Genomic DNA, 112,819 nt, shown 5'->3' with positions numbered 1-112,819 from the left:
CAGGCGTGCCTGGTTGAGCAGCACGCCCAGGCCCATGCTCCAGCCATTGCCCCATTGTTTTTCGGCCAGCAGATTGCCGGACAAGCCACGGCTGGTGGAGAGCCCGCCGCTTTGCGAGGTGTAGCGCAGGTTGCCGGAAAGGCTCAGCGTACTGCTAGGCCAGTAGCGGCCCTGTACGCCAGCGGTGGGGTAGTGTTGGGTGGTGCCGTTGCTGCGGTCGTCCGCCCAGCCCAGGGTGGTGACCAGCTCAGGACGCATGGTCTCGCGCTGGGCGCTGATCCAGTCCTGCTCCCACTGCAGCTCTCGGCCGGTTGCGGTGCCATCGTCCAGCACGATCTGCTCATTGCTGCGCAGGCTCAGGCTGAAGCGCGAGCGCGGCAGATCGCCAAAACGGGTCTGGTAGTAGCCATAGGCATAGAGGCTGCGCATCTTGCCGACCAGGCCGCCGCCCTGGCCGTCGCCTGCATAGCGGGTCTGGTAGACGTTGAGGTTGCCGCCCACTGCGGTTCGGCGGTCCATCTGGTAGTGCACATTGCCGTTGATGCCTACGCGTGTCTGGCCTTGTTGAACGGGCTGGCTGCTGGCGCGTGTGCGTTCGATATCCAGGCCGGTACCCCAGCTCAGGCGACTGCTGTTGTGGTCCACGCGCCAGTACGCGCCCTGGTTGCCCGAGGTCAACAGGTAGTCGCCAAAATACAGATTGGGCCGGGTCACATAGGCGCCCCAGGCATGGCGATAGCGGCCGACGCGGGTTTCAGCCTCCAGGTAGAGGCCTTGCGCACTGCCCGAAGGGGTTTGTGCCGAGTCGCTGTGGACCGTGCTGCCGAGCACCGTGAGTCTGCTGCGCAACCCGCTATCCTGCGGTGTGGGTGAGCCATAACCCAGCGAGGCGGCCCAGCTGCTGGCTCTTTTGTTGCCACTGCCCTGGTCGTTCCACAAGCCGTAGTCCACCGGCGCAAAGTTGTTGGCCTGGTTCAGTTGACCAGCGGCATACCAGGCACCGCCCAGGCGCTGGGTGGCGCCCACCCAGGCGACAGTGCCCTGGCTTTTCTCGAAACCCGGGTAGGGGCCGCCCAGCAGCTCGCCGCGTGCACCCATGCCAGCGCTGAAGTTAAAGTCCGCGCCATTGATGCGGGTGGACAGACCCCGCAAGGTGCTGGTACCCAGCATCAGCCGGTAGTTCTGGCTCAGCCCGGTCGTCAGCTCGCTGTAGCCGTCGCCGATGGTGGTGTCCATGCGGATGCCGGGCGTGATGGGCATGGCCAGGTTCTGCACGGTGATGCGCTGGCTGCTGGATTGGCGGGCATAGCCCAGGGCGCCGATGCCATTAAGGCTGTCTCGTGCGCCCTGAATGCTGCGCACATCGGCCTGCAGCAGCCAGTCGCCATAGTTCAGGGTTTGCTGGCGGTACTGGATGCGCTGGCCCAGCTCGGTGCCCTGTTCACTGCCCAGTCCGCCATTGTCGGAATGGGCGATGCCCAGCCGGCTCTCCAGCACCCAGTTGCGCAGACCCAGCGGCAAGGTGCTGGGGTCGACTTCCTCGGGCTCACCGGCACGCAAGGCCGTCAGTTCATCGGCGCTCATGAAGTTGTCCTCGTAGGCGGCGGGCGCCGCCTCGATGGTGGCGCGCAGCCGGGCTTGTTCGGCTTGGGCGAGGCTCAGTGACTCCACCTTGGCGCTGGCTGCTGCCTCGCTCTGCGCTTTCATCGGGAGGGCATACAAACACAGGCCCAGGGCCAAGCTCTCCCATACGGCATCCCTTGAAAGCGTCTGGAAGAGACCAGTACCGCAGTGCAAGAATGGCCGTTGGAAAACACTCATTTGTAATCAGAAGTTAACTGTCATGGCCTGGTCGTTTGACTAAAAAACAAGCAATCAATCATAAAAGTCCGATACTTTACGTTAAGTGTGTCAGAGGATATAACAAACAGATACATGTCATCATGTAAAGAAATTTGAAGAAATTCATGAAAGGATTTAGCTTGGTTTGACGATGGTTTTATGTCTAAAAACTATTCTTGTTATATGCTTTTTGGATAAGCAATTAATGGATAGCAAGAAGGCTTTAGGCGGCAAGCCTTGCATCCATATAGGCCCTTGATCTGTGTCGATGAAGACTGAGCTCACATGACCAAAAAACCTATTCCTTCCAGGCCGAAGTGGCCCAACTGCTCCACTTGGTGACGCTTTCGCTGTATTCGAACCAAGAGATCTTCTTGCGCGAGCTGATCTCCAATGCGTCTGATGCATGCGACAAACTGCGCTTTGAAGCGCTCAATGACAGCGGTTTGTACGGCGACCAGCCCGATCTGGAAGTGCGCGTGTCCTTCGATGACAAGGCCAAGACCTTGACCATCACCGACACCAACACCGGCATTGGCATTGGCATGACCACGCAAGAGGCCATCGACAACCTGGGCACGATCGCCAAGAGCGGCAACAAGGCCTTTATGGACAAGCTGAGCGGCGACCAGAAGGCCGATTCGCAGCTGATCGGCCAGTTCGGCGTGGGCTTTTACGCCGGCTTTATCGTGGCCGACAAGATCAGCGTCGAGTCGCGCCGCGCAGGTGCCGAGGCGTCGGAAGGCCTGCGCTGGACCAGCGGCGGCATGGGCGACTTAAGGCGGCGGGGATGCGCACCGAGCCGCCGGAGTCCGAGCCAATGGCGATATCGACCAGGCTCCGGCCGACGCTGACCCCGGCTACTGAGGAGGAGCCGCCGGGGATGTGCAGCACATCGGCGGCATTGCTCGGTGTGCCGAAATGTGGGGTGATGCCTACGTCCGAGAACGCGAACTCCGTCATATTCGTCTCGCCGACAATCACAGCGCCGGCGGCGCGCAGGCGTTGCACCACTGGCGCATCGTGTGTGGCCGGGGCGCTTTGGCGGTGCATTTTCGCGCCGGCGGTGGTCACCTGGCCAGCCACATCGAGCAGGTCCTTGACCGACACCAGAGCTTGCAGCGTCTATCGCAGGCGCTGCAGTAGTCTCAAGGCACGGACGCGGTAAAACTCAGCTGCCCACTGTAATTGCCGGCTGTGCGGCTGACGCTGTTGTTGTACGCAAAGGTCCAGATGGCTGTGCGAATGGTGACCAGGCTGTTGACGGTGCCGGTGCCGCCACCGGTGACATTGACGCTGGTACCGGTACCGCTGGCCGGAATGGGTGGCGCAGGTAAGTTGGCGTCGCTGCTGGTCGCGCTGATCACGTTCATCGGGAGGGTGTTGCTGCCGCTGGTCAGCGGGGTGGTGACCGTGGCATAGACGCTGACCTGGCCGCCATTGCTGCGCACCTCGACTGGCAGTACATTGCCGCTGGCGGTGACGGCAAATGTGGGCGCTGCGCCGTTCCAGTTAACGGCGGTGTTGTTGCCGTTGATGGGCGTGATGGGTACCGCAGGAATGGTGGGGCTTAGGTTAAAACCCACCTGTGAGGTGGTGCCGCCGGGTGTGGGCCAGACGCCATCGCCGATGCGGAAAAACACATACTTGTCGATCTGGATGGAAAAGTTCAGCGCCACAGCCGGGGTGTTGCGCGGCAGGTTGCCGGTGCCAGAGGTGGCGCTGCCCGCCTGCGCCGCTGGGCACAGGGCAGCCAGCACCAGTGGCAGCAGCGCATGGCGCAACAGCTTCAGCGGGCAGCGCTGCGTGCTCATTGGAAATCCGCGTTCAGCTTGAAGCTGCCCTTGTCCCAGTCCAGCAGGCCACTGGCCTTGATGGGGTAGCTGGGCTGAATGGCAGGCTGTCCATCTTCGCCCTTGGGGACCAGGGCCAGGTGCCGGGTCTGGCCGGGCATGATGGGGGTGCCTTCCACCGCCAGCATAAAGTCGCGACCCTTGGCATCCTTGGCGTCCACCGTGCCTTCGAGGCGGCCATGGGCATCACCGCTGTTGCGCACGGTGATGGCAGGGCTGCGCTTGCCGGCCATGTCGCGCATGCCGATCTGCTGCACTTCGAGCTTGGGCTCGGCGCCGCCCAGCATCACATAGACGGCCACGGCAATGCGGCCGGTGACCGGCAGACTCAGGCTGGCGCCCCCGCTCTGGATGATGGTCTGCTGGGCGGGCTCCACCCCTTCGACGGCGATCATGAAGCGGCATTCACCACGCGGCGCATCGGCCGGCGGCGTGATCTGGAAGCGAAAGGCCTGTTTGGTCTGCGCCGGCACTTTGACGGTGCGGCGCTCCAGCGCCACCCAGGGGCGGCAACTGCCGGGCAGCAGTTCGTCGTGATAGGTAATCTGGCCTTCGGCCGAGTAGCTCCAGTCCAGGGTCCGTACCGACAAGGCGGTGGCGGCCGAGCCCAGGTTGTGCAGGTCAATGGACTGGCCAATGCGCTCGCCGTTTTTGGCACTCAGCTCAAAGCGCGACGGGGCGACCGCCATCTCGAACGGGGCGGCATGGGTCAGGCAACTGACCAGGGGCAAGGCCAGGGACAGCGATTGGCGGAAAAAGCGGAAAACGGTCATGGCTGGGTCTCTATCTCAAAATAGGATTCAAAGCGCAGGCTGCCGCCCTGGCTCATCTGCAACTGGCGTTGGTCCAGGCGCAGCTGCAAGTCAAAACTCTCGGTGATCCAGGGCGCACGCACCACGCCGCTCCAGACCAGCACGCGGTCGCCGGGCCGGCCCATGCCGCCCTGGAACAGCCCGCTGCTGCGCCATTGCACCTGCATGCCCATGGGCGAGCGCAGGCCGGCTACCGCCAACGGGATGACGTAGTAAATGCGGGCCTGCTTGCCCACATAGGCGGCGGTGGCCAAACGGTATTCCACATGTCCGAAAGGCAGGCTGATGGTGTTCGGATCCAGCATCTGCGCATTGCGAAAATCCGAGTTGATCTGGGGACGTGGGGAGCTGGAGTCGTCCAGCCGGGTGGCCTGGGCATGGGCGCCTTGGCCGCAGGCGCCGGCCATGGCCAATAGAGCAGCACAACAGCGAAGGCGAAAGCTGGGCATGGACCCGTCTCCTTATTCCATCGACGCGGTGAAATACACCGTGCCTCGGTAAGTGCCTGCCGGGTAGAACGTATCGTTGGCGTATCTGAATGTCATGCGCGTGGCATTCATGTTGCGCGTCTGGTACGTCCAGGTGCCCAGACAAAGAATGATGATCGGAATCGAGCAGATGTTGGCATTGGCGTTGAAGCTGGCGATCTGTTGGTTGGTCGCGCCGTTGAACACGCCGCTCTGGATATCTCCAGTCGCCGAGCCACTGTTGTTGCTGACTGTCCAGCTGATCTTGCTGAACGGGATAACGGTGCTGCCACAAGCGCCACTTTGGCAGACCAGGCCGGCGCTGGAGTCCACTCGCAAGGTGACGGGTCGGGCGACTTCCGAAGCAATGATCGGACGCACCGGCGTGACCGAGATATCAATGGCGGGTGAGCCGGTGACGGCGGTGGGTGTAAGGCCTGCATTGTTGCCTGAGACATTGAACTGCACCGTATCGGTACCGGCAGCAGATCCCACCTGCAGCGACAGCGCATAGTTGGTGGTGGCTGCGCTGTCGCTGACCGTGATGATGACGGCGTTGGCGGGCACCATGATGCCGCAGGCGAGCAGTACCAGCCCCGCACTCAGCGGTGCGCGTGCTGCCCGCAGGGCGGCACGCGCGGCGGTGTTTGCATCGCGCTTGCGCATCAGACGCCTGTCGCCGTATAGGTGACGGAGCCGGTGTAGGTGCCGGCGCTCCAGGCGGTGGCCGTGCCGGTCAGCGCATAGGTCCATGTGCCACTCAACAAGGTGTTGGGGGTGAGCGTGGTGGATGCGCATGCGCCCAGGTTGGCGCCGGGATGGGGCACCGGCGTTGCACCTGCTGCTGTCACGGTGAAGTTGGCATTGGGTGGGCCGCCAGCGGCCGGGCTCCAGGCACCCACGGCGCAATTGATGTTGGCGGTGCCGGCATTGGTCCAGGCAGCCACCGACAGCACGTTGCCTGTAGGGGTGACGGCCACGGTGGGCGCGGTGCCATCCCAGGGCACCTGGACGTTGTTGGCGGTGGCCGTGGGCGTGGTGCCGGGGGTGGGCGGAATGGTCAGCGTTGCGTTCCAGGTGACGGTGTCCTGGACGGCATTGCTGGAACCCACCTTGAGCAGGATCAGCTTGGGGATGACCACGCTCAGGTTGACCTTGGCGGTGGCGGTCACGGTGCCCGTACCGGCCGAGGAGAAGCCGTATTGGCTTTCCGCCAAGGCATGGCCAGCGTAGGCCAGCGCCAGGGCAGATCCCAGCGCCAATGCTTTCAATTTTGGGTGTTTCATGGTTCGAGTCTTTCAAGAGAGCAAGCGCCTGGGCGCCGGGATTTGGCCCACACCGTGCACGGGGTGCGCAAGCGAGGGCCTGGGTTCTGCTGCATGGCTAGTCCTCCACCTTGGTGATGGGGATCTCGGCGTTGGCTTCGCCACGCAGCGGAACATCGACGCCCAGCACTGCGCCATCGGCGTTGCCCCAGGGCAGGGGCACGCTGTCGAGCGTGATGCTGAGCTGATGGCGGCCTACGCCGACCATCGGGAATAAAAAGCGGCCTTCGGCATCGGTAGTGGCGCGGTAGCGTCCATCGAGTACCACCTCAATGCCTTGCGCGCCGTTTTCGTCGGACTGGATGCGGCCATCCTTGTTGGCGTCATAAAACACGCGGCCGGTCACGCTTCCACTGCCATTGCCAGGCATGCCACCGGCCACGGCAAAGGGCCGGCCGGTGCCGCCTTCCCAGCGCAGATAGACATAGGCAGTCTTGTCGTTGCTGCGGTAGATCTGCGGGCTGGTCCAGCTGAGCACCTGGTTGGTGGCCAGTCGCGCCTGGTTGAGCAGCACACCCATGCCCATGCTCCAGCCATTGCCCCACTGCTTTTCGGCCAGCAGATTGCCGGACAGGCCCCGGCTGGTGAAGAGCCCGCCGCTTTGCGAGGTGTAGCGCAGGTTGCCGGAAATGCTCAGCGTACTGCTGGGCCAGTAGCGGCCTTGGACCCCGAATGTGGGGTAACGCTGGGTGCTGCCGTTGCTGCGGTCGTCCGCCCAGCCCAGGGTAGTGGTCAGCTCGGAGCGCATGGTTTCGCGCTGAGCGCTGATCCAGTCCTGCTCCCACTGCAGCTCGCGCCCGGTAGCAGTGCCATCGCCCAGCACAATCTGCTCATTGCTGCGCAGGCTCAGGCTGAAGCGCGAGCGCGGCAGCTCGCCAAAGCGGGTCTGGTAGTAGCCATAGGCGTAGAGGCTGCGCATCTTGCCCTCCAGGCCACCGCCCTGGCCGTCCCCTTCATAGCGGGTTTGGTACAGGTTGAGGTTGCCGCCCAGCGAGGTGCGGCGGTCCATCTGGTAGTGCAGATTGCCGCTCAGCCCCACGCGGGTCTGGCCTTGCTGGGCCGGCCAACTGCTGGCGCGCATGCGCTCCACATCCACCCCCGTGCCCCAGCTCATGCGGCTGGTGCTATGGTCCATGCGCCAGTAAGCGCCTTGCGTGCCCGAGGGCAGCAGGTAGTCACCAAAATGCAGATTGGGGCGGGTGACGTAGGCACCCCAGGTATGGCGGTAGCGGCCCAGCTTGGTGTCTGCCTCCAGATACAGGCCTTGTGCGCTGCCAGATGGGGTTTGTGCCGAATCGCTGCTTGTGCTGCTGCCCAGCGCGGTCAGTCGGCCGCGCAATGCGCCGTCCTGCTGCGTGGGCGATCCATAGCCCAGTGCTGCAGCCCAACTGCTGACCCGCTTGCTGCCACTGTCCTGGCCGCTCCAGAGGCCATAGTCCACCGCTGCAACGTTATTGGCCTGGTTCAGTTGGCCGGCGGCATACCAGGCGCCACCCAGGCGCTGGGTGGCGCCTACCCAGGCGACTGTGCCCTGGCTCTTCTCGAAGCCGGGATAGGGGCCGCCCAGCAAATCGCCCCGCTGGCCCATGCCGGCGCTGATGTCAAAGTCCGCGCCATAGATGCGGGTGGACAGGCCCCGCACGGTGCTGGTGCCCAGCATCAGGCGGTAGTTTTGGCTGAGACCGGTGGTCAGCTCGCTGTAGCCGTCACCGATGGTGGTATCCATGCGGATGCCGGGCGTGATGGGCATGGCCAGGTTCTGCACGGTGATGCGCTGGCTGTTGGATTGACGGGCATAGCCCAGGGCGCCAATGCCATTGAAGGCGTCTTGGCCGCCATGCATGCTGCGCACATTGGCCTGCAGCAGCCACTCGCCATAGTTCAGGGTTTGCTGGCGGTACTGGATGCGCTGGCCTAGCTCGGTGCCGCTTTGGCTGCCCAACGGGCCGTTGTCAGAACGGGCGATGCCCAGACGGCTTTCCAGCGCCCAGCTGCGCAGCCCCAGCGGCAAGGTGCTGGGGTCGACTTCTTCGGCTTCACCGGCCCGTAAGGCCGTCAGATCATCGGCGCTCATGAAGTTGTCCTCGTAGGCGGCGGGTGCCGCCTCGATGGTGGCGCGCAGCCGGGCCTGCTCTGCCTGGGCAGCGCTCAGTGACTCCACCTGGGCACTGACTGCCTGATCGTTCTGTGCTTGGGCTAGGGACACATGCCCACCAAGCACCAGCACCCACATCCCCCAAGCGGCACGCCCTGTAAACGCCTGGAAGAAACCAGTGCCGCTGTACAAGGGATGCCGCTCAACAACATTCATTTGTAATAAAAGGTTAACTAAAGTTGAATTTATTTTGCGCGGATGCCACCAATCAAATGTCAAAATTTGATACACAACGTTAAGTGTGTCAGGGGAGATATCAGTGGAGTGGGATGGCGCGTAGAAAGAAAATGAAAAATCTCCTCTACGGGTGATCATGATCATTTATCAGCGATCTATGTCATAAATCTTTGCTTGATATAGATTATTTGGATAAGCAATTCCTAAAATGACGGTATACCTTGAAGCGGCGCGGTCTGCACCCATATAGACCCTTGATCTGTGTTGATGAAGACTGAGCTCCCATGACCAAAAAAACCCATTCCTTCCAGGCCGAAGTGGCCCAACTGCTTCACCTGGTAACGCATTCGCTGTATTCGAACCAAGAGATCTTTTTGCGCGAGCTGATCTCCAATGCGTCTGATGCATGCGACAAACTGCGCTTTGAAGCGCTCAATGACAGTGGTTTGTACGGCGACCAACCCGATCTGGAAGTGCGCGTGTCCTTCGATGACAAGGCCAAGACCTTGACCATCACCGACACCGGCATTGGCATGACCACGCAAGAGGCCATCGACAACCTGGGCACGATCGCCAAGAGCGGCACCAAGGCCTTCATGGACAAGCTGAGCGGCGACCAGAAGGCCGATTCGCAGCTGATCGGCCAGTTCGGCGTGGGCTTTTACTCCGGTTTCATCGTGGCCGACAAGATCACCGTCGAATCGCGCCGCGCAGGCGCCGAGGCGTCGGAAGGCGTGCGCTGGACCAGCGGCGGCATGGGCGACTTCGAGGTCGAGCAGATCGACCGTGCCCAGCGCGGCACCAGCATCATCTTGCACCTGCGCGAGGATGCGCAGGACTTCTTGAACGGCTACAAGCTCAAGGAAGTGATTGCCAAGTACTCCGACCACATCAGCCTGCCCATCCTGATGGAAAAGGAAGAGTGGAAAGAGGGCGAGAACGAGCAGCCCGGCGAGATGGTCAAGACCGGCGAATGGGAAACCGTGAACAAGGCCAGCGCCCTGTGGACCCGCGCCAAGAAGGACATCAGCCCCGAGCAGTACCAGGACTTCTACAAGGCCATCAGCCACGACTACGAAGACCCGCTGACCTGGAGCCACAACCGCGTCGAAGGCAATACCGAGTACACGCAGCTGCTCTACATCCCTGCCAAGGCACCGTTTGACCTGTACCAGCAGGGCAAGCATGCAGGCATCAAGCTCTACGTCAAGCGCGTCTTCATCATGGACGATGCCCAGGCACTGATGCCGCAGTACCTGCGCTTTGTCAAAGGCGTGATCGACTCGGCCGACCTGCCGCTGAACGTGAGCCGCGAGCTGCTGCAGGAAAGCCGCGATGTGCGCCTGATCCGCGATGGCTCGGTCAAGCGCGTGCTGTCGATGCTGGAAGACCTGGCCCGCCACGACAAGCCTCAGGCCGCCGCCGAAGGCAGCGATGGCGTGGTGGATGTGGTCAGCGAAGACGACAAGGCCAAGGAAGGCAAGTACAGCCGCTTCTACAGCGAGTTTGGTGCCGTGCTCAAGGAAGGCCTGGGCGAGGACATGGCCAACAAGGACCGCATTGCCAAGTTGCTGCGCTTTGCCTCGACCACGCACGAGGGCCTGAACAGCTCCTTTGCCGATTACAAGGCGCGCATGAAAGAAGGCCAGGAAGCCATCTACTACATCACCGCCGACACCTTGGCCGCTGCCAAGAGCAGCCCGCAGCTGGAAGTCTTCAAGAAAAAGGGCATCGAGGTGCTGCTGATGGCCGACCGGGTCGACGAGTGGGCGCTGAACTTCCTGCAGGACTTTGATGGCACGCCGCTGCAATCGGTGGCCAAGGGTGCTGTTGACCTGGGCAAGCTGCAGAACGAGGAAGAGAAGAAGGCCGCCGAGGAAGCTGCGGAAGCATTCAAGCCCGTGCTGGCCAAGCTCAAGGATGCCTTGAAGGACCGCGCCGACGACGTGCGCGCCACCAGCCGCCTGGTGGATTCTCCCGCCTGCCTGGTGGTCTCGGACAGCGGCATGAGCCTGCAACTGGCCCGTTTGCTCAAGCAAGCCGGCCAGGCTGCGCCAGAGTCCAAACCAGTGCTGGAGGTCAATCCCGAGCACCCGTTGGTCAAGAAGCTGGACGGCTCGGTGCACTTCCACGACCTGGCCCAGATCCTGTTTGACCAGGCCGTGCTGGCCGAAGGTGGGCTGCCGGATGACCCTGCCGCCTATGTCAAACGGGTGAACGCGCTGCTGGTGTAAACCGTATCAGGCAGAACCCATAACCCCGCCAGGATGGAAATCCTGGCGGGGATTTTTTATGGCGTTTTCCATAATGCAAAAAAACAGTAGGCCTTATTTTTATTTATAGCCAGACAGTATCTATGGCTGAATGAGGCTGTGGAGGGAGTGCTCACTTTTATTATCTGGATAGCTCGGTAATACCTGAGAAAACTGCAGTTAATGATTGTTGACATATTTTATTGCAAGCTATCTCTTGCGCTGCTTGCGGCTTGGAGGTGCTTGCATATGCGATGATTGATCGTTTTTTCCTTGGCTATGGGTGTGAGGTGCGCCCATTGCAAACGTGGTCAGCAAGGACTGGAAAGTGGCGGGGCAGATCGCCTGCCAAAGCGCTCACAAAGCGATGATAGCTGCACCAGTATGGCAGGGGTAGCCATGGTAATTTGAGGTAAATCAAAGGCTTGTGCCGCATGCGAAGACGATCCGGTTGCGGTATGGCGATGCCCCTACCTGCTTGTCTCTTACGGAAAACACGCACCAGAATAGTGCGTACTAGCATTTTCTGCCACCAGACCAGAAACCCAGACGCCATTGGCCATAGTTTGAAAATACTATGAAATAAGGCCCATCGTTTTGGTAAATCATTATTTTATATCCAATAATTTTATTGAAAGTTTATTGGATATATACACCAGACATTGGTGATAGATTCGCAGGCCTTGTTGCCTTATGCAGCCGGGGCCTAGATGGCCGGTCTCCAGGTTTTGAGGTATTTCTGGCGCTGCCGGAAGAATAAAGACCTCGTAAACGCCAGGACCCTATTTCACTGACTATGCAAGCCGTTATCCCTGTTTTTGCGGGGAGGGCGGAGCTTTGCCTTTTTTAGCAGGACGTTGAAAGTGTTACACCCTTATCAGCCGCCGCCGTTGTTCGCCAAAGTGCGATGCAGTTTGGCCGTGGCCCTGGTTTCTGGTTTCTTGCCCGCAATGGCGGCTGCGCAGTCAACCAGCTACGACATCTTTGTGAACCATGACGCTTTTGTGGCCCAGACTGGTGCCATGGCGGAGAACGGTTCAGTCGATGGCCCGGCAGGTGCGGACTTTGTGTACCGTGCCAAGGTCAAGATCAATGGCAACCGGGGTGAGGTGTCCAATGTCACTTTGCAGCAGGAGCTGCCCAAGGGCGCCATCTTCCAGGCGATTGAAGCGCCCGCTGGGGTCAGCTGCGCTGCGCCACTGCCCCCGGTGGGTGAGGTTATCACCGCCGGGACGGTACTGAGCTGCACGCTTGCGCTGGTGACCGCGACCGATTTTGTGGCCGTGGATTTCCGCGTCAAGCTGCCCAGTGCCGCCACCGATTGGACGGCCAAGGCATCGGCCTTCAGCCCCAACAATCTGGACCCGGATGCGAGCGAAGCCGCGCCCAACCATAGCCGCATCGAACGCACTATCACCACCTTTGAACGCGCCGACCTGGCGGTTGAGATCGTGGGGCCTGCCGATGGCTCGACCCATACCCAGGGCAACAAGGTTGACTACCAGCTGCAGGTGCGCAACACCAACTCGCCCTATGCCTTTGTGCTCAAGGCTGGCGAAAAGGCCAATGTGCGCTTTCCGTTGCCCGAGGGGACCGAGTTCCAAGGGGACCCCAGCGGTAAGGGCTGGGCCTGCACCAAGGCCGAAGATGCCAGCTCCGGCAAACCGGTACCCGTTTGGAGCTGCAGCTACACCGTGGCCGCTGGCCAGAGCGTGGCTCGCAACACTGATTTGCCGCTGTTGACCATCCCGCTGCTGCTGAAAACCAGTGGTGGCGATGTGAGCAGCGTGGTGTCCGTCTCCGGTGAGACGGCCACAGGCCAGCTGTTCCTGGATGCTGACCCGGACAACAATGTCGACGAGCTGCGCATCCAGGTAGAAGCCAACCTGAATCTGGACATGGCCCTGACCAAGTCCGTCAGCCCCCAGGTGGTCGACAAGAAGGCCACCGGTCCGGTGCCTGTTATCTATACCCTCAGCGCCAAGCGCGTGGCGGGAGATCTGGCCGCAGAGAATGTGGTGGTGACCGATACCCTGCCAGCAGGCATCCGCTTTGTGTCTGCCACCGGCACGGGCTGGACCTGTAGCAATGAGGCGCAGCTGATCCGCTGCACGTTCAGCGGCGCCTTTGCCGCTGACCTGCCCACGATCAAGGTCGAGGCCACGGTCGATGTGAACGCGGTTGCCGCAGAAGGCGTGCTCAACAATCAGGCCGAGGTGTCGGCGAGCAATGAATCGCCTGCCAATATCGCTGCCAACAACAAGGCACAGGCCAGCGTGAAGGTCAGCAACCAGGTGAATCTGGCGGTGAGCAAGAGCACCGCTGCCTCGGTGATCGCCTCCGGCCAGCCTTACCAGTACGCCATCAGCATCAAGAACAACGGCCCCTTGGCGGTGCTGTCCGGCCAGACCATCACGGTCAGTGACCAGCTCGATGGACAGCTGCAGTTTCTGGGCGTTCCGGAAGACTCCAAGTGGGTATGCGATCCCAAAAACAGCACGGACACCGAATTGGGCAAATTGCTGACCTGCACCTATGCCGGCGGTATCCCTGTGGGCGGCAGCGAGACATTGGTGCTCAATGTCGTGGCACATATCAGCGCAGCCAATGGACAATTTGCCCGCATCACCAATGACGCTACCCTCCAAGGGGTGGACGGACGTGAAGGTACGGCTATCGGCCAAGTGGTGAACAGCAACAGCGTCAATCTGTCGGAGAAAAAGGCCGATCTGTCGATCAGCAAAGCCGGCGTGGTCAGCGGTGAAGCGAAGTCTGGCGCCGAAGTGGTCTACACCTTGACCGTCAAAAACGATGTGCCTGCCGGTTCGGAGAATGAAGACCTTCAGACGGCTCAGACCGTCACCATCACGGACACCGTGAACAACCTGCTGACCAACTACAGTGCCGGCGTGTTGGGTGTGGATGCCTATGCCAACAGCCGCTTTCTGACGGCCGAGGTGCAAATGCCCACGCTGGCCCAGCCGGATGCGCAAAGCCTGAAAGCGGGCGACGCCGCCACGTCGGAAGGCTGCACCATCTCGGGCGATAACAACCAGAAGTCGGCCACCGTCAGCTGCACGCTGAGCAACCTGCCAGCAGACCCGGGCCTGGAGTACCTGGTCGTCATCAAGGCGCGCCAGTATGTGGACCCGCTGAACGACGCGACGCAGACCAACACCATCGTCAACAAGGCGACCGTGACCTCGCCTGACACCGCAGAGTTCAACACCGCCAACAACAGTGCCGAAACCTCGGTGGTTCTGGAGGCGCTGACGGACCTGACGGTCAGCAAGCAGGCGGCACCGGAGGCAGCAGCGGCTGGCCAGGCGATCACCTACACCTTGACCGCCAAGAACAGCGGCCCTTCGCAGGCCCGTCTTGTGACTGTGACCGACACCTTGCCGCTGGGCACCTTGTGGGTGGGCAATGCGCCCAGCATCAGCGGCGGCAGCTGCAGCCTGAGCGGTGGCGCGGCCTTTGCGGCCGGCCTGGAGATCACTGAAGCCAATCGCACGATGACCTGCACCTGGACGGAGCCGGTGGGTGAGAACGCGCAAAAGACCGTCAGCTACCAGCTGCGCTCCAAGGCCACGGGCTACCCTGCCCAGCTGGAAGATGCACAGGTGGTGGTGAGTTCTGTCACGCCCGAAACGAACCTGGCCAATAACAGCGCCACCGAAACCGTTCCGCTGGACAAGCCCCAGATCGATGTGCTGGTGAACATGCGCCATACCAATGACGGCATCCCGCTGGATACCGGCGAGACACAGTACACCATCACGGTGACCAACAGCGGTGCATCCCAGTCCTTCGCCACGGGGGTCAACATGACCGATGTGTTCCCGGCAGCGGGATCGACGGCCGACTTCCGCTTTGTCTCGCTCGACAGCGTGCAACTGTCCGGCAACGACAGCCGTATCGGTGTGGCGAACTGCCAAGCGCCAGCGAAGGGTGCCTTGGAAGGACCGTTGGTCTGTGATTTCCCTTGGCTGGCACCGAACGAGTCGGTGGTGATCAAGTTCACGATGGAGCCTGCAACGCTGCTCAACAACCGCGCCGTGGGCACCATCAACCACAGCGCTACGGTGCGCGCCGATGTCGAAGCGTTGACGGGCCTGGACGTGAGCAAGAACAACCAGACGGCGGACCGCACCTCCACCTATGACCCAACATTGCTGTCGCCTGAAGAAGCGGGCAAGCTGCGCTACGTCGACCTGTCGCTGACCAAGACCTCATCGACCACGGACGCGGTGGATGTGGGTGACCTGATCGCCTACACCTTGACGGTGAAGAACGAGGAAGACCCCGCTGCCAACCCACGCAACGACCTGGTCGATGGCCATGCCGTTCTGACCGACACCTTACCCGAAGGCCTGGCGCTGGATGGTGCAGACCCCGTAGGCTGCACATATGACGCGGCAACGCGCGGCCTGCGCTGCGAGATCAGCGCGCTCAATGCCGGCGAGAGTCTGAGCTTCTCCTTCAGCGCCCAAGTGCTGTCGCGTGCAGACGGCCAGACCGAGGTAGTGAACAGCGCCAAACTGAGCAGCCCGGGCGACAGAGACGAGAGCAACAACGACAGCAGCACCGAGACGCCGCTGGCCCTGGTGGACCTGGCGCTGACCAAGGAAGTGGACAAGGCCCAGGCTGCTGCCGGCGATACGCTGGTCTACACCTTGAGCGTGGTCAACAACGGCCCGGCCGCCAGCCGCAGCGCCATGGTGACCGATGTCTTGCCCGAAGGCCTGGTGCTGGTGCAAGCCTCGCCCGCGTGCCGCTTTGAAGATGCCAGCCGCACGCTCAGCTGTGCAGTCGAGCCCCTGGCCGTGGGTGCCAGCGTCACTTTTAGCGTGGAAACCACGGTGGATGCGGCGCTGGAAGGCCCGCTGAGCCTGGTCAACACCGCCACGGTGGAGCTGCCCGGCGATACCGACCCGAGCAACAACCAAAGCTCGGCCACCACCACCATCCCTGGCAAGAACACCAGCGGTGGCGATGACAAGCCGGGTGGTCAGGCGGTGCCCGTGCCGACCTTGGCCCCGGGCGCCCTGCTGCTGATGGCCCTGGCCATGGCCGGCCTGGCGGCACTGCGACTGGGACGCCGCAGCCGCTAAGGCGGATCCATAGGATTTGCCTCCACCCCTCAAGCCGCGCATAGCCTTGCGCGGCTTTTTTACGGGGGAAACGGGATGCGCACGATCCCCAGTTGTTGACAGAGACATTTCCCCCGGCCAGAACTTTAGCGGCTATATTTGCTCCTACGTCCACTTCGACGACTGCAGGCAGGCACCATGGTTCGCTTCTTTTTTGTATTTCTGGGGCTCCAGCTCACTTTGTTCGGTCTCAATATGCTGAGCTGGGTGCAAAAGCACCTGGTCGAGCCCTGGACCGCGATGCTGGCGCAGATCTGCGCCTTTTTGGTGACCTGGTTCGACAAGTCGGCCGTGGCAGAAGGCAAGGTGCTGTGGAACCATGCGACCAACTTTGGCGTGTCCATTGAGGCCGGCTGCAATGGCATCGAGGCCTGCATTGTGTTGTTTGCGGCCATCATGGCCTTCCCATCGAGCTGGCGCCACAAGATGATCGGCCTGGTGCTGGGCTTTATCGCGGTGCAAGCGGTCAATATCGTGCGCGTGATCAGCCTGTTCTACTTGGGCCAGTGGAACATGACCGCCTTCAACTTTGCCCATGAATACCTGTGGCAGGCGCTGATCATGCTGGACGTGCTCGTGGTCTGGCTGGTCTGGGTGCGTGCCGGCCAGCGCGCCAAGCGGGCCGACGATGGCTCGGACCAACCGCCTCCCTCGGGCTCAGGGGCCGAGCCCACGCTGGCAGCCGCCTGATTTGAACCGGCCAGCAGTGCAAGCACTGCTGGCTTTTTTCCATTGGCAGGACAAGAAGTACATGGCCCCCAGGGCTGAGACTGAGGAAGAGGGATGAAGCGCTTGAACCCGATACAGCGATTTGCGCTGCTGGCCTTCGCCGGCATCATCGTGCTGACCACCCTGTGGGTGCAGCTGTCGCCGTGGATGAGCTACCCGGTGGCGATGATCTCCAAGGAAGGTCTGGAGGACCTGGCAGCAGGCTGGGTCAAGCAGGTGCATATCGCGCCCGGCAAGATCGAGGTGGACACCTCGGTCGGCGTGGCCAATGCCAACACCGGTGGCCGCTGGGCCGAGATTTCGCTCGATGGCGACCCGGGCCGCTATGCCTACGGCTTTCCGATCTTTTTGGCGCTGCTGCTGGCCGCCTGGCGCAAAGGCCGCGTCTGGCGCGCGGTGCTGGGTTATGTGATCCTGCTGCCGTTCCAGGCGTTCAGCATTTCCACCAGCTTGCTGATGCAGATGGTGCTGGCCACCAACCTGGACCTGCGTTTGCTGAAGATTTCGCAGCCCCAGCTGGAAGTACTGGCCTATGGCTACCAGCTGGGCAGCCTGGTGCTGCCAACCCTGGTGCCGTTCTTGCTGTGGCTCTGGCTGGACCGCCAGTTTGTCAACGAGGTGCTGGTCGAGGCCTGGAAGAAAAACATCCAGCCCAAGCTGGCACCGCGCCCCACTGTGCTGCGCCCCCCGCCACCACCACCGCCTGAGCAGGTGATCCGCCCGGCCGAGAGCGGTCCCGAGATCTCGCACGAGATCAGCATCACCCTGCCACTGCGCAAATAACTAGGCCTTGTGGGGCACCGCTGTGCGCCAGGTGGCCACAGCCAGCGCTGCAGCCAGCAGCGCAAACACCGCGCAGAACACCAGCAGCGCGCGGGACAGGCCCACCTGGTCCGACAGCCAGCCAATCCCCAGGATGGGCAAGATCGTGCCCACATAGCCGATGACCAGGTAGGTGGCCAGCAGGCCGGCCCGGTTGTCGGCCCGCGCCACCCGGTTGACCACCGAGATACCGCCCAGGTTGCACAGGCCATGGCCGAGCGCGGCGCTCAGCACACAGAGCAGAAACACCGCTGCCGAGCTGGCAAACACATTGACGATCAGCAGCAGATTGCACAGCGCCAGCGCTGCATAGCCGGTGATCAGCACCTTGCGGGTGACAAAGCTCTTGGCGGCATACTGCGAGGCGGCCGACAGCAGCAGGATGAGGCCGATCGACGGCCCGCTGATCGCAGGGCCATGCCAGGGCAGCATGCTTTGCATAAAGCTGGGCGCGAGCGACGCAAACAGGCTGAACATGCCAAAGGCACAGAAGGCGCCCATGGCGGCCAGGCCGTAGCGGCGCAGCGCTGAACGCTCGGGGAAAGTGAGGCGCGGCATCAGCTGGCGCAGGCCAAAACTGCTGCTGGCAGGCGCGGGCTGCAAATGGGCCGGCAACTGCACCTGGAACAGCGAATAAATGGCCAAGGCGCTCAGCAGCAGCGACGGCAGATAGGCGCTGCGCAGCGGAAAAGGTGCCCATTGCGCCACCAGGCCACCGACGATGGGCCCCAGGCCAAAGCCAAAGGCAATCGTCAGGCTGGTGGTGGCGGCGGCCCGCTGCGTGTCACCACTGGTATTGAGCTGGGTCAGCCCCAGCGAGGCCGAGGTGGTGATCATCCCCGAGGCCAGGCCGATGATGATGCGGCTCAAGCCAAACACCTGCATGTTCCAGGCCAGCGCCGACAGCAGCACGCCGCCGCTCATCAGCATCACCCCCGCCCGCAGCACCTTGAAAAAGCCATAGCGGGTCGTGATCGCGCCCAGCAGCATCAGGCTGGTCAGCGCTGCGGCCATATAGAGCACAAACACCTGGGTGATGGCGCTGGGCGGCAGCTGCCATTGGGCCTGGTACAGCGGGTAGAGCGGGCTGGCCAGCGCCGTGCCCATGACGCCGACGCACATCGAGAAGCACACCCAGAAATAGGGCGGCCATTGGTATTTCATGATCAGAACTTGGAGCGGGGCTGCGGTGGCAGCAGCAGGCCAGCGGCGGCTAGCGGCTGGCCGGGGAAAGACGGTGGGCAGGATTGTAGGGAGCGGGGCCGGCCATGTCGCAGGCCCGCTTGGGTGTCCATGGCCTGGCGTCGGACATCGGCCTGCAATGTCCTTGTAGTAAGGCTTGGGTTGACCATCGCTGTTAAAAATAGCCATGACCCGAATGCCTGCCCTGCCTTTTTTCCGCTCCCAGCATCGTCGCGCGGCGGCCGCTGTTGCCATCGCCGCTGTGTCCATCGCTGCGCTGACCGCTTGCTCGCCCTATGTGGGCGTTGGCGTGCCGGTGGGCCCGTTCTCGGTGGGTGTCGGTGTGGGCAGTGGTGGCGTCAGCGCCGGGGTGGGCACGGGCGTTGGCCCCGTTGGCGTCGGTGTGGGGGTCAACCAGCGTGGCCAGGTCACAGGCAATGCGGGTGTTGGCGTGGGGACTTCGGTCGGTGGCGCCCAGGTGGGTGTGGGGTTGGGCACTGGCACGGTGCTGTATGACCCGGCTGCGCCCGCAGCTGCATCTGCCCCCGGCCCTGCGCCGGATTACGCCCAGCCCGCACAGCCCGGCGTGGTCGTGCCTGGGGTGGTCAATCCACCCACAGGCGAGCATGACGCCAACCTGCAGTGGCGCGGCGCCGATGGCCAGCTGGTGCCGGACTGCCGCCTGAACAACCGCTGTTAACCGATTCTTAAACGTACAGCGGCGGCTCATCCATCGCGATGAGCTGGGCCTGCAGCAGCTGGGTTTGCTCCTGCCAGTAGGCCTCGCTGCCAAACCAGGGAAAGTGGATCGGGAAGATTGGGTCGTCAAAACGCCGGGCCAGCCAGGCGCTGTAGTGGATCAGGCGCAGGGTGCGCAGCGGCTCGATCAGCACCAGCTCGCGCCGGTCAAAGGGGCGGAACTGCTCATAGCCTTCCACCAGGGTCGACAGCTGCGTGCTTTGCTGCATGCGGTCGCCCGACAGCAGCATCCACAGGTCCTGCACAGCAGGGCCGCTGCGCGTGTCATCCAGATCGACAAAATGCGGGCCGCCTCCCTGGTGCTCGGGCGGCACCCACAGCACATTGCCGGGGTGGCAGTCGCCATGCAGGCGCAGGCTGCGAAAGCTGCCTGCGGCAAAGTGGCCGGTGGCGCTGCCCGGGTCGATGATCTCGCAGATCTTGTCGGTGGCGCGGCGGCAGGCATCGCTCCAGGCCGTGCGTTGGCCGGGCGGGATCGCGCCATGCGCCATCAGCCAGTCATGGGGTTCGCGGGCAAAGTCCTGGGCGTTGATGCTGGGGCGGTGCGCAAAGGGCTGGGCCTCGCCCACGGTGTGGATGCGTGCCAGAAAGCGGCCCACCCATTCCAGCACCTCCCAGTCGTCCAGATCGGGCTGGCGCCCGCCCCGCCAGGGCGATACCGAAAAGCGAAAGCCCGCATGCTGCAGCAGGCTGTGGCCGCCCAGCTGCAAAGGCGCCACTACGGGCACCTCGGCATCGGCCAGCTGCTGGGAGAACTGGTGCTCCTCGGCAATGGCCGCATCGCTCCAGCGGCCCGGGCGGTAGAACTTGCAGACGACCTTGCTGCCGTCTTCCAGCCAGACCTGGTAGACACGGTTCTCATACGAGGACAGCGGATTGAGGCGGCCGTCACCCCAGAGACCCACCGATGCCAGCGCATCGAGCACCACATCGGGCGTGAGTGCGGCATAGGCATGTTCCTGTTGCGGGCTGCTGGGCGGGTAGTCGTCGTTGTCGTGCATCCCGCCATTGTGCGCCCTTCTTGTGACGGCCATCTTGAGCCAAGGGACGCAAAAAAAGCCGGGCATGCAAGGCATGCACCGGCTGTACTGGAGGGTGTCAATCGTTCAGCAGCGTGGCTTAGAACGTCTTTACGATCTCTACGCAGCCGCGTTGGAGTGCAATCGGGATGAGTTCGAAGCGATGGTCCGCAGCTTGCACCGGGGTGCAAGCAAGGGCCAGCGCGAAGAAATCGCCCGATTTCACTCCAACCCTGTAGGGACGGTGGCTTTGCGAGCGGTCTGCATCGTTGCAAATCCTCGCAATAGCGCGGCTATTGCTGCGGTATTGCGCCTCGCATCCCATCTCGCAAAGACACTGTCGCGGCGCGAGGAGATCGTAAACACGTTCTTAGACCACCACGGTCAGTGTCTTGTCGATATTGCCGCGGGTGGCGTTGGAGTAAGGGCAGACTTGGTCGGCGTCATGCACCAGCTTTTCGGCCACAGCCTTGTCCATGCCAGGCAGGTTGACCGTCAGGCGGGCAGCGATGCCGTAGGCGTTCGGGATGGGGCCCAGGTCCACTTCCGCGTCGATCGACAGGCCATCTGGCAAGGCCAGCTTTTGCTTGCCGGCCACCGCCTTCATCGCGCCGATGAAGCAGGCAGAGTAGCCAGCGGCAAACAGCTGCTCGGGGTTGGTGCCTTGGCCGCTGGTGCCGGGCGAGGACAGTTGCACGTCCAGGCGACCATCATTGGTGCGCGATGCGCCGTCGCGGCCGCCGGTGGTGTGTGCGTGGGCGGTGTACAGAACTTTTTCGAGGGTAGCCATGGTGAACTCCTGGTCAAGGGGGGGACGAAAAAACTGCTTCTTCAAGAAGCGGCGGGCAGCGGCGCGGCCAGGCGGCTGCGCAGCTGTTGAATCTCTTGGGTCAAGGCCTGCAACTCCTGCAAGCTGCATTGGCTGTGTTCCAGCACACAGGCGGGGATGGCTGCCGCCTGCTCGCGCAGTTGCCGGCCGGCCTCCGTCAGGTGCACACGCACGCGGCGCTCATCTTCGCTGTCACGCTGGCGCTGCAGCCAACCTGCGGTCTGCATGCGCTTGAGCAGCGGCGTCAAGGTACCCGAATCCAGGTACAGACGCTCGCCCAGCTCGGAGACCATGCAGCCATCGCCCTCCCACAGTACCAAGAGCACCAGGTACTGCGGGTAGGTCAAACCCAATGGTTCGAGCAAGGGCTTGTACAGCTTGGTCATCGCCAGCGAGCTGGAGTACAGCGCAAAACACAGCTGCTGGTCGAGCAGCAGCGCGTTGTGGGCAGTGGCGGGGTTGGCGTTGGGCATGGATTGAATTATCGTGCTCAATTAAATTGTGCGCAACTTAATTGTGAAAACACCTGCAGGCAGCAGGGTGTTTGGGCAGGGCCGGTGCAGGGCCCCTGGATTCGTCTTAAAGGCAGGCAAGCCGCGCGTCGGGTTGACGCTGGGTTGCCTCTGTGCTCTTAATACGCAGTCTGCACCACCTGGCCGCTGCTGTCCTTGAACTTGGCCGCCACCGCATCGGCGGCGGTGCGCAGCAGGATCAGGTCCATCGAGACGGCGACAAACTGCGCGCCCAATGCCAGGCATTCGCGGGCACGGGCTTCGTCCACCATCAGGATGCCGGGGGCTTTGCCGGCGGCGCGGATGCGGGTGATGGCGTCATCGATCGCGGCATTGACGACCGGGTGGCGCGGCTGGCCGGGGTAGCCCATGCTGGCCGACAGATCGGCCGGGCCGATGAAGATGCCATCCACGCCATCGACGGCGGCAATGGCCTCGATCTGGTCCAGCGCCTGCGCGGTTTCCACCTGCACCAGCAGGCAGAGTTCCTTGTCGGCATCGTCAACGTATTGCATGTCGCGGCCAAAGTTGCTGGCGCGCATCGAGCCGCCCATGCCGCGAATGCCCTTGGGCGCATAGCGCATGGCCTGCACGGCGGCGCGGGCCTCGTCGGCGTTTTGCACAAAGGGGATCAGCAGCGTTTGGGCGCCAATGTCCAGGTAGCGCTTGATGAGCACCGGGTCATTCCAGGCCGGGCGCACCACGGCGCTGGTGGGGCGGGGCTGCAGGGCGGCTTCTACTGCCTGCAGCTGCTGCAGCACCTGGGGCACATCGTTGGGCGAATGCTCGGTGTCGAGCATGATCCAGTCGTAGCCGCTGCCGGCCAGCAGCTCGGTGATGTAGGGCGAGGGAAAGGCCGACCACAGGCCGATCTGCGCCTGGCCGGCGGCCATGGCTTTCTTGAAGAGGTTGGGTGTTGGCATGCTTGTCTCTGTTGTGTGTGATGGGGTGTTTGCTCAGGGCAGGAGGTGGATCTCGTCGTTGCTCATGCGCGTGCGGCAGCTGCCGGCCAGGGTGTGCCACTCGCTGGCGCCCAGGTCCAGCGCCTGCTGGTCCGCCATCGCCGTCACGCTGCGGCAGATGGGCTTGAAGTGCTTGGCGGCCACCGTGTCGCGCCCATAGCGCTGGTAGTAGCGCCTCAGGTGCAGATCGGCGGCGGGTACCCGGGCGGCCACATAGGCCAGGTAGTCGCGGTAGAGCGCATCGACCGGCGCCTCTTCCAGCTGCTGCTTCCAGATGCGAAAGCCGGCCATGCAGGCCACCAGGGCCAGCACCAGCGCGGCCACGGGCAAGGCCTTTTTCCAGATCGGGGTGCTGCGTGGCGCGGGCATGGGGCAGGAATCGCTGGGCAGCGCGGGCGCCCGCGCTCAGGCGTAGCTGTAGACGCCCTTGCCGGTCTTGCGGCCCAGCTGGCCAGCAGCGACCATTTCCTTGAGCAGTGGGCAGGGGCGGTATTTGCTGTCGCCAAAGTCTTTCAGGTAGACCTCCATCACGGCCAGGCAGACATCCAGGCCGATCATGTCGGCCAGGGCCAGCGGGCCAATCGGGTGGCTGCAGCCCAGCTTCATGCCGTCATCGATGTCCTGGGCAGACGCAATGCCTTCGGCCAGCACATAAAAGGCCTCGTTGATCATCGGCACCAGAATGCGGTTGACGACAAAGCCGGGCGAGTTCTTCACGCTGATGGGCGACTTGCCCAGGCTCTCGGCCAGCGCCTTGACGGCGTCGTGCGTGGCATCGCTGGTTTGCAGGCCACGGATCACTTCGACCAGGGCCATCAGCGGCACGGGGTTGAAGAAGTGCATGCCGATGAACTTGTCGGCGCGCTTGGTGGCTGCGGCCAGCTGGGTGATCGAGATCGACGAGGTGTTCGAGGCCAGCAGCACCGAAGGGTCGAGCAGCGCATCGACCTGCTGCAGGATCTTGAGCTTGAGCTCGTAGTTCTCGGTGGCCGCCTCGATCACCAGCTGGGCCTTTTGCAGGTCTTCATAGCGGGTGCTGCCCTGGATGCGGCCCAGTGCGGCGGCCTTGTCGGCTTCGCTGATCTTTTCTTTCTTGATCAGGCGGTCCAGGCTGCTGCCCACCGTTGCCAAGCCCTTTTGCACGGCGGCGTCCGAAATGTCCACCATCACCACATTCAGCCCGGCCACTGCGCAGGTCTGCGCAATGCCGTTGCCCATGGTGCCTGCACCAATTACGCCTACGGTCTGGATCGTCATCTGTCTTCCTTGGGTCCTGTTGCTGGGAGAGGGGCTGGCCCTGCAGTGCCTGTGGCAAGCCCGGTGCCAAGATCATAGCGGTTGGTATTGCACTGCCGCACAAACTGGGCGACAGAGCAGCGGCCTGGCGAGCGGTCTGCGTTGTTGGAGCGCTTGCCAATAGCGAACTATTGGCTGCGCACTCCGCAGCTAGGCGCCCCCCTAGCATCCCATCTCGCCTGGCCACGCCACTGCTCGGGGTTCATCAAGACGCTCTAAAATCCCGTCCATCGCTGCGCCGCAGCCCCTTTGTAGACACGACCTGATATGACCACCTTCGGCACCCCGCTCACCAAGAACGCAACCAAAGTCATGCTGCTGGGCAGCGGCGAGCTGGGCAAGGAGGTGCTGATTGCCTTGCAGCGCCTGGGCGTGGAGACGGTGGCGGTGGACCGCTATGACAACGCACCCGGCCAGCAGGTGGCGCACCATGCCCGCACCATCACGATGAGCGACCCGGCCCAGCTGACGGCGCTGATCGAGGCAGAAAAGCCCGACATGGTGGTGCCCGAGATCGAAGCCATTGCCACGCCCGCACTGCAGGCGCTGGAGGCCGCCGGCACCGTGCGCGTGGTGCCAACGGCCCGCGCCACCCGTTTGACGATGGACCGCGAAGGCATCCGCCGCCTGGCGGCCGAAACCCTGGGCCTGCCAACCAGCCCCTACCAGTTCTGCGATAGCCTGGCCGAGCTGCAAGCGGCCATCGATGGCGGCATTGGCTACCCCTGCGTGGTCAAGCCGGTGATGAGCAGCTCGGGCAAGGGCCAGAGCAAGATCGATGGCCCGGCCAATGTGGAAAAGGCCTGGAACTACGCGATGGAAGGCGGCCGGGTGCAGGGCGGCCGCATCATCGTCGAAGGCTTTATCGACTTTGACTACGAAATCACCCTGCTGACAGTGCGCGCCAAGAATGCGGCCGGTCAGATCGAAACCCATTTCTGCGAACCCATCGGCCATGTGCAGGTGCAGGGCGACTATGTGGAAAGCTGGCAGCCGGCCCGCATGGCGCCCGGCGCGCTGACCCTGGCGCAGGACATTGCCCGCGCCATCACCAGCGACCTGGGCACCGGCCTGAACGGCGAGCCCGCCGGCCTGGGCCTGTTTGGTGTGGAGCTGTTCGTCAAGGGCGACCAGGTCTGGTTCAGCGAAGTGAGCCCCCGCCCGCATGACACCGGCATGGTCACCATGATCACCCAATGGCAAAACGAGTTCGAGCTGCATGCCCGCGCCATCCTGGGCCTGCCGGTGGACACCAGCCTCAAGACCGCCGGCGCCAGCGCCGTGATCTACGGCGGTGTGGATGCCCAGGGCATCGTGTTTGACGGCGTCGATGCCGCCTTGCAGATCCCCGGCACCGAAGTGCGCCTGTTTGGCAAGCCCGAGAGCTTTAGCCGCCGCCGCATGGGTGTGGCCCTGGCCCGCGCGGCCGATACCGATGCCGCGCGCGACAACGCCAAAAAGGCGGCGGCGCTGGTCAAGCCCCGCGTGGCGGGCTGATCACAGGCGGGCCTGCTACTGGCCTGCTTGCTGCGTCAGTGCGGCACAAGCCTCAGCACGACGGATAAGCAACAACGGCCTGCGCCCCCATTTGGGGGCGCAGGCCGCTTTTCATGGCATCGCGTATCGGGTCAGCGGCCCATGATGGTCTTGCGGCGCATCCAGGCCAGGCACGCCAGCACACCGGTCAGCAGCAAGCTGGCCCAGCCACTCAGCGATGGAACGGCCTGAGGCGTTGCGACAGGTGTACCCGTGTTGCTGTCGTTATCGCTGATGACGACACTGGCCTCCGCTGGGGTGCCTGTCAGGTAGTCATCGCTGTCGCTGATCTGCAGGCTGACCGTCACCGCTGCTTCGCCAGCAACCTGGTTGTCATTGGCAATGATGGTGCAGGCGGGGGCCTGGGTGGCGCCCTCAGGAATGACGACCGGGCTGCTGCAGTTTTGGGTGCTGTACTGCGGATCTGCAGCCGAAATGCTGAAAGGCACCGAAAGGCCCCCGCTTGGTGCGGCGGTACTGGCGGTCACTGTGCAGACGGCTTGCTGGCCAGCGCTGTCCGTCAGGGCCGATGGGTCGCAGGCGATGGTGACCGTAGGTTGGAATATGTACTCAAAAGACACCAGGCCATCGATCCCATTGGTTGCGGGGTCGGTGATACCAACGGGTGCCGTAGGTGCGCCAGGGACCGAGGCCGTTGGATTGCTGATGGTATTGCTCCCAGCGCTCAAGGTGCAAGAGCCGCCCATACCGCCGGGTTCGGCACTGGGCCCACCATCCTGACCAAAATTGCCGCCCGTGCCCACTGCACCTAGGTAGCCACCGCCACCACCGCCTCCGCCGCCGCCGTCTACCGTTCCTCGAAGGCCCGGCTCACCTGACGCAGGCACGGCACATGCGACAGCCTCTGCTGTGAACAGCGCCACTGCCGATGCGTCTGCCACTTGCGGCGCACGGAAGGAATCGCCGCCACCACCACCACCACCGCCCGCCCGAACCCAGGCACCGCCGACATTCAGGAACGAGGCACCCCCACCACCGCCGGCGCCGGCACTGATAAAGCCGACATTCCTGGCAGCACCATCGCCGCCAGCACCTTGGCCGCTGCCGCCCGGCCCACCCGTCAGGTCGGCATCGCGTGCATAGGTAGCGCCACCTTGCCCACCGCCAGCCGCGATGGCCGTGATGGTTTGGCCTGGCTGCACACGGACGATGGCTTCAACCTGGGTACCTGCAGCGCCTCTGCCGCCCGGGACTCCGTCGTAGGAGCCTGCACCGCCTGCACCGCCCGTGACGATGACCCTGATGGCGCCCACCCCTGCAGGCACTACATCGGGAGCCACTTGGGGCGTCGTTGGGGTGTAGGTGATGGTTTGGCTCTGCGCAGCGGCACTGGCCAAGCAGAGTGCCAGCAGCCCAGCGGTTGGCAGCACTGACTTATGCAGCGCAAAGCGGGTTGCTGGTGATGTGCAAGGACGGTCATGCAAAGTTCGGAACATACGTAGCTTTCAGTGACAAATAAGGGGTACCAAGGAAGGAGCGCATGGTTGGAGAAAATGCATATTATTTATTTAATCAATAAATACATTCAATATAAATAATAACGAAAAAGATGCCTTTTGAATCATTTCGATTCATTTTGTTGTGGTCAATATGGTTCAGCACCATCCCAGTCGACCATCAAAAAGCCGCTTGCACCCTGTTCAAGGGCGCAAGCGGCTAACAAAGGATGAAGGGTTAAAGCAGGCTTTTCAGTTAGATGCGCAGCTGTAGCTGTCGGACGAGTTCACATCCCCACTGCCCTTGTAGCGCGGCCAGGTCGGGTACTCGCACAGCGGCCGGGTGCGGCCCGGCACGCCAGCGGTGTCGCTGACCACCTGGGCGCCAGGGGCGGTGCCGGCGGTCACCCACTGGTCCAGCGCCTTGAGCGAATCCCAGTTGGCATTGAAGGCGGTGCTGGCCGCATGGCCGTAACCGGGCACTTCGTAGTAACGGGCAAAGCTCTTGACGGCAGGGGCGCCCATGGTCTGCTCCAGGCGCTGCCAGTACTGCTCGGTGGCGCGGGAGCTGACGAGCACGTCGGCCGTGCCATGGGCCATCAGCAGCTTGCCGCCGCGCTTGTTGAAGGCGGAGAGGTCGGTGCTGTTGATGTCCTGCAGCTTGGTGAGCTGGTTGATGCGGTCGCTCCAGGCGCCGGGGTTTTGCGGGTCCAGCGACAGCGCATCAAAGTTGGCATCGCGGGTCACAAAATAGCGCACCCACTGGTCCCAGAACACCGCCCAGTACGGGGCTGTGAGCGGCGTGGGGCTGGCCGGGGCGGTGGTGTTCATCGCCAGCAGGTTGACGGTGGGCTGCAGCGGGCTGCTGCCTTCCTCACCCAGCTCCGAGCCCCAGACGTTGAAGCCGGGGTACTGCGTCTCGCCACTGCCCAGCGGGGCGCTGAAGCGGATTTCGCTGTTGTAGGTCTTGAGCGCGCTGATCATCGCATCGGACAGGCAGCCCTCCTGGCTGGCGCCAGCGGCGCAGCGCAGCGGCTGGCCGCCCACAGTGGCGGTGGCCGGGTCAAACTGGCTGTTGCAGGCGGCTACGTTGCTGACCACGCCGTCCTGCACGCCGTCGAGCGCATCGCATTTCTCCAGCGCGGCCTGGCGCAGCAGCTTGCGCTGGCCCAGGCTCGGGTAGGCGCCCGGCTGGGCAAAGGCGCGGCTGATGCGGCCAAACTGCAGATCCAGGCTGGCGGCGTTCCAGGCGGGGTACCAGGCCACCACGCCATCCCAGTCGGACGGCCATTTCTGGGCCACGGCCAGCGCCTCGCGCCCGCCGGTGGAGCCGCCCATGAAGTAGCGCTTGTCCGGCTTTCTGCCGTAAAAGCGCGTCACCAGCACATCGGCCACATCGCTGACCTTTTTCAGCGCAGCGCCGGAGAAGTTGGCGACCGCTTCGTCATTCGTGCCAAAGCTGCCATCGCGGCTGCCGGCTGCACCGGCCTGGTGGCCGGAATCGCTGCCGAACACTGCATAGCCCTGGTTGAGCAGCGGGTAGGCGCCCTGGCTGGCAGGGGCGGCCGGGTAGGTGTAGAGGCTGGGCATCACGCCGTTGTAGCCGCCACCGCCCACCATCACCACCTTGCCATTCCACTCCTTGGGCAGCAGCAGGCCCATCTTGATGGCGGGGGCGCCGGGGTCGACCGGAGCGATCGAGATATTGGCCCGCACCGAAGCGGGAGGCTGCGCGCCAGTAGAAGCTGTGGGCGTTTCGGTCGAGGTCACCGTGGCGCCGCTGGTGGGCAGGCCGATCTGGCTGGCCGCCACCTGCTGCTTGGCCAGCGCCAGGCTGGCCTCGTCAAAATTGAAGCTGTGGGAGCCGCCGCTGCCGCAAGCGGCCAGTGCAAGGACCGCGCTGGCGACGGCCGTCAGAGGGATAAAGCGCCGGAGTGGAGGGAGGATGGCTGTGGTCACTGTGTCTCCTGGTTGTTATGGTGCGGGCGCAAAGGCTTCTTTACGGCCCGCCGACCATTGTGGAAGTGAGGCGCACAGTTATCCACAGGGTTTGCAGTTAGGTAGTTCCCCATAAGTAAAAAAGCCAGCACGCTTGTGCTGGCATTGGAGTAGGGGCGCTGCCGGTGCGGCTTTTATTGGAAGGCCACCTCGGCAAAGCTGCGCAGCTTGCGGCTGTGCAAGCGATCCACACCGCCTTCGCGCAGGATATTGACCGCCCGCATGCCGATGCGCAGATGCTGGTCCACCCGCTCGCGGTAGAAGTGGTTGGCCATGCCAGGCAGCTTGATCTCGCCGTGCAGCGGCTTGTCGCTCACGCAGAGCAGGGTGCCGTAGGGCACGCGGAAGCGGAAGCCATTGGCGGCAATGGTGGCGCTTTCCATGTCCAGCGCCACGGCCCGGCTCTGGCTGAAGCGGCGCTGGGGCGTGTTGTCAGGCAGCAGCTCCCAGTTGCGGTTGTCGGTGCTGGCCACGGTGCCCGTGCGCATGAAGCGCTTGAGGTCGTCTTCGGGCACCTGGGTGACATCGGCCACGGCCTGCTGCAGGGCCACCTGGATCTCGGCCAGCGCAGGGATGGGCACCCACAGTGGCAGCTCTTCGTCCAGCACATGGTCCTCGCGCACATAGGCATGGGCCAGCACATAGTCGCCCAGCTGCTGGCTGTTGCGCAGGCCGGCGCAGTGGCCCAGCATCATCCAGGCATGGGGGCGCAGCACGGCAATGTGGTCGGTGATGGTCTTGGCATTGGCCGGGCCCACGCCAATATTGACCATGGTGGTGCCCGACTGGTCGGCGCGCACCAGGTGGTAGGCGGGCATCTGCGGCAGGCGTGGTGGCGGGTTGCCCAGTGCATCCACGGCCTCGGGCGCCAGGCCCTGGCGGCGGGTCACCACATTGCCCGGCTCGATAAAGGCGATGTATTCGCTGTCCGGGTTGGCCATCTCGGCGCGGCCCAGGCGGATGAACTCGTCGATATAGAACTGGTAGTTGGTGAACAGCACAAAGTTCTGGAACCACTCGGGCAGGGTGCCGGTGTAGTGGCGCAGGCGCTGGAGCGAGTAATCCATGCGCGGTGCGGTGAACAGGGACAGCGGCTGCGCCTCGCCCGGCTTGGGCTCCCAAGTGCCGTTGGCGATGCCGTCGTCCATCGCGTGCAGATCGGGCAGGTCAAACACATCGCGCATCAGCATGCGGCGCTCAGCGCTCAGCTGGCCTTCGATGTGGTCGTTGTCCGCAAACGAGAAATGGATCGGAATGGGCTGGTTGCTGGTGCCCACTTCCAGCTCCACGCCGTGGTTCTCGATCAGCAGCCGGAACTGCTCGGCGTAGTAGCCGGCAAACAGGTCGGGGCGGGTGAGCGTGGTTTCGTAGTGGCCGGGGCCCTCGACAAAGCCGTAGGCGAGCTTGCTGTCGGCCCGCGCCACGGTGCGGGTGTGCAGGCGCACAAAGGGGTAGCAGGCGCGGTAGGGGGCCTCCGGGGTCTCGCCGGCCACAAAGCGTTGCATGGCCTGGCGCAGAAAACCGATCTGTTCGGCATAGATGGCCTGCACCTGCGCCAGCGCGGATGGAGCCGTGCGGTGGCTGGTCGGTGCGGTAAAGGCAGGTTTGGTATAGGTCATGCACCATTGTGCATCTGCTTTGGGGCTGCGGCATGACAAATCGCGTGGCTGCAGCGCTGCGGACGAGGGCGGATTTCAGGGCTTCCCGCCGGGTGGTTGGCGGCCACTAGCCCGGGCGCGGGATAATCTCGGCATGAACGCAACCAACACCCCCGCCAACGCAGCGGACGCCACCTCTTTCAGCCAACTGCCACTGGGCCAGACCATGCAGGCCAATCTGCAGCAGCTGGGCTATACGCAGATGACGGCGATCCAGGCGGCCAGCCTGCCCTTTGCGCTGCAAGGCAAGGATGTCATCGCCCAGGCCAGCACCGGCAGCGGCAAGACGGCCGCCTTTGGCCTGGCCCTGCTCGCCCGCCTGAACCCGCGCTGGTTTGCCGTGCAATCGCTGGTGCTCTGCCCCACCCGTGAGCTGGCCGACCAGGTCGCCACCGAAATCCGCCGCCTGGCGCGCGCCGAAGAGAACATCAAGGTCGTCACCGTCTACGGCGGTGTGCCTTCGCGCAACCAGATCGCCAGCCTGGAAAACGGCGCCCATATCATCGTCGGCACCCCGGGCCGGGTGATGGACCTGATGGAACGCAACGTGATCGACCTGGCCGCCCTCAACACCCTGGTGCTGGACGAGGCCGATCGCATGCTGGACATGGGCTTTTATGGCGATATCGTCACCGTGGCCAGCCAGTGCCCGGCCGAGCGCCAGACCCTGCTGTTCTCGGCCACCTACCCCGAGGGCATTGCCCAGCTGGCCGAGCGCTTCATGCGCGATCCGCAGACCGTCAAGGTCTCCTCGCAGCACAGCGCCCACAAGATCGAGCAGCGCTGGTACGAGGTCAAGGAAAGCGAGCGCCTGCATGCCGTATCGCAGCTGCTGGCGCATTTCCGGCCTGAATCGTCCATCGCCTTTTGCAACACCAAGCAGCAATGCCGCGACCTGGTTGAAGTGCTGCAGGCCCAAGGTGTGAGCGCGCTGGCGCTGTTTGGTGAGCTGGAGCAGCGCGAGCGCGACGAGGTGCTGGTGCAGTTTGCCAACCGCAGTTGCAGCGTGCTGGTGGCCACCGATGTGGCCGCGCGCGGGCTGGACATCGCCAACCTGGCCGCCGTCATCAACGTGGACACCACGCCCGATGCCGAAGTGCATATCCACCGCATCGGCCGCACCGGCCGGGGCGATGCCGAAGGCCTGGCGCTGAGCCTGGCCAGCATGGATGAGATGGGCTCGGTCGGCAAGATCGAGGTGCTGCAAGGCCGCGAGTCGCAGTGGCACCCGCTGAGCGAGCTGACCCCCGCATCCAACCAGCCCATGGTGCCGGCGATGCGCACCATCCAGATCATTGGCGGGCGCAAGGAAAAGATCCGTGCCGGTGACGTGCTGGGCGCGATGACGCGCGACTTTGGCTATACCAAGGAGCAGATCGGCAAGATCAATGTGAACGACTTCTCGACCTATGTGGCCGTCAGCCGCGACATCGCCCACAAGGCGGTGGACCGGCTCAACAGCGGCCGGGTCAAGGGCAAGACCGTGAAGGCGCGCCTGCTCTAAGCCCCTCCACACCCGCCCGCCATGAAGCCCGCCTTATCCGCCGCAGCGCACAGCCGCTGGACCACGCCCGAGAACCTGCTGCGCATCTCGGTGGTGGTGGCCATTGCCACCATTGCCCTCAAGACCAGCGCCTGGGCCGTCAGCGGCTCGGTGGGCTTGTTGTCCGATGCGCTGGAGTCGCTGGTCAACCTGGTGGGCGCCTTGTTTGCGCTGGGCATGGTGACCATCGCCAAGCGCCCGGCCGATGAGGGCCACCCCTATGGCCACACCAAGGCGGAATACTTCTCGGCCGGCTTTGAGGGCCTGCTGATCTTTGGCGCGGCCATGGCCATCGTCTGGGCCTCCGTGGACCGCCTGCTCCACCCCCAGCCGCTGGAACAGCTGGGTTGGGGCATTGCGCTGTCCATGTTCAGCACGGCGCTCAACGGCGGGCTGGCCTGGGTGATGCTGCGCGCAGCGCGCGAGCACCATTCGATGGCGCTGGAAGGCGATGGCCGCCACCTGATGACCGATGTCTGGACCTCGGTCGGCGTGGTTGGCGGCTTGCTGCTGGCGATGCTGACCGGCTGGCATTGGCTGGATGCGGTGCTGGGCATTGCGGTGGCGCTGCATATCTTCAAAGAAGGCGGCAAGCTGGTCTGGCGCTCGTCGCAGGGGCTGATGGACGAATCCATCGATGCCGAGACCCTTGCAAAAATTGAGCGCTGCGTGCGTGCCTTTGAGGCCCAAACCGCTGGCGCCGTGCATTGCGACAAGCTCAGCACCCGCCGCGCCGGCGCGCTGCACTTTATCGACATGCACCTGCACATGCCCGGCGACTGGAGCCTGGCCCATGCCACCCAGCTGCGCATGCAGCTGGAAGCAGCGCTGCTGCAAGAGCTGCCGCAGGCGCGCATCAGCATGGAAGTGCTGCCCCTGGGCGTGCAAACCCAGACCGAGGCCGTGCAGCGCGTTGGCGATGCACCCAGCCCCTGAACCATGAACCCCGGCTGCAGCGTTTGGGCCTGCCGCCTTTCCGGAAGCAAGAATCTCCCATGATCAGCGTATTGCAACGGGTGCGCGAAGCGCGTGTTGAAGTGGATGGCCAGGTGATCGGCCAGATCGGTCATGGCCTGCTGGCCCTGGTCTGCGCCGAGCGCGGCGACAGCCAGGCAGAAGCCGATAAGTTTTTGGCCAAGATGCTTAAGCTGCGCATCTTCCAGGACGAGGCCGGCAAGATGAACAAGAGCGTGGTCGATGTGGCCGGTGGCCTGCTGATCGTGAGCCAGTTCACGTTGGCGGCAGACACCAGCGGCGGCAACCGCCCCAGCTTTACCCAGGCCGCGCCACCGGCCGATGGCGAGCGCCTGTACGACTATGTGGTGGCGCAGGCGCGTGCGTTGCACCCCCAGGTGGCGACCGGCCGCTTTGGTGCGGACATGAAGGTTTACCTGATGAACGACGGCCCGGTGACGATCCCGCTGCGTGTTGCACCGGCCGCTGCGGCGACGGGCGCTTGAAGCCCATCCACAGCCAGGTCATCGGAGGCCAGCCAAGAGGCAGCTAGACTCAGTCCTTTTGCCACCGAGAGGACGAGAGATACCGATGACCGAGATGGAAAAAGCCGCTGCCGGCCTGCTGTACGACGCCAACCATGACCCCAGCGTGCTGCAACTGCGCGATGCCGCCAAGGAAAAGCTGTTTGCCTTCCAGCAGATTGGCGCGCACCAACGTGCCGAGCGCGAAGTGATTCTGCGCGGCCTGCTGGGCAAGCTGGGCCGCAACCCCGTGTTCGATGGCCCGTTTCTCTGTGACTACGGCTTCAACATCGAGATTGGCGACAACTTCTATACCAATGTGAACCTGGTCATCCTCGATGCCACCAAGGTCCGCATCGGCAACAACGTCTTCATCGCGCCCAACGTCGGCCTCTACACCTCCGGCCATCCGCTCGATGCCGGACGGCGCAACCAGGGCCTGGAGTTTGCCCTGCCCATCACCATTGGCGACAACGTCTGGATTGGAGCTGGCGTGCAGGTGCTGCCCGGCGTCAGCATCGGCGCGGGCAGCGTGATTGCGGCCGGCGCCATCGTCACCAAGGATGTGCCCGAAGGCGTGGTGAGCGCGGGCAACCCGGCGCGTGTGCTGCGTGCGATTACGGACAAGGACGCACAGGCCTACGCCTGAGTGGGCAGGCCCCTCAAGCCGCTGCCAATGCCGCCAGATGCGCATCCACCGTGCCTGTGCCACTGGCGGCATTCACATGCGCAAAGTAGCGGTACCAGCCGCTGGCCTCAATGGCGGCGAGCAAGGCATCGCGCGCCTGTGGATCAGGAAAGCGCCAGATACCCAGAAACTGGTGCGGGCTGGCTTGCGCAATGGCGGCATCGGTAGGGGCCAGCGACAGCAGCTCAATCCCCAGGCTGGAGAGCTGGCCCAGGCCTTGGCCGATGGCGGACAGGAACTGCTGGCGCTGTGCAGCAGGCAGCGCCTGCCAGGTGGCGTTCGGGGTATAGAGTTCGACAAGATAGCAGGACATGGCGGGGGCTTCTTTCAGCGAATGCTGCGCAGCGAGCGTTGACAGATGCGTTCGGTGCTGGGCGATGGCGCATCGCCCAGCCACTGGCTGCACAACTCGCGCACCCAGTCGGGCTGGTCTTTGGCAGCATCGTTGAGCCAGTTGGCGACGGAGTCCTGCACATAGACGCAAGGGTCAGCACGCAGCGCTTGCAGCAGTGGCAGGGCCTGCGCAGGCGCCTTCTTGAGCGCGGCGATGTGCGCGCACCAGACGCCGCGCGGCCGCAGTGCCTCGCAGGCAAAGCGGCGCAGCTTGTCAGACCGTGATGCCGTCCAGGGCATCAGCTGCGCGATGGCCTGGTCCAGATCGCTGGCCAGGTGCGGGCGCAAGGCCATCCAGGCCCATTCGCGCACCCCAAAATGCCCATCATCGGCCAGGCTTTCAATGGCGGCCAGCCGTGCCGGCAGGGCCAACCCCGCTAGGGCGCCCACCATAAAACAGGCCCAGCCGCGCACGGTATCTGCCGGGTGGCTGCGGCACTGCGCGATGCCCTCGGGGCCCAGCGCATCCAGCAGCAGCTCGCCCATGCGGCCCATGCGTTTAAGGATGCCCAGCGCGCAAGCAGCATCGGCCTGCTGCAAGGTCTGGGCAGAAAGACCAGGAAAGACTGTGCGCAGCAACTGCGCCTGGTTCAGCGCCGTGCATTCAGCCAGGGTGGCGGTGGCGATCTCGCCGTTGGACAGCGCTTGCAGCATATCGGCGGGGATATCCGCAGCGCGGCTGGCACCTTTGCGCGGGCTGCTCATGGCGCTGCTTGGCCCAGGTTGCGGGCTACCTTGTCCAGCAGCTGGGCCAACTGCTGGCGCTCGTTGGCTGACAGGCCACCGTACAGCCCTGCGATCCAGTGGCTGTGCTGCGCAAATACCTGTTGTGCCACTTGCTGGCCTTTGCCGGTGAGCCGTATGCGCAGCGCGCGGCGGTCGCTGGCCTCGGCATGGCGGGCCACCAGGCCTTCGCGCTCCAGGCCATCGAGCAGGCCGGTAACCGTCGCCCGGGTCACGCCCGCGCGCTCGGCCAGGATGTTGGGCGCCAGGCCATCGGGCGCCGCGTCCAGCAGGAACAGCAGCACAAAGCGCCCTTCCGACAGGCCATGCGGCGCCAGCAGGCGGGCGCAGTCGCGGTCAACGTCTCCTGCCAGCGTGAGCGTCTGGAAGCAGAGGCGAATCCCTGCCACATCGGGCATGCCGCGCCGCTGGGCTTCGTCGAGCAGGGCGTTGTACTTTTGGGCGAGTTGCATGGTGGCGGCTTATAGTAAGGTGGCTAATTATATATGCAAAGCAAGCCGTAGGTTGCAACCCGGGGCTGATCGCGGCAGTCGGGTAGCGCTCTGTTAAACGGCGGGCGCTACCGGCAGAATCAGCCCAAACGTTGTCTCGCCGCCCTGTGACTGCGCAAACACCGAGCCGCCATGCATCTTGGCGATGGCTTTGACAATGGCCAGGCCCAGGCCATGGTTGCGCTCCGAGTTGTGGCGTGAGGCATCAGCGCGGTAGAAGCGGTCAAACAGATGGCGCAGGTGTTCGGGCGCAATGTCTGGCCCGGTGTTGGTCACAGAGATAACGGCATGGGCATGCTCGTGCTGCCAGCGCGTGCGAATGTCGATGCGGATGGCCGAGCCGGCCAGCGCATAGCGGGTGGCATTGCTCAGCAGGTTGGACAGCGCGCGGCGCAGCAGCGGCGCATCGACCTGGGCATGGGCGTCGCCGATGACATCCAGGCGCAGATCGGCATCGAGCGCGACAGCTTCATAGAACTCAACGACATCCTGGGCCACAGCGGCCAGGCTGACCACGCCCGTCTCGCGCGCGCCCACGCCCTGGTCGGCGCGTGACAGAAACAGCATGTCGCCCACCATGCCGGCGATGCGGCGCAGGTCTTCGAGGTTGGAGGCCAGCACATCGCGCAGCTCATCGACCGCGCGGGGTTTGCGCAACAGCACCTCGGTGCTGGAGATCAAAGTAGCCAGCGGCGTGTTGAGCTCATGCGCCACATCGGCATTGAAGGCTTCGAGCTGGCGGTAGGCATCGGCGAGGCGATCAAGCAAGGCATTGAACTGGGTGACGATGGGCTGCAGCTCCTGGGGCAGGCCGCCTCCGTCCAGCCTGCGCTCAAAATCCCGGGCCGACAGCATGCTGATCTGCGAGACCAGCGACGCGATGGGCCGCAGGCTGCGCTGCACCAGCAGGCCGCCAAACAGCGCCAGCAGCAGGGAGCCGGCGACCATGGCCGCAAACAAGGTCCAGCCCAGGCCGCGCAGCAGCTCCTCGTCCGGGCGCAGGTCCATCACCAAGGTGGCAGTAGCAGCACGCGCCTGGTGGTACTGGGGCGCGGTGATGCCCACGGCAAAGCTCCGGCGCATGGTGTGGTGGCTGCTCCAGTCGGCCGGGATGCTGTCGAACAGCACATGGCCCTCGTTGTCCACCACGCGGATCGCATAGTCGCCGTGGCCGGCCAGAAAATCGGTAAGCAGGTGGTCCAGCGCCTTGTCGCGGTGGGCCGTGCTGTCGTCGCGCAGCACATGCATCAGGGACTGCTGCTTTTGGTCGAGCATCTCCTTTTGGCGAGCCGACAAGGTGTTGTCAAACACCAGAAACACCACGAGGCTGACAGCGCCCAGGCCCAGCATGGACAGCAGCGCCATCCAGCGCGAGAGCCGGCGCCCCAGGTGCGGTACGGCTGGCGCTGCGCTCATGGCTGGGCCCGGCTCTCCAGCACATAGCCCATGCCGCGCACGGTGTGGATCAACGGCGTGGCAAAGGGCTGGTCGACCTTCATGCGCAGGCGCCGCACGGCCACTTCGACCACATTGGTCTCGCTGTCAAAGTTCATGTCCCAGACTTGGGAGGCGAGTTCGGTGCGCGACAGCACCTCGCCCTGGCGGCGCAGCAGCAGCGCCAGCAGGTTGAATTCCTTGGCTGTCAGATCGAGCCGCACACCGGCACGCACAGCCTTGCGGCGGATCAGATCCAGCTCCAGATCGGCCTGGCGCAGCACCGTGGGTTCGGGCGACGCCGGGTGGGCCTGCGCGCGGCGCAGCAGCACCTGGATGCGGGCCACCAGTTCGGAAAACGCAAAGGGCTTGATCAGGTAGTCATCGGCACCGCTTTGCAGACCGCGCACCCGGTCTTGCACATCGGCGCGGGCCGTCAGCATCAGCACCGGGGTGGATTTGGATTGGCGCAATGCCGCCAGCACGGCAAAACCGTCGATGCCGGGCAGCATGCCGTCGAGCACGACCAGGTCGTAGTCCAGCTCCATGGCCAGGTGCAGGCCATCGATGCCGTTGGTGGCGACATCGACTGTGTAGCTCTCCTCGGCCAGACCTTTGCGAAGGTACTCGCCGAGCTTGGCTTCGTCTTCAATCAGCAGCAGTCTCATGGCCGCCATTGTCTCTGATGGCCGATGCGGGCGTGGATTACAAATTTGTCATCTTTCCGTCGGCCTGGTGTTGGTTGCCGCTTTCTACAGTCGCTGGCATCGCATAGGGATACCGCCTGCAACTGGGGTCTGCGCTGCGGGCCGACTCTGTCTGGCCCTGCGCTGCCAAGGCCTGGTTGTGCGCGGTCCGCCACCACAGGAGAAGCCGCTATGACCACCCCGCCGCTAGCCCCCAAAAGGGCCGGCACCCCATCACCCCGCCCCGCATGGCCTGCCTGGTTGCTGAGCGCCGCGCTGGCCAGCGCCTGGCTGCCCCAGGCCCATGCAGAAACCTATGTCGAAGCGCCTGCGCAGGCCACGCCAACCATCACGCTGGCCGCCGCCTGGGACAAGGCCCTGGCCGCCAACCCGGGCTTGCAAGCAGCCCGCTATGGCGCGGCCGCTGCCGACGGCCTGGTGATGCAAAGCCAGGCACGCCCGAACCCGGAGCTCTCGGTCAATATCGAAGACACCCGGCCCGAGACCCGTACCCACACCGTGCAGATCAACCAGCTGATCGAGCTGGGTGGCAAGCGCGAGGCGCGCATGCAGCTGGCTGATACCGAAAAGGCAGCGGCCGAGGCGGGGGTGACGGCGGCACTGGCGGCCTTGCGCTACCAGCTGCTCCTCAACTTCAACGAGCTGCTGCTGGCCCAGCAGCGGGTGGATTTTGCGACCCAAATCCATGCGCTGGCGACGCAGGCGCTGAACGCAGCCAACAAACGGGTGCAGGCGGGCAAGGTGCCACCGCTGGAGGCCAGCCGCGCCCTGGTGGCGCAGGCCAATGCGGCCATGGAGCTGGAGCAGGCCCGCGCCTTGACGGGCGTGGCGCAGCAGAACCTGGCCGCGCTCTGGGGCGGGCGCGGCGCCGAGCTGGGCCTGGCCAGCGGCGACTTTTTGACCACCACGGCGGCACCGACCGCCGAGCAACTGGACCAGCGTCTGGATGAGGCGCCCGCCATGCTGCTAGCCCAGCGCGCGCTGGCGCAAAGCCAGGCCGCATCGGCGGTCGAGCGCAGCAAGCGCGTGCAGGATCCGACGGTGAGCCTGGGCGTCAAGCGCGCCCGGGATGTTGGGCGCAACCAGGTGTTTGTCGGCGTCAGCATCCCCTTGCCGCTGTTTGACCGCAATGCCGGCAACCAGCTGCAGGCCTTGCGCAAGGTGGACCAGGCCGAGCAGCAACTGCAGGACCAGCGCCTGCAACTGCAGGCCCAGGTGTTTGCAGCGCGCCAGCAGTGGCTCAGCAGCAACCAGCAGGTGGCGCTGCTGCAAAGCCAGGTGCTGCCCACGGCGCAGTCCGCCTATGACCTGGCCGTGCGTGGCTTCTCGCTGGGCAAGTTCAGCTTTCTGGACGTGCTGGATGCCCAGCGCAGCCTGTTTGACAGCCGGCGCCAACTGCTGGACCAGCTGATGGCATCGCACCGCGCCCGTGCGGAGATTGAACGCATCTTTGGTACGCCAGCGCTGGCGGCCGCTACAGGAACCTGAACCCATGTCCGAGAAAACCAGATTCGATAGCTCGCTGAGCGCGTCCAAACAGTGGATTGCAGCGGCGCTGATTGCAGCCGCTGGTGTGGCCGGTGGCGCCTATTTGTTGCGAGGCCCTGGCAGTGCAGCCGCTGCACCGGCATCAGGCCATGCCGATGCGCCATCCCACAAAGATGGCGAGCACCATGGCGAGGCCGCTGCCAAGACGGGTGCCAAAGCAGGTGCCCAGGCCGATGCGCACCAGGAGGCAGACCAGCATGGCGATGGCGAACACCACGATGACAAAGCCGAGGCCGGCAGCAAGGATGCGCACGGCGCTGCGGCCGGCGGCCATGCCGAAGGCGAAGCAGCGGGCGAGGGCCTGGTCAAGCTGAGCCCTGCGCAGGCCAAGGCGGCCGGTGTGGTGGTGGCCCAGGCGGGGCGGGCGTCCATCAAGAAGCAGGTGCTGCTGCCCGGCGAGATCCGCTTTGACGAAGACCGCACGGCCCATGTGGTGCCCAGGGTGGCGGGGGTGGTGGCGTCCGTCCATGCGCAGCTGGGCGAGCAGGTGGCCAAGGGGCAGCTGCTGGCGGTGATCCAGAGCTCGGCGGTGTCGGACCAGCGCAGCGAGCTGCAAACGGCGCAGCGGCGCCTGGCTTTTGCCAAGCGCAACCACGAGCGCGAAAAGCAGCTGTGGCAGGAGCGCATCTCTGCCGAGCAGGATTACCAGGCAGCCCAACAAGCGCTGCAGGAGGCCGAGATTGCCGTGGCCAATGCCGCCCAAAAGCTGTCCGCCATTGGTGCGGGCGCGGGCGCGGACGCGGGCACCGGCGGATCCAGCCGCTACGAGCTGCGCGCGCCGCTGGCCGGCATGGTCGTCGAGAAGCACCTGACCGTGGGCGAATCGGTGACCGACAGCACGGCCTCGTTCACCGTGTCGGACCTGCGCTCGGTCTGGGCGGAGATCAGCGTGGCCGCGCCGCAGCTGCCGGATGTGCGCATGGGGGCGCCAGTCGTCGTGCGTGCCACCGCTTTTGACTCCCAGGCCGAAGGCCGGATTGCCTATGTGGGTGCCTTGATTGGCGCGCAAACCCGCACGGCGCCGGCGCGTGTGGCGCTGGCCAACCCGCAAGGGGTATGGCGGCCGGGCCTGTTTGTCGATGTGGAACTGCTGGCTGGCGAATCGCCCGTCCCCATTGCGGTGGACGCCAAGGCCATCCAGCGCCCGGATGGCAAGGAGAGCGTGGTGTTTGTGCCAGCCGAGGGCGGCTACCAGGCCCAGGTGGTGCAGCTGGGTGCGACGGATGGCAAGACCACCGAGGTGACATCGGGCCTGAAAGCGGGGCAGCGCTATGTCAAGGAGGGCTCGTTCATGCTGCGGGCCGAGCTGGGCAAGGCATCTGCCGAGCACGCGCATTGATCGGGGGTCCGCATGTTTGAGCGCATCATCCGTTTTTCCATCGAGCAGCGCTGGCTGGTCATCCTGGCAGTTTTTGCCATGGCTGCGCTGGGCGTCTTCAGCTACCAGCGCCTGTCCATCGATGCCGTCCCTGACATCACCAATGTGCAGGTGCAGATCAACACCCAGGCGGCGGGCTACTCGCCGCTGGAGACCGAGCAACGCATCACCTACCCCATCGAGACGGTGATGGCAGGCTTGCCGCAGCTGGAGCAGACCCGTTCGCTGTCGCGCTACGGTCTGTCGCAGGTGACCGTGATCTTCAAGGACGGCACCGACATCTACTTTGCGCGCCAGCTGGTCAATGAGCGCATACAGGAAGCGCGCGAGAAGCTGCCGCCCGGTATTGCACCGAGCATCGGCCCCATCTCCACCGGCCTGGGCGAAATCTACCTCTGGACCGTGGAGGCCGAGGAGGGCGCGAAGAAGGCCGATGGCAGCCTCTACACACCCATGGACCTGCGCGAGATCCAGGACTGGGTCATCAAACCGCAGCTGCGCAATGTGCCCGGTGTGACCGAGATCAACTCGATCGGCGGCTTTGCCAAGGAGTACCTGGTGGCGCCCCGGCCGGACAAGCTCGCGTCCTATGGCATCTCGATGGACAAGCTGGTGGCGGCACTGCAGAGCAACAACACCAATGTGGGCGCCGGCTATATCGAGCGCGAAGGCGAGCAGTACCTGATCCGCGCGCCTGGCCAGGTCAAGGGCATTGCAGACATCCAGGAGGTGATTGTGGGCAGCACCCAAGGCCAGCCGGTGCGCGTGCGCGACCTGGCCGAGGTGAGCCTGGGCCGCGAGCTGCGCACCGGTGCTGCCACCGACAACGGCCGTGAGGTGGTGCTGGGCACCGTGTTCATGCTGATCGGGGAGAACAGCCGCATCGTCTCCAAGGCGGTGGATGCGCGCATGGAGTCGATCCGCAAGACCCTCCCGGAGGGGGTGAAGATCGTGACCGTCTACGACCGCACCACCTTGGTGGAAAAAGCCATTGCCACGGTGAAGAAAAACCTGGTCGAAGGCGCGGCGCTGGTGGTGGTGGTGCTGTTTCTGTTCCTGGGCAATATCCGCGCTGCGCTGATCACGGCGCTCATCATTCCGCTATCAATGCTGTTCACCTTTAGCGGCATGGTGAAGTACGGCATCAGCGCCAACCTGATGAGCCTGGGCGCGCTGGATTTCGGCATCATCATCGACGGGGCGGTCGTTATTGTGGAGAACTGCGTGCGGCGCCTGGCGCATGCGCAGGAGCGCAAGGGCAGCCCGCTGTCGCGCAGCGAGCGCTTTCATGAGGTGTTTGCCGCAGCCAAGGAATCGCGCCGGCCGCTGCTGTTCGGCCAGTTGATCATCATGGTGGTCTACCTGCCGATCTTTGCGCTGACGGGGGTGGAGGGCAAGATGTTCCACCCGATGGCGCTGACCGTGGTGCTGGCGCTGGCGGGCGCGATGCTGCTGTCCATCACCTTTATCCCGGCGGCGATTGCCTTGTTCATCGGCAACAAGGTGGGCGAGAAGGAAAACCGCCTGATGACCTGGGCGCGCAAGGCCTACGAGCCCTTGCTGGTGCGGGTGATGCGCATGCCGGTGGTGGTGTTGACGACGGCCGTCGTGGCCGTGGCGCTGAGCCTGCTGCTGGCATCGCGCCTGGGCAGCGAGTTTGCGCCGAATCTGAACGAGGGCGATTTCGCGATCCAGGCGCTGCGGGTGCCGGGCACCAGCCTCACGCAATCGCTGGAGATGCAGATGCAGATCGAGCGGGCGCTCAAGGACCAGGTGCCCGAGATCGAGCGCGTGTTTGCCCGCACCGGCACGGCCGAGATTGCCTCGGACCCGATGCCGCCCAATATCTCGGACGGCTACATCATGCTCAAGCCGCGTGCGCAGTGGCCCGATCCAAAGCGCAGCCGCGAGGATCTGCTCGCCCAGGTGCAGGAAGTGGTCGAGGCGATACCGGGCAGCAACTACGAGTTCTCGCAACCAATTCAGCTGCGCTTTAATGAGTTGATATCGGGCGTGCGCAGCGATGTGGCGGTGAAGGTGTTTGGCGATGACATGCAGGTGCTGGAGCGCACCGCCCAATCGATTGCCGCGATGCTGCAGAAGGTGCCCGGCGCCTCCGAGGTGAAGGTGGAGCAGACCACGGGCCTGCCAATGCTGACGGTGCAGGTGGACCGGGAAAAGGCATCGCGCTATGGCCTGAACATGGGCGATGTGCAGCAGACCATTGCCACGGCCGTGGGCGGCCAGGATGCCGGCACGGTGTTTGAAGGCGACCGCCGCTTTGGCATCCAGGTGCGCCTGCCCGAGGCGCTGCGCAGCGATCTGGCTGCGCTGGAGCGCCTGCCCATTGCGCTGCCGCAGCAGGAGGGCAGCCGGCTGGGTTTTGTGCCCTTGTCGGCGGTGGCCAGCTTTGCGCTGTCGCCCGGGCCCAACCAGGTCAGCCGTGAAGATGGCAAGCGCCGCATTGTGGTGAGCGCCAATGTGCGCGGCCGCGATATCGGCTCCTTTGTCGAACAGGCGCAGCAGGACCTGGGCGCGATGGCGCTGCCCAGCGGCTACTGGACGCGCTGGGGCGGCACCTTTGAGAACATGCAATCCGCCCAGCAGCGGCTGCAGATTGTGGTGCCCGTCGCGCTGCTGCTGGTCTTCACCTTGCTGTTTGCGATGTTCAACAACGTGCGCGATGGCCTGATCGTCTTTACCGGCATTCCGTTTGCGCTGACCGGCGGCATTCTGGCGCTGTGGATGCGCGGTATTCCGCTGTCCATCTCGGCAGCGATCGGTTTTATTGCGCTGTCCGGTGTGGCCGTGTTGAACGGCTTGGTGATGATCTCGTCGATCCGCGCGCTGCGCGAGGGTGGGCTGGCCGTTCCCGATGCTGTGCACACCGGTGCGCTGTCGCGCCTGCGCCCCGTGCTGATGACGGCCCTGGTGGCATCGCTGGGCTTTGTGCCGATGGCCATTGCAACCGGCACGGGTGCCGAGGTGCAGCGACCGCTGGCGACCGTGGTGATTGGCGGCATCTTGTCGTCCACTGCTTTGACCTTGTTGGTCCTCCCGCTGTTGTACCGCCTGGTGCACCGGCGCGATCCGTCGGAGGACGAACTGGATGACAAAGAGAGCGTTGAGAAGCCCGCTGCGCACCCGGCCTGAGCCTCTTCATCGCACTGACAACCAAGCCATGACCTAACCCGCCATGGCTTTGTTTTATCTGCGGTTGGTGCAGCCCGCGCATTGCAGCAATGTCATCTTGCTGTGGGGCTTTGGTCAGCGTGTTTTTTCAACAATGGAGCCATCTCGAATGCAGTCGCAGCGAGAGTACATCCACCCTCATGAAAGGCATTGCAACCATGCAAAAGACACGCACTTCCACCCTGTTGTCCCTGGCGTTCGCAGCCCTGTCGCTGGGCATGCTGAACAGCGCATCGGCCAGCGCGACCTTGCACTCGGCTCCGACGGAAAAGGGCTACGAGCTCTACCCCGAGCATGCGCAGCCGGGCAAGAGCCGCGCGCAGGTGCAGGCAGAGACGGTAGAGGCGCTGCAAAAGCGCGGCCCCAACGCCTTGCGCAGCAGCAACTACCCGCCCGCGCCTGTCGCTTCCGGTCCAGGCAAGACACGCCAGCAGGTGATGGACGAGTACAGCAGCGAGACGCCGGCGGAGAGAAAGGCCCGCTTGCAAATGTTCCGTGGCTGAACACCGTGGCTCTGGAAGGTGGCGCAGTGCGCCACCTTTTTTTGCGCCGACTGATCTAACAACGAACCAGCGCCCAAGGCCTAGCGCACATGCAGATGCTGTTTGACCGCCGGTGTCGCTGGCGTCTCGGCCAGGCCGGCGAGGATGCCGCAGTGCTCCACGTCCTGGCTGCCCCGGCAGCGGTCGCGCAGGGCGATCAGCTGGGCCTCCAGTCCGCGCAGCTCCTGGATGCGCAGGGCGACATGGCCGATATGCGCTTCGATCAGCTTGTCGACGGTTTCGGCGCAGTCCTGGGCCGGCTCGTCCTTGTAGCGCAGCAGCTCGCGCACTTCATCCAGTGACATCTGCAGCCCCCGGCAGTTGCGGATGAACTGCAGGCGCTCCAGGTGTTGCTCTTCGTAGACGCGGTAGTTGCTGGCAGTGCGCGTGGGCTGCGGCAGCAGGCCTTCGCGCTCGTAGTAGCGGATGGTTTCCACGGGTGTTGCAGAGGCCGTGGCCAGTTCACCGATTTTCATGTCATTGCCCTCATGTCCATACGGAGTCTAGCGATTTAGGCTTGACATTGTAGTTACTACAGGGTTTTTAATCGAAGCAACAGGGAGCACGCTCAATGACCCAAACGAATTCCAACCCAGTTACCGCCCACTCCGACACCGCGCAGCGCCATGCCCATGGCCATGCAGCGGCATCCTGCTGCGCCGGCAAAGACCACCAGGCCACCGCCGTGGCCGCGAAGGGGCATGGCCACAGCCATGACCATGGCCACGATCACAGCCATGGTCACGACCATGCGCATTCGCATTCCCACGCCCCAGCAGCAACGGCTGCAGCGCATGCGCATAGCGACTGCTGCACCCCCGATCTGGGCCCTGCCGCCCAGGCCAGCTCGGCCTTGAAGGCCGATGAGGGCGCCTTGCTGCTGCGCATTCCCGCGATGGACTGCCCCGTGGAAGAGGGGCAGATTCGCCAGATCCTTGAAGGCGCAGCGGGCGTCAAGCTGCTGCAGTTTGACCTGCCTGCCCGCACCTTGCGGGTGGAAGCCGACCCGCAGCAATGGGCTGCAGTGACCGAGAAGATCCAGGCCGCAGGCTTTGCCACCGAGACGCTGTCAGCGCCACCCGCTGCTGCCGATGTGCAAAAGGCGCAGCGTGTAGAGCTCTACCGCCTGATTGCGGCCTTGGTGGTGGCGGCCACCGCAGAGCTGCTGCACCTGCTGACACCTGAGACCTCGGTCTGGCGCATGGTCGGCATGGCGGTGGCCGCGCTGGCGATTGCGTTGTCGGGCCTGGGCGTGTTCAAGAAAGGCCTGTCGGCCTTGCTGCGCGGCCAGCTGGGCATCAATGCGCTGATGAGCGTGGCGGTGATCGGCGCCTTTGTGATCGGCCAGTGGCCTGAGGCGGCCATGGTGATGGCGCTGTACTCGCTGGCCGAGCTGATCGAGGCGCGCTCGGTGGACCGCGCGCGCAATGCGATTGCCCAGCTGCTGGCGCTGTCGCCGCCGCAGATTGAGGCCAGACAGACCGATGGCAGCTGGCAGATCCAGGATGCCAAGACGGTGGCCGTCGGCACCCTGGCGCGGGTCAAGCCCGGCGAGCGTTTTGCGCTGGATGGCGTGGTGACCAGCGGCCAAAGCGCGGTAGACCAGTCCTCCGTCACCGGCGAGAGCATTCCGGTGGACAAGGCGCCGGGCGACCCGGTGTTTGCCGGCACCATCAACCAAAGCGGCTCGCTGGAGTTTGAGGTCAGCAAACGCTCGACCGACACGGTGCTGGCCCGCATCATCCACGCAGTGGAGCAGGCCCAGGGCCAGCGTGCGCCCACGCAGCGTTTTGTGGACAGCTTTGCCCGCATCTACACCCCTGCCGTTTTTGTGCTGGCGGTTGCAGTCGCCGTGCTGCCCCCGTTGATGCTGGGCTGGCCTTGGCTGACCGCTATCTACAAGGCCCTGGTGCTGCTGGTCATTGCCTGCCCTTGCGCACTGGTGATCTCGACGCCGGTGACCGTTGTCAGCGGCCTGTCTGCAGCGGCCCGCCGCGGCATTCTGGTCAAGGGCGGTGCCTATCTGGAAGAGGCGCGCAAGCTGCGCGTCGTCGCCCTGGACAAGACCGGCACCATCACCGCTGGAACCCCCCAGCTGGTGCAGACCCGTATGCTGTCGACCAGAACCGATGCCCAGCAGATCGAGCGCATCGCCAAGAGCCTGGCTGCACGCTCGGACCACCCCGTCTCCAAGGCGGTCGCCGCCGGTATCGATGGCGAGGCGTTGGAGGTGGATAACTTTGCGGCCGAGCTGGGCCGTGGCGTCAAAGGCGATATCGCCGGCCAGAGCTATGTGCTGGGCAACCACCGCTGGATCCACGAACGCGGCCAGTGCTCTGCCGAGGTGGAGGCGTTGATGCTGGCGATGGAGGAGCAGGGGCAGACCGTCTCAGTGCTGGCCAGCGCACAAGGCGTGCTGGGGCTGTTTGCGGTGGCCGACACCACCAAGGAATCGAGCAAGCAGGCCATAGCCGAGCTGAAGGCCCTGGGCATCCGCACGGTGATGCTGACCGGCGACAACGAAGCCACCGCCCGCGCCATTGCTGCGCAGGTAGGCATCGACGAGGTCAAGGCCAACCTGCTGCCCGAGGACAAGCTCCAGGTCATCAACGGCCTGGTGGCCCAGCAACCGGCTGGCATGGTGGGCGATGGCGTCAATGACTCCCCCAGCTTGGCGGCCGCCTCTATCGGATTCTCGATGGGCGGCGCCGGCACCGACATCGCCAAGGAGGCCGCCGACATCCTCATCATGAACGACGACCTGCGCCGCGTGCCTGAAACCGTGCAGCTGTCCAAACGCACCTACGCCATCCTGTGGCAGAACATCATCTTCGCGCTGGGTATCAAGGTGGTGTTCTTTGCGCTGGCGGTGTTTGGCAATGCATCCATGTGGATGGCGGTGTTTGCGGATATGGGGGCGAGTTTGTTGGTGGTGTTCAATGGGCTGCGGTTGCTGCGGGGTGGGGGCAAGGCATAGGCTTGCTCATTTGAACAGGTTGTTGGGCGCCGCTTGTCTTTCCTGACGTTCAAGACAGCCATCACATCGCCGAGCGATCTAGCTCTTGCAGCCTGCATTCAGTCAGCAGCGGAAGCTAGGCCTCGGCGATGTTCTTGTGGATGCAGATAGCGCCACTGTTAGCCTGTGCATCGCACAGGCCGGTTTGTGTATCAACTGCCCAGGCGCGCCACCACGAGATCGAGCAGCGCACGCAGACGCGCCTGCCTGCGCAGATCACGGTGGTAGCCCACCCAGGTATCGCGCCCTGGTGGCATCTCCCCGAGATCGAGCAGTCGTACGCCCGCCAGCGCATCGCCCAGCGGGCGGGGGAGCACGGCGATGCCGGCCCCCAACGCGCACATCCGTGCCTGCACATCGCGGTTGTTGCTGCGGGACACGATCTGTGCGTTTGGCAGCATCTTCTTCAGCCACAGGGCATCGGGCATACCGCCGAAGGCGGTGTCCATGGTGATCAAAGAAGTGCCGGAGCCATCGCCGGCCTGCGGTGCCTCATGCGCGGCGTGCAGGTAGACGCCGTAGTCCATGTGCATGAGCTTGCGTGAGACGACCTCGGGCTCGTCAAAGGGCTGAATGCGAAACACCATGTCGGCCTCGCGCCGGGGCAGGCTGAAGTGGGTGGCGCTGGTCAGCAACTCGACAATGACGCGCGGCTGCAGCTGCGCAAATTCAGCCAGCACCGGGGCCAGAACATGCGCACCAAACCAGTCGGAGGACGAGAGCCGGAGCATGCCTTCGAGAAGGCCGTCGCGCCCGGAGAGTTTGCGCTCCAGCCCATGCACCTCTTCTTCCATGCGCTCGGCATGCGCGAGCACGGCCATGCCTTCGTCGGTCAGCACAAAGCCCTCTCGGGTGCGCTGGAACAGCGTCTGCCCCAGCGCCTGCTCCAGGGCCTGGAGCCGCCGGCCCATGGTGGGCTGGCTCTGGCCGCTGCTGCGTGCCGCAGCACCCAGCGTGCCGGTGCGGGCGATTGCGAGGAACACGCGCAGGTCGCTCCATTCCATCTGCATGTTGGGACCTTCAAAAATGAATGAATAGACGTCAGTATTGTCTATTTTCAAACGTTTGAGTAGGTTCAACAATGGCGTATCTCTTATCCCAAAGGAAGCTGGTATGACCCCCTCTCTCTCCATGACCGCCGCGATGCTCGATACCCACGGCAGCGCCTTTCGCATGGCCTCCATTGCACGTCCGCAGCCCGGCGCTGGGCAGGTGCTGGTGCGCATCCACGCCAGCGCCGTCAACCCACTCGACACCAAGATCCATGCGGGTGAGGCGCCCCATGCGCGCCACCCGCTGCCCGCCGTGCTGGGTATTGACCTGGCCGGCACCGTGGCGGCCGTGGGCGCGGGGGTGACGGACTTTGCGGTGGGCGAGCGCGTGTTTGGCATGGCGGGTGGTGTCGCCGGCTTGCAGGGCTCACTGGCGGAGTACACGGCGGTCGACGCCGCCTTGCTTGCGCCCATTCCTGAGCAGCTGTCGATGCGCGAGGCCGCTGCACTGCCGCTGATCTTCATCACCGCTTGGGAAGGCTTGGTGGACCGTGCCCGTGTGCGGGCCGGACAGAAGGTGCTGGTGCATGGCGGCGCTGGTGGCGTGGGGCATATTGCCATCCAGATTGCCCGGGCCCGGGGCGCGGACGTCTTCGCGACGGGCAACGCTGAGCAGCGTGCCTTTATTGAAAGCCTGGGCGCCACTGCCATCGACTACCGCGCGCAGACCGTGGACGCTTATGTGGCACAGCACACAGCGGGACGGGGTTTCGATATCGTCTATGACACGGTGGGCGGCGCGACGCTGGACGCGTCCTTCCAGGCCGTGTGCCGCTTTGGCCATGTGGTGAGCTGCCTGGGCTGGGGCACCCATGCGCTGGCGCCGCTGTCTTTTCGCGCTGCTACCTATTCAGGCGTGTTCACCTTGCTGCCCATGCTCACTGGCGAAGGCGGCGAACACCATGGCGAGATCCTGCGCGAGGCCGCAGGCATGGCACGCGCAGGCCAGCTCGCTGTCCAGCTGGACCCTAGGCACTTTGTTGTCGACTCGGTGTGCGAGGCCTATCGGGTGCTCAAGGCCGGTACGGCACAGGGCAAGCTGGTAGTGGATATGCTGCGGGGCGCTTGAACGGTACGGGCCAGATCCTGCGCCCTCTGCCCTGCGCTTTGAAAGCCTGGCGCCGGTATAACGGCTACCAGCGAGCGGTCAGCTCGCTGGAGTCGCGCCGCCATGGAGGCGCTGATCGCTGGTCTTAATAGGTGCCCATATAGTCGCGCTTGCCAACCTCGACACCGTTGTGGCGCAGGATGGCATAGGCAGTAGTCACATGGAAGAAGAACTGCGGCAGACCATAGTGCAGCAGATAGGCACTGGCGGTCAGCTTCTTTTCCTTGGGCGTGCCGGGGCGCAATACGATGTCGCGGCTTTCGCTCAGATCAAACTGCGCGGCTGGGAAGGATTCGAGTTGGGCCAGCGCCTAGGCGATCAAGGCTTGCAGGTCGGCGAAGCTGGTCTCCGTGTCGGGCCAGGATGGCACTTCGGCACCGGCCAGGCGGGAGGCGATGCCCTTGGAGAAGTCCGAGGCGATCTGCACCTGGCGGACGAGCGGAAACATGTCGGGAAACAGCCGTGCCTGCAGCAGCGCATTGGGATCGATATTGCGTTGCGTCGCATGGTCTTCGGCCTTCTTCAGCACCTCTGACAGGGCACGCAACATCTGCTGCATGACGGGAATGGAGGCGGTGTACAGCGGGCTGGTCATAGCGGGTTCACTTTTTAGAAATGGCACGGTGGCCGAGGTGGGGCTGGCAGAGATTCTGCCTGGCATGGAAGGCTACCAGCAAACGAATCCAACAGCGCGCATGGTGCCGTTTTGGGCTTGCTGGTTGCCAGTTGCATCCATGAAAATGCCGACGAATATCTATGATCTATGACCAGGTGGAGGACAGCTGCATGAACCAGGCCCAGACTGCCCTGTCAATGCCGCTGATCCCATTCAGTCAATGCTGCGCAACCCCTGGCCTGCGCCAGATGGAGAACCGATGAAAAAATTCTTGCCGCTCTGCACCCTGGCGTTGCCATTCGCTCTCGCCGGCCAGGCCATCGCCGGTGCCAATACCGCGCAACTGAATTGCAGCGGCAGCCATGCCGGCCAGACGATAAGCCTGGTGGGCGCTATTCCAGCCTCCATCGTGGATGTCGATCTGCAACTCTCCTACGGTGCGCACACCCTGGGCTTGGCGTCGCCGCAGGCGGAGGCCACTGAGCGCACCGATTTTCGCCGTGGCATCTTCAAGTTGGATGTGGCCCTCTCTGGTGCCGACCGGTTGCAGCTTCAGGCCCAGCCCAAGAGCATCAAGTACAAGGGCAGCATGGGCGGCGGCAAACTCAAGGCCAGCTTTGTGGCCATCCTCCAAGAGGCTCCAGAGCCTTTTAAAGCCGCGCTGAAAGGGGCTGAGTTGCGGTGCAGCTATGCCTATGAAATTTAAGAAACTGACCCAGTTGTTGGCACAAGTCCAAACGGGAAAGATTGCAGCCGCGTCGTCTACAGCGCCTCGCATATGAGTTAAGGCGGAGGAGGAAGCAGGGTTCAACCGCTGCGGTTGTAGCGCGGCGCGAAGCAGTAAACGAAGAGATTCGCTGGTGCTCGCCGTGATGCATCATGGAGCGGAGCATCAGGCGCGGCTCAGGTGCTTATTGGTCCCTTGCGTATCTAAAATTGCCAACTACGCTCGTTATAGGCGCTCCACCAATTCGTTGTATATCTTGCGGAATTGGTTGAGTCCATTCTCACTGGGGGCCAGCCATAAATCTTGTCCATTCCAGAAGAAACCGACCCAGTTGCATTCCAGGCAAACCAGAACTTCGACCTTTTGAGCGTCCTCGCCGAAGGAAAATGCAAACCCAGGAAAGAAGCATCTTCCTCCCATGCCTCTATCACCATAATTCGACAGGTTGGCAAATGCCGCAGCTACCTCCAAAGCTGTTGTGCTCTTAAGTTCGCTACTGGCCTCTACCTTGGCACCCTTGAGGTAGCCTTGTCCTTCTAGTAGATCTTTTGGGGTGGCGCCGTACTCAAGAGGCATACCCGAGAGTCGATGAACCCATGCGGGTGAGCGAGCCATATTTGGAGGTGATTTCATGTAAGCCTCAGAGCGATTTTTTATCCTGCCAGTATGCCCCGACTGGTTGTTAACGCCAGGCACCACAAGGACCCCATGACAGACCCCATCGACCTACTCACCCATAACCAAGCCGCCTGGAACCGCCAGGCCGCGCAAGGCTGCGCCTGGTCGGCCCCGGTCAGCGCTGAAGAGATTGCAACTGCCCGCGCGGGCGACTGGAGCGCCGCCCGCCTCACGCCCGGGCCCTTGCCCACCGGATGGTTGGATCAGGTGCGCGGTCGGCGCATTCTGTGCCTGGCGGCGGGAGGCGGGCAGCAGGCCCCCATCCTGGCGGCAGCGGGCGCCGATGTGACCGTGTTCGATTTCTCCGAAGGGCAGCTGGACCAGGACCGCAAGGTCGCCGCCAGAGAGGGCCTGGACCTGCGCTGTGTGCAGGGCGATATGCGTGATCTTTCCGTCTTTGCCGATGCCAGCTTTGACGTCATCCTCCACCCCATCTCCAATCTCTATATCCCCGATGTGCGCCCGGTCTGGCGCGAATGCGCGCGCGTGCTGGCGCCGCAAGGCGAGATGCTGTCGAGCTTTTGGAACCCGGTGGTCTTTGTGGCCGACCGCGACCCGGCCTTGACGGCCCAGGGGCTCGTGCGCCCCAACCGCCGGCTGCCTTATTCCGATATCGCGCACTTGTCCGCTGAAGACCTGGCCGCCAAACGCGAACGCGGCGAGGCCCTGGTGTTTGGCCACACGCTGGCAGACCAGATTGGCGGCCAGCTGGATGCGGGCTTGGTGCTCACCGGCTTCCATGAGGACTGGCAGCCCCATCCGCGCTTTGTGGTGGAGAACGTGATGCCGACGTTTATGGCGACCCGGGCGTTGAAGATTGCCTGAGAGCCTTGAATCTGGGTTGAGACATGCCATTGAGCGTGCAGGTTAGCGCATTGGCTTGCCGCCAGTGAAAGCCGCTGGCCATCAAGACCAACGGCTTTCTGTCGCCATCAAGCCTTGAACGTCAGCCAAGGCTTCAAGCGAACGCTGGCGCGGATCAAACCTGCCTGCTCCTGGGCCTGCAAAACGGGTCCCACAGGTTTGTAGGCGCTGGGTGCTTCCTCGATGAGCCGCTCCTCACGCAAGGTGATGCATTGCCAGACCGTGTCGACCAGGGGGTGCTTCATGCGGCGGGTATCCTGGCGGCGCACCTGGCGACCAGCGCCGTGGCTGCAGGAGCGCAGCCAGTCTTCGTGGCCCAGGCCCTTGACCAGGTAAGAGTGGTCGCCCATCGATCCAGGGATCAAGGCCCACTGGCCGTCATGCGCGGGCGTGGAGCCTTTGCGGTGCACATTGAATTCGCCTTCTTGCAGAACCACGTTGTGTGGCACATCCACAATCACCGCCGATGCATCTGGCGCTGCGATACCGGCCAATTGCTGGCGCACGATCTCGCCCAGGGCCATGCGGTTGAACCAGGCGTAGCGGGCGGCCACGCCCATGGCCTTCATGTACTCGGCAGCCAGATGGCCGCTCAAGCCATAGAGCCCATGGCTGGGGTGTTTGAGGCCTTGGGGCCATGCTTGCTTGGCCAGATCCATCCAGCGGCGGCCCACATAGAAGCCGACATCGCGCGAGCCGGTGTGGATCATCACGGTGATATCGCCCTTTTTAAGGCCTGCTTCGTAAGCCGCATGCCGGTCGAAGATCTCGTCGACGACATTGAACTCCAGAAAATGGTTGCCTCCGCCCAGCTCCGCAGCAGAGGGCGGACGCACGATTTCGCGGCTTTGCATCAAGGCCTCGGGCCCATAGCGTGCATCGCCCTGGAAGCTATCGAGCCCCACGCAGGCTGCCAGCTCGCGCTGAAGTTGATCGCGATCGGCCGCGCGCCACAGGCCCAGCTCGGGCAACTGCTCCAGAAAGCTGGCCGGGCTATCGTCAAACAGCGCCTTGAAGCCGGCACTGCGCACCGGCACATCGCGGCAATTCTCCAGGATGGCCCGCTTGAGCTTGGCAATGATGCTGCTCTTGTGCGCCTCGGCCTGGGCCAGGTTGAGTCCCGTGCGCATGATCCGGATGCCGCAGTTGATGTCAGTGCCTATCGCGGCGGGTATGACAAAGTCCCGTGATGTAGCGACCACCGCGCCTACCGGCGCAATGCTGCCCGGGTGGAAGTCGGGCGTTGCACAGGCCTTGCAGACAGCGCCGTGGCCCTGCGGATCGGCCACGGAGGCAAACTCAAGCAGCTGGTTCACTGCCTTTTGCTCCAGAGGCAAAGTGGCGGGCAGCAGGATTGATGCCGCTGCATGCGCGTTGTGGATTTTGTAGATACCGTCTCGGAACGAGACATGGATGCCCTGGCGAGACAGGGCTTTTTGGAGTCGGGGAAAGTTCGACATGATGCTGAAAACAGGTACGCAAACAAACACCCTCCGTGTGACGGAGGGTCTACGCACCTTCAGGCAGCAGCACCAAGAAGGATGAGGTGGCCGAGTATAGGCCACCTGGGTTTCCCTGCGAAGGCCCATTTGTTGGGCGAGGCATTTGCGCAACGCGGTGGGTAGGGTTGCGCGTCATGCGCAGTTACGAAATCGTTCACCTCAGCCATGCATCCCATGCTGCTGTGTAAGCGGTCCAGTCCATCCAACGGGCATCACGAGCAGCTCGGTAGCTCGATCGCTTCAACACCTGTTGAATATGGCAAAGGCGGTACAGCACAATGGGCGAATTCGGATTGGCCCCGGCTGTTGAAACTATGGCTCTAGAGGAATTGGTATGCATGGCGTTGATGGGAAGCTCCGAGTGGAGACCAAGAACGCAGTGGTTAACACTGCCCGAGACCTTGTCGATCGCAGGATTCCATTTATCGAGGGGATGCGTCTGTTGGCTGCGCTGAGATTCAGTGATTCACGCCTTGAAAACGATCCTGACTTTATGCTTTTCGTTGCGATAGCGAGCGAAACGGATCATCATCCTTCACCAGAAGTTCGTAGGCATTGCTCCCCAGCTTGGCTAGAGAAGTGCGACAGCGAGGCATTGGCGTTGCAAGAGGAGCATCTGAGACTGACGCGCTTGGCATGTGACCGGCTCATTGAACGGTTTTCATAAGTGCTGCACCGTATTGGCAGAAAGGATCGCGCTACCGATGGCAGTTTGGCAATTCGACCTCCTATTCATCCCTCGCGATGGCCCCTTGCCTGTCAGGGCGCAAGAGCGCTTTGACGCGTCAACATTCCCAAGTCACGAAGCGTCTGTTGCACAGGTTTGGTTATTGGATCGTCTCGGTGAGCCGGATGAAATGATGGACGGCTGGTTTGTTTACGGAAGCACAGAGGGAAATAGAGTCGACGTGGTTCTAGATGAGGCGTTAGAAGGGGAGATCAGTGCTCGTATTGATGCGAGGTCCCGAGACACCGAGTTCGTCCATCGGATTTGCGATCTCTGCAAGTTTCTGGAGGCAAAACTTTTCTCCGTTGAACTTTGGAGGTTGGTGGAAGCCAGTCCTTCGGCCATTGAATCGGCATTCAGGTGTTCCCGCGCTGCAGCATATATACAAGATCCCGAGCGCTTTCTTTGTGATGCGGTGCGTCCAGGATTGACGCCACCTTGAGCGCATAGGGGCATCCAATATGCCTGGCAGCGCTCTCAAGAGTGAGCAAATTTGCGCAGATCCTTGCAATGGTTCTTGAGGCTGAATCTCTCAGGTATCAGGTGGCGCCTGACTCACATCGCCTCAAATTCCAAACCGCTTCAACACCAACGAAGCATTCACCCCCCCAAACCCAAACCCATTGAGCATCGCATGCTCGATCGCATGCGACCGCGCACTGCCGCGAATCAGATCCAGCCCCTCAGCCAAGGGGTCCGGGTTGTCCAGATTGAGAACGGGCGGCGCGATCTGGTCGCACAAGGCCAAGACGGTAAAGATGGCAGCAGCCCCGCCGGCGGCGCCCAGCATATGGCCCAGGGCCGATTTGGTGGCGGTGATGGATGGGCCCGTGCCGGCGCCAAACACCTGGCGGATGGCAGCCAGCTCGCCGCGATCGCCGACCGGGGTGGAGGTGGCATGGGCATTGAGGTGCTGGATATCGCCCGCCTGCAGCTGCGCCTGGCGCAAGGCGGCGCGCATGGAGCGGGCGGCGCCTGATCCATCTTCGGGACCGGAGGTGACATGGTAGGCATCGGCCGAGGTGCCATAACCGAGGACTTCGGCCAGCGGTGTGGCGCCGCGCGCCAGTGCATGGTCCAAAGCCTCCAGCACCAGAAGGCCTGCGCCTTCGGCCATCACAAAGCCTTCGCGCGCCATGTCAAAAGGCCGGGATACCTGGCCGGGATGGTCCTCGCCGCCGGTAGCGACGGCCTTGGCGGCGGCAAAGCTGCCCAAGGCCACGCGGTCGATCGTGGCCTCGCTGCCACCGCACAGTGCCATGTCCGCCTCGTTGTTGCGAATCAAGCGTGCCGCATCGCCAATCGCCTGGATGCTGGCGGCGCAGGCGGTGACTGGCGCGCCCAGTGGGCCCTTGAGCTGGTGGCGGATGGAGACCTGCCCGGCGGCCAGATTGGCCAGAAAGGCCGGCACGGTGAAGGGCGAGAGGCGCTGCGGCCCTTTGCCATCGGTGGTGCGTACCGCGTCGGTGATGGTGCTGAAGCCGCCCACGCCGGAGCCGATGACGGTGGCTGCACGCTCCAACTGCTCGGCGCTGGCTTGGCCCCACTGCGCATGCGCCAGCGCCTGGTCTGCGGCGCCCAGCGCAAAGGCAATAAAGCGGTCCATGCGGCGCAGCTCTTTGGCGGCGATGATGGCCTCGGCGCTCCAGCCGGCTTGCGGGTCTTCTTGCAAACTGGGTACGCGGCCAGCGACGGTGACGCCGGTGCCTTCACCGACCTCGGCAGCCAGCGCGCGCACGCCCGACTGGCCCGCCAGCAAGCGCTGCCAGGCCAGCTCTACATTGCAACCCAGGGGTGACACCAGGCCCAGCCCGGTGATGACGACACGACGATCCATATGGCAGCTTTCGCGGTTGGGCGCCATCGTGGTACAACGAGCGCCCAGCCTTATTGATGATGTCCGTCATCATAAATGAGTTTTGATGATGGGTATCATCTAACGCATGAAAGTCAGCAAAGCACAAGCAGCCGAAAACCGCGAAGGCATCGTGGATGCCGCTGCGCGCCTCTACCGAGAAAAGGGCCTGGAGGGCGTGGGCGTGGCCGAGATCACGCGCGATGCGGGCCTGACGCATGGCGGGCTCTACCGCCACTTTGCGTCCAAGGATGCCCTCGCCAGAGAGGCCTGCCTGCGCGCCTTTGACTGGACCATCACGCCACTGGAAGGCCTGGATGCCGCAGCTGCTGACGATGCACCTGCCGCCCGGCTGCGCGCCTTGGTGCATGGCTATCTGTCGGCCAACCACCGCGACCACCCGGGCGAAGGCTGCCCCGCCGCCGCCTTGGCCACCGATGCGGCCCGCGCAGGCCCGGAGATGTCCGAAGTCTTTGCGCAAGGGGTGGAGCGCAATATCCAGCGCTTTATGGAAGTCGTGCAGGGCGATGGTGCCAGCAAGCGCGCCCAGACCATCGTGACGCTCAGCAGCATGGTGGGGGCCCTGGCGCTGGCCCGTGCCACGGCGGCGGGCAACCCGGCGCTGTCTGAGGAAATCCTGGCTACTTTGCGGGCGCAGCTGGCGCCGCCTGCGGACTGAGCTGGGCGTTTGACCTGGATCGGAAACGCAGGCTAGATCCTCATGGCTATCGATTCATTTCCCGCTTCAAATACCGCCCCAGCCATTCCACAAAGCCCTTGGCACGCGCATTCATCCGCTTGGCGGAGGGATACATCAGCGATATGGGCAAGGTATGGCCGTTCCAGTCGGGCAGCACCTCGACCAAGGCGCCTGACTGCAGCATCGGTTCCACCACCAGGCGGTGGGTCTGGCCAATGCCCAGGCCAGCGGCCAGCATGGCGATCTGGCCCGCGCTGTCGTTGGAGTACAGCGCAAAGCAACTGAGCTGGTGGTGGCTGCCTTTGTTGCGCAGGCTCAGCGGCCAGACCTCGCTGGTGGCGGCACCAAAGTAGCCGACCAAGGGGTGGTGCTGCCGCAGTTCCTCAGGCGTTTGCGGTGTGCCGTGGCGCTGCAGGTAGCCAGGGCTTGCGCAGGTCACATAGCGGTCCTTGTAGATGGTTTTGCCGACCATCGAGCTGTCGGGCAGCTCTCCAGCGCGGATCACGCAATCCACCCCTTCTTCAACCAGGTTCACCGGCCGGTCGCTGATGCCGATGGCCAGTTGCACCTCGGGAAACTCGGCCCGAAAGTACTGCAGCGCGGGGATGAGCACATGGTGGGCGAAGGAGGAGTAGACATCAATGCGCAGGCGACCGGTGGCCGCTGTGCCCATGCCGCGCAAGGCCTCATCGGCCTCGTCCAGTGAGGCGGTCACGCGGGCCATGCGGCGGTAGTATTCGGCGCCTTCGACGGTGAGCGTGACCGACCGGGTCGTGCGCTGCAGCAGGCGGCTGCCCAAGTGGGCTTCCAGATCCAGCAAGGCCTTGCTGACGGTGGAGCGGGGCAGGCCCAGATGCGTTGAGGCCTGGGTGAAGGAGCCAGTCTCCACAATGCGCTGGAAGACGCGGATGCTCAGAAGGTGGTCCATGGCTTGGATGTTGAGGGTGGGCGGGGTGTAGGTATTGTCCATCCATGTGGATAAAGATGGCGAACTTGCGCGCAAATGCTGCTGGTCTGGCGATCTACGCTTGGGTCTTTAGCCAAGGACATTGCCATGCACCATCCATCGACCCCGCAAGACGCGCTGCTTGAGCTGCGCTATGGCGCGCAGACCAAACCGAGCCCACTGCTCTGGAACGCCCAGATCGAGGCGCTGCTGCAGCACCGATCCGTGCGCGACTACCTGCCCGACCCTCTGCCGCCTGGCGCCTTGGAAAGCATGGTGGCGGCAGCGCAGTCGGCATCGACCTCATCCAATCTGCACCAGTGGAGTGTGGTGGCGGTGAGTGATCCGCAGCTCAAGGCCCAGGTGGCCGATCTGGCATCGGGCAAGGACAAGCAAGCCAATGGCTTTATCAAGCAGGCACCGTTGGTGCTGCTGTGGGTGGCCGACCTCTCACGCAACCACCGCATCAGCTGCGAAGCGGGCGCGAGCACGCTCGTCCATGACTACCTGGATGCCTTTGTGATGGCCACGGTGGATGCGGCGCTGGCGGCACAGAACGCCGTGGTCGCGGCCGAATCCATGGGCCTGGGCGTTGTCTACATTGGCGCCGTGCGCAACCAGGCCCAGGCGCTGGCCGAACTCATCCAACTGCCGCAGCGCAGCTTTGTCTGCTTTGGACTGGTGGTGGGGCGCCCCGCCCAGCGGCCGGACAAGCCAGAGACCGTGCGCCCCCGCCCACCGCAGCAGGTGGTGCTGCACCACAACCGCTACGACCATGCGCAGTCGATGCGAGGGCTGGAGGCATACGAAGCGGAGTTTCACAAGTTCCGTGAGGGCATTGGCATGGGCCAATGGACCTGGAAGGATTCCGTGGTCTATTCGAACCAGTTTGAATACATGGATGGGCGAGAGAACCTGCGCCAGGCGGTGGTCGCGCGCGGGTTCAAGCTGCTCTAAGCGCTGCGTTGGATTCGCTTATTCCGGCGCCCCAAAGGCCCCTTCGCGCGACAGCCCATAGCCGGCGATGAAGAACTCGTAGCGCAGCCCCGTCGCCACATCCGTCGCAGTCTCGATGCCGATGGTCTCCAGCGCACCTTCCAGGATCTGCGCCTGCTTCAAGGGCTTGGCATCGATCTGCTGGGCGACGATATAGCTCCCATCCGCTGCCCGAAAAACCACATCGCCCTTGGGCGTCACTGCCTCAATCACATTCTGCATAGCTGGCTCCAAATCCATCGTGGCCGGGCCCCTTGGCCCGCTGCCTTGGATGTCACTGTACGCATGCGGCAGTCGCTGCGGTAGAGGGCGCCGGCTTGCAGAACTCGTAATCTGGATTTACGAACGGGTTTGGAGATACATTCACATTCATGACGAATCTGCGCGCTATCGACATCTTTGTCAAAGCCCTGGAAGGGGGCTCCATCGCCTCGGCTGCACGCCAGCTGGGTATCTCTCCGGCGGCGGCCAGCCAGAACATTGCGCGGCTGGAGCGCGAGTTGGGCACGCGGCTGATCACGCGCACCACGCGCTCCATGGCCTTGACCGAAGCGGGCGAGCGCTACCTGGCCCGGGTGGCGCCGGTGCTGGATGAACTGGCGCGCGCGCAGGCCGATGTGTCGCTGGTGCATGGCGTTGTGCAAGGGCGGCTGCGCGTGGCCTGCATGGCCGCCTTTGGGCGCCATGTGCTGGCGCCCTTGCTGCCGGCCTTCCAGGCGCGCCACCCGCAGCTGGAGCTGGAGTTGCTGGTGACCGACCGCGATGTCGATGTGCTCAAGGAGGATGTGGACGTCAGCATCCGCTACCGCGATGTGCTGGAGCCCGGCATGTCGGTGCGGCCACTCGCGGCCATGCCGCGCTTTCTGTATGCCTCGCCCGCGTATCTGGAAAAGCATGGCCGCCCGCAGGTGGCCGAGGATCTGCTGCAGCATGCCTGCTTGCTGTACCGCCGAGAGCGGGACGGGCGCTTTATGCGTTGGCCCTTTGTGCGCGATGGCCGCCGGGTAGATCCTGGCCTGCGCATTGCCGCCATTGGCACCGATATCGATGCGCTGGTGGAGTTGGCGGTTGCCGGTGGCGGCATCGTCTGGGCCGGCAGCTTTATCACGCAGCGCCATGTGCAGGAGGGGCGGCTGGTGCCGCTGGTGCTGCAGCCCACACGCAAGGGCCGCAAAGCCGCACCGGGCCCGCTGCAGCTCGAAGATGTGACGCTGGACTTTTTTGCCTGCTTCCGCGACCGGCAGTATGTGCCGGCCAAGGTGCGCAGCTTTGTGGACTATTTGCTGGAGGTGCTGCCGGGGCATCCGGCGTTGGCGCAGGCGGCAGCCAGCGAAGCGGGGCGGTAACGATGCGCGCTGGGCTGGGGCTTGCCTGCCTTATCAAGCACCGCCGTACTTCAAATGGATCAGCGGATAAGGTCGCCCCTGCCCATCGACCGCCGAACGCCCGGTGCGCCGAAAGCCCATCTTTTCGTAAAAGCCCACCGCCTGCGCATTCTGCTCGTTGACATCGGTGCTCATCTCCGCATGCAGTGACAGCCCATGGCGCACCAGCGCGGCGCCCAGGCCTTGGCCTCGGGCGGCGGGGTGTACGAACAGGGCTTCCATGTGGCCGTTGTCGATGAGCATGAAGGCAAGCGGCTGGTCCTGCGCATCAACGGCCAGCCAGAGCGGCGCCTGGGGCAGGAAGCTGCTGACCAGCGCATCGAGTGCCGCGCGGTCCTCTGGTTGCAGAAAGTGGTGGGTGGCGTCTACAGCCTGGCGCCATATCTCGACGGCGCGTGGGCCATCTTCGGGGCGGGAGGGGCGGATAGTGATCATCGTGGAATTATGCACAGGCCTGCTGTGCTGGGGCCCTGAGGCGTGCACGGCGCAGCCGCGCATGGGCATTGCTCGGCCCATGGCTGGCATCGGCATCCAATAACAATTAAGCTCCACCGTTATGGCGTTTTTAGCAGAACAGTGGAGCGGACGATGGCGCGCAACGGGACCCTTATCCAGCAGGTGATGGCACATGTGCGTGCCGGTATGGCCTCGCGCAGCTACTTGCCGGGCACGCGGCTGCCATCGGTGCGGCAGCAGGCGGGGCTGCTGGGCATGTCGGTATCGACGGTGGTGGAGGCCTATGAGCGGCTGGCGGCCGAGGGCCTGGTCGTTGCGCGGCCGGGGGCGGGTTTTTATGTCAACGGGCCGGTGGCGCCGCTGGCGCTGCTGGAGCTGGGGCCCAAGCTGGACCGGGTGGTTGATCCGCTCTGGGTGTCGCGCCAATCGTTGGAGAGTGCGCAGACCACCTTGCGGCCGGGCTGCGGCTGGCTGCCGCCGGACTGGATGTTTGAAGAGGGCATTCGGCGCGCGCTGCGTGCGCAGGCGAGGGGGCCGCTGGCGGAGCTGACCGAATATGCCACGCCGCTGGGCAGCCCGGGGCTGCGCCAGCTGCTGGCCAGGCGCATGGCGGCCACGGGCATTGAGGTGTCGCCCGAGCAGGTGATGCTGACCGAGTCGGGCACGCAGGCCATCGACCTGGTGTGCCGCTTCCTGCTCAAGCCTGGCGACAAGGTGCTGGTCGATGACCCCTGCTATTTCAACTTCCATGCGCTGCTCAAGGCGCACCAGGTACAGGCGGTGGGCGTGCCCTACACCCCGCAGGGCCCTGATGTGCAGCTGTTCGACAAGGCCCTGCAAGAGCACCAGCCCCGGCTCTACATCACCAATGCCGGCATCCACAACCCCACGGGTGCCGCGCTGTCGCCGCTGGTTGCGCACCGGCTGCTCAAGCTGGTGGAAAGCTCGGACCTGGTGATTGTGGAAGACGATATCTTTGCCGACTTCGAGAACCAGCATGCGCCCCGGCTGGCCGCGTTTGATGGGCTGGCGCGGGTGATCCAGATCGGCAGCTTCTCCAAGACCATCTCGGCCTCGGTGCGCTGTGGCTACCTGGCGGCGCGGCCCGAATGGATTGAGGGCCTGGTCGATCTGAAGCTGGCCACCACCTTTGGTGCCGGGCGGCTGGCGCAGGACATCATCCTGAAAACCCTGACCGACAGCGGCTACCGCAAGCACATGGACCTGGTGCGCCAGCGCCTGGCCGAGAACATGGAGAAGGTGGCGCAGCGGCTGCGCAAGCTGCGGGTAGAGCCCGCCTTGGTGCCGCAGGCCGGCATGTTTCTGTGGTGCCGCCTGCCGCAAGGCGCCGATGCGGCAGCGGTGGCAAAGGCTTGCCTGCAGGAAGGGGTGGTGCTGGCGCCTGGCAATTCCTTCAGCCAGTCGCAGTCGGCGGGGGATTATGTGCGATTCAATGTGTCGCAGTGCGCAGATGAGCGGGTGTTTGCGGTGCTGGCCCGGGCCTTGAACCAAGCCACGGCGGGCCGCTGACTGCTGCCTTTTTGCGCAGTCCTCCATCCACTGTATTGCTTTTCATTGATAACAGTTTCTTTGAACTGTACTGCACTGTGTCTGGTGCGCAATGCAGGCCCCATGGTGTACTCCTGGCTCGATCAAGGAGTCTTGCATGGAGAAAAGTACGGGCGGCTGGGTCAATGGCCTGGTCGGGGTGGCGATTTTTGCCGGGTCGCTGCCGGCCACGCGGGTGGCGGTGGCGGATTTGAACCCCAGTTTTTTGACCTGTGCCCGCGCCGTGGTGGCGGCGCTGTTGGGTGGTGCCTTCTTGCTGGCCCAGCGTGCGCGCAGGCCTGCGGCAGCCGATGTGCCATCGCTCGCGATTGCGGCCCTGGGCGTGGTGGTGGGTTTTCCGCTGCTGACCGCCTTGGCGCTGCAGCGCATGACTTCCGCCTATTCCATCGTCTTTATCGGCTTGCTGCCGCTGTCCACCGCCATTTTTGCGGTACTGCGCGGCGGTGAGCGGCCCGGTAGGCTGTTCTGGGTCTTCTCGCTGGCGGGAGCTGCCGTGGTGGCGGGCTATGCCGCTCTGGGCGGCGGACAAGGCACGCTGAGCGGCGATCTGCTGATGCTGGCCGCCGTGCTGGTCTGCGGCATGGGCTATGCCGAGGGCGCCCGCCTGTCGCGCACGCTGGGCGGCTGGCAGGTCATCAGCTGGGCCTTGATTTTGTCGCTGCCGCTGATGCTGCCCTTGGCGCTGTGGCTGGCCCCTGCCAGCTTGGCGCATGTGCGCAGCGCCACCTGGCTCAGCTTTGTCTATGTGGCTGTCTTCAGCCAGCTGATCGGCTTTGTGTTCTGGTACCGGGGCCTGGCGCAAGGCGGCATTGCGGCGGTCGGCCAGCTGCAGCTGCTGCAGCCCTTTATGGGTTTGGCGCTGGCCGCCGTGCTGCTGCATGAGCAAGTCAGCTGGTCGATGCTGGTCGTGACCCTGGTGGCCGTGGTCTGCGTGGCGGGGGCCAAGAAATACGCCTGATCCAGGCGCCGCACAGCTCCTGAAGGTGGGTGCGCCAGTATGGCTGTCTGCATCCGATACCAAGCGGGCATGTTCGGCATGTTCTGCGTGGTGCTGGCGGCGTTTTCTGGCGTGGGGCGGGGCGGAAAACGGCTATTCTTTCGGTTTTCCAAAATAAGAGACGAGGTTTGCTATGAAGACCGTATTCCGCCACACCGCCATCGCCTTGGGCATTGCCTTGGCAGCGGCCGGCGCCCAGGCCCAGCTGCTGCAAAAGCCGGCGCTGGATGCGATCGCCGCCGAAGCAGTGAAGACGCCGGCGACCTTTGCACAGTTTCTGCAGAACGCCGCCAAGCAGGATGCGCGCCTGGCCCCTGCGGTGCAGCGCTACACGCAAGGCGCGCTGCTGCAAGGCGATGACCTGGCCAATGTGGCCCGCCTGCTGGGCCTCTACACCCGCCTGACGCAAGAGCACCAGGTGCTCAGCAGCATCAACCAGATGGTGGCGCTGCCCACGGTGCGCGACGCCAAGGTGCCGCCACATGAGAGCCCGGCCATCATCGACTTTGGCCGCATGGTGGAAAAGATGGCCCAGGACTTTGGCCTGCAGTACCGCAATGTGGACAACCGCATTTTTGAAGTGACTCTGCCGGGCAAGGGCACGGAAGAGTTCGGCATCCTGACCCATGCGGATGTGGTGCCGGTGGTGCCGGCCGAATGGGTGGTGGATGGCCAGCAGCTCGACCCCTTCAAGGTCACCCGCGTGGGCGACAAGCTCTACGGACGCGGCACCATCGACGACAAGGGCTCGATCGCCACAGTGCTGTACGCGATGAAGGCGGTCAAGCAGTCGCAGCTGCCTTTGCAGCGCGGCATCCGCCTGATGATCGAAACCACCGAAGAGACCGGTGGCGATGCGATGAAGTACTACCGCGACAAGACCAAGCTGCCCGACTACAACATCGTGCTCGACAGCAAGTACCCGGCGGTGGTGGCCGAAAAAGGCACTGGCGCCATCAAGGCCAGCTTTGCCGATGTGAAGACCGACCCGCAACAACCGGCCATCACCGCGATGGCGGGTGCCGCATCGGCCAATGCGATTGCCCAGACGGCCACGGCAACCATCGAGGCTGGCAATGCCGCCGCGCTGGCCGCCGTAGCTCAAAAGCTGCAGACCGCCAAGGATGGCTTTGTGGCCAGCAACCAGCAGTTTGGCAAGTTCAGCGTGGACCTGGTGAGCAGTGCCAACAAGATCGATATCAAGGTGACCGGCACCTCTGCCCACGGCTCGCGCCCTGAAGAAGGCGTGAACCCCGTGCCGCGCCTGGCCTTGCTGCTGCAATCGGCGCTGATGCCCGCCCAGGGCCAGCCCCTGGTGCAGCAGAACCAGTACAGCGAAGCGGTGCGCTACATCAATGGTGTGTTTGGCATGGACTACTTTGGCAAGGGCCTGAACGTTGCCTACGCGGACGACTTCATGGGCCCACTGACCATCTCGCCCAACCTGATCAAGCCCGGCAATGGCCAGTTGGAAGTGACCGCCAATGCCCGCATGCCGCGCGGCAAGTCGCCGGAGCAGCTGAAGGCCGAAGTGGAAAAGGGCATTGCCAACTGGAGCACTGCCACCAAGGTGCCCGTCAAGATCGACTACAGCCAAGGCAACTGGATGGCCCGCGATCCCAAGGGCGCCTGGCTCTCGACCCTGCTGAACATCTTTGGCGACACCACCGGCCTGGATGCCAAGCCCGTGCCCACCGCCGGCAGCACCACCGCCAAGCTGATGCCCAATGCCATCAACTTTGGCCCTGCGATGCCCGGCAAGAAGTACACCGCACACAACGCGCTGGAGTACAAGGAAGTGCCGGATCTGCAAGCCGATATGCAGATGTTTACCGAGATGCTGGTTCGCATCGGCAACCTGCAGCAGATGCAATAAGCACGAGGCTTCGCCCAAGCAAAAGGCCTGCTCCCGTTACGGGGCGCAGGCCTTTTTTACGGGCTAGATATCAGCGGATCAGCCGGCCTTTGAAGCGCGAAAGTTTTCTGCAAACGCCAGCGCATCCACACGCACCTGTGCGGCCGTCTTGCCGGGCTTGAACAGTGCCGAGCCAATGCCAAAACCGGCCGCGCCCGCTTGCAGCCAGGGGGCCATATTGTCCGGCGCAATGCCGCCCACGGGGTAGATATTGCTGCCCTTGGGCAGCACGGCCAACATGGCCTTGACGACGGCGGGCGATGCCAGCTCGGCCGGGAAGATCTTGAGGCCATGCGCGCCATGCTCCAGCGCCATGAAGGCCTCGGTCGGGGTGAAGACGCCAGGCAGGCTGATCAGGCCAAGTTTGACGGCCTCGTCGATCACGGCCGGGTTGCAGTTGGGCGAGATGATGAGCTGGCCGCCGGCGGCATGCACATCGCGCACCTGCTGGGGCGTCAGCACCGTACCGGCGCCCACCAGCACATGGGGGTAGGCCTCGCGCATCGCGGCAATGCTCTCCAGCGGCTCGGGGGAGTTCAGCGGCACTTCCCACAGGCCAAACCCGGCCGATTGCAAGGCGGCACCCACGGGCACGGCCTCGCTGGGGGTGAGGCCGCGCAGGATGGCGATCAGCGGCAGCTTGGCCTGCAGGGCCTGGAATTGTTGGATCAGGTTCATGGCTGGGGTGGCAGTGACTGCGGTGTGGATGAGGTCGTCTGGGTCAGGTGGTCGTAAATCGCTTGGTGGCCGGCCCAGGTGGCTTCATCGCCAAAGGCGACCGCTTCGCAGCCCACATGGCGCAGTGCCAGGCTGTAGCGCTGCACCAGGGTGCTGGAGCCGATGACGGCGACGCGGCTGCCCGCAGCCGTCGGCATGGTGCGCAGCTCCTGGCCAATCAGCAGGCCGGAGAGGTAGCTGGCCGACTGGGCGGGGTCGAGTGCGTCAAACAGCGACAGCGCACGCGCGCCAAACAGCAGGTGGCTCAGGCTGTCGGCGCTCTGCGCCCGCTCCAGCCCCTGGATGAAGGCGGCCTCGTCCAGCGGGGCGCTGCTGTCCAGGGTCTTGCCCAGGATGGAGTGCTGGGCCAGCAGCGCAAACAGCTCGCCGGTCATGAAGGTCTTGAAGCCGGTGATGCTGCTGTTCTGTGCCTGCACCCATTTGCTGTGCGTGCCCGGCAGCAGCAGCAGGCCGTCGCGGCTGCCCATCAACGCCAGCGCGCCGATGACCTGGATTTCCTCACCGCGCATCACATCGGGCACGCCATGCACGGCATCGACCTGGCTTTGCGCCAGGCTGCTCATGCCCGGCACGATGGCCGTCGGCACGCCCTGGGGAAGATCGAGCCAGAGCAGCTGCTGGCACAGCGCGGAAAAATCGGCCGGGCAGGGGCAGTAAGGCGCTTCCTGCCAGCCCTGGCGGCTGCCCACCATGCCGGACAGCAGGCACAGATGCGGGTCCTCGGCCAGCCAGTCGCCAAAGTGCTGCGCAAACGCATTGGCAAAGCCGCCGGGTGCCACTTGCAGGATGCCTTGGGGCAGGGCGCGCCGCTCGCTGATCTGGCCCTGCGCATCGATGCGCACGCCCCGCAGCGAGGTGGTGCCCCAGTCGATGGCAATCATGCGGGGGCGTGGGTCGCCCGGCGCGCGGGCAGTAAAGGATGGGGGCTTGGGCATGGGCGGTGAAAAGGGGCCAAAAAAAGCGCAGACAAGGTCTGCGCGGGCCATTGTAGAAGCGCCTGCAGCGGGCAGCTGTCGCGCCTGCTGCGCGCGCGCTCCGCCAGCGCCTATGGTTTTACAGCGGCTTGTAGGCCGTCACGTCGATCTCGACCTTGGCGTCGATCATCAGGCGCGATTCCACGGTCGAGCGGGCTGGGCGGTGGTCGCCAAAGCACTCCATGTAGACGCGGTTGAAGCTGCCGAAATCACGGGGATCGTCCAGCCAAACATTGACCTTGGCAACATCGGCCAGGGTGCAGCCGCCCAAGGCCAAAGCCTCTTCCAGGCGCTTGAACACGGCGCGGGTCTGCGCCTCAATGCCGCCGGGCACGACCTGGCCCTGGTCATCGGTGGGCACGGTGCCCGAGACAAAAACAAAGTCGCCAGCGCGCACGGCGGGCGAGAGCGGACGGGCCAGACGGTCGGATGCGAGAGGGGCTTGGCCTAGGGTAATTACTGTCATGGGGTGGGTCTCCTGTGTGTAAAGATATTACATCAACAACCCATAAATCTGTCAATAAATCGATTTGAAGGCAGTTTTTAGCGGTTGTGGTGTAAAAAAATTTCCTCACCCCTTCGATGAAAGCCTGCCCCATGAACGCCCTTGCCTCGCGTGTCCGCACGTCCCGTCGCCAACTGCTTGCCGCAGCCTTGTTGGCTGCCGGTTGCGTAGGCCTGCCAGCGGGCAGCGCCTGGGCCCAGGCGGCCCACAAGGGCGGTGCCGCCAATCTGGCCATGATTGGCGAGCCCCAGAGTCTGGACCCGATGGTCAGCTCTACCGACCTGGTGGGCACCATCATGCAGCACGTCTACGAGCCGCTCTTCACCTTTGATGCGCAGTGGAACATCCAGCCCATGCTGGCCCAGGCCATGCCGGTCATTTCGGCCGATGGCCTGACCTACACCATCACCCTGCGCAAGGGCGTCAAGTTCCACAACGGCAAGGACATGGTGGCCGATGACGTGGTCGCTTCGCTGCAGCGCTGGATGGACGTGTCGGCACGCGGCAAGGCGGTGGGCCAGGAGATTGCCAGCATGACGGCCAAGAACCCGCAGACGGTGGAGATCAAGCTCAAGGCGGTGTATGCGCCGCTGTTGGCCCACCTGGCGATGCCCAGCGGCATGGCCGGCATCATGCCCAAGGAGGTGGTGGCACCGGTGCTGAAGGATTTCATCGGCACCGGCCCTTACAAGCTCAAGGAGCGCAAGCCCGATCAGTTCACCGTGCTGGCGCGTTTTGACCAGTACGCCGCACGCAGCGAGCCCGCCAGTGGCTACGCCGGCAAGCGCGAGGCCCAGCTCGATGAGCTGCGCTTTGTGCCGGTGCCCAATGCGACGACGCGGGTCGAGGGCGTGCTCTCGGGCCAGTTCCAGTACGCCGATCTGCTGCAGGTTGAATCGGTAGGCCGCCTGGAAAAAGCCGCGCCCAATGTGGTGCCGATCGTCACGCAGAACTTTGGCTTCCCCTATATCGTCTTCAACACCAAGGAAGGTGTGCTGGCCAAGAAGGAACTGCGCCAGGCGGTGCAGACGGCCATGGGCCCGGCCGAGATGCTGCAGGCTGGTTTTGGCGACAAGCGCTTCTTTGCCGCCGAGCCCAACTTCTTTGCCAAGGGCACGCCGTACTACTCGGATGCCGGTGCCAAGCAGTACAACCAGAAGAACCCGCAGCTGGCCAAGGACCAGGCGGCCAAGGCCGGCTACAAGTCCGAGCCGATCCGCATCATGGCCAGCCGTCAGTATGAGTTCCACTACAACATGGCGCTGGTGATGGCCGAGCACCTGAAGCGCGCCGGCTTCAAGACCGAGCTGCAGGTGGTGGACTGGGCCACCCTGGTGCAGCGCCGCAACGATGCCAAGCTCTGGGATGTCTACATGACCCACTCGGGCCTGTTCCCAGAGCCGATGCTGTCGCCACCCCAGATGGGCAGCGGCGCCCCCGGCTGGTGGGAGACCGAGACCAAGAAGGCCGCACTCGCCGCCTTCAATGGCGAGCCCGATGTGGCCAAGCGCGGCCCGCTCTGGGGCAAGGTGCAGGCGCTCGTCTATGACGAGGTGCCCTTTGTCGAGGTGGGCAAGTTCAATGCGCTGTCGGCGCGCTCGTCCAAGCTGCAGGGCTATCAGCCCATGCCCTGGCCTTTCTTCTGGAACACCTCGCTGAGCCAGTAAGCCCTAGCGTCTCTCGAGTTCAGCCATGCTGCATTTTTTAGTCAAGCGCCTGGGCGGCGCTGTGGTGGTGCTCGCCCTGGTGGCCGTGCTGGTGTTCCTGCTCACGCGTCTGGCGTCGGGCGATCCGGTGGCGCTGCTGCTGGGTGACCAGGCCACTGCTGCCGATATTGCTGCCGCGCGCGTGCAGTACGGGCTGGACAAGCCCCTCACCACCCAGTTTGTGCTCTGGATTGGCCAGGTGCTGCAAGGCAACCTGGGCCAGTCGCTCTTTTTGCAGATGCCGGTCACCCAGGCGCTGCTGGAACGCGCCGAGCCGACGATGTTTCTGGCGCTGTTTGCCGTGTCGATTGCCGCCTTGATCGGTGTGCCCTGCGGCATGGCCGCAGCCGTGTGGCGCGGCAGCTGGATCGACCAGGTGCTCAGCAGCATTGCGATGCTGGGCGCCAGCATCCCCAGCTTCTGGTTCGGCCTGATCCTGATCCAGGTCTTTGCCGTGCACCTGGGCTGGTTCCCGGCCTCGGGCTATGGCGACCCGGACGCCAGCTTTGGCGACCGCCTGCAGCATCTGCTGCTGCCCGCCCTGGTGCTGGGCGTGCTCAACTCGGCGCTGATCATCCGCTTCACCCGCGCCTCGGTGCTCGACATTCTGGGCGAGGACTATGTGCGCACCGCGCGGGCCAAGGGCCTGGGCGAGTCGGTGGTGCTGGTCAAGCATGTGCTGCGCAATGCGCTGGTGCCGGTCGTCACCGTGCTGGGCCTGACCCTGGCCTTGATGATTGGCGGCACCGTGGTGACCGAGACCGTGTTCAACCTGCCTGGCGTGGGCAACCTGGTGGTGCGGGCCGTGCTGCGGCGCGATTACCCGGTGATCCAGGGCACCTTGCTCGTCATTGCCGCCATCTACGTTTTCATCAACCTCGCGATCGACCTGCTCTACACGGTGGTGGATCCCCGCATTCGTCTGGAGGGCCAATGATGAACGCCTCCCCAACCGCATTGCCGCTGCCCGCACGCGCCGGCTGGGCCCAGTCCTCCTGGTTCAAAACTTTGCGCCGGCTGTTTGCGCGCAAGGTGGTGCTGCTGAGCGCCGTGGTGCTGCTGCTGATTGCAGCCACCGCCTTGCTCTACCCACTGCTGACCGACTCCGACCCCAATGACATGAACATCAGCATGCGCCTGCATGCGCCATCCTGGGCACACTGGGCCGGCAATGATGAGCTGGGCCGCGACGTGATGGCGCGCATCATCTACGGCGCGCGCTACTCGCTGATGATTGGCCTCTTCACCGCGCTGGGTGCCGTGGTGCTGGGCACCTTGCTGGGCATGCTGGCCGGCTACTTCCGCCGCCTCGATGCACCGCTGATGCGCCTGGTCGACGCGATGATGGCCTTCCCCGACATCCTGCTGGGCATTGCGCTGGTGTCGATCCTGGGTGCCTCGCTGTGGAATGTGATTCTGGCGCTGACCATCGTCTACACACCGCGTGTGGCCCGCGTGGTGCGCGCCTCCACCCTGGTGCTGCGCGAGCTGCTGTTTGTCGATGCTGCCAAGGCGCTGGGCGTGCGCACGCCGCTGATTCTGTGGCGCCACATCCTCCCCAACCTGCTGTCGCCGGTGCTGGTGCAGGTCACCTTCATCTTTGCCTATGCCATCCTGGCCGAGGCGGGCCTGTCCTTTCTGGGCGTGGGCGTGCCACCCGACATCCCCACCTGGGGCACGATGATTGCTGGCAGCCTGGAGTATGCCGACAAGGCGTTCTGGACCATTCTGACCCCGGGCGTGGCCATTGTGCTGACGGCGCTGTCGCTGCAGCTGCTGGGCGACGGTGTGCGCGATCTGCTCGACCCCAAGCTGAAGAACAAATCATGATGAACACCGCCACCCCTGCAGCGGCCGCCAGCCTGGCCGCGCCCCGCCTGGATGTGCGCTCGCTGTCCACCTCGTTCGCCACCGAAGGCGGGCGCATCCAGAGCGTCTCCGATGTGAGCTTTCAGATTCTGCCGGGCCAGACCCTGGCCCTGGTGGGCGAGTCGGGTTCGGGCAAGTCGGTCACCAGCCTGTCGCTGATGGGCCTGCATGCCAAGACCTCGCAAGCCCAGGTGCAGGGCCAGGCCCAGTTTGTGCAGCGCGATGGCCGCACGGTGGATCTGCTCTCGCTCGACGCCAAGTCCTTGCGTGCGTTGCGCGGCAATGAGCTGGCCATGGTGTTCCAGGAGCCCATGACCAGCCTGAATCCGGTGCTGACCGTGGGCGAGCAGATTGCCGAATCGGTGCGCCTGCACAAGGGCCTGGGCAAGGCCGCCGCCTTGGCCCATGCCCAGCGCATGCTGGAGCTGGTGGAGATACCAGCTGCCGCCCAGCGCGTGCATGAGTACCCGCACCAGCTGTCTGGCGGCATGCGCCAGCGGGTGATGATTGCGCTGGCCATGGCCTGTGACCCGAGCCTGCTGATTGCCGACGAGCCCACCACCGCACTGGATGTGACCATCCAGGCGCAGATCCTGGCCTTGATGGGCCGGCTGCAAAAAGAGACGGGCATGAGCATTCTGTTTGTGACCCACAACCTGGGTGTGGTGGCGCAGTACGCCGATGCGATTGCGGTGATGTATGCCGGCCGCATTGTCGAGACCGCCAGCGTGCATGCGCTGTTTGCCGCGCCCCAGCACCCCTATACCCAGGGCCTGCTGGGCTGCCTGCCTGGTATGGCGCGCCAGCGCGAGCTGGCCGAGGCTGCCGAGCTGCGCGCCGGTGGCAAGCCTGCCTTTGTGGGGCGGCGCCGCCTGGATGCCATCCCCGGCCAGGTCTCCAGCCCCTTGAGCCCGCCACCCGGTTGTGCTTTTGCGCCGCGCTGCAGCAAGCGCCTGAACGCCTGCGAGCAGGCCATGCCCGGCCTGGAAACATGGCGCACCGGCAACGATGCCCAGCCCAGCGAGCGCCAGGTGCGCTGCATTCGCGCAGGAGAAGCCGCATGAGCATGACCGACACCCTGGAACGCCCGGCCGAGTTGGCCACGGCAGCGCCCGCAGCGGCTGAGCCCCTGGTACGCATCCAGCATTTGAGCAAGCAGTTTGGCAGCGGCGCCCACCCGGTGCGCGCGGTGCAGGACGTCTCCTTTGACATCTACCCCGGCGAGACCCTGGGTCTGGTCGGCGAGTCCGGCTCCGGCAAAAGCACCATCGGCCGGCTGCTGACGCGGCTGATCGAGCCGACCGATGGCCAGCTGCATTTTCGCAAGCAGGGCGGCGAGACTGTCGACTTGGCGCACTTGGGCCCTAGCGCGATGCGGCCGCTGCGCGCTGATATCCAGATCATCTTTCAGGACCCCTATGCCAGCCTGAACCCGCGCATGCGCATCCGCGATGTGCTGGGCGAGGCGCTGTCCACCCACGGGCTGGCGCCCGGTGCGGCGCGGCAGCAGCGCATTGCCGAGCTGCTGGACCAGGTGGGTTTGCGTCCCGAACATGCCGAGCGCTTTCCGCATGAGTTCTCCGGCGGCCAGCGCCAGCGCATCGGCATTGCCCGGGCGTTGGCGGTGGAGCCGCGCTTTATCGTGGCCGATGAGCCGCTGTCCGCGCTGGATGTGTCCATCCAGGCGCAGGTGGTCAATTTGCTGGGCGACCTCAAAGATCGCCTTGGATTGACGCTGCTCTTCATCTCGCACGATTTGGATGTGGTGGAATACCTCTGCGATCGCGTGGTGGTCCTGTATCTGGGCCGTGTGGTGGAGGTGGCACCGACCGAGGCCTTGTATGCCCGGCCGCGCCACCCCTATACCCAGGCCTTGCTGGCAGCCGCGCCGATTCCGGACCCGGCCCAGCGGCGCAGCATTCCGCTGCTGTCGGGTGACCTGCCCAGCCCCAAGAACCCACCGAGTGGTTGCGTCTTTCGTACCCGTTGTCCGCAGGCCGAGGCGCGCTGCGCCCAGGCTGATATGCAGCTGCGCCCCGTGGCCGAAGGCCATCTGCAGGCCTGCTGGAAAGTCCAAGATTGAGAGAGTGAACCATGCAACCCGATTTTTTGATTGACGCGCGCAGCAAGAGCTACCCGCTGGCTGCTGCTCCCACCCAAGCCTCTGCATTGGCCGCACGCGGCTGGAATGTGCTGCGCGATGACCTGCCTTATCCGCTGGCCGTCATCCGCCAGTCGGCCCTGGCCCACAACGCCCGCTGGATGCAGGACTATGCGGCACGCCGCCAGATCCAGTTTGCGCCGCACGGCAAGACCACCATGTCGCCCCAGCTGTTTGACCTGCAGCTCAAAGGCGGTGCCTGGGGCCTGACCTTTGCGACCATCTTCCAGCTGGCCGTGGGGGTGGAGGCCGGTGCGCGCCGCGCCATCATTGCCAACCAAGTGGTGGCACCTGCCGACCTGGATGGGCTGGACGCCTTGCTGAGCCAGCACGCGGATCTGCGTGTCTGGTTCTTGGTGGATTCGATCAGCCAGCTGCGCTGCATCGAGGACTGGAGCCGTGCACGCAACAGCGCACGCCGCTTTGATGTACTGATCGAGGTGGGCATTCCTGGCCAGCGCACCGGTGTGCGCAGCCAGGAAGACGCGCTGGCGCTCGCCCAGGCCATCCATGCCAGCGGCAGCGCCCAGCTGGGCGGCATCGAATGCTATGAAGGGGGCCTCACCCAGTGCGACAGCGCCCATGACATTCCCGCCGTGGCCGAGCTGGTGCGCCGCGTGGTCGAGATTGCCAAGGCCTGCGATGCCCAGGGCCTGCTGCCTGAGGATGCACCCATCCTGAGCGCCGGTGGCTCGGCCATTTTTGACCTGGTGGTGCCTTTGCTGCAGGGCGCGGGCCTGTCGCGTGCCTTTACCGGCGTGCTGCGCTCGGGCTGCTACATCACGCATGACCATGGCAACTACCGGCGCCTGCTCAAGCTGGTCGAGCAGCGCGAAGGCGTGGCTGACTCGCTGCAGGCCGCACTGGAGGTCTGGGCCATGGTGCAGTCTGTCCCTGAGCCAGGCCTGGCCTTGCTGACCTGCGGCCGCCGCGATATCTCCTACGACCTGGAGATGCCATCGGTGCAGCACCATGCGCCGCGCGGCAGCCAAGCGGCGCAGCCTGCGCCTGCCGGCTGGACCATCTCGGCCCTGAACGACCAGCACGCCTATCTGCGTTTTGACCCGGCGCAGGGCGCACCGGCCGTGGGCGACCGCATTGCGCTGGGCATCTCCCACCCTTGCACCACCTTTGACAAGTGGCGCTGGATCCCCGTGGTGGACGATGCCTGGAACCTGGTCGATGCGATCGAGACAAGGTTTTGACATGTCCAGCCTTAAAACAGCGCTGAGCCTGCAGTTGCTGCAACAGCAGCAGGCCGCGCTGCCCCTGGCCCAGCGCCAGGTCATCGATGTGATCCTGCGCGACCCGGGTGCCGCCGTGCTGGCCACCGTCGAGCAGCTGGCGCTGCAGGCGAATGTGTCCATGCCCACGATCGTGCGCATGTGCCGCCGCTTTGGCTATGCATCGGTGCGCGAGTTCATGGTGGCTCTGGCGCAGACCTTGGCGGTCTCGGGATCGCACCTGCACCGCAGCGTGCAACAGGACGACTCCACCGCCGAGGTGGTCAGCAAGATCGTGCATGCGGCAGCGGGTGCGATTGCCAACCTGGGCCAGCGCCTAGATGCGGCGCTGATCGACGAGGTGGCCGGCAAGATGGCCAAGGCCTCGCGCATCGATTGCTATTCGGTCGGGGCGGCCTCGTCCTTCATGGCGCAGGAGCTGCAAAGCCGCTTGTTCCGCCTGGGCCTCACGTCCAACGCCATCTTTGATGCCCACCAGCAGCTGGTGTCGGCCTCGACCCTGGGCAAGCACGGCGTGGCCTTTGTGATCTCGCATGTGGGGCGGATGCCCTACACCCTGGAGGCGGCGCAGTTTGCCAAGCAGCAGGGCGCCACCGTGGTGGCCCTGACCCAGCCGGACACACCGCTGGCCGAGATGGCCGACCATGTGCTGGCGGTGAACGTGCCGCAGGACGCGGTGATGCGCGTGGGCACCGAAGCCTACCTGGCCCACCTGGTGGTGATCGAAATCATGATGGTGCGCCTGGCGCAGATTCTGGGGCCGCGCGTGGTCACGGGCATGCAGCAGTACAAGCGGCTGCTGGAGACCCATGGCTTTGACAGCTATGAGTACATGGGCTTTCAGCAGCCCGCGCAGCAGCGCAAAGGGGATGCAGCCGCCCCCACCAAGCAACAAGGCCAAACCGCCGGCTGATGGCAGCCGGCAGCAGCGCCTGGAGATACAACAATGGAACGCAGAGTGTGGTTGAGCAATGGCACGGTGGTGGATGGCACCGGCCTATCGGAGTTTGTGGGTGATGTCTGGCTGCAGGGCGGGCGCATCATCGGCGTGTTTGCCCGCGATGGCGCGAGCGATGCCGCACAGCAGGCAGCGCTGGCCGACTGGAAGGCGCAGGACCCGCTGCAGATCGACTGCACGGCCAAGGTGATTGCACCGGGCTTTATCGATGTACACACCCACGACGATGCCGCCGCGCTGAACAGCCCGGCCATGTTGCCCAAGCTTTCGCAAGGGGTGACCACGGTGATCGCCGGCAACTGCGGCATCTCGCTGGCACCCGTGGTCACGGCGCATCCGCCCGCACCGCTGTCGCTGCTGGGCGACCAGCAGTTCCGCTTTGGCAGCATGCAGGATTACGCAGCCGCCGTGGATGCGGCGCAGCCCTCCATCAACATCGCGGCGCTGCTGGGCCACACCTCGCTGCGCATCAAGCATATGGCCGATCTGAGCCGCCCGGCCAATGCCGCCGAGCGCGAGGCCATGGCCCAGGACATGCACGAGGCCATGCAGGCTGGCGCGCTGGGCCTGTCCAGCGGCATCTTCTACCGCGAGGCCTATGCGGCCGACATGCAGGAGCTGGTAGCGGTAGCCACCGTGGCGGCACGGCATGGCGGCGTCTATGCCACCCATATCCGCGACGAGCTCGAAGGCATTCTGGAGGCCATGCTGGAGGCCGCTGGCACGGCCCAGCAGTCGGGCCTGCCGCTGGTGCTGTCGCACCACAAATGCGCGGGCTCTGCCAACTGGGGACGCACCCTGCAGACCTTGCCGCTGGTCGACAAACTGGCGCAGCAGCAAGAGCTGTCGATGGACGTCTATCCCTACACCGCCGGCTCCACCGTGCTGCGCGAGGACCTGGTCGATGGCGTGATCGATATCCTGATCACCCGCAGCGAACCCCACCCCGAGGTGGGCGGCCGCTACCTGCGCGATATTGCCAATGACTGGGGCATGAGCGAGTACGACGCCTGCGTGCGCCTCAAGCCCGGCAATGCCTGCTACTTCCAGATGCGCGAAGACGATGTGGAGCGCGTCATCCGCCACCCGCTGGCCATGATCGGCTCGGACGGCCTGCCCAACGACGAGCGCCCACACCCGCGCCTTTGGGGCGCCTTCCCCCGCGTGCTGGCCATGTACTGGCGCGACAAGGGCGTGCTGAGCCTCGCCCAGGCGGTGCACAAGATGACGGGCATGTCGGCCCAGCGCTTTCGCATGGCCGACCGCGGCCTGCTGGCCGCCGGCAAGGCCGCCGATGTGGTTGTGTTCGACCCCGCCCGCATCCAGGACCAGGCCACCTTCGAAAACCCCAAGCAGCGCAGCGTGGGCGTGGAAGCCGTCTGGGTCAATGGAGTGCTCAGCTACACAGAAGAGGCGGGCGCCTTGCCGGCGCGTGCCGGGCGGTTTGTGCGGCGGGCGGTGGCGGCTTAGGCGCCGGCCTGGGTCTCATCCTGTGATTGAGCGGCTGCCGCATAAAGCAGCCGGTAGTCACTCTGCACAAAGCCAAAGTCATAGCTGCGCGTCTGCAGATGCTGGGCGCTCACGGTGCTGGTGCCGTCCGCCAAGGGCCCGAACAGCGGCAGGCCGCTGCCCAGCAGCACGGGGATGCGGGTGATGGTGATCTCGTCGAGCAGCTGCGCGTTGATGAAGGACTGGATCAGCTGCCCACCATCCACATAGGCGGCGCGCACGCCGCTGGCGGCCAGATGGGCGCGGAGTTCCGGCAGGCTGCCTTTCCACAGCTGTGCGGTGACGGGCGCGCCAGCGGGCAGGGCGCTCCACTGGCGGGAGATGACATAGACCGGCTTGTCATACGGCCAGGCGCCAAAGCCCAGCACCGTCTCAAAGGTTTTGCGCCCCATCAGGATCACGTCCACGCCGGCCATGTACTGCGCATAGCCGCAGTCTTCCCCCTCAGGCACGGTGGCATTGGCGGCATTGAGCCAGTCCAGGCTGCCATCGGTTTTGGCGATAAAACCGTCCAGGCTGGTGGCGATAAAGCTGCTGCATTGCATGGGGATGTCCTGGTGAAAAGTCATACAGAAACCGTGAATTTTAGGAAGCCTGCAAGGGGCTGATGGCTGAAATACCTGTTTTTTTTCACAGTGGCCATTCCCTACATCCAAAAATTCGATTTGTATATCAATCCATCCATATAAAACATTGGACGCGAATCGTTGAGAACTGCACCATGCAAGCTCGGCCCGTAGAGGTTCGACTAAAAACAGGAGACAAAGACATGCAACGACGCCAATGGTGGGCCACGCTGGCCCTGACCGCGATAGCCACCGTAACAACCGCTGCCTATGCCAGCACAGCGCAGGGCAACTACCCCAATGCACCGATCACGATGATCGTGCCTTTTGCCGCTGGCAGCGGCACCGATGCGGTGGCCCGGGCCGTGGGCCAGAAGCTGGGTGAGCGCCTGCAGCAGCCGGTTATTGTGGACAACCGCGCGGGCGCCAATGCGCAGATTGCGGCAGGCCTGGTGGCGAAGGCCAAGCCCGATGGCTACACCTTGTTCATGACCACCAACACCTCGCACTCGGCCAACCCCTGGCTGGTCAAAAGCCTGAAGTACGACCCGATCAAGGATTTCACCCCAATTGCCCGCGTGGGCGAGCTGCCGTTTGCGCTGGCGGTGCATCCCTCGGTGCCGGCCGATTCGGTGCAGGCGCTGATCGACTACGCCAAGGCCAACCCGGGCAAGCTCTCGTACGCGACGCCGAACAGCACCTCACTGGTGGCCTCGGAGACGCTGCGCTTTCTGTCCAAGACCGATATCGTCGGCGTGCCCTACAAATCCAGCCCGCAGGCGCTGACCGACCTGATGGGCAACCAGGTACAGATGTATGTGGTGGACCTGGGTTCGGGCTGGAGCATGCTCAAGACCGACCGGGTGCGCACCCTGGCTGTCACGGCCGCCAAGGGCAGCAAGATCCTCCCCAATGTGCCACCCATCGGCAAGACCTTGCCCGGCTTTGACATCACCTCCTGGAACGGCATTTTTGCGCCGGCGGGCACGCCCCCGGAGGTGGTCAACAAGATCAATGGCGCCTTGCAGGCCGTGCTGGCCGATGAGGCGGTGCAAAAGCAGCTCGAACAGATTGGCTTTGAAGTCTGGCCCACGAAGACCCCGCAGGAGTTTGCGCAGTATGTGAGCGAGCAGCTGGCGTACTGGGGGCGCCTGGTCAAGCAGGCCGATATCCCTGCCCAATAAGCCTGGGTTCTGTCTCCGACGCCTTTGTTAACCCTTACAGAATGACTGCTCCACGATGACTTCGCGCTACCTGATCCGTGCCTCCGAGGTGGAGGCCTATAGCCCGGCCAACCATACCGGAACCTTTAACCGCCGCCTGGTGAGCCAGGCCAATGTGGGCGCCCAGCATATGGAAGTGGTGCTGGGCGAGATTGCCAAGGGCGGCGGCGCGCTGCCCCATGCCCACCCCGGCATGGAGCAGGCCTGCTACTTGCTGGAGGGCACGGCCCATGTCGAGATGGAGGGGGAGAGCTTTGAGATGGTGCCGGGCGATACCTGCTTTTTCCCGGCCGACAAGATGCACATCTTCCAGACCACCAGCGACACACCGGCCAAGCTGCTGGTGATCTACAGCCCGCCCTATGGCGAGAACCCAGAGCGGGTGCGCCGGCCGGCCTGAGCGGCGATGTGAACCTGCGCCGTGCACGGCACGGCGCCACTGATTGAGTACTGAGGACCGCAACACCATGGATTTCGCCCTGACCGAAGAGCAGCAACAGATCATCGATGCCATCGAGAAAGTCTGTGCCCCGTTTGATGCCGACTACTGGCATGCCCGTGACAACGATGGCGCTTTTCCTGAAGACTTTTACCGCGCGCTGGCTGATGCCGGCTGGCTGGGCATTGCGATGCCCGAGGCCTATGGCGGGGCCGGCTTGGGCATCACCGAGGCGGCCTTGATGATGCATACGATCTCGGCCACCGGCGCGGGTCTGTCGGGCGCTTCTGCGGTGCACATGAACATCTTTGGCCTGCACCCGGTGGTGGTCTATGGCACCGAGGAGCAAAAGGCGCGCATGCTGCCGCCGCTGATTGCCGGCAAGGACAAGGCCTGCTTTGGCGTGACCGAGCCCAACACGGGGCTGAACACGCTCAAGCTCAAGACCCGCGCGGTGCGGGACGGCGACCACTATGTGGTGCATGGGCAGAAGGTCTTCATCTCCACCGCGCAACAGGCCAGCAAGATCTTGCTGCTGGCGCGCACCAAGCCGGTGGAAAAGTGCAAGGGCACCGAGGGCCTGTCGCTGTTCTATACCGACTTTGACCGCAGCAAGATCGAGGTGCATGAGATCGCCAAGATGGGCCGCAAATGCGTGGACACCAACCAGCTGTTCATCGATGGGCTGCGCATTCCGGTAGAGGACCGCATTGGCGAGGAAAACCGGGGCTTTGAATACATCCTGCATGGCATGAACCCTGAGCGCATTCTGATTGCCTGCGAGGCCATTGGCCTGGGCCGCGCTGCGCTGGGCCGTGCCACGCAGTACGCCCGTGAGCGCGAAGTGTTCAACCGCCCGATTGGCCAGAACCAGGGCATCCAGCACCCGCTGGCCGAGCGCTGGATGGAGCTGGAAGCCGCCTTTTTGCTGGCGATGAAGGCGGCCTGGCTGTATGACCGCCACCAGCCTTGCGCGGCCGAGGCCAATGCCGCCAAGTTCTTGGGGGCAGAGGCCGGTTTCAAGGCCTGCGAGAGCGCCATCTTCACCCATGGCGGCATGGGCTACGCCAAGGAGTTCCATGTGGAGCGGCTGATGCGCGAGAGCTGGATTCCGCGCCTGGCGCCGGTGAGCCCGCAGCTGATTCTGTGCTTTATCGCAGAGAAGGTGCTGGGCCTACCCAAGTCCTACTAGGCGGCGCCATGGCTAGTGCGGTGCCGGGCCATCCCTTGCGGCGTGCGGCTAGCCCGCACTGGCTGGGGCATGATACGCAGATGAAGACCCATTTGCTGCGTTATTTTGTGGTGCTGGCCGAGGAGCTGCATTTTGGCCGCGCTGCCCAGCGCCTGGCCATCACCCAGCCTCCGCTGTCGGTGGCCATCAAATCGCTGGAAGAGGATTTGGGCGTGCGGCTGCTGGAGCGCGATGCCAAGCAGGTGCGGCTGACCGATGCCGGTGCCGCCTTTTTGATCGAGGCGCGCCAGGTGCTCAGCCAGATCCAGCGCGCAGCCGATGTGGCGCGCAATGTGGCCCAGGGGCGCCAGGGCCAGCTGGACATTGGCGTGACGGGCTCGATGATCTACCGCGACCTGCCCCATGTGATGCAGGCCTTTGCCCAGCAGCGGCCCGATATCGACATCACCTTGCATGAGATGTCCACCACCGAGCAGCAGGCGGCCATCCTGCGCGGCCAGCTGCAGGGTGGCTTTGTCAACATCATCACGCCTGCGCCGGGGCTGGAGCTCTGGCCGCTGGCGCCAGACACCCTCGTCTGCTGCCTGCCGGAAAACCACGCCCAGGCCCAGCAAGCCAGCCTGGATCTGCGCAGCCTCGCCCATGAGCGCTTTGTGATGTTTGTGCGCGATGTCAGCCCGGCCAATTACGACAATGTGATCGCCTGCCTGCACAACGCTGGCATCCACCCGCGCACCAGCCATGCGGTGCGGCAGTGGCTGGCGGTTATTTCGCTGGTCGCCATTGGCCAGGGCGTGGCGCTGGTGCCGTCCTGCATGCAGCGGGCCGGCATGGCCGGTGTGCGCTATGTGCCGCTGCACAGCAACCATGGCCAAACGGCGCTGACGGCGGGCGCCTTTGTCTGGCACCCGCAAAGCCGCTCGGCGGCGCTGGATGCGCTGATCGAGGTGATCAAGGCCCCGAGGACAGGTTCAGCCGACTAGGCACGGTCAGCTGGGCGCCCCCGGCTAGGTGCGGCCGGCTAGGCTTTCAAGAAGAACAGCACCGCCATCACCAAGCCCGTCAGCACAATGCCGGCGCGCAGCCACTGCGGTGCAATCTTGCGTGCCACCCGGGCGCCCAGGTAGCCGCCCAAGGTGGCGGCCACCATCATCAGCAAGGCGGGCTGCCATTGCACGACGCCGCCAGCGGCATAGATGGCGACCGCAATGGCGGTGAGCAGGGCAGAGACCAGGTTCTTGGTGCCATTCATCGCATGCAGGTTGGTCTGGCCCAGCAAGCCCAGCAGCGCGAGCAGCAGAATGCCCAGGCCGCCATTGAAGTAGCCGCCATAGACAGAAACCGCCAGCATGCCCAGCGCGGCCTTGCTGCGTGATGGCGCGGCGCCATGCTGCGCACCCATGGCCCATTGGCGCAGCTGCGGGCCAAAGGCAAACATAGCAGTGGCCGCCAGCAGCAGCCAGGGCACGATCTTGCGGAAGGCCGCCTCTGGCGTGACCAGTAGCAAGCCGGCGCCCACGGCGCCACCCAGCAGCGCAAGCAGCATCACCGCCTTCATCGACAGGCCGGGCGGGGCCTGCATATCGTCCTTGAAGCCCCAGGCGCCAGCTGCATAGCCCGGCAGCAGTGCCACGGTGCCGGTGGCATTGGCCACCACGGGCGGCACACCGGTAAAGACCAGCGCAGGCAGGGTCAGAAAACTGCCGCCTCCGGCGACGGCATTGAGCGCGCCGGCCACCAGGGCAGCGGCCAGCAAGATGGCGGTGTCGAGCATGTCTCCTCCTGGGCCGAAGGCCGTTATGAGGAGGATTCTAGGTAGTAATGGCGTGAAGAAGCGGCTGGATTAGTCGCTCAAAAGTCATCATTGCCCTGACGGCATTGCGCCGCCTTACTTCTGGTATGGATCGGTAAAGCCCAGCTCTTGCATGATGGCCGTCTCGTAGGCTTCCATCTCCTCGGCATCCTGCTCGCTGGTTTCATGGTCCCAGCCCTGGGCGTGCAAGGCGCCATGCACCAGCAGGTGGGCATAGTGCTCCTGCAGCGACTTGTTCTGCTCCTTGGCCTCGCGCGCCACCACGGGCGCGCAGAGCACCAGATCGGCCAGCACCGTGGGCTCCTGCTGGTAGTCAAAGGTCAGCACATTGGTGGCGTAGTCCTTTTGGCGGTACTCGCGGTTCAGCGCCTGGCCTTCTTCGGTATCGACAATGCGCACGGTGATCTCGGCGTCGTCGGCCAGCGCGTGGCGAATCCAGCGCGTGACCTGGCCCCGGGGCAGGGCGGCGCGGTGCTCTGCCACGCCGTCAAAGCGGGCAAATTGCAGCGAGAGGGTGAGTTGGTTCAATGCCATGTTGTTCTTGATCGGTGGGGTGGCAGAGGTGGGGCGTGTGGGCAGGGCTCAGTCTTCGCGGGCCGGGCGGCGCTGCTTGTCGTAGGCGTCCACAATGCGCGCGACCAGCGGGTGGCGCACTACATCGGCACTGGTAAAGCGGTTCACGGCAATGCCCTTGACCCGCTTGAGCACGCGTTCGGCGTCAATCAGGCCGCTCAGCTGGCCCTTGGGCAGGTCGATCTGGCTCACGTCGCCGGTCACCACGGCCTTGGCGCCAAAGCCGATGCGGGTGAGGAACATCTTCATCTGCTCGGGCGTGGTGTTCTGCGCCTCGTCCAGGATGATGAAGGCGTTGTTGAGCGTGCGGCCGCGCATGAAGGCCAGCGGTGCGATCTCGATGGCATTGCGCTCAAAGGCCTTTTGCACCTTGTCGTAGCCCATCAGGTCGTAGAGCGCGTCGTACAGCGGGCGCAGATAGGGGTCGACCTTCTGCGACAGATCGCCGGGCAGAAAGCCCAGGCGCTCGCCGGCTTCCACCGCCGGGCGGGTCAGCACAATGCGCTGCACCTGGCTGCGCTCCAGCGCATCCACCGCGCAGGCCACGGCCAGGTAGGTCTTGCCGGTGCCGGCCGGGCCAATGCCAAAGGTGATGTCGTGCGCGGCGATGTTCTCCAGGTATCCGGCCTGGTTGGGCGTGCGCGCGCGCAGGTCGGCGCGGCGCGTGTTCAGCACGATGGCGTCTTCGGACGCGGTCATCAGCTCGCTGTCGCCAGCCATCATCAGCTGGATCTGGTCTTCGCTGATGGGCGCATCAGCCATCTCATACAGCGCCTCCAGCAGCTCGAGTGCCTCGTTGGCCACGGCCTTGGGGCCGTCGATCTTGAACTGCTCGTGGCGGTGGGCAATCTTCACGCCCAGATGGTTCTCGATCTGGCGCAGATGCGCATCGGCCGGGCCGCAGAGATTGGCAATGCGGTTGTTGTTGTGGGGCGTAAAGGTGTGGCGCAGGATCACGCGGCAAATTCCGTTGAAAAATTCAGTATGCTTGCAGGCGGGCACGCGACGCCCATCGGGGCGGCCGCAGACAAGCTACAAGGAAAGATACAAATGATAGGCCGATTGAGCGGAACACTGGTGGAAAAGATGCCACCCGAGGTACTGGTGGATTGCCATGGTGTGGGCTACGAGGTGCAGGTGCCCATGAGCACCTTCTACAACCTGCCGGCCGTTGGCGAAACCATCACGCTGCTGACGCAGTTTATCGTGCGCGAGGATGCGCAGCTGTTGTACGGGTTTGGCACGGCCGAGGAGCGCCAGACTTTCCGCGAGCTGATCAAGATCACCGGCGTGGGCCCGCGCACGGCGCTGTCCATCCTGAGCGGCATGGGGGTGACCGATCTGGCCCAGGCCGTGTCGCTGCAGGAAGCAGGGCGTCTGGTGAAGGTGCCCGGCATCGGCAAAAAGACCGCCGAGCGCCTGCTGCTGGAGCTCAAAGGCAAACTGGGTGCGGACATGGGCGCCCGTGCGGTGGCCGTCAACGATGCCCAGGCCGACATCTTGCAAGCGCTGGTGGCCCTGGGTTACAGCGACAAGGATGCGGCGGCCGCTCTGAAGCTGTTACCTGCCGACATCAGCGTAACGGACGGTATCAAGCAGGCGTTGAAAGCGCTGGCAAAATAGCCCGCGCAGAGGCGGCCGGGCTCCAGCTCGGCCGGGTGTAACCATCAATAGCATGTAACACGGAGTGGACGAATCCATGAAATATTCCAAGTATGCAGTGCCCGGTCTGTTGTGGACCACGGGCGTGGCGGCGGCCCTGGCTTTGGCGGGCTGCGGCGGCGGCTCTGGTTCCGACGATGACGATAACGGCGGTGCGACCAAGCCCTCGACGTATATCCTGGACTCGGTAGTGCTGCCCGCATCAGCCATCAAATCGGCCGCAGTAGCGCCTGCATCCTTGGGGGCGTCGGTTCAGACCCGCTTTGTGGTGCTGCCCGAGCTGGAAGCGGAAAAGACCGTAGCCAGCGACAACGGCCCCGCCCAGCAGATCGGCACGCAGCGCGCGGTGGCGGCCACCAGCACGGTGGCCCAGACCCAGTCGGCCCTGCAGTGGAGCAGCCTGGCCAATGGTCAGCAAGTTGCGGCCATCAACATCCAGTCGACCGGCGCCTATGGCCTGCGCGCCGGCGTGCTGGTGGACAGCCTGCCCGATGGCGCGCAGCTGCGCGTCTACAGCCAAGAGCACCCGAATGCCATCGTCGAGCGCAGCGGCGCGGAAGTGAACGCGCTGCTGGCGCAAAACCGTAAGGCAGGCGAAACCGGTGCAGCTGCCAATACCTGGTGGACACCCGATGTAGGCGCAGGCGATACCACCGTCGAAGTGGTGCTGCCAGCCGGTACGGACGCTGACGCACTGCGTATCTCGATCCCCGTGGTCTCGCACATCTATGTGAACCTGTCCTTGCCCACCGACGCCGAACTGGCTGAAGCGGCCAAGGCAGATGCTGCCAAGGTTGTCGATACCTCGGGAGCCTGCAACCTGGATGCCTCTTGTACCAACAACTACCAGACCGAGCGCAATGCCGTCGCCCGCATGTCCTTCACGCGTTCTGACGGCAAGTCCTATCTGTGTACCGGCACCTTGCTGAACAACACCAAGGGTGACTTTGCGCCGTACTTCATCACGGGCAACCACTGCATCTCGACCCAGTCTTCGGCCTCGTCGATGCAGACGGCCTGGTTCTACCGCTCCAGCAGCTGCAACTCCAGCGTACCCGGCGCCAATGCTGCGCTGCGCAATGCGGGTGCTACTTTGTTGTACGCGACCGCGTCCACCGATTCGGCACTGCTCAAGCTCAACGAAATGCCGCCCGTGGGCGTGACCCTGGCGGGCTGGGATGCACGCACCGCTGGCCAGGTAGGCGATGCCGTCTATGGTCTGCACCACCCCGACGGCAACCTGCTCAAGTACAGCGTGGGCTCGGTCGTGGGCTTCATGAACTGTACCGCTGGCAGTGGCACCTCAATCACCTGCAGCACCGGCGATTCGAACAGCAGCTTCTACAGCGTACGTTGGAGCCAAGGTACCACTGAAGGTGGCAGCAGCGGCTCTGCGTTGTTCCGTGATGGCCGCGTGATTGGCAACCTGTACGGCGGTGGCGCCAGCTGCCAGGCGCCCAATGCTTCCGACTTCTACGGTCGCTTTGACAAGGTGTTCAGCGACCGCATCTGGAACTGGCTGGCCAGCTGATCGATCCTGACCTGATGGTGGCCTCGCGCCCATCCCTAGCCAAGAGCCTGTGAGCCTGTTCACAGGCTCTTTTTTTTGCTTGGTTAACGAATGTTTTGCTTTTGTACTAGTCGATAGACTTGTTCGATGTGATGGCCTGCTTTAGATTGGCTCCCTCTGATCGGTAGTTTGTGTTGATCGGAGGTTCTTTTCTTATCGCAACAGCGGGGAGTCCATCATGTCTTGTCGCATTGTGTCCAGCTCGGGGTCGGCGCTTTGGGGTCATTGGCTGCGGATGGTGTCGGCGCTGCTGATTGCGGGGGGATGCGGCTTGGCGCAGGCTGCTTGGCAAGTGGAGGCGCGCAGAATGCCGGCCAGCCCCAGCGCGCTGAGCGCCAAGCAGGCGCTGACACTCGCGGCCAGCTCTGTCGTTCCCATCGCACTGGCACCTTGGGAGAGCAGCAAGGCTGCCCTGGCCCCGGATGAGGGCGGCCTGCGCCAGATTGGCGTGGCGCGCGCGCTGGAGACCATGGACAGCGCTGACAAGGTGGCGCAGTTGCTGCAATGGCAGACCCTGCCATCGGGCCAGCAGGTGACCGCGCTGCAATGGCTGGCGGCCGATGGCTATGGCCTGCGGCTGGGCCTGGAGTTTGCGGTGCTGCCGGCGATGGCGGTGTTCCGGCTTTATGCATCGCCCGAGGCCTCAGTCAGCTACGAAGTGACCGGCGCCGCGCTGCTGGAGCGGCTGGTGGCCGATCCACAGACGGGCCAGCGCACCTGGTGGACCCCTGATGTCGGGCCGACGCCGGTCTTGGAGATCTTGCTGCCCGCCACGACGTCCACCCGCAGCCTGCAATGGGCGATGCCCCAGCTCTCGCAGATCGTGGTGCCGCCCAGCGAGGCCGAAACGATGAAGGCGGCAGAGGTGGCCGTTGTATCAGAAAAACGGCTGGCCAACGACTGCCAGCAGGATGTGAATTGCCAGAGCGCCTTGCTGGACCAGCGCGATGCCGTGATCCGCATGGTTTACGTGAGCCAGGCCCAGACCTTCCAGTGTACGGGAACCCTGATCAACAACCCGCGCGAGGACCTGGTGCCCTATGTGCTGACCGCTGCCCATTGCGTGCGGGACCAGGCCACGGCATCGACCTTGCAGACCTCCTGGTTCTACTACTCCCAGTCCTGCAACAGCCTGCAGCTGTTTGCCGGCCATGCCGAGCGCTACAGTGCAGCGCGCTGGCTGGCCACCAGCATCGGCAACGACATGAGCTTGCTGCAGCTGGACGAGGCGCCACCGGCGGGCGCCTTGTTTGCCGGTTGGGATGCCTCCACCCAAGCCTTGGGCGTTCCGGTGGCGGGCCTGCACCATCCGCGCGGGGATTTGATGATGCTGTCATCGGGCCAGCTGCAGGACGAAGCCAGTTGCAATGTGGACTATGTGGGCCGCAGCCTGAACTGCGCAGCCCAGGCCCAGCCCGATGGCGGCTTCTACCGGGTGCTGTGGAGCCAGGGCGGCATTCAGGGCGGTTCCAGCGGCTCGGCCTTGTTTGTGAACGGCCGGGTCACCGGCACGCTGACCGGTGGCGACAGCTTCTGCCCGGCCAAGGATGGCCGCGTGGTCTATGGCCGGCTGGACCAGGCGATCGCGAGCTTCGCGGCCTGGCTGGGGGTCGACAAGGCCATGTACAGCGACCTGCACATGCCCGTCTACCGCTTCCAGGTACTGCGCTCAGGCGGGGAGTTCTACACCTTGTCGGCGCAGGAACGGGACTATGTGATTGCCAGCTTGGCCAATGACCTGGTTTTCGATGGCATCGCCTTCTATGCGGCGCCCCGTGCGCATGACCGCCTGGTGCCCGTCCACCGCTATTACAACCCCGATGTGGGCGCCCATTTCTACACCATCAGTGATGCCGAGCGGCAATTTGTGCAGACCTACAACCCGAGCTGGAGCTACGAGGGCATTGCCTGGTGGTCGCCCGCGCAGCCCGGCGATGGGGTGGAGCCCGTCTACCGCGCCTACCAGTACGTGCCCGGTGTGCACCACTACAGCGTGCAAACCCAGGCCAGCGATCGCTGGCGGGCCGATGCGGGGCTTTTGTATGACGGACTGGCTTATTATGTGTGGGATGCGCCTTAGGGATGTCTCTGAACAACGCCCTGGCCATGCCCGCACTGACCCATGACTATCCACACCGATTCCTTCGCCGCCGCGCCCGCCCCCCGTCCTGACAACCGCGTGATTTCCGCGAGCCAGTCCTCGCCGCAGGAGGAGGTGCTGGAGCGCGCGCTGCGCCCCAAGCAGCTCGATGAGTATGTGGGCCAGGCCAAGGCGCGCGAGCAGCTGGAGATCTTCATTGGTGCGGCCAAAAAGCGCAGCGAGGCACTGGACCATGTGCTGCTGTTTGGCCCGCCTGGCCTCGGCAAGACGACCTTGTCGCACATCATCGCCTCGGAGTTGGGTGTGAACCTGCGCCAGACCAGTGGCCCGGTGCTGGAAAAGCCCAAGGACCTGGCCGCGTTGCTGACCAATCTGGAGCGCAATGATGTGCTCTTTATTGACGAGATCCACCGGCTCTCGCCCGTGGTCGAGGAAATCCTCTACCCGGCGCTGGAGGACTACCAGATCGACATCATGATTGGCGAAGGGCCGGCAGCACGTTCCATCAAGCTGGACCTGCAGCCCTTCACCCTCGTGGGCGCCACCACGCGCGCGGGCATGCTGACCAATCCGCTGCGCGACCGCTTTGGCATCGTCGCGCGCCTGGAGTTCTACACCACCGAAGAGCTGACCAAGATCGTGATGCGCAGCGCCGGCTTGCTGAACACCCCCATTGATGGCGAAGGCGGGCTGGAGATTGCGCGCCGCTCACGCGGCACGCCGCGGATTGCCAACCGCCTGCTGCGCCGGGTGCGCGATTACGCCGATGTCAAAGGCAATGGCCGCATCACGCAAGAAATGGCGAGCCGGGCGCTGGCCATGCTGGATGTGGACCCCTTGGGCTTTGACATCATGGATCGCAAGCTGCTCGAAGCAGTGGTGCACCGCTTTGATGGCGGTCCGGTGGGCCTGGACAATATTGCCGCCAGCATTGGCGAGGAGCCTGGCACGATCGAGGATGTGATCGAGCCGTATCTGATCCAGCAAGGATTTTTGCAGCGCACGCCGCGCGGCCGCATGGCCACCCAGGCGGCCTACCGCCACTTGGGGCTGGTGGGCGGTGGGCCTGGTCAGGCTGCGTTGGTGTAAGGCATAAAGCCCCATCGCTGGGGCTTTAAGGGCGGGTGCCCAACAGGGGCGCATGGCCCCGCTGGGCCTTGGTTCAAACGGCCTTGGCAGCGGCGCGCTTGATGGGCGGCGTTTCCTTGCCCATGTTTTGGCAGAGGTAGTCCCAGCATTCCTGCACGATGGCGCGGCGGCTGCCATTGGCGGCACGCGTCATCAGGCATATGCGGCGCGACAGCAAGGGGCCTTTGAGGGGGATGGTCACCCAGTCATCGCTCTGGTGGCCTTGCGTGTACAGGCGCGAGAGCAGGCCGATGCGCAGGCCGCTTTGCACCAGCGCGTAGAGCGATTCGGTGTAGCTCAGTGTTTCGGTGTGGCTGGTGCCCACGCCTTGCTGCTCCAATACCGAAACAATCATCTCGTAGGTGCTGCCGCGCGAGAGCACGACCAGCGGCTCGTCGGTCAAATCCGACCAGCGCAGATCGGCTTTTTGCGCCAGGCGGTGCTTGGCCGGGATGACGGCCATGACCTCGTCCTCGGTTACGAACTGCGTCTCCACCGACGGAGGCACGGTGAATTCCAGGCCCAGGCCGATGTCCGAGCTGCCATTGGCGACTGACGACAGCAGGTCGTCGTTGCGCATGTCGTGCAGCTGCAGATCCACCATCGGGTGGGACTGTTGCCAGGTGGCCAGCCAAGGCGCCAGCAGGTGGGTGGTGGAGGGGATGCAGCTGATGCGCACGGTATCGGCCTGGTATTTGAGCAACTGCTGCAGATCCTGCACGCCTTGCACAAAGTTGTTGATCATCCATTCGACCTGCGGGCGCACGGCTTCGCCGGCCGACGTCAGGCGGACATGGTGGGTGCTGCGGTCAAACAGGGCGGTGCCCAGCAGGGTCTCCAGCTCACGGATGGCGGAAGACAGTGCGGGTTGGCTCATGGACAGGGCCTGCGCGGCACGGCTGAAGCTGCGGTGCGTGGCCACTTCCTTGAAGCAGCTCAGCTGCCGCAGGGAGGGCGTCGGCAGGGGTTTACGGGTCAGCTCGGCTTCTGGCATATAACGGTCAATACCTTTTAAGTAATCTCACAGAGGAGTCATTGAACTCGTCTATAGATGGTCGCACTACTATTAATAATGATCAAGCAATTAGTGAATTCTAAAAGTAATTAAATGTCACTTGATCACCAGAGGTTGGAGTGAACGCTGACATACCTCGGTATTTTATCGGCTCTATGAGGCATTGCATTTCATTTGTTTGTGTCATCGCAGGTGGCACAGGGCGACATTGCTGAGGCGGGCAGACGGCAGCCTGCCCGGTCCAGGCATGCACCAGGGGCACTGATGCAAAAAAGTCACAGAAGGAGGCGGAGGGGCGGGGCTGAGCCTGGTCGGAAGGAGGAGGGCTGCTTGCCGCTTATTGGGTGGTTTCGTCCAGCCCGATGGTCTGCAGATGGCTGGTGTCACCCCAGCCAACCAGGGTCAGGCCGCTGTCGGGGGTCCAGAGCAGGCGGTTGACGCTGGTGTTGGCCAGCTCCCAGGTGCGGGGGGCCTGGATATCCTGGCGGGTGGCCAGGCGGTAGAGGCTGTCAAGCACGCCGCCATGGGCGACCAGCGCGATCTGCTGGCCCAGGTGACCGGCGGCCAGTTCGGCCACGATCTGCGATACGCGGGCCTGCAGTACCTGCAGCGATTCGCCCTGGGGCGGGGCAAAGACCGGGTCGCGCTTGCGCCAGCGCAGGGCCGATGGCGGGTCCGACACCTCGATGTCCGCAAAGCGGAAGCCTTCGTAGTCGCCAAAGCTGCGTTCGCGCAAGGCGGTATGGGTGCTGATCGGCGCGCCATTGGCCTGCGCCAAGGTCTGGGCGGTGCTGAGCGCGCGTTGCAGATCACTGCTGTAGATATGGGCCAGCGGGGTTTCCGCCAGCGCCTGGGCCAGTTGCTGGGCCTGGCGTTCGCCGGTGGCGTTCAGCGGTATGTCCGTATGGCCCTGGATACGTGCGGCAAGATTCCAATCGGTCTCCCCGTGGCGAATGGCAATGATCTGGGTGCTGTGCATGCGTTCCTTGTTATTTGGGTTTGGCGGCGGGCGTAGCGGGGTTGCTGGCTGCTGCAGCCGCAGCAGGTGTGGATGCGGGCTGGGCCGAGGCGGGCGCGCCCAGCGTGGTGCTGACGCGGCGTGGGCCTTGCGGTGGCTTGGGGAAGCCGTTGAGGGCCGAGTCAAACAGGATGCGGTAGATCACTTGGTCATCGACCCAGACGTCTTCATAGCGGGCCGAGGTCTCGTAGACCACCTGCTGGGTCTGAACATCGCGCAAGGTCAGCTGCACAGCGCGGTAGTGCAGCGAGGGGCCGGTGTCGCGCCATACCATGCCGCCGCGCCAGCCCCAACCCCAGCCGGGTCCCCAGCCAAAACCGCCATAGGGGTTATAGGGGCTGCCCGGCAGCAGCCAGCTGTCGGGAATGTAACGAGCTTGTACATCAATTTGCGCTATCACGCTGCCCTGGCTATCGTCGCGACGCAGGCCTACGCCTGCCAATGAGGCTTCCGCCTGTTGCACGACGGTATCAAATTGTGGCCCCAGCGCGACTTGGGACGGGAGCAACTGCAGGCGGTAGGTCGGCGGCGCGGGTACCTGCTGCAAAGTGGAGTAGCTTTGCACATCGCTGTCGATGGTGCGGACCCCGGCACAACCTGCCAGCCAGAGGCTGGCGCAGGCCATCGCTGCGATACCGGCGATGCGACGCCACTGGGGCGTGCTTGCCCGTGCTGCCTTGTCAAAAGAACGAAACATGGCGCAGTCTCCCAAAAAAAAAGCGCTGCGCCATAAGGACACAGCGCATGCGCTCAACGATAAACGCTTGGAGCGGCAGCGGCTGTCAGTCAGGGGCGACAAGCAGGGCTGCATGGCTCTCAATCGATGGATATCAACCCAACTGCACCACCTGCATGCCGGCGGGCAGCGAGGGGTTGGCGGGCAGGTCATCGTGGTCGAAGGCCTTGTCGCCGTTTTCATCGGCGATGCCGGTGGGCTTGGCGTTCTGGAAGTCGAACAGCTTGGGATCGGCCAGGTGGGTGGGCACCACGTGCTGCAGCGCGCGGAACATGTTGTTCACACGGCCGGGGTGCTTGCGGTCCCACTCGCGCAGCATGTCGCCAATCATCTGGCGCTGCAGGTTTTCCTGGCTGCCGCAGAGGTTGCAGGGGATGATGGGGAAGTCGCGGTACTGGGCCCAGCGCTCGGTGTCTTTCTCGGGCACATAGGCCAGCGGGCGGATCACCACATGCTTGCCGTCGTCGCTCACCAACTTGGGTGGCATGGCCTTCATGATGCCGCCGTGGAACATGTTGAGCATCAAGGTCTGCACGATGTCATCGCGGTGGTGGCCCAGCGCCACCTTGTTGCAGCCCAGCTGGTCGGCCACCTTGTACAGAATGGCGCGGCGCAGGCGCGAGCACAGGCCGCAGGTGGTCTTGCCCTCGGGCACCACGCGCTTGACGACGCTGTAGGTGTCCTGGTTCTCAATGTGAAAATCGACGCCCACGCTTTTCAGGTACTCGGGCAGCACATGCTCGGGAAAGCCGGGCTGCTTCTGGTCCAGGTTCACGGCCACCAGGTCGAACTTGATGGGCGCGCGGGCGCGCAGCTTCATCAGGATGTCGAGCAGGGTGTAGCTGTCCTTGCCGCCGGACATGCAGACCATCACCTTGTCGCCGTCCTCGATCATGTTGTAGTCGCCAATGGCGCGCGCCACCTCGCGGCACAGGCGCTTTTCCAGCTTGTGGTTCTCGCGCTGGATCTTCAGGCGCTTCTCGTTGGCGCCCGATGCCTGCGCATCGTCGCCAGCGGCGTCATCGAAGTCCCAACCGGTCGCGGCGGCTGGCTGGGGCTGGAGGTGGGCGGTATCGGTGGGGGCATTCATAGGTTCACCATTGTCCGGTTTCGGTGCGGATTGCTACTTCGCAATCGTCAAAAATCTCTAGCTTGGCGATCTTCACGCGAACGCCGCGCACATTGGGCAACTGCATCAGCCGCTGGGCGACCTTGCCGATCAGGGTCTCGAGCAGGTTGACGTGCTCGGCCGTGCATTCATCGATGATGATCTGGCGCACCTTGCGGTAGTCCAGCACATGCATGATGTCGTCATCGCTGGGCGCCAGGGGCTGCTGGCCCATGTTGATCTCCGCATCCACCAAGATGGGTTGCGGCGCAGTCTTCTCATGGGCAAGGATGCCTAAATTGGCATCAAAACGCAGGCCCGTCAAGCTCAGGGTTTGCAACCCGGTGTCAAATGTCGTCATAAAAACAGCAAGGCAGCGACGAATCGCTACATCATCGAAAAATCGCGGTCAAACCGCATCAGGTGCTGGCCGCCGTCCACCAGCAGGCTGGTGCCGGTGATGGAGCTGTTGTCCAGCGCAAAGCGCACGGTGGCTGCCACGTCTTCTGCGGTGGAAGAACGCCCCAGCGGGCTCATGCGGTGCAGGGCCTCGAACTTCTCGGGGCTCAGGTAGTCGCTGGTCAGGGTCAGGCCCGGGGCCACGCCCACCACCCGCAGGCGCGGCGCCAACGCCTGGGCCAGCAAAGTGTTGGCCGCTTCCAGCGCCGCCTTGCTCAAGGTGTAGCTGACAAAGTCGGGGTTCATGTTCCAGAGCTTCTGGTCCAGCAGGTTCACCACCACGCCCTGGGCCTCGTCGCCCCGCTGGCAGATATGCTGGTGCAGCAGCTGGGCCAGCACAATGGGCGCGGCCGTATTGCTGCGCAGATGGCGCTCCAGCCCGGCATAGCCAAAATCGGCGGTGCCGTCGTGCTCGAACAGCGAGGCGCTGTTGACCACGGCATCGACCTGGCCGAAATGGGCCACCACCCGGGGCAGCAAGCCGCGCACCGCGGCCTCGTCCTCGAAATCCGCATCAAAATGGCCGCTCAGGCCCGACAGCGCGGCGCACTCGGCGGCGGTCTGCGCGGCCTCGGCGGCCGAACCCCGGTAGTGCACAGCCACCTGCCAGCCATGGCGTGCCAGCCCGAGCGCAATCACCCGGCCCAGACGCTTGGCAGCGCCGGTGACCAGTACGGTGCGTGGGGTCGAAGAAGGCATTGGCATGGCAAGCGTGCGGCAAACGGCGACAATAGGGGGGTGAATACAGAACCCTCTAGTTTAACGACTGTGCTGGCCAAGCGCATGGCTGAGGCTATTGCCCAGGCCGGCGGTTGGATCCCGTTTGATGACTTCATGCGCATGGCGCTGTACGAGCCCGGCCTGGGCTACTACGCCAATGACCGCAGCAAGTTTGGCGTCATGCCCGAGGAGGGCAGCGACTTTGTCACCGCGCCCGAGCTCTCGCCGGTGTTTGGCGAGCTGGTGGCCGCCCAGGTGCAGGATGCCTTTGCCCACACCCAGACCAGCGAGGTCTGGGAGTTTGGCGCCGGCACCGGTGCGCTGGCCGAGCAGCTGCTGTCCACCCTGGGCCCTGCCTGTACGCGCTACACGATTGTCGATGTCTCGGTCAGCCTGCGCCTGCGCCAGCAAGAGCGCCTGGCCCGCTTTGGCGACCAGGTGCAGTGGGCCGACAGCCTGCCCGCGCAGATGCAGGGCGTGGTCGTCGGCAATGAGGTGCTCGATGCCATGCCGGTCAAGCTCTTGCTGCGCCAGCAGGGCGTTTGGCAGGAGCGCGGCGTGGTCGTGGCAAGTGCCGAGGGCGACGAGCTGCGCTTTGGCTGGGCCGAGCGCCCCACCAGCCTGCGCCCGCCGATGGAGCCGGAGCTGCCGCTGGAGGCTGAGTACCTGACCGAGGTCCACCCGCAGGGCGAAGCCTTTGTGGCGACCCTGGCCGACCGCATCAGCCGGGGCGCGGTGCTGCTGATCGACTACGGCTTTGGCGAATCCGAGTACTACCACCCGCAGCGCCACATGGGCACCCTGGTCTGCCACCACCTGCACCAGGTTGACAGTGACCCGTTGGTGCTGGTGGGCCTGAAGGACATCACCGCCCATGTGAACTTCACCGGCATTGCGGTGGCGGCCCAGGATGCCGGCATGGATGTGCTGGGCTACACCAGCCAGGCCCACTTCCTGATCAACTGCGGTCTGGCTGCCAAGCTGGACCAGCTCGAAGTGATTGCCCGCAGCAAGGCGGCCAAGCTGATGATGGAGCACGAGATGGGCGAGTTCTTCAAGGCCATCATGCTGAGCAAGGGCGTGGCCTTGTGGGACCCTACTGGCTTTGTGCAGGGCGACCGCATGCATCGGCTGTAGCCACTGGCGCTTGGGTAGGGTGGTGGGATCGGCCCCGCAGACGCGGGCCGCAAAAAGATGGCTGCCGGTGCCAAGCCCTGACACATACCCGCAGCCAGGCGCGTCCGATCTGGTCGCCCCCGGCGCTGGGCATGCAAGGCTGGCTTGTGCTGCACCGACAGACTTTGATCATGGCGCCCCTGCATGACGGCCTCATGACAGCAGGTAAATCGGCATTGCAGCAGCGCCCTTCATCGGTTTGCGCATAAAGATACGCGTTTTCATTCGTTTTCTGATCGTAGCGCGCCTTCTACAGTGGGCCTATCACTGGTCCGCCAAGGAAAGCTGCCATGTCCGCGCTGTTTGATGTTCTGACTGCCCATCCGTTTTTCTTCCGCCGCCCGGTGCCTGACAGCGCCAGCCAGGCGGCCAGCGCCACTGGCAGCACGCAGGCCTTCAGCCTGCGCCCCATCCAGCAGCCCGCTGGCGCCCAGACCCGTCTGGGTGTCGAGGTCGTGGGTCTGGACCTGGCCCGCCCGCTGGGCCCGGAGGATTTTGCCCGGCTGCAGCAGGCGCACCAGGACCACAGCGTTGTGGTCTACCGCAACCAGCGCATCAGCCCGGCCGAGCAGATTGCATTCAGCCGCCGCTTTGGGCCGCTGCAGCGCCATGTGCTGCGCAACTACCAACTGGCCGACCATGACGAGATCCTGATCGTCTCCAACATCATCGAAAACGGCCAGCCCGTGGGCCTGGGCGATGCCGGCGCGTACTGGCATTCCGACCTGTCGTACAAACCCCGGCCGGCGATGGGCTCGCTCTTGCACGCGCAGGAACTGCCCGATGTGGGTGGCGATACCTTGTTTGCCGACCAGGTGGCTGCTTACGAGGCGCTGCCCTACACCCTCAAGCAGCAGCTGGTGGGCCTGCTGGCCGAGCACAGCTACTTGCTCAAATATGAGGCACTGCGCGAGCGCAATGCCTTCCGCCCGGCGCTGAGCGCCGCGCAGGTGGCCGAGGTCAAGCCCGCCGTGCACCCGGTCGTGCGCACTGATTCGCAGACCGGCCGCAAATCGCTGTTTGTCAGCGAGCATTTCACCACCCGCATCCTGGGCCTGCCCGAAGCCCGCTCGGCCGCGCTGCTGGCCGAGCTGTTTGCGCACAGCACCCAGCCGCAGTTTGTCTACCGCCACCACTGGCGTGACCGGGACATGGTCTTTTGGGACAACCGCGCCGTGCTGCACCTGGCCACCGGCGTGCCGGCCGACCAGCGCCGCAAGCTCTACCGCACCACGATTGAAGGGGATGTGCCGGTATGAACGCCGCCCAGACCCCACAGCGCCGCCAATCGCTGTTCCTGTTGTCCTTGGCGCTGGCTGCCGCCTGTTGTTGATCGCCAGCGCCGGCCATTGTGGCGGCGCGGCCTGTCTAGCAACAGCGGCGATTGACGCCAGCCTTCCGCAACCACTCCGCAGCCCCGGCACACCCAGGGCGCAGCGGGGCTGGTCTGCGGCCCCGATTCGATCCTCCGATCTCCGTCTTTTCATTCAGCACCATGACCTTCAACCCCACCTGGGCGCGCAGCCAGCCGCCCGCCAAAGACCCTGCCACCTTCCACGCCGTGGCCAACCCCTGCGTAGCCAGCCAGCGCCGCACAAGCCTGGGCCAGGCCGGTAAACATGCGGCGGCAGTGCTGGCCGCCACGGCGGCGCTCTGGGGTGTGGGCGCGGGCACCGCGCAGGCGGCAGAGGGCCAGCTGCGCATTGCCCAGCAGTACGGCATCGTCTACCTGCTGCTCAATGTGGCGCAGGACCAGCAGTTCATCGAAAAGCAGGGCAAGGCCCAGGGGGTGGACATCAAGGTCATCTACCTGCAGTTCTCGGGCGGGCCCGCAGTCAACGATGCGCTGCTCTCAGGCAATGTCGACATTGCCGGCGCCGGCGTGGCGCCGCTGTTTACGCTCTGGGACCGCACCAAGGGCAAGCAGAACGTCAAGGGCGTGGCCTCGCTGGGCAACTTCCCCTATTACCTGGTCAGCAACAATCCACAGGTGAAGACGATTGCCGACTTCACGGACAAGGACCGCATCGCCACGCCGGCGGTCGGCGTCTCGGTGCAGTCGCGTGTGCTGCAGTACGCCTCGGCCAAGCTCTGGGGCGAGCAGCATTACCAGCGGCTCGACAAGCTGCAGGTCGCGCTGCCGCACCCGGATGCGGCAGCGGCCATCATCAAGGGCGGCACCGAGATCACCGCGCACTTTGGCAATCCGCCGTTCCAGGAGGTGGAACTGGCCGGCAACCCCAATGCGCGCATTGTGCTCAACAGCTATGAGGTGCTGGGCGGGCCCGCCTCGTCCACCGTGCTCTACGCTACCGAGAAATTCCGCCAGGAAAGCCCCAAGACCTACCGCGCCTTTGTCGATGCGCTCGATGAATCGGCCCGCTTTGTCCAGGCCAACCCCGAGCAGGCGGCCGATATCTTTTTGAAGAGTGGTGGCGGCGGCAAGGTGGACCGCAACCTGGTCCTGCAGATCATCAAGAACCCGCAGGTGCAGTTCACCATCCAGCCGCAAAACACCGTGGGCCTGGGCCAGTTCCTGCAGCGTGTGGGCGTGATCAAGACCAAGCCGGAATCGGTGCGCGACTATTTCTTTGACGACCCGCGCATCTCCGGGGGGAACTGATATGCGCTGGCCCCATGTCTTTGCGCAGGAGGGCGATGTTGCCCTGTCGCGTGGCAGCTGGCTGCGCAGCGCCGCCGAGCCCTATGCCAGCCTGGCCGAGGCCGAGCTGGCCGACCGCCTCATCAGCCGTGCCCAGCCCGTCCCGACAGCCGCGCCTAGCCAGAGCCTGCACAGCCAAGCTGCGCAGGCGGGCAGCGCCTTGCTGGAGGTTGACCAGGTCAGCATCGACTATGTGACCGACGAGCGCGTGCTGCGCGCCACCCACCACGTGAGCCTGCAGGTGCATGCGGCCGAGCGCTTTGTGCTGCTGGGGGCGTCTGGCTGCGGCAAGTCGACCCTGCTCAAGGCCATGGCCGGTTTTGTGCCGGTCAGCGAGGGCGCAATCCGCCTGGCGGGCCAGCAGGTGCAGGGCCCGGGGCCGGACCGGGTGATGGTGTTCCAGGAGTTTGACCAGCTGCCACCCTGGAAGACGGTGCGCGAGAACGTCATGTTCCCGCTGCTGGCTTCGCGCCGCTGCAGCAAGGCTGAGGCACGCGAGCGCGCCGACCTCTACCTGGACAAGGTGGGCCTGAGCCGCTTTGCCGATGTGCACCCGCACCAGCTGTCGGGCGGCATGAAGCAGCGCGTGGCCATTGCGCGGGCGCTGGCCATGCACCCGCAGGTGCTGCTGATGGACGAGCCCTTTGCCGCCCTGGATGCGCTGACCCGCCGGCGCATGCAGGAAGAGCTGCTGGCACTGTGGGAGGAGCTGCGCTTCACCCTCGTGTTTGTCACCCACTCGATCGAGGAGGCGCTGGTGGTGGGCAGCCGCGTCGCCATTCTGTCGCCACATCCCGGGCGTTTGCGGGCCGAAATCAATGCCCATGCCTTTGGCCTGGCCAGTGGCGGCAGTGCCGAGTTTGAAGCCGCGCACCAGCGCATCCACCGGCTGCTGTTTGATGAAGACCGGGTGGGTGGCCCCAGCACAGAAACCGCCAGTACCAGCCCGCACCAGTCCACAGCCCAGGCCTTGCGCCGCGTGGCTTGAGGCGACCCGCCGCAACCAGGAGTTCCGCATGGCATCCACCCCCGTTTCTGCCTGGCCTGGCGCTGCCAAGGCCCAGGCCCCTGTGCGGCCCGAAGCCGAATACCCGCTGCCCGATGTGCCGCAGCAGCTGAACGTGCGCCGCCTGCCGCTGGCCAAGCGCCTGCTGCAGCACCCGGCCTTGCGCAAGGCCATCATCCTGGTGGTGCTGGCCATCGTCTGGGAGCTGGCCGCCCGATGGCAGGACAACGACCTGCTGCTGCCCACCTTCAGCCAGACCGCTGCCACCTTGCTGCGCGACCTGGCCAATGGCGAGCTGCTGGGCAAGGCCGCCGTGTCGCTGGGCATCTTGATTCAAGGCTATCTGCTGGGTGTGGCTGGTGCCTTGCTGCTGACCGTGCTGGCGGTATCCAGCCAGTGGGGGCGCGATGTGCTGACCACCCTGACCAGCATGTTCAACCCCTTGCCTGCCATTGCGCTGTTGCCGCTGGCGCTGCTCTGGTTGGGTCTGGGGCAGGCCAGCCTGCTGGCGGTGCTGGTGCATTCGGTGCTCTGGCCGCTGGCGCTGGCCACCTATGCCGGCTTCCAATCGGTGCCAGAGACCTTGCGCATGGCCGGGCGCAACTATGGCCTGCGCGGCGCGCGCTATGTGCTGCAGATCTTGGTGCCTGCCGCGCTGCCGTCCATCCTGTCGGGCCTCAAGATTGGCTGGGCCTTTGCCTGGCGCACCCTGATTGCTGCCGAACTGGTGTTTGGTGCCTCCTCCGGCAAGGGCGGCCTGGGCTGGTACATCTTCCAAAGCCGCAATGAGCTCTATACCGACCAGGTGTTTGCCGGCTTGGCGCTGGTCATCATCATCGGCTTGCTGGTCGAGACCCTGGGCTTTCACCAGCTCGAAAGGGTGACCGTTAAGCGCTGGGGCGTGCAACGCTGAGCGGGCGGGGTGGCGGCTTGGGCTGTGGCCGCATCCCAACAAAACCTGCTGCAGCAGCGCGGGCAGATCCCCACCGCGCTAGCGATTGTTGAAGATTGACTCATCTTTAAAATAGCATTTTCATAATCATTTATTGCATACTGATAGGTTTTTGCGGTGTCTGATCGTGCCCATAGGGGGCCGTAAGGCTGCTGCGGCGCGCCTGTCATCGATAGGGCGCGCTCCCAAAGGGGTGTACCTATGACCAATTCTTCTCCCGATCCGGCGCTTGCGCCCGAGGCTGGCGCCATGCCGGCCCAGGGCGCACCGGCCTCGGAGTTCACTGCGCAAGCGCCGCAGACCAGCCAGCGCTCGACGATGTCACTGCCGGTGGTGATACCAGCGCTGCTGGTGCTTGCCGCCTTGTTGCTGGTCTGCGTGCTCGCGCCCGAAGCGGCGGACCGCCTGTTCTCCGGCGCACAGCGCTGGGTGGTGGCCAGTTTTGACTGGTTTTATGTAATGGCGCTGAGCGCCTTCTTGCTGTTCCTGGTGGTGCTGGCGGCTAGCCGCTATGGCGATATCCGCCTGGGGCCCGATGATGCCAAGCCCGAGTTCAGCTTTGTCTCCTGGTCATCGATGCTGTTTGCGGCCGGCATGGGCATTGGCCTGATGTACTTTGGCGTGGGCGAGCCGCTGCAGCACTTCCTCAACCCCGCCACGCAAGAGCCGGGCACGCCCGCCGCCGCGCGCGAGGCGATGGAGGCCACCTTCTTCCACTGGGGCTTCCACGCCTGGGCCGTCTACGGCACCATGGGCCTGGTGCTGGCCTATTTCGGCTTTCGCTACAACCTGCCGCTGACCATGCGCTCGGGCCTGTACCCGCTGCTGCGCGACCGCATCAATGGGCCCATTGGCCATGGCGTGGATGCCTTTGCGCTGGTGGGCACCATTGCCGGCATTGCCACCACCCTGGGCTATGGCGCACGCCAGATCGCCGCCGGCATCCATACCTTGACCGGCTGGGAAACCCAGGGCTCGGGCTTTCTGGTGGCCGTCATTGTCGTGGTCGTCACCCTGGCCAGCCTCTCGGCCCTGCTGGGCGTGGACAAGGGCGTGCGCCGCCTGAGCGAGTTCAACATGCTGCTATCGGTGTTGCTGCTGAGCTTTGTCATCATCGCCGGCCCCACGGCGCATATCTTCAAGGCCTTGAGCGAGAACATCGGCAACTACCTGCAAGGCCTGGTCGGCATGTCCCTGCGCACCTTTGCCTATGCGCCTTCGCGCGAAGAGGGCTGGTTTGGCGGCTGGACCATTCTGTACTGGGCCTGGTGGGTGAGCTGGTCGCCCTTTGTCGGCATGTTCATCGCCCGCATCTCGCGCGGGCGCACGGTGCGCGAGTTTGTCATCGGCGTGCTGCTGGTGCCCACCGCCTTCAACCTGCTGTGGATGACGGCCTTTGGCAATGGCGCCATCTGGGCCGATGCCCATGTTGCGGGCGGTGCGCTGGCGCAGACTGCGACCAATGTCGATGCCTTGCTGTTCCGCTTCTTTGAGTACCTGCCCTGGGTCAAGCCCGTCTCCTGGCTGGCGGTGCTGCTGATTGGCGTGTTCTTCATCACCTCGGCCGACTCGGGCGCGCTGGTGGTCAACTCCATCGCCTGCCGAGGCAACAACGAGTCTCCGGTCTGGCAGCGCCTGTTCTGGTGCGTGCTGCTGGGCGTCACCTCCATCGTGCTGCTGCTTGCCGGGGGCCTGGGCGCCCTGCAGGCCGTTACCCTGGTGGCGGCCTTGCCGGTGGCCTTCATCATGCTGGTGCTGTGTGTGGGGTTGTGGCGCGGCATGGTCGCCGATTTGGCGCATTACTCGCCCGATCTGGCGCCTGCCACCAACTTCTGGAGCGGCCAGCACTGGCGCAAGCGCCTGGAGCAGATCGTGCACCAGCCGCACAAGGACGATGTGCAGCGCTTTTTGCGCGCCACCGCCTTGCCTGCGATGAACGAGGTCGCCGCCGAAATGGAAAAGCGCGGCCTGCAGGCCCATGTGCTGGAGACCCTGGAAGCGGAGGGCGACAGCGAAGTGCGCCTGGTGGTCCCCGTCGAGCAGCTGCGCGATTTTGTCTACGGCGTGCGTGCTGTGCGCCGCAGCATTCCCACCTTTACGGTGCGCGAAAGTGCGGGCAGCAAGGAGCGCCGCTATATGTACGAGCCGGTGACTTTCTTTGAAGATGGGCGGTCGGGGTATGACGTGCAGTACTTGCGCAGCGAGGAGCTCATCGCCGACATACTTCGCCAATACGAGCGCTATCTCTCCCTCAGCGCAGACAAGCGAACGCAAATGCTGAACCGGGCACCAGGACATACCGATCCTGTGTAAGGTTTTCTGGGCCATCTTCGGATGGCCCTTTCTTTTTGTGGTTTGCCGCTCTTGCGGTGTTGTTTGTGTTCGTGGCGTTGGCAGTCTTCGTTTTTAGGTGGCGATATGGGCGCGTAGGCTTTGTTGCGGGGGCTTGCCATATAGGCATATTGTCTGCGCCCCCGACGTCGCGCCTACGCGCCCATATCGCCATTGGTGGTGGTGGTTCAGGCGCTGCGCTCGCTGCTTTGTGGGGTGTTTTGAAGTCCAATCCGCTGTTGGGTTGGCTGCTCTGGCGGTGCTGTTGTTGTTTGGGGCGTTGGCAGTCTTCGTTTTGGGGTGGCGATATGGGCGCGTAGGCTTTGTTGCGGGGGCTTGCCATACAGGCGTATTGTCTGCGCCCCCGACGTCGCGCCTACGCGCCCATCTCGCCATTGGCGGTGGTGGTTCAGGCGCTGCGCTCGCTGCTGGGGTGGCTGTTTGGACAGCCGCATTCAATGTTTGGCCTGGGTGCTGTGCTTGCTGCTCGGCTGGTGGCTTGGAGCATCCGGGGCGGCGGTTTGCTGGGTGGTTCTTGCAATCGCGGACAATGGCGGCTTCTTTGCCGCCTTTGCTTTTTGCAGCTCTTGTCATGTCCTCTTGCCTGTTCACCCATGCCCATGTTTTTACCGGTCGCAGCGAGAGCGATTTTGCGACGGCTTTTGTGGTGGAAGGTGGGGTGGTGCGCTGGGTGGGGCATGTGGGTGATGCGGCGCAGCCGGTGGCTGATCGGCAGGTGGATTTGCAGGGGCGGACGGTGGTGCCGGGGTTTGTGGATGTGCATACGCACCCCACCTTTTTGTCGCAGATCGTCGATGCGGTGCCTTGCACGGTGCCGCTGGTCGAAGACATTCCGGGGCTGATTGCGGCGCTGAAGCAGCACCCCAAGGCGGGCCTCGGGCCCAATGACTGGATTGAGGGCTGGGGCTATGACGAGTCCAAGCTGAAGGAAGGGCGCACGCCGACGCGCCATGACCTGGATCGGGTGTCGACCACGCAGCCAGTCTATGTGGGCCGCTCCGATTGCCATTCGGGCATCTGCAACAGCCGTGCGCTGGCGCTGGCGGGCATTGGCAAGGACACGCCCGATCCCATTGGTGGCCACTTTGGCCGCGATGCCGATGGCACGCCCAATGGCGTGCTGACCGAGCTGGCGGCGAACAGCGTGGTGCAGCGCGCCAAGGCGGTGCTGGACTATGCCCAGGCCGTGGGCAGCCTGGCACGCACCTCGCAGCGCTTCAGCGAGCGCGGCATTGTGGCGGTGACCGACATGATGGCCTTCACCCAGCCTTTCCACCACCTGGATGTTTACCGCGATGCCGCCCAAGCCGGCTTCAAGCAGCAGGCGGCGCTGTATTTTTCCTGGGAGCCTTGCAAGGGCGATTTAAAGGCCGGGCTGCAAGCGGCGCAAAAGGATGGCCGCATCAAGATCGCAGGCATCAAGCTGTTTGCCGATGGTTCCATCTCCGGCAAGACGGCCTGGTGCAGCTGTGCCTACAAGCACACGGGCAGCCTGTTTGGCATGTCCTTGCTCAGCAGCGCGGCGCTGGCGCAGGCCTATGAATGGTCGGTAGCCAACGGCGCGCAGATGGCGGTGCATGCGATGGGCGATGCGGCCCTGCAGCTGGTGATCGACTTCTTTGCCGATAAAAAGCCCTGGTTGCCCGCGGGCGTGCCTTCCGTGCGGCTGGAGCATGCCACCTTGCTCAAGCCCGCGCAGATCGCGCAGATGAATGCCATGCCGATGCAGTGGGGCGTGGCCACGCAGATCATCTTCATGTTTGCCGAGTACGAGGCCTATACCGAGAACCTGGTGGTATCGGAGTTCGACCAGTCCTATGCGCTCAAGACCTTCTACGAAGAGATCGACCATGTGGCGCTGTCGTCCGACGCGCCGGCCACCACCTGGGCCGATCCGGACAATGTCTTTGTCTCCATCCAGGCCGCTGTGCAGCGCCGCGCCTACAACGGCGCCCCGATTGTGGACAGCCAGGCGCTGACCGTGCCGCAGGCCCTGCTGCTCTACACCGCACGTGCGGCCAGCCTGTCGCCGTTCGAGGGCCAGCTGGGCCAGATCGCCTCCGGCTTTGAAGCCAGCTTTGCGGTGCTGGACCGCGATATCTTCACCGTGCCGGTCGCCGACATTGGCAGCCTGCGCGTGCAGGAGACCTGGATTGCCGGCGAGCAGGTCTACCGCGCCGCATGATGAGTGCACTGGCCCTTAACCCGCTGGAGGTACTGCGATGATCCGCTGGCTGATCGTTGTCTTCCTGGCACTGATACTGCTCAATGGCTTTGCGGCCCTGCTGCGCAAGCTGGGGCTGGGGCGTCTGCCGGGGGATTTTGAGATTCGGCTGTTTGGCCGGACCTTGTGGCTGCCGATCGCGACGACCGTGGTGCTGAGCCTGCTGGCGGCCGGGATTGCGCGCTGGCTGTAAGCCCTGGTGGCCCCCGCTCTTGATGCAGCGCAGCATTTGTCATGGTTGTAAGCAAAACCAGGGGGTGTATGCAGCCACCTCACTGGAGAACCCCGTCAGATAAGGGAAAGCTTGTAAACAAATTGTCACCGTGCTTTCATACACTGGCGCGATGTCAAGCATTGAGTTACGGCAGGTTGCCAAATCCTGGGGCAGCACCACAGCACTGCATTCGGTCGATCTGCAGATCGCGCCGGGCAGCTTTTGCGTGCTGCTCGGCCCTTCGGGCTGCGGAAAATCGACGACCCTGCGCATCATTGCAGGGCTGGAGACGGCCAGCGCCGGCCAGGTGCTGATTGGAGGGCGCGATGTGACGCAACTGCCCCCGGCGCAGCGCGGCATTGCGATGGTGTTCCAGAACTATGCGCTGTTTCCGCATCTGTCGGTGGCCGAGAACATTGGCTTTGGCCTGGCGGTGCGCAAGGTGCCCAAGGCCGAGGCCGAAAAACGTTTGAAGGATGCAGCCGAGCTGCTGGGGCTGGCGCATCTGCTGGACCGCAAGCCGGGCCAGCTCTCGGGCGGCCAGCAGCAGCGCGTGGCGCTGGGCCGGGCGCTGGTGGCCCAGGCCCATGTCTGCCTGATGGATGAGCCGCTGTCAAACCTGGATGCCCAGCTGCGCCAGGAGATGCGCGCCGAGCTGCGTGAGCTGCAGCAGCGCCTGGGGCTGACCGTGGTCTATGTCACCCATGACCAGACCGAAGCCATGAGCATGGCCGACCAGGTGGTGCTGCTGCACCAGGGCCGGGTTGAGCAATGCGCCACCCCGCGAGAGATGTATGCCCGCCCCGCCAGCCGCTTTGCTGCGCGCTTTATTGGCACGCCGGCGATGAACTTGGTGCAGCTCAGCGGCGGCGCGATTGCCGGTAGCCAGGTGCAGGTGGCTGCGCCGGCCGGTGCTGCCGCGCTGGGCCTGCGGCCCGAGGCGCTGCAATGCCTGGGCAGCGAGGGCGTCGATGCCCAGGTGGTGGGACTGGAGTACCTGGGCGCCGATGTGGTGCTGCGCTGCGCGATTGGCAGCGAGCAGATTACGGTGCGCGCACCCGGCCAGCAGGCAGCGGCCCTGGGGCAGGCGGTGCGCCTGGCCTGGCGCGCTGAAGACATGCATTTCTTCGATGCCAATGGCCAGCGCATGGCCTGAGGCAGACAACCCCCTTTTCTTTGACTGGTCTGTTTGTGCAGCGCCTGCGGGCAGGCGCATAACCCGAGGAGTGATTCCGTGCAACGCAATATCTTTTTGAAGACCCTGGCCGCATCGGCCGTCGCCATGCTCGGCCTGGGTGCTGGCCTGGCGCATGCCGCCGATCCGCTGGAAGTGCCTTTCTACTACCCCGTGGCCGTGGGCGGCCCGATCACCAAGGTGATCGACGGCTATGCCAGCGATTTCAACAAGGCGCATCCGCAGTACAAGATCACGCCGATCTACGCGGGCACCTACCAGGAAACCATCGTCAAGGCGCTCACCGCCAACAAGTCGGGCAAGGCGCCGGCCACCTCGGTGCTGCTGTCGACCGATATGTTCACGCTGATCGACGAAGACGCGATTGTGCCGATCGACGACTTCGCCAAGACCGATGCCGACAAGGCCTGGCTCAAGGGCTTCTACCCCGCCTTCATGGCCAACAGCCAGACAGGGGGCAAGACCTGGGGCGTGCCTTTCCAGCGCTCCACCGTGGTGATGTACTACAACAAGGAAGCCTTCAAGGAAGCCGGCCTGGACCCGAACAAGGCCCCCGCCACTTGGAAGGAGCTGAGCGAGGCCGCCAAAAAGCTCACCAAAAAAGACGCCAGCGGCAATGTGACCCAGTACGGCATCCAGATCCCATCGACCGGATTTGCCTACTGGATGCTGCAGACCCTGACCACCCCCAACGATGTGCTGCTGGCCAACGAGGCGGGCACCAAGGTCAGCTTCGACAACCCCAAGGTGATCGAGGCGCTGGACTACTGGGTCAACCTGACCAAGGAAGGCGTGCACCCCAAGGGCGTAATCGAGTGGGGCACAACGCCCAAGGACTTCATGGAAAAGAAGGCCGCGATCATCGTCACCACCACCGGCAACCTGACCAATATCAAGGCCAACGCCAAGTTTGATTTCGGGGTTGGCCAGATCGCCGGCAATGCGCGCAAGGGTGGCTCGCCCACCGGTGGCGGCAACTTCTACATCTTCAAGAAGGCGCCCAAGGAGCAGCAGCAGGCCGCTTTCGAATTTGCCAAGTGGGTGACCGCGCCTGAGCGCGCTGCGCAGTGGAGCATGGACAGCGGCTATGTGGCCGTATCGCCGGCCGCCTACGACACGCCGATCCTGAAGAAATACGGCCAGGACTTCCCCCAGGCGCTGGTGGCCCGCGACCAGCTGCCCGTCTCGGTGGCCGAGTTCTCCACGCATGACAACCAGCGCGTGACCAAGGTGCTGAACGATGCGGTGCAGGCCGCGCTGAACGGCACCAAGACCTCGGCACAGGCGATGAAGGATGCGCAGAAGGAAGCCGACCGCATCCTGCGCAGCTACCAGTAAAGCCCCACTCGGCATGGCCTGCTTGCAGACCATGCCGGGCCAGGGTTGGGGCAAGGCCCCAGCCCGGTTGAGAGAACCCAACGCATGAGCGCCTCTTCCTCGTCCATTGCCGGCAGCGGCCAGCGCAGCATCCACGCCTGGTTGCTGCTGCTGCCTGCGCTGGTGCTGCTGGTTGCCTTCACCCACTGGCCCGCCGTGGCGACCTTGATCGACAGTTTTTATTCCACCCCCAAGGGCACGCGTGCCGCAGTGTGGGTGGGGGTGGAGAACTACCAGGTCATGGCCGAGGACCCAGTGTTCTGGCAGGCGGTGCGCAACAACCTCTGGTTTGCGGCGGCCACGATTCCCGCCTCCATCGGCCTGGCGCTGCTGATGGCGGTCTGGGTGAATGAGCGCATCGCAGGGCGTACCTTTATCCGCATGGCCTACTTCACGCCCACGGTGCTGCCGATGATTGCGGTGGCCAATATCTGGTTGTTCTTCTACACGCCGCAGTACGGCCTGCTGGAGCAGGTCACCGGCGCGCTGGGCCTGCCATCGCACAACTGGCTGGGCAGCCCCTCCACCGCGCTGGGGGCGATCACCCTGGTGGCGGTCTGGAAGGAAGCCGGCTTTTTCATGATCTTCTACCTGGCAGCGCTGCAAACGCTCAACCCCAGCCTGAAGGAGGCGGCGGCGATTGAAGGCGCATCGCGCTGGTACTTCTTCCGCCGGGTGCAGTGGCCGCTGCTGATGCCGACCACCTTGTTTGTGCTGGTCAATGCGGTGATCAATGCCTTCCGCCTGGTCGACCATGTGTTCATCCTGACCCGGGGCGGTCCGGACAATGCCACCACCTTGCTGCTCTACCACCTGTATGAGGTGGGCTTCAAGTTCTGGGACACGGCCTATGCAGCGGCCATCACCGTGGTGCTGGTGGTCGTGCTGTCCAGCGTGGCGCTGTTCCAGTTCTTTGTGCTGGACAAGAAGGTGCACTACCAATGAGCCGCAGCCCAGCCCCTGCCGTCATCTACCGCCACACCTGGCTGGACACCGTTGCCGCCTGGCTGCTGGCGCTGCTGTGGATTCTGCCGCTGGCCTATGCGTTCTGGACGGCCTTCCACCCCAGCGACTACGCGATCCGCTTTGACCTGAGCGCCCCCTGGACCTTGCAGAACTTTCGCAAGGCCTGGGACGCGGCGCCATTTGCGCGCTACTTTCTGAACACGACCTTGCTGGTGGCCATCATCCTGGCGGCGCAGCTGGTGCTGTCCACCTTGGCTGCTTTTGCCTTTGCGCGCTACCAGTTCCGGGGCAAGAACATCGCCTTTGCGCTGGTGCTCGTGCAGCTGATGATCATGCCCGACATCCTGCTGGTCGAGAACTACCAGACCATGGCGCGGCTGGGTCTGGTCGATACCTTGTTTGCGATTGGCCTGCCGTACTTCGCCTCGGCCTTTGCGATCTTTTTGCTGCGCCAGACCTTCATGGGCATCCCCAAGGAGCTGGACGAGGCCGCGCGTGTCGAAGGGGCCAGCACCTTGCAGATTCTCTGGCGCGTCTATGTGCCGCTGGCCCGGCCGGTCTACACCGCCTTTGCGCTGGTGTCGGTGAGCTTTCACTGGAACAACTTTCTCTGGCCGCTGATCATCACCAACAGCGTGGAATCGCGCCCGCTCACCGTCGGCCTGCAGGTGTTCTCCAGCGTGGAACAGGGCGTGGACTGGTCCACCATCACTGCTGCGACCTTGATGACCTCGGCGCCGTTGCTGATCGGCTTCATCCTGTTTCAGCGCCAGTTTGTGCAGAGCTTTATGCGGGCAGGGATCAAGTAAAAACGCTAGAGTGGCCGTTTTGGGTGCGCTTGTTCTAAGGAGCTTTCTATGTCCGCAAAGGGTCAGGCTGGCGTGGTGCTGTACGTCAAGGATATCGAGCGTGTGGCGCAGTTTTATGCGCAGGTGCTGGGCCTGCAGGAGCAGAACCGCCTGCCCGGTTGGGTGGCGCTGGCATCTGCCACCTTCCAGCTGGAGCTGCATGCGATCCCGGCCGAGATAGCAGAGCGCATCGACATCAGCACGCCCCCGCAGCGCCGCGAGAATGTGGCACTGAAGTTCTTTGTCAGCGTGCCATCGCTGGTAGATGCCGGCGCGCGCGCCAGCAACCTGGGCGGCGCGATGTTCCACGAAGCCTGGACCGGCCCGGGCTACAGCGCCTGCAATGCGATGGACTGCGAGGGCAATGTCTTCCAGCTGCGCGAGGACGCCCCGGCGCTGGTGTAGCCGGGGCCAGCGCGGTCGCCGCTCAGGCCGGTTGCTGCTGCGTGGTGCAGTGGATACCGCCGCCACCCGCCGCGATGGCGTCGATATTGAGTTGCACAATCTCGCGGCCTGGGAACTGCTCACGCAAGATGGCGCGGGTATTGCGGTCGGCACGGGTATCGCCAAACTCGGGGCAGATCACCGCGCCATTGCAGACATAGAAGTTGATATAGCCTGCCGCAAAGTCCTTGTTCGCATACTGCGGCCGGACATCGTCAGGCCCCGGCATGCGCACCACTTGCAAGCGGCGGCCACGTGCATCCGTCGCCTTGCGCAAGATATCCAGGTGGCGCTGGGTAACGGCGTGTTCGGGTGAGGAGCGGTCGTTCTCGATACCCGCAACCACAACCCCCGGTGTACAGAAGCGGGCATAGAAGTCGGTGTGCCCATCAGTGATATCGCGGCCAGCAATGCCCGGCAGCCAGATCACCTTGTCGATCCCTAGTACGCGCTGCAACTCCTGCTCGCACTGCGCCTTGCTGACACCCGGGTTGCGGTTGGCGTTGAGCACGCAGCTCTCGGTGATGATGGCGGTGCCCTGGCCGTCCACCTCAATGCCGCCGCCTTCTAGGATCAGGCTACTTTTCAGCAAAGGCACCGCTGCGGTACTGGCCACAAAGGCCGCGACCTGGGCATCGTTGCGGTGGTATTGCTTGTTGCCCCAGCCATTGAAGTTGAAATTGACCCCGGCGAGACCGCCGCCTGCCTTCTTCACAAATACCGGGCCGGTGTCACGCATCCACAGGTCATCGATGTCTTGCACCAGCAGCTTGACCTTGCTGCCGCACAGCCGTGCGGCCAGGTCGTAGTCCTGGGCGTTGACCAGCATCTGCACCGGCTCCATCTGGGCAATGGTTTGTGCGATCAGTGCCAGGTTGGCCTGTGCACCCGCCTTCAGCCGCCGGCCCCAGATCTCGTCGCTGGCGCCAAAGGCCATCCAGGTGGCAGCATGGCGCTCGCCTTCATCGGGCATGCGCCCTTGGCTGTCTGCCGCAGACGCGGACTGCGCCGACATACCTACCGCGCCTCCGGCGACCAAGCTGGTGCCGGCCGAGAGAAATTGTCGTCGTTGCATGGTGTTGGCTCCCATAGGGTCGTTCGCGCCATCGCGCATCACATCTTGACCTGTCTTCATCACTTTTCCTATGGCTCCTGTCCGGAGCGGTTGCGTTGCCGAATATTCGGTTCAGGTCGCATTGTGGATGGCACTAGGTATGAGATCAAATGATAAGATTTGTGCTGATTCATTAATAGTTCTCATATGTCTGAGCCGCGTATTCCTTCTATGAAGCTGTTGATGGGTTTTGAGGCTGCTGCCCGGCTCGGCAGTTTCTCGCGTGCAGCGGATGAGCTGCATGTGACCCAGTCTGCTATCAGCCACCAGGTGATGCAGCTGGAGGCGCAGCTGATGCAGCCCTTGTTTCGCCGCGCGGGGCGTGGCGTGGAGCTGACCGTTGCTGGCGAGGTGCTGCTGCGCAGCGTTCAGCGCTCGCTCAGCGTGCTGCGCAGCGGCGTGGAGCGCATTGGCACTTACCTCGATCCCGGCCTCGTGTCCCTGGTCTGCCCCGCGCCGCTGCTGCGCGGCTGGCTGCAGCCACGGCTGCCCAAGTTGCAGGCGCTGCTGCCCGGGCTGAGCCTGGTGCTATCGGTCGATGAGAGCGCCCGCTTTGTCGATGAGATCGATGTCGATATTGCCATCAGCAGCCGGCCGCTGTTGCAGCCGGGCTTGCAAGAGCTGCAGCTGCTGCAAGACGAATGGCTGCTGGTAGCAGATGCGGGTATCGCCAAGAAGCTGGGGCGCATTCCGCAGGACCAGCACCACCTGCATGCGGATGTGCTGTGCCTGGAAGAAAGCCTGACTGCGGAGGCCACCGCGCCGCTGTTCTTGGGGCCGCTTGGCCAGTTTCGCAAGCGCGCTATTTACGACGATGCGCGCCTGGTGCTCGATGCCGTGTTGGCAGCGCAGGGCGTCGCTTGCCTGCCCAGTCTGTTGGTGGAGGGCAGCGTAGCCAGCGGGCAGCTGCAGGTGCTGCCGGGCTACCCGCGCTTGCCGGGCAGCACCTGGTGGCTGTCGGGTGCCGCAGGGACTGCCCGCTCGGACATGGTGTCGCAGGTTTTCCAATGGCTGCGTGCGCAAGGCACAGCCGGTTGACTGGGTGCAAGCTGTTGTAGGCTGCGCAGCATTCACCCTGCGACGCGCAGGGTCCGAAAAATATGTATGATGAGCGTCATGCGAAATGATACTTCCAACACCCGAGCAGCAGCCAAGCAAGCGACACATGAGCGCATTGTGTCGGTCGCAGCGCGCGCCATCCGCCGCAGCGGCTATGGCGGCACGGGGGTGGCCGACATCATGAAAGAGGCTGGCCTGACG

General features: G+C 64.1%; 99 protein-coding genes and 4 pseudogenes (2 of these 103 cut by a window edge). 57 read left to right on the top strand and 46 right to left on the bottom strand.

Going from position 1 to position 112,819, the window contains the following annotated elements:
* Nucleotides 1-1,707, bottom strand: partial view of a hypothetical protein gene (locus EDF71_RS03025; protein ID WP_133855155.1) — the 5' portion only. Its footprint begins 432 nt before the window's first position; the window shows 1,707 of its 2,139 coding nt (coding positions 1-1,707); it begins with the start codon at nucleotides 1,705-1,707; the stop codon falls past the left edge of the window.
* A 410-nt stretch (nucleotides 1,708-2,117) separates the two neighbouring features.
* On the opposite strand from EDF71_RS03025, the pseudogene EDF71_RS03020 reads away from it, so the two are divergent.
* A pseudogene (locus tag EDF71_RS03020) lies at nucleotides 2,118-2,618 on the top strand (ATP-binding protein); the annotation flags it as partial.
* Nucleotide 2,619: 1 nt separating this feature from the next.
* On the opposite strand, the pseudogene EDF71_RS03015 reads toward EDF71_RS03020, so the two are convergent.
* The 7 genes and pseudogenes from EDF71_RS03015 to EDF71_RS02985 all read right to left on the bottom strand — a co-directional run.
* A pseudogene (locus EDF71_RS03015) lies at nucleotides 2,620-2,952 on the bottom strand (amidase family protein); the annotation flags it as partial.
* Between the two features lie 38 nt (nucleotides 2,953-2,990).
* Entirely contained in the window at nucleotides 2,991-3,656 is a 666-nt protein-coding gene (locus EDF71_RS03010) for a hypothetical protein (protein WP_243854148.1), read from the bottom strand.
* Nucleotides 3,653-4,468 (bottom strand): hypothetical protein, encoded by an 816-nt coding sequence (locus EDF71_RS03005; protein WP_243854147.1) that lies wholly within the window; start codon nucleotides 4,466-4,468, stop codon nucleotides 3,653-3,655. Before EDF71_RS03005 ends, EDF71_RS03010 begins: the two co-directional genes overlap by 4 nt.
* On the bottom strand, nucleotides 4,465-4,956 hold the full coding sequence (locus EDF71_RS03000) for a hypothetical protein (protein ID WP_243854146.1): 492 nt from the start codon (nucleotides 4,954-4,956) through the stop codon (nucleotides 4,465-4,467). Before EDF71_RS03000 ends, EDF71_RS03005 begins: the two co-directional genes overlap by 4 nt.
* A 12-nt stretch (nucleotides 4,957-4,968) precedes the next feature.
* Nucleotides 4,969-5,640 carry a hypothetical protein gene (locus EDF71_RS02995; protein WP_243854145.1) on the bottom strand — a complete coding sequence of 224 codons (672 nt, stop codon included), beginning with the start codon at nucleotides 5,638-5,640 and terminating at the stop codon, nucleotides 4,969-4,971.
* On the bottom strand, nucleotides 5,640-6,260 hold the full coding sequence (locus tag EDF71_RS02990) for a hypothetical protein (protein ID WP_232539510.1): 621 nt from the start codon (nucleotides 6,258-6,260) through the stop codon (nucleotides 5,640-5,642). The genes EDF71_RS02995 and EDF71_RS02990 overlap by 1 nt, the downstream gene beginning before the upstream one ends.
* Nucleotides 6,261-6,357: 97 nt before the next feature.
* Nucleotides 6,358-8,505, bottom strand: coding sequence for a hypothetical protein (locus tag EDF71_RS02985; RefSeq protein ID WP_133855154.1), 2,148 nt, complete (start codon nucleotides 8,503-8,505; stop codon nucleotides 6,358-6,360).
* Nucleotides 8,506-8,915: 410 nt separating this feature from the next.
* Here EDF71_RS02985 and htpG point away from each other — a divergent pair, with 410 nt between their 5' ends.
* From htpG to EDF71_RS02965, 4 genes are all read left to right on the top strand, one after another.
* The gene (gene htpG, locus EDF71_RS02980; RefSeq protein WP_133855153.1) at nucleotides 8,916-10,865 is read left to right on the top strand and encodes a molecular chaperone HtpG; all 1,950 of its coding nucleotides are present in this window, start codon (nucleotides 8,916-8,918) and stop codon (nucleotides 10,863-10,865) included.
* A 1,004-nt stretch (nucleotides 10,866-11,869) separates the two neighbouring features.
* Complete coding sequence (locus EDF71_RS02975; protein ID WP_166656437.1) at nucleotides 11,870-15,997, top strand: DUF11 domain-containing protein; 4,128 nt, start codon at nucleotides 11,870-11,872, stop codon at nucleotides 15,995-15,997.
* Nucleotides 15,998-16,174: 177 nt separating this feature from the next.
* Nucleotides 16,175-16,726 (top strand): exosortase H, encoded by a 552-nt coding sequence (gene xrtH / locus EDF71_RS02970; RefSeq protein ID WP_133855151.1) that lies wholly within the window; start codon nucleotides 16,175-16,177, stop codon nucleotides 16,724-16,726.
* 93 nt (nucleotides 16,727-16,819) lie between these two features.
* Complete coding sequence (locus tag EDF71_RS02965) at nucleotides 16,820-17,548, top strand: exosortase H-associated membrane protein (protein ID WP_208300986.1); 729 nt, start codon at nucleotides 16,820-16,822, stop codon at nucleotides 17,546-17,548.
* Here the strand turns inward: EDF71_RS02965 and EDF71_RS02960 are convergent, their stop codons facing one another.
* Nucleotides 17,549-18,751 carry an MFS transporter gene (locus EDF71_RS02960; protein ID WP_133855150.1) on the bottom strand — a complete coding sequence of 401 codons (1,203 nt, stop codon included), beginning with the start codon at nucleotides 18,749-18,751 and terminating at the stop codon, nucleotides 17,549-17,551. It abuts the gene before it with no gap.
* A gap of 205 nt (nucleotides 18,752-18,956) precedes the next feature.
* Here EDF71_RS02960 and EDF71_RS02955 point away from each other — a divergent pair, with 205 nt between their 5' ends.
* On the top strand, nucleotides 18,957-19,469 hold the full coding sequence (locus tag EDF71_RS02955; protein ID WP_133855149.1) for a hypothetical protein: 513 nt from the start codon (nucleotides 18,957-18,959) through the stop codon (nucleotides 19,467-19,469).
* Between the two features lie 7 nt (nucleotides 19,470-19,476).
* Here the strand turns inward: EDF71_RS02955 and EDF71_RS02950 are convergent, their stop codons facing one another.
* From EDF71_RS02950 to EDF71_RS02920, 6 genes and pseudogenes are all read right to left on the bottom strand, one after another.
* The gene (locus tag EDF71_RS02950; protein WP_133855148.1) at nucleotides 19,477-20,529 is read right to left on the bottom strand and encodes a serine/threonine protein kinase; all 1,053 of its coding nucleotides are present in this window, start codon (nucleotides 20,527-20,529) and stop codon (nucleotides 19,477-19,479) included.
* Nucleotides 20,530-20,917: 388 nt separating this feature from the next.
* A complete protein-coding gene (locus tag EDF71_RS02940; RefSeq protein WP_133855147.1) occupies nucleotides 20,918-21,337 on the bottom strand; it encodes an organic hydroperoxide resistance protein in 420 nt (139 codons plus the stop codon).
* Nucleotides 21,338-21,378: 41 nt separating this feature from the next.
* Nucleotides 21,379-21,849, bottom strand: coding sequence for a MarR family transcriptional regulator (locus tag EDF71_RS02935; protein WP_133855146.1), 471 nt, complete (start codon nucleotides 21,847-21,849; stop codon nucleotides 21,379-21,381).
* A gap of 158 nt (nucleotides 21,850-22,007) precedes the next feature.
* On the bottom strand, nucleotides 22,008-22,811 hold the full coding sequence (locus EDF71_RS02930) for an HpcH/HpaI aldolase/citrate lyase family protein (RefSeq protein WP_133855145.1): 804 nt from the start codon (nucleotides 22,809-22,811) through the stop codon (nucleotides 22,008-22,010).
* Nucleotides 22,812-22,844: 33 nt separating this feature from the next.
* Nucleotides 22,845-23,219: a hypothetical protein gene (locus EDF71_RS02925; RefSeq protein ID WP_133855144.1), complete on the bottom strand. Its 375-nt coding sequence runs from the start codon at nucleotides 23,217-23,219 to the stop codon at nucleotides 22,845-22,847.
* 36 nt (nucleotides 23,220-23,255) lie between these two features.
* A pseudogene (locus EDF71_RS02920) lies at nucleotides 23,256-24,122 on the bottom strand (3-hydroxybutyryl-CoA dehydrogenase); the annotation flags it as partial.
* Nucleotides 24,123-24,413: 291 nt separating this feature from the next.
* Between EDF71_RS02920 and purT the strand changes: the two are divergent.
* Complete coding sequence (gene purT, locus EDF71_RS02915; protein ID WP_133855142.1) at nucleotides 24,414-25,643, top strand: formate-dependent phosphoribosylglycinamide formyltransferase; 1,230 nt, start codon at nucleotides 24,414-24,416, stop codon at nucleotides 25,641-25,643.
* A gap of 131 nt (nucleotides 25,644-25,774) precedes the next feature.
* Here the strand turns inward: purT and EDF71_RS02910 are convergent, their stop codons facing one another.
* The 3 genes from EDF71_RS02910 to EDF71_RS02900 form a co-directional block, all read right to left on the bottom strand.
* Nucleotides 25,775-27,073 (bottom strand): hypothetical protein, encoded by a 1,299-nt coding sequence (locus EDF71_RS02910; RefSeq protein ID WP_133855141.1) that lies wholly within the window; start codon nucleotides 27,071-27,073, stop codon nucleotides 25,775-25,777.
* A gap of 318 nt (nucleotides 27,074-27,391) precedes the next feature.
* Nucleotides 27,392-29,098: a tannase/feruloyl esterase family alpha/beta hydrolase gene (locus EDF71_RS02905; protein WP_133855140.1), complete on the bottom strand. Its 1,707-nt coding sequence runs from the start codon at nucleotides 29,096-29,098 to the stop codon at nucleotides 27,392-27,394.
* Nucleotides 29,099-29,271: 173 nt separating this feature from the next.
* A complete protein-coding gene (locus EDF71_RS02900) occupies nucleotides 29,272-30,756 on the bottom strand; it encodes an AMP nucleosidase (protein ID WP_133855139.1) in 1,485 nt (494 codons plus the stop codon).
* Nucleotides 30,757-30,889: 133 nt separating this feature from the next.
* Here EDF71_RS02900 and dbpA point away from each other — a divergent pair, with 133 nt between their 5' ends.
* The 4 genes from dbpA (at nucleotide 30,890) to EDF71_RS02880 (ending at nucleotide 34,465) form a co-directional block, all read left to right on the top strand.
* Nucleotides 30,890-32,299 carry an ATP-dependent RNA helicase DbpA gene (dbpA, locus tag EDF71_RS02895; protein WP_133855138.1) on the top strand — a complete coding sequence of 470 codons (1,410 nt, stop codon included), beginning with the start codon at nucleotides 30,890-30,892 and terminating at the stop codon, nucleotides 32,297-32,299.
* 21 nt (nucleotides 32,300-32,320) lie between these two features.
* Nucleotides 32,321-33,274, top strand: coding sequence for a cation diffusion facilitator family transporter (locus tag EDF71_RS02890; RefSeq protein WP_133855137.1), 954 nt, complete (start codon nucleotides 32,321-32,323; stop codon nucleotides 33,272-33,274).
* A 59-nt stretch (nucleotides 33,275-33,333) separates the two neighbouring features.
* Nucleotides 33,334-33,798: a D-aminoacyl-tRNA deacylase gene (dtd, locus tag EDF71_RS02885; protein WP_133855136.1), complete on the top strand. Its 465-nt coding sequence runs from the start codon at nucleotides 33,334-33,336 to the stop codon at nucleotides 33,796-33,798.
* Nucleotides 33,799-33,883: 85 nt separating this feature from the next.
* Complete coding sequence (locus EDF71_RS02880) at nucleotides 33,884-34,465, top strand: sugar O-acetyltransferase (protein WP_133855135.1); 582 nt, start codon at nucleotides 33,884-33,886, stop codon at nucleotides 34,463-34,465.
* Nucleotides 34,466-34,478: 13 nt separating this feature from the next.
* Here EDF71_RS02880 and EDF71_RS02875 read toward each other — a convergent pair whose 3' ends face one another.
* From EDF71_RS02875 to EDF71_RS02855, 5 genes are all read right to left on the bottom strand, one after another.
* On the bottom strand, nucleotides 34,479-34,817 hold the full coding sequence (locus tag EDF71_RS02875) for a DUF6616 family protein (RefSeq protein ID WP_133855134.1): 339 nt from the start codon (nucleotides 34,815-34,817) through the stop codon (nucleotides 34,479-34,481).
* Nucleotides 34,818-34,831: 14 nt separating this feature from the next.
* Nucleotides 34,832-35,602: a DNA alkylation repair protein gene (locus EDF71_RS02870; protein ID WP_133855133.1), complete on the bottom strand. Its 771-nt coding sequence runs from the start codon at nucleotides 35,600-35,602 to the stop codon at nucleotides 34,832-34,834.
* On the bottom strand, nucleotides 35,599-36,093 hold the full coding sequence (locus tag EDF71_RS02865) for a MarR family transcriptional regulator (protein WP_133855132.1): 495 nt from the start codon (nucleotides 36,091-36,093) through the stop codon (nucleotides 35,599-35,601). The genes EDF71_RS02870 and EDF71_RS02865 overlap by 4 nt, the downstream gene beginning before the upstream one ends.
* Nucleotides 36,094-36,186: 93 nt before the next feature.
* Entirely contained in the window at nucleotides 36,187-37,548 is a 1,362-nt protein-coding gene (locus tag EDF71_RS02860; protein ID WP_133855131.1) for a heavy metal sensor histidine kinase, read from the bottom strand.
* Nucleotides 37,545-38,234: a heavy metal response regulator transcription factor gene (locus EDF71_RS02855; RefSeq protein ID WP_166656436.1), complete on the bottom strand. Its 690-nt coding sequence runs from the start codon at nucleotides 38,232-38,234 to the stop codon at nucleotides 37,545-37,547. The genes EDF71_RS02860 and EDF71_RS02855 overlap by 4 nt, the downstream gene beginning before the upstream one ends.
* Before the next feature lie 210 nt (nucleotides 38,235-38,444).
* Here EDF71_RS02855 and EDF71_RS02850 point away from each other — a divergent pair, with 210 nt between their 5' ends.
* The 4 genes from EDF71_RS02850 (at nucleotide 38,445) to EDF71_RS02835 (ending at nucleotide 44,894) form a co-directional block, all read left to right on the top strand.
* Nucleotides 38,445-39,761, top strand: a complete 1,317-nt coding sequence (locus EDF71_RS02850) for a TolC family protein (RefSeq protein WP_133855129.1) — start codon at nucleotides 38,445-38,447, stop codon at nucleotides 39,759-39,761.
* A 4-nt stretch (nucleotides 39,762-39,765) separates the two neighbouring features.
* Entirely contained in the window at nucleotides 39,766-41,160 is a 1,395-nt protein-coding gene (locus EDF71_RS02845; RefSeq protein ID WP_133855128.1) for an efflux RND transporter periplasmic adaptor subunit, read from the top strand.
* A 12-nt stretch (nucleotides 41,161-41,172) separates the two neighbouring features.
* Nucleotides 41,173-44,352, top strand: coding sequence for a CusA/CzcA family heavy metal efflux RND transporter (locus tag EDF71_RS02840; protein ID WP_133855127.1), 3,180 nt, complete (start codon nucleotides 41,173-41,175; stop codon nucleotides 44,350-44,352).
* Nucleotides 44,353-44,549: 197 nt separating this feature from the next.
* A complete protein-coding gene (locus EDF71_RS02835; protein ID WP_166656435.1) occupies nucleotides 44,550-44,894 on the top strand; it encodes a DUF4148 domain-containing protein in 345 nt (114 codons plus the stop codon).
* Between the two features lie 80 nt (nucleotides 44,895-44,974).
* On the opposite strand, the gene cadR is transcribed toward EDF71_RS02835, so the two are convergent.
* A complete protein-coding gene (gene cadR / locus EDF71_RS02830) occupies nucleotides 44,975-45,409 on the bottom strand; it encodes a Cd(II)/Pb(II)-responsive transcriptional regulator (protein WP_133855125.1) in 435 nt (144 codons plus the stop codon).
* A gap of 419 nt (nucleotides 45,410-45,828) precedes the next feature.
* Here cadR and EDF71_RS02825 point away from each other — a divergent pair, with 419 nt between their 5' ends.
* Nucleotides 45,829-47,910 carry a heavy metal translocating P-type ATPase gene (locus EDF71_RS02825; RefSeq protein ID WP_279586273.1) on the top strand — a complete coding sequence of 694 codons (2,082 nt, stop codon included), beginning with the start codon at nucleotides 45,829-45,831 and terminating at the stop codon, nucleotides 47,908-47,910.
* Nucleotides 47,911-48,101: 191 nt separating this feature from the next.
* Here the strand turns inward: EDF71_RS02825 and EDF71_RS02820 are convergent, their stop codons facing one another.
* The gene (locus tag EDF71_RS02820; protein WP_133855253.1) at nucleotides 48,102-48,953 is read right to left on the bottom strand and encodes a LysR family transcriptional regulator; all 852 of its coding nucleotides are present in this window, start codon (nucleotides 48,951-48,953) and stop codon (nucleotides 48,102-48,104) included.
* Between the two features lie 109 nt (nucleotides 48,954-49,062).
* On the opposite strand from EDF71_RS02820, the gene EDF71_RS02815 reads away from it, so the two are divergent.
* Nucleotides 49,063-50,070: a zinc-dependent alcohol dehydrogenase family protein gene (locus EDF71_RS02815; RefSeq protein WP_133855123.1), complete on the top strand. Its 1,008-nt coding sequence runs from the start codon at nucleotides 49,063-49,065 to the stop codon at nucleotides 50,068-50,070.
* Between the two features lie 124 nt (nucleotides 50,071-50,194).
* On the opposite strand, the pseudogene EDF71_RS02810 reads toward EDF71_RS02815, so the two are convergent.
* Nucleotides 50,195-50,704: pseudogene (locus tag EDF71_RS02810) on the bottom strand (DUF1993 domain-containing protein).
* Nucleotides 50,705-50,945: 241 nt separating this feature from the next.
* Between EDF71_RS02810 and EDF71_RS02805 the strand changes: the two are divergent.
* The gene (locus tag EDF71_RS02805) at nucleotides 50,946-51,431 is read left to right on the top strand and encodes a hypothetical protein (protein ID WP_133855122.1); all 486 of its coding nucleotides are present in this window, start codon (nucleotides 50,946-50,948) and stop codon (nucleotides 51,429-51,431) included.
* 246 nt (nucleotides 51,432-51,677) lie between these two features.
* Here EDF71_RS02805 and EDF71_RS02800 read toward each other — a convergent pair whose 3' ends face one another.
* Nucleotides 51,678-52,085, bottom strand: a complete 408-nt coding sequence (locus tag EDF71_RS02800) for a hypothetical protein (RefSeq protein ID WP_133855121.1) — start codon at nucleotides 52,083-52,085, stop codon at nucleotides 51,678-51,680.
* 75 nt (nucleotides 52,086-52,160) lie between these two features.
* Between EDF71_RS02800 and EDF71_RS02795 the strand changes: the two genes are divergently transcribed.
* Nucleotides 52,161-52,955, top strand: a complete 795-nt coding sequence (locus tag EDF71_RS02795) for a class I SAM-dependent methyltransferase (protein ID WP_133855120.1) — start codon at nucleotides 52,161-52,163, stop codon at nucleotides 52,953-52,955.
* A gap of 107 nt (nucleotides 52,956-53,062) precedes the next feature.
* Here the strand turns inward: EDF71_RS02795 and EDF71_RS02790 are convergent, their stop codons facing one another.
* A complete protein-coding gene (locus EDF71_RS02790) occupies nucleotides 53,063-54,454 on the bottom strand; it encodes an RtcB family protein (RefSeq protein ID WP_133855119.1) in 1,392 nt (463 codons plus the stop codon).
* 746 nt (nucleotides 54,455-55,200) lie between these two features.
* Between EDF71_RS02790 and EDF71_RS24900 the strand changes: the two genes are divergently transcribed.
* Nucleotides 55,201-55,665 carry a hypothetical protein gene (locus tag EDF71_RS24900; protein ID WP_166656434.1) on the top strand — a complete coding sequence of 155 codons (465 nt, stop codon included), beginning with the start codon at nucleotides 55,201-55,203 and terminating at the stop codon, nucleotides 55,663-55,665.
* A 123-nt stretch (nucleotides 55,666-55,788) separates the two neighbouring features.
* Here EDF71_RS24900 and EDF71_RS02785 read toward each other — a convergent pair whose 3' ends face one another.
* Nucleotides 55,789-57,060: a beta-ketoacyl-[acyl-carrier-protein] synthase II gene (locus tag EDF71_RS02785; RefSeq protein ID WP_133855118.1), complete on the bottom strand. Its 1,272-nt coding sequence runs from the start codon at nucleotides 57,058-57,060 to the stop codon at nucleotides 55,789-55,791.
* Between the two features lie 106 nt (nucleotides 57,061-57,166).
* Between EDF71_RS02785 and EDF71_RS02780 the strand changes: the two genes are divergently transcribed.
* A complete protein-coding gene (locus EDF71_RS02780; protein ID WP_133855117.1) occupies nucleotides 57,167-57,757 on the top strand; it encodes a TetR/AcrR family transcriptional regulator in 591 nt (196 codons plus the stop codon).
* Between the two features lie 46 nt (nucleotides 57,758-57,803).
* Here the strand turns inward: EDF71_RS02780 and EDF71_RS02775 are convergent, their stop codons facing one another.
* Entirely contained in the window at nucleotides 57,804-58,706 is a 903-nt protein-coding gene (locus tag EDF71_RS02775) for a LysR family transcriptional regulator (protein ID WP_133855116.1), read from the bottom strand.
* A gap of 126 nt (nucleotides 58,707-58,832) precedes the next feature.
* Here EDF71_RS02775 and EDF71_RS02770 point away from each other — a divergent pair, with 126 nt between their 5' ends.
* Complete coding sequence (locus EDF71_RS02770) at nucleotides 58,833-59,681, top strand: nitroreductase family protein (RefSeq protein WP_133855115.1); 849 nt, start codon at nucleotides 58,833-58,835, stop codon at nucleotides 59,679-59,681.
* Nucleotides 59,682-59,699: 18 nt separating this feature from the next.
* Here the strand turns inward: EDF71_RS02770 and EDF71_RS02765 are convergent, their stop codons facing one another.
* Nucleotides 59,700-59,942 carry a hypothetical protein gene (locus EDF71_RS02765; RefSeq protein ID WP_133855114.1) on the bottom strand — a complete coding sequence of 81 codons (243 nt, stop codon included), beginning with the start codon at nucleotides 59,940-59,942 and terminating at the stop codon, nucleotides 59,700-59,702.
* A gap of 149 nt (nucleotides 59,943-60,091) precedes the next feature.
* On the opposite strand from EDF71_RS02765, the gene EDF71_RS02760 reads away from it, so the two are divergent.
* Nucleotides 60,092-61,066: a LysR family transcriptional regulator gene (locus EDF71_RS02760; protein WP_133855113.1), complete on the top strand. Its 975-nt coding sequence runs from the start codon at nucleotides 60,092-60,094 to the stop codon at nucleotides 61,064-61,066.
* Nucleotides 61,067-61,099: 33 nt separating this feature from the next.
* Here the strand turns inward: EDF71_RS02760 and EDF71_RS02755 are convergent, their stop codons facing one another.
* Nucleotides 61,100-61,540 carry an acetyltransferase gene (locus EDF71_RS02755; protein ID WP_133855112.1) on the bottom strand — a complete coding sequence of 147 codons (441 nt, stop codon included), beginning with the start codon at nucleotides 61,538-61,540 and terminating at the stop codon, nucleotides 61,100-61,102.
* A gap of 153 nt (nucleotides 61,541-61,693) precedes the next feature.
* Between EDF71_RS02755 and EDF71_RS02750 the strand changes: the two genes are divergently transcribed.
* The 3 genes from EDF71_RS02750 to EDF71_RS02740 all read left to right on the top strand — a co-directional run bounded on the left by EDF71_RS02750 (nucleotide 61,694) and on the right by EDF71_RS02740 (nucleotide 66,003).
* Nucleotides 61,694-63,091 carry a PLP-dependent aminotransferase family protein gene (locus EDF71_RS02750; RefSeq protein ID WP_133855111.1) on the top strand — a complete coding sequence of 466 codons (1,398 nt, stop codon included), beginning with the start codon at nucleotides 61,694-61,696 and terminating at the stop codon, nucleotides 63,089-63,091.
* Nucleotides 63,092-63,227: 136 nt separating this feature from the next.
* A complete protein-coding gene (locus EDF71_RS02745; protein ID WP_133855110.1) occupies nucleotides 63,228-64,088 on the top strand; it encodes a DMT family transporter in 861 nt (286 codons plus the stop codon).
* Between the two features lie 172 nt (nucleotides 64,089-64,260).
* On the top strand, nucleotides 64,261-66,003 hold the full coding sequence (locus EDF71_RS02740) for a dipeptidase (protein ID WP_133855109.1): 1,743 nt from the start codon (nucleotides 64,261-64,263) through the stop codon (nucleotides 66,001-66,003).
* A gap of 78 nt (nucleotides 66,004-66,081) precedes the next feature.
* Here EDF71_RS02740 and EDF71_RS02735 read toward each other — a convergent pair whose 3' ends face one another.
* The 3 genes from EDF71_RS02735 to EDF71_RS02725 all read right to left on the bottom strand — a co-directional run bounded on the left by EDF71_RS02735 (nucleotide 66,082) and on the right by EDF71_RS02725 (nucleotide 68,220).
* Entirely contained in the window at nucleotides 66,082-66,720 is a 639-nt protein-coding gene (locus tag EDF71_RS02735) for a 2-dehydro-3-deoxy-6-phosphogalactonate aldolase (protein WP_133855108.1), read from the bottom strand.
* A complete protein-coding gene (locus EDF71_RS02730; protein ID WP_133855107.1) occupies nucleotides 66,717-67,715 on the bottom strand; it encodes a 2-dehydro-3-deoxygalactonokinase in 999 nt (332 codons plus the stop codon). The genes EDF71_RS02735 and EDF71_RS02730 overlap by 4 nt, the downstream gene beginning before the upstream one ends.
* 118 nt (nucleotides 67,716-67,833) lie before the next feature.
* On the bottom strand, nucleotides 67,834-68,220 hold the full coding sequence (locus EDF71_RS02725; protein ID WP_133855106.1) for a RidA family protein: 387 nt from the start codon (nucleotides 68,218-68,220) through the stop codon (nucleotides 67,834-67,836).
* Nucleotides 68,221-68,351: 131 nt separating this feature from the next.
* On the opposite strand from EDF71_RS02725, the gene EDF71_RS02720 reads away from it, so the two are divergent.
* Genes EDF71_RS02720 through EDF71_RS02685 form a run of 8 tightly spaced genes read left to right on the top strand, consistent with a single transcriptional unit; the run spans nucleotide 68,352 to nucleotide 77,667 of the window.
* Nucleotides 68,352-69,926 carry an ABC transporter substrate-binding protein gene (locus tag EDF71_RS02720; RefSeq protein ID WP_243854144.1) on the top strand — a complete coding sequence of 525 codons (1,575 nt, stop codon included), beginning with the start codon at nucleotides 68,352-68,354 and terminating at the stop codon, nucleotides 69,924-69,926.
* 25 nt (nucleotides 69,927-69,951) lie between these two features.
* Nucleotides 69,952-70,902 (top strand): ABC transporter permease, encoded by a 951-nt coding sequence (locus EDF71_RS02715; protein WP_133855104.1) that lies wholly within the window; start codon nucleotides 69,952-69,954, stop codon nucleotides 70,900-70,902.
* On the top strand, nucleotides 70,902-71,795 hold the full coding sequence (locus EDF71_RS02710) for an ABC transporter permease (RefSeq protein ID WP_133855103.1): 894 nt from the start codon (nucleotides 70,902-70,904) through the stop codon (nucleotides 71,793-71,795). The genes EDF71_RS02715 and EDF71_RS02710 overlap by 1 nt, the downstream gene beginning before the upstream one ends.
* Complete coding sequence (locus EDF71_RS02705) at nucleotides 71,795-72,898, top strand: ABC transporter ATP-binding protein (protein WP_133855102.1); 1,104 nt, start codon at nucleotides 71,795-71,797, stop codon at nucleotides 72,896-72,898. The genes EDF71_RS02710 and EDF71_RS02705 overlap by 1 nt, the downstream gene beginning before the upstream one ends.
* A 2-nt stretch (nucleotides 72,899-72,900) precedes the next feature.
* Nucleotides 72,901-73,917: an oligopeptide/dipeptide ABC transporter ATP-binding protein gene (locus tag EDF71_RS02700; RefSeq protein ID WP_133855252.1), complete on the top strand. Its 1,017-nt coding sequence runs from the start codon at nucleotides 72,901-72,903 to the stop codon at nucleotides 73,915-73,917.
* Between the two features lie 11 nt (nucleotides 73,918-73,928).
* On the top strand, nucleotides 73,929-75,200 hold the full coding sequence (locus tag EDF71_RS02695; protein ID WP_133855101.1) for an amino acid deaminase: 1,272 nt from the start codon (nucleotides 73,929-73,931) through the stop codon (nucleotides 75,198-75,200).
* Nucleotide 75,201: 1 nt separating this feature from the next.
* Complete coding sequence (locus EDF71_RS02690; protein ID WP_133855100.1) at nucleotides 75,202-76,152, top strand: MurR/RpiR family transcriptional regulator; 951 nt, start codon at nucleotides 75,202-75,204, stop codon at nucleotides 76,150-76,152.
* Nucleotides 76,153-76,185: 33 nt separating this feature from the next.
* On the top strand, nucleotides 76,186-77,667 hold the full coding sequence (locus EDF71_RS02685; protein WP_133855099.1) for a D-aminoacylase: 1,482 nt from the start codon (nucleotides 76,186-76,188) through the stop codon (nucleotides 77,665-77,667).
* On the opposite strand, the gene EDF71_RS02680 is transcribed toward EDF71_RS02685, so the two are convergent.
* Nucleotides 77,664-78,275, bottom strand: coding sequence for a dihydrofolate reductase family protein (locus tag EDF71_RS02680; RefSeq protein ID WP_243854143.1), 612 nt, complete (start codon nucleotides 78,273-78,275; stop codon nucleotides 77,664-77,666). The two genes, EDF71_RS02685 and EDF71_RS02680, sit on opposite strands and share 4 nt — an antisense overlap.
* Nucleotides 78,276-78,475: 200 nt before the next feature.
* Between EDF71_RS02680 and EDF71_RS02675 the strand changes: the two genes are divergently transcribed.
* The 4 genes from EDF71_RS02675 to EDF71_RS02660 all read left to right on the top strand — a co-directional run bounded on the left by EDF71_RS02675 (nucleotide 78,476) and on the right by EDF71_RS02660 (nucleotide 82,109).
* Nucleotides 78,476-79,456: a tripartite tricarboxylate transporter substrate binding protein gene (locus tag EDF71_RS02675; RefSeq protein WP_133855098.1), complete on the top strand. Its 981-nt coding sequence runs from the start codon at nucleotides 78,476-78,478 to the stop codon at nucleotides 79,454-79,456.
* A gap of 55 nt (nucleotides 79,457-79,511) precedes the next feature.
* On the top strand, nucleotides 79,512-79,895 hold the full coding sequence (locus tag EDF71_RS02670; RefSeq protein ID WP_133855097.1) for a cupin domain-containing protein: 384 nt from the start codon (nucleotides 79,512-79,514) through the stop codon (nucleotides 79,893-79,895).
* Between the two features lie 67 nt (nucleotides 79,896-79,962).
* Nucleotides 79,963-81,126 carry an acyl-CoA dehydrogenase family protein gene (locus EDF71_RS02665; RefSeq protein ID WP_133855096.1) on the top strand — a complete coding sequence of 388 codons (1,164 nt, stop codon included), beginning with the start codon at nucleotides 79,963-79,965 and terminating at the stop codon, nucleotides 81,124-81,126.
* 80 nt (nucleotides 81,127-81,206) lie between these two features.
* Nucleotides 81,207-82,109, top strand: coding sequence for a LysR family transcriptional regulator (locus EDF71_RS02660; protein WP_133855095.1), 903 nt, complete (start codon nucleotides 81,207-81,209; stop codon nucleotides 82,107-82,109).
* A 38-nt stretch (nucleotides 82,110-82,147) separates the two neighbouring features.
* Here the strand turns inward: EDF71_RS02660 and EDF71_RS02655 are convergent, their stop codons facing one another.
* The 3 genes from EDF71_RS02655 to EDF71_RS02645 form a co-directional block, all read right to left on the bottom strand.
* A complete protein-coding gene (locus EDF71_RS02655; protein WP_133855094.1) occupies nucleotides 82,148-82,900 on the bottom strand; it encodes a sulfite exporter TauE/SafE family protein in 753 nt (250 codons plus the stop codon).
* A 114-nt stretch (nucleotides 82,901-83,014) separates the two neighbouring features.
* Nucleotides 83,015-83,473: an rRNA maturation RNase YbeY gene (ybeY, locus tag EDF71_RS02650; RefSeq protein ID WP_133855093.1), complete on the bottom strand. Its 459-nt coding sequence runs from the start codon at nucleotides 83,471-83,473 to the stop codon at nucleotides 83,015-83,017.
* Between the two features lie 48 nt (nucleotides 83,474-83,521).
* Nucleotides 83,522-84,469 (bottom strand): PhoH family protein, encoded by a 948-nt coding sequence (locus EDF71_RS02645; protein WP_133855092.1) that lies wholly within the window; start codon nucleotides 84,467-84,469, stop codon nucleotides 83,522-83,524.
* A gap of 93 nt (nucleotides 84,470-84,562) precedes the next feature.
* Here EDF71_RS02645 and ruvA point away from each other — a divergent pair, with 93 nt between their 5' ends.
* The 4 genes from ruvA to ruvB all read left to right on the top strand — a co-directional run bounded on the left by ruvA (nucleotide 84,563) and on the right by ruvB (nucleotide 89,934).
* Nucleotides 84,563-85,135 (top strand): Holliday junction branch migration protein RuvA, encoded by a 573-nt coding sequence (gene ruvA, locus EDF71_RS02640; protein WP_133855091.1) that lies wholly within the window; start codon nucleotides 84,563-84,565, stop codon nucleotides 85,133-85,135.
* A 76-nt stretch (nucleotides 85,136-85,211) separates the two neighbouring features.
* Nucleotides 85,212-86,705 carry a trypsin-like peptidase domain-containing protein gene (locus EDF71_RS02635; protein ID WP_133855090.1) on the top strand — a complete coding sequence of 498 codons (1,494 nt, stop codon included), beginning with the start codon at nucleotides 85,212-85,214 and terminating at the stop codon, nucleotides 86,703-86,705.
* A gap of 346 nt (nucleotides 86,706-87,051) precedes the next feature.
* Nucleotides 87,052-88,824, top strand: coding sequence for a trypsin-like peptidase domain-containing protein (locus tag EDF71_RS02630; RefSeq protein WP_166656433.1), 1,773 nt, complete (start codon nucleotides 87,052-87,054; stop codon nucleotides 88,822-88,824).
* 42 nt (nucleotides 88,825-88,866) lie between these two features.
* Entirely contained in the window at nucleotides 88,867-89,934 is a 1,068-nt protein-coding gene (gene ruvB, locus EDF71_RS02625) for a Holliday junction branch migration DNA helicase RuvB (protein WP_133855088.1), read from the top strand.
* A gap of 73 nt (nucleotides 89,935-90,007) precedes the next feature.
* Here ruvB and EDF71_RS02620 read toward each other — a convergent pair whose 3' ends face one another.
* The 6 genes from EDF71_RS02620 to EDF71_RS02595 all read right to left on the bottom strand — a co-directional run bounded on the left by EDF71_RS02620 (nucleotide 90,008) and on the right by EDF71_RS02595 (nucleotide 95,014).
* Nucleotides 90,008-90,967 (bottom strand): LysR family transcriptional regulator, encoded by a 960-nt coding sequence (locus EDF71_RS02620; RefSeq protein ID WP_133855087.1) that lies wholly within the window; start codon nucleotides 90,965-90,967, stop codon nucleotides 90,008-90,010.
* Between the two features lie 358 nt (nucleotides 90,968-91,325).
* Complete coding sequence (locus EDF71_RS02615; RefSeq protein ID WP_133855086.1) at nucleotides 91,326-91,967, bottom strand: histidine phosphatase family protein; 642 nt, start codon at nucleotides 91,965-91,967, stop codon at nucleotides 91,326-91,328.
* A gap of 10 nt (nucleotides 91,968-91,977) precedes the next feature.
* Nucleotides 91,978-92,703 carry a hypothetical protein gene (locus EDF71_RS02610; RefSeq protein WP_243854142.1) on the bottom strand — a complete coding sequence of 242 codons (726 nt, stop codon included), beginning with the start codon at nucleotides 92,701-92,703 and terminating at the stop codon, nucleotides 91,978-91,980.
* A gap of 133 nt (nucleotides 92,704-92,836) precedes the next feature.
* Nucleotides 92,837-93,832 carry a tRNA 2-thiocytidine(32) synthetase TtcA gene (gene ttcA / locus EDF71_RS02605; protein ID WP_133855085.1) on the bottom strand — a complete coding sequence of 332 codons (996 nt, stop codon included), beginning with the start codon at nucleotides 93,830-93,832 and terminating at the stop codon, nucleotides 92,837-92,839.
* Between the two features lie 4 nt (nucleotides 93,833-93,836).
* The gene (locus EDF71_RS02600) at nucleotides 93,837-94,211 is read right to left on the bottom strand and encodes a dihydroneopterin aldolase (protein WP_116926667.1); all 375 of its coding nucleotides are present in this window, start codon (nucleotides 94,209-94,211) and stop codon (nucleotides 93,837-93,839) included.
* 26 nt (nucleotides 94,212-94,237) lie between these two features.
* Entirely contained in the window at nucleotides 94,238-95,014 is a 777-nt protein-coding gene (locus tag EDF71_RS02595) for an SDR family oxidoreductase (RefSeq protein ID WP_133855084.1), read from the bottom strand.
* A 78-nt stretch (nucleotides 95,015-95,092) separates the two neighbouring features.
* Here EDF71_RS02595 and EDF71_RS02590 point away from each other — a divergent pair, with 78 nt between their 5' ends.
* From EDF71_RS02590 to EDF71_RS02530, 13 genes are all read left to right on the top strand, one after another.
* Complete coding sequence (locus EDF71_RS02590) at nucleotides 95,093-96,166, top strand: SAM-dependent methyltransferase (protein WP_243854141.1); 1,074 nt, start codon at nucleotides 95,093-95,095, stop codon at nucleotides 96,164-96,166.
* 329 nt (nucleotides 96,167-96,495) lie between these two features.
* Entirely contained in the window at nucleotides 96,496-97,464 is a 969-nt protein-coding gene (locus EDF71_RS02585; protein ID WP_133855082.1) for a TauD/TfdA family dioxygenase, read from the top strand.
* A 236-nt stretch (nucleotides 97,465-97,700) separates the two neighbouring features.
* Entirely contained in the window at nucleotides 97,701-98,828 is a 1,128-nt protein-coding gene (locus EDF71_RS02580) for an ABC transporter substrate-binding protein (RefSeq protein WP_133855081.1), read from the top strand.
* Nucleotide 98,829: 1 nt separating this feature from the next.
* Nucleotides 98,830-99,855: an ABC transporter ATP-binding protein gene (locus EDF71_RS02575; protein WP_133855080.1), complete on the top strand. Its 1,026-nt coding sequence runs from the start codon at nucleotides 98,830-98,832 to the stop codon at nucleotides 99,853-99,855.
* Between the two features lie 28 nt (nucleotides 99,856-99,883).
* Complete coding sequence (locus EDF71_RS02570) at nucleotides 99,884-100,786, top strand: ABC transporter permease (protein ID WP_133855079.1); 903 nt, start codon at nucleotides 99,884-99,886, stop codon at nucleotides 100,784-100,786.
* A gap of 357 nt (nucleotides 100,787-101,143) precedes the next feature.
* Entirely contained in the window at nucleotides 101,144-103,138 is a 1,995-nt protein-coding gene (locus EDF71_RS02565; RefSeq protein WP_243854158.1) for a BCCT family transporter, read from the top strand.
* 610 nt (nucleotides 103,139-103,748) lie between these two features.
* Entirely contained in the window at nucleotides 103,749-105,362 is a 1,614-nt protein-coding gene (locus tag EDF71_RS02560) for an amidohydrolase (protein ID WP_166656432.1), read from the top strand.
* A gap of 37 nt (nucleotides 105,363-105,399) precedes the next feature.
* Complete coding sequence (locus EDF71_RS02555; RefSeq protein ID WP_133855076.1) at nucleotides 105,400-105,594, top strand: DUF2905 family protein; 195 nt, start codon at nucleotides 105,400-105,402, stop codon at nucleotides 105,592-105,594.
* A 151-nt stretch (nucleotides 105,595-105,745) separates the two neighbouring features.
* Nucleotides 105,746-106,771: an ABC transporter ATP-binding protein gene (locus EDF71_RS02550; protein ID WP_133855075.1), complete on the top strand. Its 1,026-nt coding sequence runs from the start codon at nucleotides 105,746-105,748 to the stop codon at nucleotides 106,769-106,771.
* Nucleotides 106,772-106,849: 78 nt separating this feature from the next.
* Complete coding sequence (locus EDF71_RS02545; RefSeq protein WP_133855074.1) at nucleotides 106,850-108,148, top strand: ABC transporter substrate-binding protein; 1,299 nt, start codon at nucleotides 106,850-106,852, stop codon at nucleotides 108,146-108,148.
* An 84-nt stretch (nucleotides 108,149-108,232) separates the two neighbouring features.
* Complete coding sequence (locus tag EDF71_RS02540; protein ID WP_133855073.1) at nucleotides 108,233-109,132, top strand: sugar ABC transporter permease; 900 nt, start codon at nucleotides 108,233-108,235, stop codon at nucleotides 109,130-109,132.
* A complete protein-coding gene (locus tag EDF71_RS02535) occupies nucleotides 109,129-109,962 on the top strand; it encodes a carbohydrate ABC transporter permease (RefSeq protein ID WP_133855072.1) in 834 nt (277 codons plus the stop codon). The genes EDF71_RS02540 and EDF71_RS02535 overlap by 4 nt, the downstream gene beginning before the upstream one ends.
* Before the next feature lie 48 nt (nucleotides 109,963-110,010).
* Nucleotides 110,011-110,406 (top strand): VOC family protein, encoded by a 396-nt coding sequence (locus EDF71_RS02530; protein WP_133855071.1) that lies wholly within the window; start codon nucleotides 110,011-110,013, stop codon nucleotides 110,404-110,406.
* A gap of 22 nt (nucleotides 110,407-110,428) precedes the next feature.
* Here the strand turns inward: EDF71_RS02530 and EDF71_RS02525 are convergent, their stop codons facing one another.
* Complete coding sequence (locus tag EDF71_RS02525) at nucleotides 110,429-111,520, bottom strand: agmatine deiminase family protein (RefSeq protein ID WP_243854140.1); 1,092 nt, start codon at nucleotides 111,518-111,520, stop codon at nucleotides 110,429-110,431.
* Between the two features lie 210 nt (nucleotides 111,521-111,730).
* Between EDF71_RS02525 and EDF71_RS02520 the strand changes: the two genes are divergently transcribed.
* Together EDF71_RS02520 and EDF71_RS02515 are read left to right on the top strand one after the other, a co-directional pair.
* The gene (locus tag EDF71_RS02520; RefSeq protein ID WP_243854139.1) at nucleotides 111,731-112,597 is read left to right on the top strand and encodes a LysR family transcriptional regulator; all 867 of its coding nucleotides are present in this window, start codon (nucleotides 111,731-111,733) and stop codon (nucleotides 112,595-112,597) included.
* Nucleotides 112,598-112,663: 66 nt separating this feature from the next.
* Nucleotides 112,664-112,819, top strand: partial view of a TetR/AcrR family transcriptional regulator gene (locus tag EDF71_RS02515; RefSeq protein ID WP_133855069.1) — the start only. The gene runs 480 nt beyond the window's last position; the window shows 156 of its 636 coding nt (coding positions 1-156); its start codon is at nucleotides 112,664-112,666; the stop codon falls past the right edge of the window.

The organism is Comamonas sp. JUb58, assembly GCF_004364775.1.
In the GTDB taxonomy this organism is placed as follows: domain Bacteria; phylum Pseudomonadota; class Gammaproteobacteria; order Burkholderiales; family Burkholderiaceae_C; genus Comamonas.
Note: the sequence above shows the minus strand (reverse complement) of the source record. Positions and strands in the feature narration are given on the sequence as shown.

Coding starts and splice junctions, on each gene's coding strand:
- EDF71_RS03010 (WP_243854148.1), bottom strand. CDS start 3,656: ATGAGCACGCAGCGCTGCCCGCTGAAGCTGTTGCGCCATGCGCTGCTG.
- EDF71_RS03005 (WP_243854147.1), bottom strand. CDS start 4,468: ATGACCGTTTTCCGCTTTTTCCGCCAATCGCTGTCCCTGGCCTTGCCC.
- EDF71_RS03000 (WP_243854146.1), bottom strand. CDS start 4,956: ATGCCCAGCTTTCGCCTTCGCTGTTGTGCTGCTCTATTGGCCATGGCC.
- EDF71_RS02995 (WP_243854145.1), bottom strand. CDS start 5,640: ATGCGCAAGCGCGATGCAAACACCGCCGCGCGTGCCGCCCTGCGGGCA.
- EDF71_RS02990 (WP_232539510.1), bottom strand. CDS start 6,260: ATGAAACACCCAAAATTGAAAGCATTGGCGCTGGGATCTGCCCTGGCG.
- htpG (WP_133855153.1), top strand. CDS start 8,916: ATGACCAAAAAAACCCATTCCTTCCAGGCCGAAGTGGCCCAACTGCTT.
- xrtH (WP_133855151.1), top strand. CDS start 16,175: ATGGTTCGCTTCTTTTTTGTATTTCTGGGGCTCCAGCTCACTTTGTTC.
- EDF71_RS02965 (WP_208300986.1), top strand. CDS start 16,820: ATGAAGCGCTTGAACCCGATACAGCGATTTGCGCTGCTGGCCTTCGCC.
- EDF71_RS02960 (WP_133855150.1), bottom strand. CDS start 18,751: ATGAAATACCAATGGCCGCCCTATTTCTGGGTGTGCTTCTCGATGTGC.
- EDF71_RS02955 (WP_133855149.1), top strand. CDS start 18,957: ATGACCCGAATGCCTGCCCTGCCTTTTTTCCGCTCCCAGCATCGTCGC.
- EDF71_RS02950 (WP_133855148.1), bottom strand. CDS start 20,529: ATGCACGACAACGACGACTACCCGCCCAGCAGCCCGCAACAGGAACAT.
- EDF71_RS02940 (WP_133855147.1), bottom strand. CDS start 21,337: ATGGCTACCCTCGAAAAAGTTCTGTACACCGCCCACGCACACACCACC.
- EDF71_RS02935 (WP_133855146.1), bottom strand. CDS start 21,849: ATGCCCAACGCCAACCCCGCCACTGCCCACAACGCGCTGCTGCTCGAC.
- EDF71_RS02930 (WP_133855145.1), bottom strand. CDS start 22,811: ATGCCAACACCCAACCTCTTCAAGAAAGCCATGGCCGCCGGCCAGGCG.
- EDF71_RS02925 (WP_133855144.1), bottom strand. CDS start 23,219: ATGCCCGCGCCACGCAGCACCCCGATCTGGAAAAAGGCCTTGCCCGTG.
- purT (WP_133855142.1), top strand. CDS start 24,414: ATGACCACCTTCGGCACCCCGCTCACCAAGAACGCAACCAAAGTCATG.
- EDF71_RS02900 (WP_133855139.1), bottom strand. CDS start 30,756: ATGACCTATACCAAACCTGCCTTTACCGCACCGACCAGCCACCGCACG.
- dbpA (WP_133855138.1), top strand. CDS start 30,890: ATGAACGCAACCAACACCCCCGCCAACGCAGCGGACGCCACCTCTTTC.
- EDF71_RS02890 (WP_133855137.1), top strand. CDS start 32,321: ATGAAGCCCGCCTTATCCGCCGCAGCGCACAGCCGCTGGACCACGCCC.
- dtd (WP_133855136.1), top strand. CDS start 33,334: ATGATCAGCGTATTGCAACGGGTGCGCGAAGCGCGTGTTGAAGTGGAT.
- EDF71_RS02880 (WP_133855135.1), top strand. CDS start 33,884: ATGACCGAGATGGAAAAAGCCGCTGCCGGCCTGCTGTACGACGCCAAC.
- EDF71_RS02875 (WP_133855134.1), bottom strand. CDS start 34,817: ATGTCCTGCTATCTTGTCGAACTCTATACCCCGAACGCCACCTGGCAG.
- EDF71_RS02870 (WP_133855133.1), bottom strand. CDS start 35,602: ATGAGCAGCCCGCGCAAAGGTGCCAGCCGCGCTGCGGATATCCCCGCC.
- EDF71_RS02865 (WP_133855132.1), bottom strand. CDS start 36,093: ATGCAACTCGCCCAAAAGTACAACGCCCTGCTCGACGAAGCCCAGCGG.
- EDF71_RS02860 (WP_133855131.1), bottom strand. CDS start 37,548: ATGAGCGCAGCGCCAGCCGTACCGCACCTGGGGCGCCGGCTCTCGCGC.
- EDF71_RS02855 (WP_166656436.1), bottom strand. CDS start 38,234: ATGAGACTGCTGCTGATTGAAGACGAAGCCAAGCTCGGCGAGTACCTT.
- EDF71_RS02850 (WP_133855129.1), top strand. CDS start 38,445: ATGACCACCCCGCCGCTAGCCCCCAAAAGGGCCGGCACCCCATCACCC.
- EDF71_RS02845 (WP_133855128.1), top strand. CDS start 39,766: ATGTCCGAGAAAACCAGATTCGATAGCTCGCTGAGCGCGTCCAAACAG.
- EDF71_RS02840 (WP_133855127.1), top strand. CDS start 41,173: ATGTTTGAGCGCATCATCCGTTTTTCCATCGAGCAGCGCTGGCTGGTC.
- EDF71_RS02835 (WP_166656435.1), top strand. CDS start 44,550: ATGCAAAAGACACGCACTTCCACCCTGTTGTCCCTGGCGTTCGCAGCC.
- cadR (WP_133855125.1), bottom strand. CDS start 45,409: ATGAAAATCGGTGAACTGGCCACGGCCTCTGCAACACCCGTGGAAACC.
- EDF71_RS02825 (WP_279586273.1), top strand. CDS start 45,829: ATGGACTGCCCCGTGGAAGAGGGGCAGATTCGCCAGATCCTTGAAGGC.
- EDF71_RS02820 (WP_133855253.1), bottom strand. CDS start 48,953: ATGGAATGGAGCGACCTGCGCGTGTTCCTCGCAATCGCCCGCACCGGC.
- EDF71_RS02815 (WP_133855123.1), top strand. CDS start 49,063: ATGACCCCCTCTCTCTCCATGACCGCCGCGATGCTCGATACCCACGGC.
- EDF71_RS02805 (WP_133855122.1), top strand. CDS start 50,946: ATGCTGCGCAACCCCTGGCCTGCGCCAGATGGAGAACCGATGAAAAAA.
- EDF71_RS02800 (WP_133855121.1), bottom strand. CDS start 52,085: ATGAAATCACCTCCAAATATGGCTCGCTCACCCGCATGGGTTCATCGA.
- EDF71_RS02795 (WP_133855120.1), top strand. CDS start 52,161: ATGACAGACCCCATCGACCTACTCACCCATAACCAAGCCGCCTGGAAC.
- EDF71_RS02790 (WP_133855119.1), bottom strand. CDS start 54,454: ATGTCGAACTTTCCCCGACTCCAAAAAGCCCTGTCTCGCCAGGGCATC.
- EDF71_RS24900 (WP_166656434.1), top strand. CDS start 55,201: ATGGCAGTTTGGCAATTCGACCTCCTATTCATCCCTCGCGATGGCCCC.
- EDF71_RS02785 (WP_133855118.1), bottom strand. CDS start 57,060: ATGGATCGTCGTGTCGTCATCACCGGGCTGGGCCTGGTGTCACCCCTG.
- EDF71_RS02780 (WP_133855117.1), top strand. CDS start 57,167: ATGAAAGTCAGCAAAGCACAAGCAGCCGAAAACCGCGAAGGCATCGTG.
- EDF71_RS02775 (WP_133855116.1), bottom strand. CDS start 58,706: ATGGACCACCTTCTGAGCATCCGCGTCTTCCAGCGCATTGTGGAGACT.
- EDF71_RS02770 (WP_133855115.1), top strand. CDS start 58,833: ATGCACCATCCATCGACCCCGCAAGACGCGCTGCTTGAGCTGCGCTAT.
- EDF71_RS02765 (WP_133855114.1), bottom strand. CDS start 59,942: ATGCAGAATGTGATTGAGGCAGTGACGCCCAAGGGCGATGTGGTTTTT.
- EDF71_RS02760 (WP_133855113.1), top strand. CDS start 60,092: ATGACGAATCTGCGCGCTATCGACATCTTTGTCAAAGCCCTGGAAGGG.
- EDF71_RS02755 (WP_133855112.1), bottom strand. CDS start 61,540: ATGATCACTATCCGCCCCTCCCGCCCCGAAGATGGCCCACGCGCCGTC.
- EDF71_RS02750 (WP_133855111.1), top strand. CDS start 61,694: ATGGCGCGCAACGGGACCCTTATCCAGCAGGTGATGGCACATGTGCGT.
- EDF71_RS02745 (WP_133855110.1), top strand. CDS start 63,228: ATGGAGAAAAGTACGGGCGGCTGGGTCAATGGCCTGGTCGGGGTGGCG.
- EDF71_RS02740 (WP_133855109.1), top strand. CDS start 64,261: ATGAAGACCGTATTCCGCCACACCGCCATCGCCTTGGGCATTGCCTTG.
- EDF71_RS02735 (WP_133855108.1), bottom strand. CDS start 66,720: ATGAACCTGATCCAACAATTCCAGGCCCTGCAGGCCAAGCTGCCGCTG.
- EDF71_RS02730 (WP_133855107.1), bottom strand. CDS start 67,715: ATGCCCAAGCCCCCATCCTTTACTGCCCGCGCGCCGGGCGACCCACGC.
- EDF71_RS02725 (WP_133855106.1), bottom strand. CDS start 68,220: ATGACAGTAATTACCCTAGGCCAAGCCCCTCTCGCATCCGACCGTCTG.
- EDF71_RS02720 (WP_243854144.1), top strand. CDS start 68,352: ATGAACGCCCTTGCCTCGCGTGTCCGCACGTCCCGTCGCCAACTGCTT.
- EDF71_RS02715 (WP_133855104.1), top strand. CDS start 69,952: ATGCTGCATTTTTTAGTCAAGCGCCTGGGCGGCGCTGTGGTGGTGCTC.
- EDF71_RS02710 (WP_133855103.1), top strand. CDS start 70,902: ATGAACGCCTCCCCAACCGCATTGCCGCTGCCCGCACGCGCCGGCTGG.
- EDF71_RS02705 (WP_133855102.1), top strand. CDS start 71,795: ATGAACACCGCCACCCCTGCAGCGGCCGCCAGCCTGGCCGCGCCCCGC.
- EDF71_RS02700 (WP_133855252.1), top strand. CDS start 72,901: ATGACCGACACCCTGGAACGCCCGGCCGAGTTGGCCACGGCAGCGCCC.
- EDF71_RS02695 (WP_133855101.1), top strand. CDS start 73,929: ATGCAACCCGATTTTTTGATTGACGCGCGCAGCAAGAGCTACCCGCTG.
- EDF71_RS02690 (WP_133855100.1), top strand. CDS start 75,202: ATGTCCAGCCTTAAAACAGCGCTGAGCCTGCAGTTGCTGCAACAGCAG.
- EDF71_RS02685 (WP_133855099.1), top strand. CDS start 76,186: ATGGAACGCAGAGTGTGGTTGAGCAATGGCACGGTGGTGGATGGCACC.
- EDF71_RS02680 (WP_243854143.1), bottom strand. CDS start 78,275: ATGACTTTTCACCAGGACATCCCCATGCAATGCAGCAGCTTTATCGCC.
- EDF71_RS02675 (WP_133855098.1), top strand. CDS start 78,476: ATGCAACGACGCCAATGGTGGGCCACGCTGGCCCTGACCGCGATAGCC.
- EDF71_RS02670 (WP_133855097.1), top strand. CDS start 79,512: ATGACTTCGCGCTACCTGATCCGTGCCTCCGAGGTGGAGGCCTATAGC.
- EDF71_RS02665 (WP_133855096.1), top strand. CDS start 79,963: ATGGATTTCGCCCTGACCGAAGAGCAGCAACAGATCATCGATGCCATC.
- EDF71_RS02660 (WP_133855095.1), top strand. CDS start 81,207: ATGAAGACCCATTTGCTGCGTTATTTTGTGGTGCTGGCCGAGGAGCTG.
- EDF71_RS02655 (WP_133855094.1), bottom strand. CDS start 82,900: ATGCTCGACACCGCCATCTTGCTGGCCGCTGCCCTGGTGGCCGGCGCG.
- ybeY (WP_133855093.1), bottom strand. CDS start 83,473: ATGGCATTGAACCAACTCACCCTCTCGCTGCAATTTGCCCGCTTTGAC.
- ruvA (WP_133855091.1), top strand. CDS start 84,563: ATGATAGGCCGATTGAGCGGAACACTGGTGGAAAAGATGCCACCCGAG.
- EDF71_RS02635 (WP_133855090.1), top strand. CDS start 85,212: ATGAAATATTCCAAGTATGCAGTGCCCGGTCTGTTGTGGACCACGGGC.
- EDF71_RS02630 (WP_166656433.1), top strand. CDS start 87,052: ATGCCGGCCAGCCCCAGCGCGCTGAGCGCCAAGCAGGCGCTGACACTC.
- ruvB (WP_133855088.1), top strand. CDS start 88,867: ATGACTATCCACACCGATTCCTTCGCCGCCGCGCCCGCCCCCCGTCCT.
- EDF71_RS02620 (WP_133855087.1), bottom strand. CDS start 90,967: ATGCCAGAAGCCGAGCTGACCCGTAAACCCCTGCCGACGCCCTCCCTG.
- EDF71_RS02615 (WP_133855086.1), bottom strand. CDS start 91,967: ATGCACAGCACCCAGATCATTGCCATTCGCCACGGGGAGACCGATTGG.
- EDF71_RS02610 (WP_243854142.1), bottom strand. CDS start 92,703: ATGTTTCGTTCTTTTGACAAGGCAGCACGGGCAAGCACGCCCCAGTGG.
- ttcA (WP_133855085.1), bottom strand. CDS start 93,832: ATGAATGCCCCCACCGATACCGCCCACCTCCAGCCCCAGCCAGCCGCC.
- EDF71_RS02600 (WP_116926667.1), bottom strand. CDS start 94,211: ATGACGACATTTGACACCGGGTTGCAAACCCTGAGCTTGACGGGCCTG.
- EDF71_RS02595 (WP_133855084.1), bottom strand. CDS start 95,014: ATGCCAATGCCTTCTTCGACCCCACGCACCGTACTGGTCACCGGCGCT.
- EDF71_RS02590 (WP_243854141.1), top strand. CDS start 95,093: ATGGCTGAGGCTATTGCCCAGGCCGGCGGTTGGATCCCGTTTGATGAC.
- EDF71_RS02585 (WP_133855082.1), top strand. CDS start 96,496: ATGTCCGCGCTGTTTGATGTTCTGACTGCCCATCCGTTTTTCTTCCGC.
- EDF71_RS02580 (WP_133855081.1), top strand. CDS start 97,701: ATGACCTTCAACCCCACCTGGGCGCGCAGCCAGCCGCCCGCCAAAGAC.
- EDF71_RS02575 (WP_133855080.1), top strand. CDS start 98,830: ATGCGCTGGCCCCATGTCTTTGCGCAGGAGGGCGATGTTGCCCTGTCG.
- EDF71_RS02570 (WP_133855079.1), top strand. CDS start 99,884: ATGGCATCCACCCCCGTTTCTGCCTGGCCTGGCGCTGCCAAGGCCCAG.
- EDF71_RS02565 (WP_243854158.1), top strand. CDS start 101,144: ATGTCACTGCCGGTGGTGATACCAGCGCTGCTGGTGCTTGCCGCCTTG.
- EDF71_RS02560 (WP_166656432.1), top strand. CDS start 103,749: ATGTCCTCTTGCCTGTTCACCCATGCCCATGTTTTTACCGGTCGCAGC.
- EDF71_RS02555 (WP_133855076.1), top strand. CDS start 105,400: ATGATCCGCTGGCTGATCGTTGTCTTCCTGGCACTGATACTGCTCAAT.
- EDF71_RS02550 (WP_133855075.1), top strand. CDS start 105,746: ATGTCAAGCATTGAGTTACGGCAGGTTGCCAAATCCTGGGGCAGCACC.
- EDF71_RS02540 (WP_133855073.1), top strand. CDS start 108,233: ATGAGCGCCTCTTCCTCGTCCATTGCCGGCAGCGGCCAGCGCAGCATC.
- EDF71_RS02535 (WP_133855072.1), top strand. CDS start 109,129: ATGAGCCGCAGCCCAGCCCCTGCCGTCATCTACCGCCACACCTGGCTG.
- EDF71_RS02530 (WP_133855071.1), top strand. CDS start 110,011: ATGTCCGCAAAGGGTCAGGCTGGCGTGGTGCTGTACGTCAAGGATATC.
- EDF71_RS02525 (WP_243854140.1), bottom strand. CDS start 111,520: ATGCAACGACGACAATTTCTCTCGGCCGGCACCAGCTTGGTCGCCGGA.
- EDF71_RS02520 (WP_243854139.1), top strand. CDS start 111,731: ATGAAGCTGTTGATGGGTTTTGAGGCTGCTGCCCGGCTCGGCAGTTTC.